The 92,414-nt window shown below is 69.0% G+C and carries 95 protein-coding genes and 1 tRNA gene (1 of these 96 only partly in view); 28 read left to right on the top strand and 68 right to left on the bottom strand.

The annotated features are described in order from the left end of the window. The 20 genes from ACYQ0J_RS04275 to ychF form a co-directional block, all read right to left on the bottom strand. On the bottom strand, positions 1–245 hold a 245-nt coding region (locus tag ACYQ0J_RS04275), incomplete at its 3' end, for an ATP-binding cassette domain-containing protein (RefSeq protein WP_460170936.1). Beyond that, positions 242–2,215 (bottom strand): TRAP transporter permease, encoded by a 1,974-nt coding sequence (locus ACYQ0J_RS04270; RefSeq protein ID WP_460170935.1) that lies wholly within the window; start codon positions 2,213–2,215, stop codon positions 242–244. The genes ACYQ0J_RS04275 and ACYQ0J_RS04270, both read right to left, overlap by 4 nt. Positions 2,216–2,271: 56 nt before the next feature. Next, positions 2,272–3,222, bottom strand: coding sequence for a TAXI family TRAP transporter solute-binding subunit (locus ACYQ0J_RS04265; RefSeq protein ID WP_460170934.1), 951 nt, complete (start codon positions 3,220–3,222; stop codon positions 2,272–2,274). A gap of 61 nt (positions 3,223–3,283) precedes the next feature. Continuing rightward, on the bottom strand, positions 3,284–4,072 hold the full coding sequence (locus ACYQ0J_RS04260; RefSeq protein ID WP_460170933.1) for an amino acid ABC transporter permease: 789 nt from the start codon (positions 4,070–4,072) through the stop codon (positions 3,284–3,286). Between the two features lie 54 nt (positions 4,073–4,126). Then, on the bottom strand, positions 4,127–4,891 hold the full coding sequence (locus tag ACYQ0J_RS04255) for an ABC transporter substrate-binding protein (protein WP_460170932.1): 765 nt from the start codon (positions 4,889–4,891) through the stop codon (positions 4,127–4,129). A gap of 63 nt (positions 4,892–4,954) precedes the next feature. Next, positions 4,955–7,411 carry an alpha-glucan family phosphorylase gene (gene glgP / locus ACYQ0J_RS04250; RefSeq protein ID WP_460170931.1) on the bottom strand — a complete coding sequence of 819 codons (2,457 nt, stop codon included), beginning with the start codon at positions 7,409–7,411 and terminating at the stop codon, positions 4,955–4,957. 31 nt (positions 7,412–7,442) lie between these two features. Next, the gene (locus ACYQ0J_RS04245) at positions 7,443–8,915 is read right to left on the bottom strand and encodes a TrkH family potassium uptake protein (protein ID WP_460170930.1); all 1,473 of its coding nucleotides are present in this window, start codon (positions 8,913–8,915) and stop codon (positions 7,443–7,445) included. Continuing rightward, complete coding sequence (gene trkA, locus ACYQ0J_RS04240; RefSeq protein ID WP_460170929.1) at positions 8,887–10,224, bottom strand: Trk system potassium transporter TrkA; 1,338 nt, start codon at positions 10,222–10,224, stop codon at positions 8,887–8,889. The genes ACYQ0J_RS04245 and trkA overlap by 29 nt, the downstream gene beginning before the upstream one ends. Positions 10,225–10,236: 12 nt before the next feature. Next, positions 10,237–11,541: a 30S ribosomal protein S12 methylthiotransferase RimO gene (rimO, locus tag ACYQ0J_RS04235; protein WP_460170928.1), complete on the bottom strand. Its 1,305-nt coding sequence runs from the start codon at positions 11,539–11,541 to the stop codon at positions 10,237–10,239. Positions 11,542–11,602: 61 nt separating this feature from the next. After that, positions 11,603–12,469, bottom strand: a complete 867-nt coding sequence (locus tag ACYQ0J_RS04230) for a RodZ domain-containing protein (protein ID WP_460170927.1) — start codon at positions 12,467–12,469, stop codon at positions 11,603–11,605. Positions 12,470–12,473: 4 nt separating this feature from the next. Further along, positions 12,474–13,319, bottom strand: a complete 846-nt coding sequence (locus ACYQ0J_RS04225) for a pseudouridine-5'-phosphate glycosidase (protein WP_460170926.1) — start codon at positions 13,317–13,319, stop codon at positions 12,474–12,476. A 16-nt stretch (positions 13,320–13,335) separates the two neighbouring features. Beyond that, the gene (locus ACYQ0J_RS04220; RefSeq protein WP_460170925.1) at positions 13,336–14,097 is read right to left on the bottom strand and encodes a DUF4388 domain-containing protein; all 762 of its coding nucleotides are present in this window, start codon (positions 14,095–14,097) and stop codon (positions 13,336–13,338) included. Further along, positions 14,073–14,861, bottom strand: coding sequence for a fructosamine kinase family protein (locus ACYQ0J_RS04215; protein WP_460170924.1), 789 nt, complete (start codon positions 14,859–14,861; stop codon positions 14,073–14,075). The genes ACYQ0J_RS04220 and ACYQ0J_RS04215 overlap by 25 nt, the downstream gene beginning before the upstream one ends. Then, positions 14,824–15,318 (bottom strand): low molecular weight protein-tyrosine-phosphatase, encoded by a 495-nt coding sequence (locus ACYQ0J_RS04210; protein ID WP_460170923.1) that lies wholly within the window; start codon positions 15,316–15,318, stop codon positions 14,824–14,826. The genes ACYQ0J_RS04215 and ACYQ0J_RS04210 overlap by 38 nt, the downstream gene beginning before the upstream one ends. An 84-nt stretch (positions 15,319–15,402) precedes the next feature. After that, on the bottom strand, positions 15,403–16,950 hold the full coding sequence (locus ACYQ0J_RS04205) for a sensor histidine kinase (protein ID WP_460170922.1): 1,548 nt from the start codon (positions 16,948–16,950) through the stop codon (positions 15,403–15,405). Continuing rightward, positions 16,937–17,668, bottom strand: coding sequence for an RNA methyltransferase (locus tag ACYQ0J_RS04200; RefSeq protein ID WP_460170943.1), 732 nt, complete (start codon positions 17,666–17,668; stop codon positions 16,937–16,939). Before ACYQ0J_RS04200 ends, ACYQ0J_RS04205 begins: the two co-directional genes overlap by 14 nt. Positions 17,669–17,681: 13 nt before the next feature. After that, the gene (locus tag ACYQ0J_RS04195) at positions 17,682–19,751 is read right to left on the bottom strand and encodes a transglycosylase domain-containing protein (RefSeq protein WP_460170921.1); all 2,070 of its coding nucleotides are present in this window, start codon (positions 19,749–19,751) and stop codon (positions 17,682–17,684) included. A 97-nt stretch (positions 19,752–19,848) separates the two neighbouring features. Next, the gene (locus tag ACYQ0J_RS04190; protein ID WP_460170920.1) at positions 19,849–20,211 is read right to left on the bottom strand and encodes a response regulator transcription factor; all 363 of its coding nucleotides are present in this window, start codon (positions 20,209–20,211) and stop codon (positions 19,849–19,851) included. A 41-nt stretch (positions 20,212–20,252) separates the two neighbouring features. Then, a tRNA-Gln gene (locus ACYQ0J_RS04185) sits at positions 20,253–20,326 on the bottom strand. 49 nt (positions 20,327–20,375) lie between these two features. Continuing rightward, entirely contained in the window at positions 20,376–21,482 is a 1,107-nt protein-coding gene (gene ychF, locus ACYQ0J_RS04180) for a redox-regulated ATPase YchF (protein WP_460170919.1), read from the bottom strand. Positions 21,483–21,555: 73 nt separating this feature from the next. Between ychF and deoC the strand changes: the two genes are divergently transcribed. The 7 genes from deoC to minC are packed head-to-tail and all read left to right on the top strand — an operon-like array spanning position 21,556 to position 27,411. Beyond that, positions 21,556–22,215: a deoxyribose-phosphate aldolase gene (gene deoC / locus ACYQ0J_RS04175; RefSeq protein ID WP_460170918.1), complete on the top strand. Its 660-nt coding sequence runs from the start codon at positions 21,556–21,558 to the stop codon at positions 22,213–22,215. Further along, the gene (locus ACYQ0J_RS04170; protein ID WP_460170917.1) at positions 22,205–23,338 is read left to right on the top strand and encodes a phospholipase D-like domain-containing protein; all 1,134 of its coding nucleotides are present in this window, start codon (positions 22,205–22,207) and stop codon (positions 23,336–23,338) included. The genes deoC and ACYQ0J_RS04170 overlap by 11 nt, the downstream gene beginning before the upstream one ends. Beyond that, positions 23,314–23,883 carry a Maf family protein gene (locus ACYQ0J_RS04165; protein WP_460170916.1) on the top strand — a complete coding sequence of 190 codons (570 nt, stop codon included), beginning with the start codon at positions 23,314–23,316 and terminating at the stop codon, positions 23,881–23,883. The genes ACYQ0J_RS04170 and ACYQ0J_RS04165 overlap by 25 nt, the downstream gene beginning before the upstream one ends. Then, complete coding sequence (gene mreC, locus ACYQ0J_RS04160; protein WP_460170915.1) at positions 23,880–24,668, top strand: rod shape-determining protein MreC; 789 nt, start codon at positions 23,880–23,882, stop codon at positions 24,666–24,668. Before ACYQ0J_RS04165 ends, mreC begins: the two co-directional genes overlap by 4 nt. Continuing rightward, entirely contained in the window at positions 24,665–25,126 is a 462-nt protein-coding gene (gene mreD / locus ACYQ0J_RS04155) for a rod shape-determining protein MreD (RefSeq protein WP_460170914.1), read from the top strand. The genes mreC and mreD overlap by 4 nt, the downstream gene beginning before the upstream one ends. Further along, on the top strand, positions 25,123–26,874 hold the full coding sequence (locus ACYQ0J_RS04150) for a penicillin-binding transpeptidase domain-containing protein (protein WP_460170913.1): 1,752 nt from the start codon (positions 25,123–25,125) through the stop codon (positions 26,872–26,874). Before mreD ends, ACYQ0J_RS04150 begins: the two co-directional genes overlap by 4 nt. A gap of 9 nt (positions 26,875–26,883) precedes the next feature. Continuing rightward, positions 26,884–27,411 (top strand): septum site-determining protein MinC, encoded by a 528-nt coding sequence (minC, locus tag ACYQ0J_RS04145; protein ID WP_460170912.1) that lies wholly within the window; start codon positions 26,884–26,886, stop codon positions 27,409–27,411. Here the strand turns inward: minC and ACYQ0J_RS04140 are convergent. The 11 genes from ACYQ0J_RS04140 to plsY form a co-directional block, all read right to left on the bottom strand. Next, positions 27,398–27,835 (bottom strand): DUF420 domain-containing protein, encoded by a 438-nt coding sequence (locus tag ACYQ0J_RS04140; protein ID WP_460170911.1) that lies wholly within the window; start codon positions 27,833–27,835, stop codon positions 27,398–27,400. The two genes, minC and ACYQ0J_RS04140, sit on opposite strands and share 14 nt — an antisense overlap. Next, a complete protein-coding gene (locus ACYQ0J_RS04135; RefSeq protein ID WP_460170910.1) occupies positions 27,832–28,110 on the bottom strand; it encodes a hypothetical protein in 279 nt (92 codons plus the stop codon). Before ACYQ0J_RS04135 ends, ACYQ0J_RS04140 begins: the two co-directional genes overlap by 4 nt. A gap of 28 nt (positions 28,111–28,138) precedes the next feature. Then, the gene (locus ACYQ0J_RS04130; protein WP_460170909.1) at positions 28,139–28,711 is read right to left on the bottom strand and encodes a hypothetical protein; all 573 of its coding nucleotides are present in this window, start codon (positions 28,709–28,711) and stop codon (positions 28,139–28,141) included. A 532-nt stretch (positions 28,712–29,243) separates the two neighbouring features. After that, positions 29,244–30,389, bottom strand: coding sequence for a bifunctional glutamate N-acetyltransferase/amino-acid acetyltransferase ArgJ (gene argJ, locus ACYQ0J_RS04125; RefSeq protein WP_460170908.1), 1,146 nt, complete (start codon positions 30,387–30,389; stop codon positions 29,244–29,246). Next, on the bottom strand, positions 30,380–31,417 hold the full coding sequence (argC, locus tag ACYQ0J_RS04120) for an N-acetyl-gamma-glutamyl-phosphate reductase (protein WP_460170942.1): 1,038 nt from the start codon (positions 31,415–31,417) through the stop codon (positions 30,380–30,382). Before argC ends, argJ begins: the two co-directional genes overlap by 10 nt. A 2-nt stretch (positions 31,418–31,419) precedes the next feature. After that, complete coding sequence (locus ACYQ0J_RS04115) at positions 31,420–31,935, bottom strand: Uma2 family endonuclease (protein WP_460170907.1); 516 nt, start codon at positions 31,933–31,935, stop codon at positions 31,420–31,422. A 4-nt stretch (positions 31,936–31,939) separates the two neighbouring features. Next, positions 31,940–32,845, bottom strand: coding sequence for an ornithine carbamoyltransferase (gene argF / locus ACYQ0J_RS04110; protein WP_460170906.1), 906 nt, complete (start codon positions 32,843–32,845; stop codon positions 31,940–31,942). A 42-nt stretch (positions 32,846–32,887) separates the two neighbouring features. Further along, positions 32,888–33,571 carry a bacillithiol biosynthesis deacetylase BshB1 gene (bshB1, locus tag ACYQ0J_RS04105; RefSeq protein ID WP_460170905.1) on the bottom strand — a complete coding sequence of 228 codons (684 nt, stop codon included), beginning with the start codon at positions 33,569–33,571 and terminating at the stop codon, positions 32,888–32,890. Further along, positions 33,564–33,851 (bottom strand): HepT-like ribonuclease domain-containing protein, encoded by a 288-nt coding sequence (locus ACYQ0J_RS04100; RefSeq protein WP_460170904.1) that lies wholly within the window; start codon positions 33,849–33,851, stop codon positions 33,564–33,566. The genes bshB1 and ACYQ0J_RS04100 overlap by 8 nt, the downstream gene beginning before the upstream one ends. A gap of 46 nt (positions 33,852–33,897) precedes the next feature. Beyond that, positions 33,898–34,188 (bottom strand): nucleotidyltransferase family protein, encoded by a 291-nt coding sequence (locus ACYQ0J_RS04095; RefSeq protein WP_460170903.1) that lies wholly within the window; start codon positions 34,186–34,188, stop codon positions 33,898–33,900. A gap of 9 nt (positions 34,189–34,197) precedes the next feature. Next, positions 34,198–34,797: a glycerol-3-phosphate 1-O-acyltransferase PlsY gene (gene plsY, locus ACYQ0J_RS04090; RefSeq protein ID WP_460170902.1), complete on the bottom strand. Its 600-nt coding sequence runs from the start codon at positions 34,795–34,797 to the stop codon at positions 34,198–34,200. A 127-nt stretch (positions 34,798–34,924) separates the two neighbouring features. Here plsY and ACYQ0J_RS04085 point away from each other — a divergent pair, with 127 nt between their 5' ends. From ACYQ0J_RS04085 to ACYQ0J_RS04070, 4 genes are read left to right on the top strand one after another with little or no spacing between them, the layout of a single operon-like run. Then, on the top strand, positions 34,925–35,350 hold the full coding sequence (locus ACYQ0J_RS04085) for a prepilin-type cleavage/methylation domain-containing protein (protein WP_460170901.1): 426 nt from the start codon (positions 34,925–34,927) through the stop codon (positions 35,348–35,350). A gap of 9 nt (positions 35,351–35,359) precedes the next feature. After that, positions 35,360–35,797, top strand: coding sequence for a type IV pilus modification PilV family protein (locus ACYQ0J_RS04080; RefSeq protein ID WP_460170900.1), 438 nt, complete (start codon positions 35,360–35,362; stop codon positions 35,795–35,797). After that, complete coding sequence (locus ACYQ0J_RS04075; RefSeq protein ID WP_460170899.1) at positions 35,757–36,719, top strand: PilW family protein; 963 nt, start codon at positions 35,757–35,759, stop codon at positions 36,717–36,719. Before ACYQ0J_RS04080 ends, ACYQ0J_RS04075 begins: the two co-directional genes overlap by 41 nt. 3 nt (positions 36,720–36,722) lie before the next feature. Then, positions 36,723–38,594: a DUF4900 domain-containing protein gene (locus tag ACYQ0J_RS04070; protein WP_460170898.1), complete on the top strand. Its 1,872-nt coding sequence runs from the start codon at positions 36,723–36,725 to the stop codon at positions 38,592–38,594. A gap of 168 nt (positions 38,595–38,762) precedes the next feature. Here the strand turns inward: ACYQ0J_RS04070 and ACYQ0J_RS04065 are convergent, their stop codons facing one another. Continuing rightward, positions 38,763–39,536, bottom strand: a complete 774-nt coding sequence (locus tag ACYQ0J_RS04065) for an ABC transporter permease (protein WP_460170897.1) — start codon at positions 39,534–39,536, stop codon at positions 38,763–38,765. Positions 39,537–39,559: 23 nt separating this feature from the next. Between ACYQ0J_RS04065 and ACYQ0J_RS04060 the strand changes: the two genes are divergently transcribed. From ACYQ0J_RS04060 to ACYQ0J_RS04050, 3 genes are read left to right on the top strand one after another with little or no spacing between them, the layout of a single operon-like run. Further along, entirely contained in the window at positions 39,560–40,564 is a 1,005-nt protein-coding gene (locus tag ACYQ0J_RS04060) for an ABC transporter ATP-binding protein (protein WP_460170896.1), read from the top strand. Further along, entirely contained in the window at positions 40,561–41,337 is a 777-nt protein-coding gene (locus tag ACYQ0J_RS04055) for an ABC transporter permease (RefSeq protein WP_460170895.1), read from the top strand. The genes ACYQ0J_RS04060 and ACYQ0J_RS04055 overlap by 4 nt, the downstream gene beginning before the upstream one ends. Before the next feature lie 7 nt (positions 41,338–41,344). Further along, positions 41,345–41,869 (top strand): Uma2 family endonuclease, encoded by a 525-nt coding sequence (locus ACYQ0J_RS04050; RefSeq protein WP_460170894.1) that lies wholly within the window; start codon positions 41,345–41,347, stop codon positions 41,867–41,869. On the opposite strand, the gene cimA is transcribed toward ACYQ0J_RS04050, so the two are convergent. From cimA to ACYQ0J_RS04010, 8 genes are all read right to left on the bottom strand, one after another. After that, positions 41,850–43,424: a citramalate synthase gene (gene cimA / locus ACYQ0J_RS04045; protein ID WP_460170893.1), complete on the bottom strand. Its 1,575-nt coding sequence runs from the start codon at positions 43,422–43,424 to the stop codon at positions 41,850–41,852. The genes ACYQ0J_RS04050 and cimA overlap by 20 nt on opposite strands. Beyond that, positions 43,418–43,936, bottom strand: a complete 519-nt coding sequence (locus tag ACYQ0J_RS04040) for an N-acetyltransferase family protein (protein WP_460170892.1) — start codon at positions 43,934–43,936, stop codon at positions 43,418–43,420. Before ACYQ0J_RS04040 ends, cimA begins: the two co-directional genes overlap by 7 nt. After that, on the bottom strand, positions 43,912–44,154 hold the full coding sequence (locus tag ACYQ0J_RS04035; protein WP_460170891.1) for a hypothetical protein: 243 nt from the start codon (positions 44,152–44,154) through the stop codon (positions 43,912–43,914). Before ACYQ0J_RS04035 ends, ACYQ0J_RS04040 begins: the two co-directional genes overlap by 25 nt. Before the next feature lie 24 nt (positions 44,155–44,178). Beyond that, complete coding sequence (locus ACYQ0J_RS04030; RefSeq protein WP_460170890.1) at positions 44,179–45,738, bottom strand: 2-isopropylmalate synthase; 1,560 nt, start codon at positions 45,736–45,738, stop codon at positions 44,179–44,181. 57 nt (positions 45,739–45,795) lie between these two features. Next, positions 45,796–46,809: a ketol-acid reductoisomerase gene (ilvC, locus tag ACYQ0J_RS04025; protein ID WP_460170889.1), complete on the bottom strand. Its 1,014-nt coding sequence runs from the start codon at positions 46,807–46,809 to the stop codon at positions 45,796–45,798. Beyond that, entirely contained in the window at positions 46,806–47,318 is a 513-nt protein-coding gene (ilvN, locus tag ACYQ0J_RS04020; RefSeq protein ID WP_015716745.1) for an acetolactate synthase small subunit, read from the bottom strand. The genes ilvC and ilvN overlap by 4 nt, the downstream gene beginning before the upstream one ends. After that, positions 47,315–49,003: a biosynthetic-type acetolactate synthase large subunit gene (gene ilvB / locus ACYQ0J_RS04015; RefSeq protein ID WP_460170888.1), complete on the bottom strand. Its 1,689-nt coding sequence runs from the start codon at positions 49,001–49,003 to the stop codon at positions 47,315–47,317. The genes ilvN and ilvB overlap by 4 nt, the downstream gene beginning before the upstream one ends. A 143-nt stretch (positions 49,004–49,146) precedes the next feature. Next, complete coding sequence (locus ACYQ0J_RS04010) at positions 49,147–50,133, bottom strand: YpdA family putative bacillithiol disulfide reductase (protein ID WP_460170887.1); 987 nt, start codon at positions 50,131–50,133, stop codon at positions 49,147–49,149. A gap of 35 nt (positions 50,134–50,168) precedes the next feature. Between ACYQ0J_RS04010 and ACYQ0J_RS04005 the strand changes: the two genes are divergently transcribed. From ACYQ0J_RS04005 to ACYQ0J_RS03995, 3 genes are all read left to right on the top strand, one after another. Beyond that, positions 50,169–50,906, top strand: a complete 738-nt coding sequence (locus ACYQ0J_RS04005; protein ID WP_460170886.1) for a TerC family protein — start codon at positions 50,169–50,171, stop codon at positions 50,904–50,906. Positions 50,907–50,927: 21 nt separating this feature from the next. After that, on the top strand, positions 50,928–52,325 hold the full coding sequence (gene fumC, locus ACYQ0J_RS04000) for a class II fumarate hydratase (protein ID WP_460170885.1): 1,398 nt from the start codon (positions 50,928–50,930) through the stop codon (positions 52,323–52,325). 68 nt (positions 52,326–52,393) lie between these two features. Further along, complete coding sequence (locus ACYQ0J_RS03995) at positions 52,394–53,008, top strand: superoxide dismutase (RefSeq protein WP_460170884.1); 615 nt, start codon at positions 52,394–52,396, stop codon at positions 53,006–53,008. Here ACYQ0J_RS03995 and mqnB read toward each other — a convergent pair. The 6 genes from mqnB to infC form a co-directional block, all read right to left on the bottom strand. After that, the gene (mqnB, locus tag ACYQ0J_RS03990; protein WP_460170883.1) at positions 53,005–53,661 is read right to left on the bottom strand and encodes a futalosine hydrolase; all 657 of its coding nucleotides are present in this window, start codon (positions 53,659–53,661) and stop codon (positions 53,005–53,007) included. The genes ACYQ0J_RS03995 and mqnB overlap by 4 nt on opposite strands. Then, on the bottom strand, positions 53,661–55,322 hold the full coding sequence (locus ACYQ0J_RS03985; RefSeq protein WP_460170882.1) for a glycerol-3-phosphate acyltransferase: 1,662 nt from the start codon (positions 55,320–55,322) through the stop codon (positions 53,661–53,663). Before ACYQ0J_RS03985 ends, mqnB begins: the two co-directional genes overlap by 1 nt. Beyond that, a complete protein-coding gene (locus ACYQ0J_RS03980; RefSeq protein ID WP_460170881.1) occupies positions 55,319–55,783 on the bottom strand; it encodes a COG2426 family protein in 465 nt (154 codons plus the stop codon). Before ACYQ0J_RS03980 ends, ACYQ0J_RS03985 begins: the two co-directional genes overlap by 4 nt. Before the next feature lie 70 nt (positions 55,784–55,853). Next, complete coding sequence (rplT, locus tag ACYQ0J_RS03975; protein ID WP_460170880.1) at positions 55,854–56,210, bottom strand: 50S ribosomal protein L20; 357 nt, start codon at positions 56,208–56,210, stop codon at positions 55,854–55,856. Positions 56,211–56,221: 11 nt separating this feature from the next. Next, the gene (gene rpmI / locus ACYQ0J_RS03970) at positions 56,222–56,419 is read right to left on the bottom strand and encodes a 50S ribosomal protein L35 (RefSeq protein WP_460170879.1); all 198 of its coding nucleotides are present in this window, start codon (positions 56,417–56,419) and stop codon (positions 56,222–56,224) included. 88 nt (positions 56,420–56,507) lie between these two features. Next, entirely contained in the window at positions 56,508–57,023 is a 516-nt protein-coding gene (infC, locus tag ACYQ0J_RS03965; RefSeq protein ID WP_460170941.1) for a translation initiation factor IF-3, read from the bottom strand. 92 nt (positions 57,024–57,115) lie between these two features. On the opposite strand from infC, the gene ACYQ0J_RS03960 reads away from it, so the two are divergent. Further along, a complete protein-coding gene (locus ACYQ0J_RS03960; protein WP_460170878.1) occupies positions 57,116–57,877 on the top strand; it encodes an enoyl-CoA hydratase/isomerase family protein in 762 nt (253 codons plus the stop codon). A gap of 77 nt (positions 57,878–57,954) precedes the next feature. Next, entirely contained in the window at positions 57,955–59,601 is a 1,647-nt protein-coding gene (locus ACYQ0J_RS03955) for a glutamine--tRNA ligase/YqeY domain fusion protein (RefSeq protein ID WP_460170877.1), read from the top strand. Between the two features lie 87 nt (positions 59,602–59,688). Here ACYQ0J_RS03955 and ACYQ0J_RS03950 read toward each other — a convergent pair whose 3' ends face one another. Together ACYQ0J_RS03950 and ACYQ0J_RS03945 are read right to left on the bottom strand one after the other, a co-directional pair. Continuing rightward, positions 59,689–60,117, bottom strand: a complete 429-nt coding sequence (locus tag ACYQ0J_RS03950; protein ID WP_460170876.1) for a hypothetical protein — start codon at positions 60,115–60,117, stop codon at positions 59,689–59,691. Continuing rightward, positions 60,110–60,421: a DUF3234 domain-containing protein gene (locus ACYQ0J_RS03945; protein WP_460170875.1), complete on the bottom strand. Its 312-nt coding sequence runs from the start codon at positions 60,419–60,421 to the stop codon at positions 60,110–60,112. The genes ACYQ0J_RS03950 and ACYQ0J_RS03945 overlap by 8 nt, the downstream gene beginning before the upstream one ends. Positions 60,422–60,438: 17 nt before the next feature. Here ACYQ0J_RS03945 and ACYQ0J_RS03940 point away from each other — a divergent pair, with 17 nt between their 5' ends. Continuing rightward, positions 60,439–61,146 carry a TlyA family RNA methyltransferase gene (locus tag ACYQ0J_RS03940; RefSeq protein WP_460170874.1) on the top strand — a complete coding sequence of 236 codons (708 nt, stop codon included), beginning with the start codon at positions 60,439–60,441 and terminating at the stop codon, positions 61,144–61,146. Here the strand turns inward: ACYQ0J_RS03940 and ACYQ0J_RS03935 are convergent. The 3 genes from ACYQ0J_RS03935 to ACYQ0J_RS03925 form a co-directional block, all read right to left on the bottom strand. Continuing rightward, the gene (locus ACYQ0J_RS03935) at positions 61,133–62,128 is read right to left on the bottom strand and encodes an aspartate-semialdehyde dehydrogenase (RefSeq protein ID WP_460170873.1); all 996 of its coding nucleotides are present in this window, start codon (positions 62,126–62,128) and stop codon (positions 61,133–61,135) included. The genes ACYQ0J_RS03940 and ACYQ0J_RS03935 overlap by 14 nt on opposite strands. Beyond that, positions 62,125–62,319, bottom strand: a complete 195-nt coding sequence (locus ACYQ0J_RS03930) for a hypothetical protein (protein ID WP_460170872.1) — start codon at positions 62,317–62,319, stop codon at positions 62,125–62,127. The genes ACYQ0J_RS03935 and ACYQ0J_RS03930 overlap by 4 nt, the downstream gene beginning before the upstream one ends. A gap of 213 nt (positions 62,320–62,532) precedes the next feature. Continuing rightward, positions 62,533–64,053: a glycine--tRNA ligase gene (locus tag ACYQ0J_RS03925; protein WP_460170871.1), complete on the bottom strand. Its 1,521-nt coding sequence runs from the start codon at positions 64,051–64,053 to the stop codon at positions 62,533–62,535. A 145-nt stretch (positions 64,054–64,198) separates the two neighbouring features. On the opposite strand from ACYQ0J_RS03925, the gene ACYQ0J_RS03920 reads away from it, so the two are divergent. The 5 genes from ACYQ0J_RS03920 to sucD are packed head-to-tail and all read left to right on the top strand — an operon-like array spanning position 64,199 to position 70,764. After that, the gene (locus tag ACYQ0J_RS03920; protein ID WP_460170870.1) at positions 64,199–66,409 is read left to right on the top strand and encodes an ATP-dependent Clp protease ATP-binding subunit; all 2,211 of its coding nucleotides are present in this window, start codon (positions 64,199–64,201) and stop codon (positions 66,407–66,409) included. 34 nt (positions 66,410–66,443) lie between these two features. Then, positions 66,444–67,718, top strand: coding sequence for a DNA repair protein RadA (gene radA / locus ACYQ0J_RS03915; protein ID WP_460170869.1), 1,275 nt, complete (start codon positions 66,444–66,446; stop codon positions 67,716–67,718). Then, positions 67,715–68,722 (top strand): PIN domain-containing protein, encoded by a 1,008-nt coding sequence (locus tag ACYQ0J_RS03910; protein ID WP_460170868.1) that lies wholly within the window; start codon positions 67,715–67,717, stop codon positions 68,720–68,722. The genes radA and ACYQ0J_RS03910 overlap by 4 nt, the downstream gene beginning before the upstream one ends. A gap of 42 nt (positions 68,723–68,764) precedes the next feature. Further along, positions 68,765–69,901: an ADP-forming succinate--CoA ligase subunit beta gene (sucC, locus tag ACYQ0J_RS03905; protein ID WP_460170867.1), complete on the top strand. Its 1,137-nt coding sequence runs from the start codon at positions 68,765–68,767 to the stop codon at positions 69,899–69,901. Continuing rightward, a complete protein-coding gene (gene sucD / locus ACYQ0J_RS03900) occupies positions 69,898–70,764 on the top strand; it encodes a succinate--CoA ligase subunit alpha (protein ID WP_460170866.1) in 867 nt (288 codons plus the stop codon). Before sucC ends, sucD begins: the two co-directional genes overlap by 4 nt. A gap of 55 nt (positions 70,765–70,819) precedes the next feature. Here the strand turns inward: sucD and malQ are convergent, their stop codons facing one another. The 6 genes from malQ to ACYQ0J_RS03870 all read right to left on the bottom strand — a co-directional run bounded on the left by malQ (position 70,820) and on the right by ACYQ0J_RS03870 (position 77,097). After that, positions 70,820–72,322 carry a 4-alpha-glucanotransferase gene (gene malQ, locus ACYQ0J_RS03895; protein ID WP_460170865.1) on the bottom strand — a complete coding sequence of 501 codons (1,503 nt, stop codon included), beginning with the start codon at positions 72,320–72,322 and terminating at the stop codon, positions 70,820–70,822. Positions 72,323–72,436: 114 nt separating this feature from the next. Then, entirely contained in the window at positions 72,437–72,850 is a 414-nt protein-coding gene (locus tag ACYQ0J_RS03890) for an ASCH domain-containing protein (RefSeq protein ID WP_353300764.1), read from the bottom strand. An 83-nt stretch (positions 72,851–72,933) separates the two neighbouring features. Then, the gene (locus ACYQ0J_RS03885; protein ID WP_460170864.1) at positions 72,934–73,806 is read right to left on the bottom strand and encodes a 3-hydroxyacyl-CoA dehydrogenase family protein; all 873 of its coding nucleotides are present in this window, start codon (positions 73,804–73,806) and stop codon (positions 72,934–72,936) included. Between the two features lie 16 nt (positions 73,807–73,822). Next, complete coding sequence (locus tag ACYQ0J_RS03880) at positions 73,823–74,683, bottom strand: DMT family transporter (protein WP_460170863.1); 861 nt, start codon at positions 74,681–74,683, stop codon at positions 73,823–73,825. After that, on the bottom strand, positions 74,673–75,893 hold the full coding sequence (locus tag ACYQ0J_RS03875; protein ID WP_460170862.1) for a M16 family metallopeptidase: 1,221 nt from the start codon (positions 75,891–75,893) through the stop codon (positions 74,673–74,675). The genes ACYQ0J_RS03880 and ACYQ0J_RS03875 overlap by 11 nt, the downstream gene beginning before the upstream one ends. Then, positions 75,886–77,097: a M16 family metallopeptidase gene (locus tag ACYQ0J_RS03870; RefSeq protein WP_460170861.1), complete on the bottom strand. Its 1,212-nt coding sequence runs from the start codon at positions 77,095–77,097 to the stop codon at positions 75,886–75,888. Before ACYQ0J_RS03870 ends, ACYQ0J_RS03875 begins: the two co-directional genes overlap by 8 nt. A 15-nt stretch (positions 77,098–77,112) precedes the next feature. On the opposite strand from ACYQ0J_RS03870, the gene recG reads away from it, so the two are divergent. Both recG and ACYQ0J_RS03860 read left to right on the top strand, forming a co-directional pair. Beyond that, positions 77,113–79,437, top strand: a complete 2,325-nt coding sequence (gene recG, locus ACYQ0J_RS03865; protein WP_460170860.1) for an ATP-dependent DNA helicase RecG — start codon at positions 77,113–77,115, stop codon at positions 79,435–79,437. Continuing rightward, positions 79,437–80,219, top strand: coding sequence for a hypothetical protein (locus ACYQ0J_RS03860; RefSeq protein ID WP_460170859.1), 783 nt, complete (start codon positions 79,437–79,439; stop codon positions 80,217–80,219). The genes recG and ACYQ0J_RS03860 overlap by 1 nt, the downstream gene beginning before the upstream one ends. Here the strand turns inward: ACYQ0J_RS03860 and ACYQ0J_RS03855 are convergent. The 5 genes from ACYQ0J_RS03855 to ACYQ0J_RS03835 form a co-directional block, all read right to left on the bottom strand. Continuing rightward, positions 80,173–81,162, bottom strand: coding sequence for a pectin acetylesterase-family hydrolase (locus ACYQ0J_RS03855; RefSeq protein ID WP_460170858.1), 990 nt, complete (start codon positions 81,160–81,162; stop codon positions 80,173–80,175). The genes ACYQ0J_RS03860 and ACYQ0J_RS03855 overlap by 47 nt on opposite strands. A gap of 106 nt (positions 81,163–81,268) precedes the next feature. Then, a complete protein-coding gene (locus ACYQ0J_RS03850) occupies positions 81,269–81,646 on the bottom strand; it encodes a CBS domain-containing protein (RefSeq protein ID WP_460170857.1) in 378 nt (125 codons plus the stop codon). Positions 81,647–81,780: 134 nt separating this feature from the next. Then, on the bottom strand, positions 81,781–84,651 hold the full coding sequence (locus ACYQ0J_RS03845; protein ID WP_460170856.1) for an AAA family ATPase: 2,871 nt from the start codon (positions 84,649–84,651) through the stop codon (positions 81,781–81,783). After that, positions 84,626–85,741 carry a metallophosphoesterase family protein gene (locus ACYQ0J_RS03840; protein WP_460170855.1) on the bottom strand — a complete coding sequence of 372 codons (1,116 nt, stop codon included), beginning with the start codon at positions 85,739–85,741 and terminating at the stop codon, positions 84,626–84,628. The genes ACYQ0J_RS03845 and ACYQ0J_RS03840 overlap by 26 nt, the downstream gene beginning before the upstream one ends. A 28-nt stretch (positions 85,742–85,769) precedes the next feature. Further along, on the bottom strand, positions 85,770–86,786 hold the full coding sequence (locus tag ACYQ0J_RS03835) for a YibE/F family protein (RefSeq protein WP_460170854.1): 1,017 nt from the start codon (positions 86,784–86,786) through the stop codon (positions 85,770–85,772). A 57-nt stretch (positions 86,787–86,843) separates the two neighbouring features. Here ACYQ0J_RS03835 and ACYQ0J_RS03830 point away from each other — a divergent pair, with 57 nt between their 5' ends. Continuing rightward, on the top strand, positions 86,844–87,230 hold the full coding sequence (locus ACYQ0J_RS03830; protein WP_460170853.1) for a zinc uptake transcriptional regulator: 387 nt from the start codon (positions 86,844–86,846) through the stop codon (positions 87,228–87,230). Here ACYQ0J_RS03830 and ACYQ0J_RS03825 read toward each other — a convergent pair. The 6 genes from ACYQ0J_RS03825 to ACYQ0J_RS03800 form a co-directional block, all read right to left on the bottom strand. Next, complete coding sequence (locus tag ACYQ0J_RS03825) at positions 87,212–87,625, bottom strand: DUF4258 domain-containing protein (protein WP_460170852.1); 414 nt, start codon at positions 87,623–87,625, stop codon at positions 87,212–87,214. The genes ACYQ0J_RS03830 and ACYQ0J_RS03825 overlap by 19 nt on opposite strands. Positions 87,626–87,716: 91 nt before the next feature. Then, complete coding sequence (locus ACYQ0J_RS03820) at positions 87,717–88,331, bottom strand: ComF family protein (protein WP_460170851.1); 615 nt, start codon at positions 88,329–88,331, stop codon at positions 87,717–87,719. Then, positions 88,312–89,304 carry an S-methyl-5-thioribose-1-phosphate isomerase gene (gene mtnA, locus ACYQ0J_RS03815; RefSeq protein ID WP_460170850.1) on the bottom strand — a complete coding sequence of 331 codons (993 nt, stop codon included), beginning with the start codon at positions 89,302–89,304 and terminating at the stop codon, positions 88,312–88,314. The genes ACYQ0J_RS03820 and mtnA overlap by 20 nt, the downstream gene beginning before the upstream one ends. 10 nt (positions 89,305–89,314) lie before the next feature. Next, positions 89,315–90,376, bottom strand: coding sequence for a PQQ-dependent sugar dehydrogenase (locus ACYQ0J_RS03810; protein WP_460170849.1), 1,062 nt, complete (start codon positions 90,374–90,376; stop codon positions 89,315–89,317). A gap of 69 nt (positions 90,377–90,445) precedes the next feature. Further along, positions 90,446–91,477 carry an L-threonine 3-dehydrogenase gene (gene tdh / locus ACYQ0J_RS03805; RefSeq protein WP_460170848.1) on the bottom strand — a complete coding sequence of 344 codons (1,032 nt, stop codon included), beginning with the start codon at positions 91,475–91,477 and terminating at the stop codon, positions 90,446–90,448. A gap of 12 nt (positions 91,478–91,489) precedes the next feature. Next, positions 91,490–92,414, bottom strand: partial view of a translocation/assembly module TamB domain-containing protein gene (locus ACYQ0J_RS03800; RefSeq protein ID WP_460170847.1) — the 3' end only. Its footprint extends 7,148 nt past the window's final position; 925 of the gene's 8,073 nt are visible here — the last part of the coding sequence; its start codon lies off the right edge, out of view — the gene reads right to left on this strand; it ends in the stop codon at positions 91,490–91,492.

Here is a 92,414-nt window from a genome sequence, read left to right as displayed (position 1 = left end):
CGCCGCACCGCCCCCAGGGCCCGGTCGTCCTTGACGTTCAGGCCGTCCACCACCACCTCCCCCTCCTGGAAGTCCTCCAGGCGGTTTATGCAGCGGATGAGGGTGCTCTTCCCCGAGCCCGAGGGGCCGATAATGACCAGCTTCTCCCCGGGGGCCACCTCCAGGTGGATCCCCTTGAGCACGTGCAGGGAACCAAACCACTTGTGCAGGTTCCGGATGCGGATGATGGGCTCCACCGCGCTCATTTTCGCACCCGCTGGACCAAATAGACGAGGAGGAAAAGGCCGAGGCCGAGGGCGTCCGTGACAAGCCCCGGCACCACCAGGGTGAGGGCCGCGGCCAGGAGGAGCGCCCTTTCCCAAAGCCTCGCGGGCTTGTGCAGGAAACCCACGAGGGCCGCGCTGAAGGCGGTCATGCCCAAAAGGGCGGAGAGCACGATCCAGGCCCCTTCCGGGACGCTTCCCACCCCAAGGAGGAGGAGCTTGGGGCTGAAGAAGAACATGTAAGCGAGGAGGGCGGTCCTGAGCTCGTACACGAAGCCCTGCACCGCCGTCCTCCAGAAGTCCGACCGGGCGATGGCGCTCGCGGCGTAGGCGGCCAGGGCCACGGGGGGCGTGGAGTCTGCCATGATGCCGAAATAGAAGACGAACATGTGGGCGGCCACCGGGGGCACCGGGTAGCCCGCCTTCTCGGAAAGCTGCAGGACCACGGGCACCACCAGGGAGGCCATGACGATGTAGTTGGCGGTGGTGGGGAGGCCCATGCCGAGGAGGAGGCTCGTGAGCTGGGCGAGGAGGAGGACCAGGATGAGGTTGCCCCCGGAGAGCCTTTCCACGATGTCCGTGAGCCCGAAGCCGATCCCGGTCATGGTCACGATGCCCACGATGACCCCCGCGGTGGCCGTGGCCAAGGCGATGCCCACCATGCCCCGGGCGCCGGCCTCGAGGCCCTCCAGGATGAGCCTCCCCCCCCGGAGGAGCCCGAAGCCCACCCCCGCCCCGCCCCGCCAGGCCCGCCACACCTCCTGGGCCAGGATGAGGGCCAGCATGAAGAAGACGGTGTTCAAGGCGGCCCGCTCGGGGGTGAGCCTCAGCCCCACCAGGGCGTAGAGGAGGTAGGCGAGGGGAAGGAGGTAGTGGGCCCCGGAACGGAGGATGGGCCCAAGGGGGGGAAGCTCGGCCCGGGGCACCCCTTTGAGGCCCAGCTGCAGGGCCTCGAGGTGGACGGTGATGAAGAGGGTGGCGTAGGCGAGAAGGGCGGGGATCAGGGCGATGAGGATCAGGTCGCTATAGGGGATGCCCAGGAACTCCGCCATGATGAAGGCGGCGGCCCCCATCACCGGGGGCATGAGCTGGCCGTTGGAGGAGCTCGCCACCTCCACGGCCCCCGCCTTCTCCGGGGGGTAGCCCACCCGCTTCATGAGGGGGATGGTGAAGGTGCCGGTGGTCACCACGTTGGAGACCGAACTCCCCGAGACCACCCCCGTGAGGGCGCTGGCCACCACCGCCGCCTTGGCCGGCCCCCCGCGAAGGTGGCCGAGGAGGGCGTAGGCCGCCCGGATAAAGAAGTGCCCCGCTCCCGCCTTCTCCAAGAGGGCCCCGAAGAGGACGAAGAGGAAGACGAAGGTGGCGGAAACCCCCAAGGGCACGCCCCAGATCCCCTCGGCGGTGGTGTAGAGCTGGCCTATGAGCTGGCCCCACTGGCTCCCCGCGTGGAGCTGGAGCCAGGGGGGAAGCATGTAGGGGATCAGGCCCTTGGGCCCGGTGAGGGCGTAGAGGAGGAAGGCGGAGGCGATGATGGGCAAGGCGGGCCCCACCACCCGCCAGCTGGCCACAAAGAGGACGAGGAGGGTGAGGCTCCCCAGGAAGACATCCCTTGAGCTGGGGATCCCGCCCCGGAGCTGGGTGATGCCGTAGTAGTCCCACACCACGTAGAGGGCCCCCACCACCCCCAAAAGGGCCAGGAGCCAGTCCCAAAGGGGGATCCGGTCCCTCGGCCCCCTCCGCCCTGGGTAGGCGAGAAAGGCCAGGGCCAAGGCGAAGGCCAGGTGCACCGCGCGAAGGCGCATGGGGTCCAGGGTGCCGAGCTCTGTGGCCCAGAGCTGGAAGAGGCTCCAGGCTACGGCCAGGGCCACGAGCAGGTAGCGGGCCAGGCCCCTGGGCTTCCGCCCCCCGAGCTCACTTTCCTCCACCAGAAGCGAAGCGTCCTGCGCCATCCTTCCTCCAGGCGAAGGGGGCCCCAGGCGGGGCCCCCAGGGCCTTCGTCCTCAGCCTACTTCAGGACCCCCAGCTCCTTGTAGAAGCGCTCCGCCCCCGGGTGCAAGGGGATGGGCAGCCCCTTCACCGCCTTCCGCATATCAAAGAAGCGCTCCAGGTTAGGGTGGATTTTCTTGAAGGCCGCCTGGTCGGCGAAGACCGCCTTCATGAACCTGTAGACCGTATCGGCGGAAAGCTTCTCCGAGGCGATGAGCATGGCCTGAACCGCCACCGTGGGGGTGGTCACGTCCACCCCCTTGTAGGTCTCCCCGGGGATGTTGAAGCCCACGTAGAAGGGGTACTTCTTGGCGATGGCCTGGACCCGGTTCAGGTCCACCGCCACCAAGGTGATGGGCGTGGTGAGGGCGAGCTGCTGGATGGCGGAAGCCCCCAGGCCCACGGTGTAGAAGAGGGCGTCCGCCCGCCTGTCCTGCACGAGTTGGATGCCCTGGCCAGCCCCCACGCGAATGGTCTGGCCCAGGTCCTCAAAGCGGAGGCCGTAGGCCTCGAGGATCTGCCGGGCGTTTTGCTCCGTGCCCGAGCCCACATCCCCCACCACCACCCGCTTGCCCTTGAGGTCCGCCACGGTGCGGATGCCCGCATCGGCCCGGGCCACGATGTGGACCACCTCGGGGTACAGGGCGGCCAGGGCCCGGATGCCCTTCACCGGCTTGCCCTCAAAGGCGGCGATGCAGCACCCTTGGTAAGCGTAGTAGGCGATGTCGTTCTGGGCCAGGGCCATCTCAAACTCCCCGGCGGCGATGGCGTTGATGTTGGCCACGCTGCCCCCCGTGGAGCGGGCGTTGGCCCGGATGCCCACGCCCGCGTCGTTCACCAGCTTGGCCATGCCGGTGGCTACGGGGAAGTAAACGCCGGTGGTGGAACCGGAGCCGATGGTGATAAACTCCTGGGCCAAGCCTAGCCCCAGGAAGGCCATACCCGCCAGCAACACGCGCTTCACTCGCATAACCTTGCACCTCCTTAACGCCTCAGTGAGTATACCCACGGGCCCTACCCCTCCACAACCCCTAGCGGCCCACCCCCTTGAGCCGCCTCTCCAGCAGGTTGGTGAAGAAGGTGAGCACGGTGGTGAGCAAGAGGTAGATGGCGGCCACCGCCAAGTAGACCTCCACGGGACGGAAGGTGGCGGAGATGATGCGTTGCCCCGAAAGGGCGAGCTCCGTGAGGGCGATGGCGCTGGCCAAGGAGGAGTCCTTGAGGAGGGCCACCACGTTGTTCACCAAGGGCGGCACCACGATGCGCAGGGCCTGGGGCAGGATGACGAAGCGCATGGTGTCGGCCGGGGAGAGCCCCAGGGACCAGGCCGCCTCCCACTGCCCCTTGGGGATGGCCTGGATCCCGGCCCGCACCACCTCGGCGTTGTAGGCCCCCACGTTGAAGGAAAGGGCGATGAAGGCCGCCCAGTAGGGGGTTAGGGCCTGCTGGGCCTCGGGCCAGAGGGGCCTGAGGAGGAGGGGTAGGGCGTTGTAGGCGAAGAGGATCTGCACGAGAAGGGGCGTGCCCCGGGTGACCCAGATGTAGAAGGTGGCGGGCAGGCGCACCCAGGCCCGGGAGGAAAGACGAAACATCCCGGCAAAGACCCCGATGACGAGCCCCGCCAGGCTGGAGATCAGGGTCAGCTTGAGGGTGATCTCCGCCCCCAAGGCCATGGCCTGGGAGGCGGAGGCCGCCCGGTCCGGGCCAAACCCCGTGAGGAGAAAGTACGCCTCCAAGGCCCAGGCCAAGAGGGCAAAGAGGGCCAGGTACCCCGCCAAAAGCAGGGCAAGGATCAAGAGAACGCGCAACCAAAGGGGCATCGTTGGGACAGAAAAGGGCCCAGGGTCAGTTTCCTTTCCCCGGGCCCAGAAGGGCTACTTGCAGCGCACGTCCTCCCCAAACCACTTCTTGGAAATCTGGGCGTAGGTGCCGTCCTTCATCAGGCCGGCAAGGGCCCCGTTCAAGGCCTCGAGGAGGCTCTTGTTCCCCTTGGCCACCGCCATGGCCACCCGCTCCTGGAAAACCAGCTCGCCGAGCTGCAAGGTGTTCTCCAGTTTCCTCTCCTTGATGGCCTCCTTGGCCACGAAGCGGTCGGTGATCCAGGCGTCCAGGCGGCCCGCCAGGAGGTCTTGAAGGGCATCGGGGTCCTTCTGGTAGGTGCGCACCTGCTTGATACCGGGGATCTTCTGGGCGGCCTCCATGTACGTGGTGCCCAGCTGGACCCCCACCACCTTGCCCTGAAGCTCCTTGGGGGTCTTGGGGCCCCCTTTCCGGCTCACGATGATGCCGCCGGTGCAGTAGTGGGGGTCGGTGAAATCCACCGCCCTGGCCCTTTCCTCGGTGATCCCGTGGGAGGCGATGACGAAGTCAAAGCGGCCCTGGTTCAGCTGGATGAGGAGGCTGTCAAAGGCCTGGGTGATCCAGGTGGCCTTCAGGCCCAGCTTCTTGGCGATGGCGTTGCCCAGGTCTATCTCAAACCCGGTGAGCTGGTTCTTTTCGTCAAAGTAGTTGAAGGGGGGGAACGCCCCCTCCGTGCCGATGCGGATCTCCCCCGCCCGCCTGATCTGGTCCAGGCTCCGCACCTGGGCCAACGCCACGGCCAACCCCAACACGCCCAAGAGCACAAGCACCCTTTTCATGTGTATCCTCCCCTGTGGCACGGGCCGATTATACCTAGGCGGCCCCTAGGGTCAAGGCGGCCTTCAGGCCCACCGCACCCAGACGAGCTGCCCGGTGATGGGGTGCCTGAGGGCGAGCCGCACCCCGTAGGCGTAGCTCCCAGGCCTGGGAGGACGGTAGCGCACCTGGAACCCCTCCGGGCCCGGCTCCATGGGCACCAGATCCAGCTGCCCGCTGGAGCGGCGCACCACCAGCTGGACCTCCAGGAAGGGCCTAAGGGCCTCCGGCACCTCCCCCTCCAAAAAGGCCCGCACCCCCATGGAGGACCCGTTCAGGGTAAGGTCCCCGGGGGCCTCCGCCCGAAGGGCCAGGCCATTCAGGACGGGAAGCCCCTGGTGAAGGGCCTCCAAGAGGGCCCTCTGCTCGCGGGCCCCCTTGGCCCAAGCCCCCGCCCGCTCGTAGAGGGCCAGGTAGTCCCGCACCATCCGGGCGGCGCTGAAGTGGGGGCCGATGGTGCGCAGGCTCTCGTGGACCATGGAAAGCCAGCCTGAGGAGTAGCCCTCCGGCCCCTTGGCGTAGAAGAGGGGGAGCACCTCGCCTTCCAGGACATCGTAAAGGGCCTGGGCGTCCGCCATGTCCTGGGCCTCCTCGTCCTCGTAGGTGCGCTCGTCCCCGATGGCGAACCCGTTCTTGCCGTTGTAGGCCTCGGCCCACCAGCCGTCCAGGACGCTCAGGTTCAGCACCCCGTTCAGGGCGGCCTTCATGCCGCTTGTGCCCGAGGCCTCCATGGGACGGCGGGGGGTGTTGAGCCAGACGTCCGAGCCGTGGACCAACACCCGGGCCAGGTACATGTCGTAGTCCTCCAGGACCACCATGCGGTCCTCGAGGCCGTACTCCCGGATCTTGGCCACCAGTTCCTGCAGGTAGGCCTTCCCCGGTTCGTCCTTGGGGTGGGCCTTCCCGGCGAAGACGAACTGCACCGGGTAGGGGCCCCGCAGGATCTTCAGGAGGCGCTCCGGATCCTTGAAGAGGAGCACGGCCCGCTTGTAGGTGGCGAAGCGCCGGGCGAAGCCGATGGTGAGGGCCTCGGGGTCTAACGCCTTTTCCGCCTCCCGGAGGCGGCCTGGGCTTTCCCCGTTGCGGCGGCGCTGCTCGTAGAGGCGGGCCCGCACCTCCCGCACCAGTTCCCCCCGGAGGTCCTTGTGGATGCGCCAGAACTCCTCCCCCAGGCCCTCCACCTTCCAGGTGGCGGGATCCTCGGGGCGCGCAAGCCACTCGGGGCCGAAGACCTCCGCGTAGTGCCGGCGGAGCCTGGGGTGGAGGAAGGTCCAGGTGTGCACCCCGTTGGTGACGTGGCCGATGGGCACCTCCTCCGCCAGGAGGTCCGGCCAGAGGTGGTGGAACATCTCCCGGGAAACCTGCCCGTGTAGCCGGGACACCCCGCCCGCCTGGGCGCTGGTCCTAAGGGCCAGGTTGGACATGGAGAAGACCTTGCCCCAGGGCTTCTCCTCCAGGCCCAGGGCCAAAAAGCCCTCCCGGGGGATGCCCATCTTCTCCCAGAACCCGCCCAGGTAGCGCTCCACAAGCTCTAAGGGGAAGGCGTCGTGCCCCGCGGGCACCGGGGTGTGGGTGGTGAAGAGGGCCCCGGCCCTGGCCAGCTCCAGGGCCAAGGGGAAGGGGTGGCCCTCGGCCACCAGCTCCCGTACCCGCTCCAGGCCCAGAAAGGCGGAGTGGCCCTCGTTCATGTGGAAGACCTCGGGGGAAAGGCCCAGGGCCCTCAGGAGCCTGACCCCGCCGATCCCCAAGACCATCTCCTGCTGGATCCGCACCTCCAACCCCGGGGCGTAGAGCCGGGCGGTGATGGCCCGGTCCTCGGGGGCGTTCTCCGGGAGGTTGGCGCTGAGGAGGTAGACCGGCACCGCCCCCACCTGCACCCGGTAGGCGGACAGCCAGACCGTGCGCCCGGGAAACTCCACCCCCACCCGCAGGGGCCGGCCCTCCCCGTCCTGCACGGGATGGAGGGGGAGCTCCTCCGGGAAGAGGGGCTCGTAGACCTCCACCTGCGCCCCTTCCCGGGTGAGGCGCTGGTGGAAGTAGCCCTCGTGGTAAAAGAGGCCCACCCCCACCAGGTTCAGGCCCAGATCGCTTGCGGCCTTCACGTGGTCCCCCGCCAGGACCCCCAGCCCCCCCGCGTAGATGGGCAGGGAGCTGTGGAAGCCGTACTCCGCGGAGAAGTAGGCCACCAGAGGCCCCCGCTTGGCCTCCCGTTCCCGCAGGTAGGCCCGCAAGGCCGCCACCACCGCCTGGACCCGGGCGGGGTAGGTGGTGGCGCTCAAGGCCTCGAGGCGGGCGGGATCCGCCTCCAGGAGAAGCTTCACCGGGTTGCCCCGGAAGCGCTTCCAAAGCGAAGGGTCCACCTCCTGGAAGAGCTCGGAGGCCTCCGGGTTCCAGCTCCACCAGAGGTTATACGCCAGCTCGCGAAGCCCGCGCAGGGGCTCGGGAAGCTGGGGCATGGCCGTGATATGCCCAAGCGTTCTCACAGGGGGGGATTATACCTCGCAGGGGAAAGCCTCACCGCAGCCTCCGCCACAGCTCGGGGCTAAAGAGGAGCACCACGGGGAGGATCTCTATGCGCCCGGCCCACATCTGCAGGATGAGGACCAGCTTGGACCAAGGCTCAAACCCCCCGTAGGAGCCCATGGGCCCGATGGGGCCCAGGCCAGGCCCGATGTTGCCGATGGCCTGGGCGCTGGCGGTGAAGGCCACCACGAAGTCCCCCTCCAACAGGGCCAGGACCAAGGAGCCGAAGCCGAAGAGCACCGTGTAGAGGAAGACGAAGACGGAGACCTGCCGCAGGGCCTCCTCGGGGACCACCCGTTGCCCCAGGCGCAGGGGGAGCACCGCCTGGGGGTGGAGGGTGCGGGTGATCTCCCGCCGCAACAGGCCGAAGAGGAGGAGCCAGCGCACCACCTTGATCCCCCCGGCCCCGGAGCCCGCGCTCCCGCCCACAAACATGAGGAGGACCAGGATGGCCTGGGCCGGGACCACCCACCCTGCGAAGTCCACGCTGGCGTAGCCGGTGGTGGTGACGATGGAGACCACCTGGAAAAAGGCGTGGCGCAGGCTGGCCTCCATCCCGTAGAGGTGGTGGGTGTAGAGGTACAGGGCCAAAAGCGACCCGGCCAGGAGCACCAGCACCGTGTAGGCCCGGAACTCCGCGTCCTTCAGGAGGGGCCGCACCTCCCGGCCGAAGAGGAGCCGGTACTGCAGGAGGAAGTTGACCCCCGCCAGGAACATGAAGAGGCTTCCCGCCCACTGGGCCAGGGGGGCGTAGGCGGCAAAACTCTCGGGGTTGGGGCTGAACCCGCCCGCGGGGATGGTGGTGAGGGCGTTGGCCAGGGCCTCAAAGAGGGGCACCCCCGTCCCCCAGTAGGCCAAGAAGGCCAAACCCGTAAGGAGCACGTACACCCGCAGGACCGCCTGGGCGGTATGGCGCAGCCTGGGGGTGAGCCGCTCCTTCTCCACCCCCGTGGTTTCGGCGAAGAAGGCCTGGCGGCCCGCCACCTGGAGCTGGGGAAAGACCACCAGGAAGAGCACCACGATGCCGATACCCCCCATCCACTGGGTCAGGCTGCGCCAGAGGAAGAGGCTTTTGGAGAACTGGGAAAAGTCGGTGAGGACCGTGGCCCCGGTGGTGGTGAAGCCGGAAACCGCCTCAAAGAGGGCGTCCAGGTAGCTCAGGCCCCCCGAGAGCCAGTAGGGGACCGCCCCCAGGGCGGGCACCAGGATCCAGAGGAGGGCCACGGCGGCGAACACCTCGGCCCGGCGGGGCTGGGCCTGGGGATGCCCGAGCCCCTGCAGCCCCTTGCCCAGCCCCACCCCCAGCACCGCCCCCAGGGCGAACCCCCTGGGGTCCTCCCCCCAGCCCAGGGCCAGGAGGGCGAAGGCGGCCAAGAGCAGGCCCAGGCCCTGGTAGCTGAGGCCCAAGAGGTAGAGGCTGGACCGCCACCCTTCCTTAGCCGACGATGCGGGCCAGGGTCTCATCCGCCACCTCCCGGGCCGCCACCAGGAAAAGCTGGTCCCCGGGGAGGGCCTCGAGGTCCTCCCGGTAGAGCATCACCCGGTGGTCCCGCTCCAGGGCCACGGGGGCCACCTTGGGGCTGGCCAGGGCCTTGAGGGGCCGGGGCCGGAAGCCTTCCGCCAGCTCCACCTCCAGGAGCTCAATGTTCTCCTCCATGGTGGACACGTGCTCCACGTTCTCCGGCCCCAGGAAGTCCAAGACCGCCCGGACCGCCGCCTGGCGGGGGGTCAGGGGCAGGTCGATCCCCACCTGCTCGAAGAGCCTGCGGGTCTCCGGGCGGGAAACCCGGGTGATCACCTTGCTCACCCCGAGCTGCTTGGCCAGGAGGGAGGCCAGGAGGTTCTTCTCGTCGTTGTCGGTCACGGCCACCACCGCGTCCGCCTCCTGCATCCCCTCCGCCTCCAAGAGCTCCAGGTCGGTGCCGTCCCCCTGGATGATGAGGGCCCCGGGGAGCTCCTGGGAAAGCCACTCGCACCGCTCGCGGTTGGGCTCGATGACCACCACCTCCAGCCGCCGCCGCAGGAGCTCCTGGGCCACCATGAACCCCACGTTCCCCCCACCGATGACCATGACCCGGCGCACCCCCCGGCCGGTGGCGAAGTAAGCCTCCAGCTCGGGGAAGGCCCGAAGCGTGGTCACGAAGAGGAGCTTGTCCCCCGGTTCCAGGACCAGGTCGGGGAAGTCCGGGTGGGCGAAGCTCAGGAAGGCGCCGTCCCGCACCACCCCCACCACCAGCACCCCCTCGGGCCAGAAGAGTTCGGCCAGCAGGCGGTGGGCGTAGGGCCCCCCCTCCTTCACCCGGTACTCCACGAAGCGGAGCCGGCCCCCCGCCAGCACCTCCGTGTCCACCGCCCCCGGCACCAGGATCACCTCCACGATCTCCCGGGCCATGGCCCGCTGGGGCCAGAGGACCTTGTCGATGCGCGTGCCCAGGATCTCCGCGGTGCGGGGGTCGGTGAGCACCTCCACGTACCCCCCCTTCCCCACGAAGCAGAGCGTCTCCTTGGCCCCCAGGCCCTTGGCCAGGAGGGAGGCCAGGAGGTTGATCTCGTCGGAGTCGGTGCTGGCGATGAAGAGGTCGGCCCGGTCCACCCCCGCTTCCCGCAGGGTGTCGGGGTCGGTGGCCCCGCCCACCACCACCTTCACGTCCAGGTGGGCGAAGCGCTCCCTGGCCTGGGGGTTGCGGTCAATGACCACCACCTCGTGGGCCCGCTCCAGGGTACGGGCCAGCTCCCCCCCCACCTCCCCGCCCCCGGCGATGACGATGTACATACCGCCCCTATCCTAAACCTGCACCCCGTAGAGGTCGTAGGTCTCGGCCCGGGTGATGCGCACCGGGATCCTCTCCCCCACCCGCACGGTGCCGTCCGTCTCCACGTAGACCACCCCGTCTATGCCGGGGGAGTCCCGGTAGCTCCGTCCCACGGCGAGGCCGGGCTCGGGAAGCTCGTCCACCAGGACCTCCAGGGTCTTGCCCACCAGGCGCCGGTTCTTCCTGAGGCTCACCCGGGCCTGTAGCTCCAGAAGCCTCGCCTTGCGCTCCTCCTTCACCTCCTCGGGCACGGGGTCGGGCAGGGCGTTGGCCTCGGCCCCCTCCACCGGGGAGTAGGTGAAAACCCCCACCCGGTCCAGCTCCGCCTCCTCCAGGAAGTCCAGGAGGATCTGGAAGTCCTCCTCCGTCTCCCCGGGAAAGCCCACGATGAAGGTGGAGCGGAGGGCAAGCTCCGGCACCACCTCCCGCCAGGCGCGGAGGGTCCGCAGGTGGCTCTCGTACCCCCCGGGGCGGCGCATGAGGCGGAGGATCCGGGGGGAGGCGTGCTGCAGGGGCACGTCCAGGTAGGGGAGCACCTTCCCCTCGGCCATGAGGGGGAGGAGGTCCCTCACGTGGGGGTAGGGGTAGACGTAGTGGAGCCTGATCCAGACCCCGAGCTCCGCCATGTGGGCGAGGAGGTCCTTAAGCTCCGCCCGCACCGGCCGACCAGCCCAGAGGCTCTCCCGGTGCCCCAGGTCCACCCCGTAGGCGGAGAGGTCCTGGGCGATGAGGAGGAGCTCCTTGGTGCCCGTGGCCACGAGCCTCGCCGCCTCGGCGAGCACGGAGGCGGCGTCCCGGGAGCGGAGCCTCCCCCGCAGTTTGGGGATGATGCAGAAGCTGCAGCGGTGGTCGCACCCCTCGGAAAGCTTCAGGTAGGCGTAGTGCCGGGGGGTGAGCTTCACCTGGGGGGGGACGAGGTCCAAGAAGGGGTCCCTGGGGGCGGGAAGCACCTCCTGCACCGCCTCCAGGACCCTTTCCACCTCCCCGGGGCCCGTGACGGCGAGCACCTGGGGATACTTAGCCCGGATGACCTCGGGCCTGGCCCCGAGGCACCCCGTGACCACCACCTTGCCGTTTTCCTTGAGGGCTTCCGCGATGGCCTCGAGGCTCTCCTCCACCGCCTCGTTGATGAAGCCGCAGGTGTTCACGATGACGAGCTCCGCCTCCTGGTAACTGGGGCCCGTCTCGTAGCCCAGGGCCTTGAGCCGGGAGAGGATCTGTTCGGAGTCCACCAAGGCCTTGGGGCAGCCCAGGCTCACAAAGCCGATCTTGGTCATAGACCTCCTGGAGCCCACGCTCCAACGAGGAAGGAGTATAGCCTTTACCCGGGGTCTGGCGCTAGGGGAAGCGTCGGGTGAGGGGCTTGCCGGGCTCCCCCAGAGGCCCCTGGTCCTGCCCGTCCAGGATCACCCGCACCGCCCCCGGGTTGCCGGCGCGCACCTCCACGGGGAGGTCAAAGGCAAGCTCCGCCCCCACCTCGGGGATGCCCTCGTAGAGGCGCTTCTCCCCCTGCGTGACCCTAAGCCAGCTCCGGCCCTCCAGCCGCAACACCAGCTTGCCCTGGGGGGCTAAAGGGGAAGGGCCGCTGGAGGGGGTGGGTTTGGGGGCCAGGCGGAAACTCAGGGAAAGGTCTTCCTCCAGGACCACCTCCTTCTCCACCGTCTCGTAGCCCGCCAGGTCCAGGCGCACCACCCGCTTTCCCCCCTCCAGGGGAGGGGACTGCAAGGGGGTCTGGCCCAAATAGAAGCCGTCCACGTAGACCCGGGCCCCTGGGGGCTCGCTCACCACCCGGAGCCGAAAGCGCTCCGGGGGCTTCGGCGGGGGTTCGGGGGGGAGGGTGACCACCTGGGCCGGGGCGGGGCGCAAAAGGAGGTAGGCCCCGTAGCCCAAGGCGCCCAGGAAGGCCAGGGCCAGGAGCCAGGCCCAGGGCATCCCCCGCGCCGGGCGCCGGGGAGGGGGGGCGGGCACCTCCGGCTCCCTGGGGCTGGGGAAGAGGGCCAGGAGGGGGGCGGGGTCCAGGCCCAGGAGCCGGGCGTAGCGCCGGAGGTAGCCCCGGACCAAGGCGGGCTCGGGAAGCTCCTCAAAGCGGCAGGCCTCGAGGGCCTCCAGGACCCGGACCTTTAGGGAGAGCCGCTCCGCCGCCTCCTTCAGGGAGAGCCCCCGCTCCTCCCGGGCCCGGCGCAGCCTTTCCCCCAGCTCGCACACAAGCCTATTCTAGCCCGGCGAGAGCCAGGGCCACCCGGGCCGCCAGGCGGGCGTTTTCCAGGAGGAGCCTCCGGTTGACCCGGTCCGTCTCCCCCTGGGAGCGGCGGGAAAGCTCCCTCAGCAGGTAAGGGGTGAGGGCCTTGCCGAAGACCCCCTCCTGGGCCGCCTGGCGGCTCGCCTCCTCCACCCAGGCCGCCACCTGCTCGTAGGGCAACCCCTGGGAGACGGGGTTCACCAGGAGGACCGCCCCCAGGCCCAGCTCCCGGGCCTTGCGGTAGACCAAGGCAGCCTCGAGGGGCGTCTCCACCCGGGCGGGCACGGGGAAGGGGGAAGTGGGGGCGAAGAAGGCGGGGAGGTGGTCCGTGCGGTAACCCACCACGCCGACCCCTAGGGTCTCCAAACGCTCCAGGGTGGCCCGGAGGTCCAAGATGGCCTTGGGCCCCGAGGAGACCACCAGGATGGGGGTGCGGGAGAGGGCCAAGAGGTCCGCGCTCTCGTCAAAGGGCTCGGGGTGCACCCCGCCCACGCCCCCCGTGGCGAAGACCGCGATGCCGTGGCGGTGGGCCAGGTGCGCCGTGGCCGCCACGGTGGTGCCCGCGCTCTTCCCCTGGGCGAGGAGGGCGGCCAGGTTCCAGAGGCTCGCCTTCTCCGCCCCCCCTTGGGCCAGGGCCTCCCGCTCCTCCGGGGAGAGGCCCACCCGCACCTCCCCCCGCACGAGGGCGATGGTCTTGGGCGTGGCCCCCTCGGCCCGTACCGCCTCCTCCAGGGCCTCCGCCGTGTCCCGGTTCAGGGGGTAGGGAAGGCCGTGGGTGAGGACCGCAGACTCCAGGGCCACCAGGGCTTCCGCCATGGGGGCAGGATACCACTCACACCTCCGGCCAGACCAGGACCTCCTCCCCCACCTTAAGCCCGTGGAAGAGGAGGAGTTCCGGGGCTAGCCTGAGCTCCACCCCCACCCCCTCAGCCCCCTCCACCGCCAAAAGCACCTCCCGCGCTCCCTTCACCCGCACCTGGCGGAAGGGGCCGTAGTGCTCCCGCCAGGTGGCGAGGAGGAGGGCCTCCACCTGGGCCCCCTTGTGCCCCAGGACCACCTTGAGCCTGACGGTGCGGGGGACCCGGGGCAAGACCGCCACCAGGCGCAAACGGGCCAGGTGCCCAAGGCGCCTCATCACCTCGCCCAGGGGGAGGGAAAGCCCCGCGGCCAGGTCCAGGGCGCTCCTGCCCGGGCCCAGGGCCAGAAGGAGGGAGAGCTCCACCGGGTCCAGGGTGGCCTGGACCGCCTGCGCCTTAGGCTCAGGCCGCACCAGGTCAAAGGGACCCACCTCCACCCCCTCATCCAAGAGGCGCACCGCCTCCAGGAGGTAGGCCTCCAGGGGCCCTTCCAGGGAGCTCAGAGGGGGCCTTACGGAAAGCAGAAAGCGAAACCGCCCCTCCTTTAGGGCCAGCACCTCCAGAAGGGCCTCCTTCCCCACCTTGCCCAGGAAGGCGGCGTGCACGGGCCTGCCCCGTTCCAGGTAGACCTCGCCCCGCTCGCGCCCCACCTCCACGGCAAAGACCCCCGTCCTGCCCCCCTGGGCCAGGAGCTGCAGGAGGTCAATGGGTCCTAGGAGGCGGAAATCGCCTTCCATAGTGGACCGAGGTACCCTTCTCCGAAAAGGTGGACGTGGGCCAGGAGGTAGTAGACCTGGTAGCGGGGTAGCGCCCGCTCCACCTCCTCCGGAATGGGGTACAGGGCCCGGTAGGCCCGCCAGAACTCCCCGGGGAACCCCCCGAAGAGGGCCATCATGGCCAGGTCCACCCCCCGCTCCCCCACGAAGAAGGAGGGGTCCAGGAGGGCGGGGCCTTCCCGGGAGAAGTGGACGTTGCCGCGCCAGAGGTCCCCGTGCAGGGGGGCAGGGCCCTCGGTGGGAAGCGGCCTTCGGAAGAGGGCCTCCACCTTGGGGGCGAGCTCCCCCAGGGTCTTCCAGGTGGCCTTCAGGAGAGGCTCCACGCACCGCAGGAAGAAGAACTCCGTCCAATCCCCCCCCGCCCGCCCGGGGAGGGGAAAGGTGCCCAGAAAGCCGGGCTCGGCCCGGTACTCGGGCTCGCGCTGGCGGTGCAGGGCGGCCAGCATGCCCGCCAAGGCCTCCCAATCTGGGGGGCCTTCCGGCAGGTACTCCAGCAAAATCCCCTCTTCCCCCGCAAAGTACACCCGGGGCACCCGCACGCCCCGCGCCCCCAGGGCGGCAAGCCCCCGGGCCTCCGCCTGGAACAGGCCCCTAGGCGCCCCCTCCGCCACCTTGGCCACGTAGGGGCCCACCCGGTAGACCCGGGCGATGTCCCCGCCGTGGAGGGGCTGGACAGGGGCTTGGACCTCAAGCCCCGCCCGGCGAAAGAGCGCCCAGGGCTCCATCCCGCTCCAGGTGTTCCAAAAAGGCCCGGCACGCGGCCTCCACCGTCCAGTAGGCCTCGAGGCAGTCCTCCAGGTCCCCGTAGTAGGGGTCCTTCACCTCGCCCCCGCCCAGGTAGTCCAGGAGGAGCCGGGCCTTGCCCCTGGCCTCGGGGAAGCGCCGCTCCACCTCGGCGAGGTTCTCCCGGTCCATGGCCAGGATGTGGTGGTAGAGGCGGGCGTCCTCCCGGGTCATCTGCCGGGCCACGTGGGGGAAGTAGGCCCCTTCTCTCTCCAGCACCCGGCGGGCCCGGGGGTCCATGGGCTCCCCCTGGTGCCAGGCCCCGGTCCCCGCAGAGTCCACGAAAAACCGGTCCTCGAGGCCCCGCTCCCGCAGGAGCTTGCGAAAGGCCCCCTCGGCCAAGGGGCTTCGGCAGATGTTCCCCAGGCAGACGAAGAGGACCCCAATCCGGCGCTCCATGCCCCCATGATACCCGCCCTGAGGGGCTGGGCCACCCGCGGCCTTCCGCCCCCCGCCCCCGCGGGCAAGCCCCTTTGGGGTACTTCAGTAGGGCACCTCGGCCAGCACCTCCGTGCCCTTCCCCGGCGTGGAGCGCACCAGGAAGCGCCCACCCCGGGCCTCCACCCTTTCCCGCATCTGGGTGAGGCCGAAACCCCCAAGCCCCTGGGCCTCGGGGTTTTGGAAGCCCTTGCCGTTGTCCCGCACCCAAAGCCTCGCCCCTCGCTCCCCCAAGGGCTCCAAGACCACCTCCACCCGGCTGGGTTTGCCGTGTTTGGCCGCGTTGGTGAGGGCCTCTTGCAGGACGCGGAAGAGGACCAGCTCGCTGGCCTGGGAAAGCCCCACCCCCTCCGGGAGGGAAAGGTGCACCCGGAAGCCCGCCTGCTCGGCGAAGGCCTGGGCGTAGCGGCGCACGGACTCCAGGAAGCCGTAGCGCTCCAAGTCTATGGGCCTTAGGGCGAAGATGCTCCGCCGCACCTCGCGGATCTGCCCCCTAAGGGTTTCCTTGACCTCCGCCAGGGCCTTCAGGGCCGCCTCCCGGTCCTTGTCCCAAAGCCGTTCCGCCAGGTCCAGCTTCAGGGCCATGAAGGCCAGGCTCTGGGCGATGCCATCGTGGATCTCCCGGGCGATGCGGGTGCGCTCCTCGTTGATGGCGAGCTCCTCCGCCTTCAGGTAGGCCTGGGCGTTCCTCACCGCCAAGGCCACCTGCGAGGCCAAGAAGGAGAGGAAGGGGATGCGCCGGGAAAGGTCCTTGCCCTTCACCACCAGCACCCCCACGGTCTCCCGGGCCTTGAGGGGCAGGGCCAGGGTATCGGGCGCCACGAAGATGGGACCCGCCAAGGCGCCTTTCCAGGGCCCTTCCGGCAGGAAGGGGTGGCCGGGCAGGGAGAGCCCCCTGACCACCCGGGGAAGGAGGAAGCCCTCCTCGTCCAAGAGGAGGACCCCGGCCCCCTCCGCCTCGGCCCAGGCCTGGATCCGCTCCAGGAGGCCTTCCAGGAGGCGGTCCAGGTTGGCCTCCGCCTTCAGGGCCTGGTCCACCTCAAAGAGGGTGAGGCGGTCCCGGCTTCGGGCCACCACCGCCTGCAAGGCCCCCGCCACCTCGTGGGCCAGCACCTCCAGGAAGGCCCGCTCCGGCGCCGGGGGGCAGGCTTCCAGGAAGCCCCTGAGGCCGGGCAGCTCCACCCGAACTCCCCCGCACTCCTCTCCGGCGCGCACCCCTTCCGCCTCGAGGGCCACCGGATAGCCCAGGGTCTCCCCCAGGACCCGGGCCACGCGGTGGACCGCCTCCTCCAGGTTCTCGCTCTCCAGGGCCTCCCGAAAGGTCCGGCCCGCCGCCTGCAGCCGCCGGTTGGCCTCCTCCAGGGCCCGCTCGGCCCGCACCTTCTCCAGCACCTCCTGGGCGATCCACTCCAAAACGGCGTAGGTGACCAAAGGGCCCACCAGGGCGTAGAAGCCCAGGCGAAGCCAGAGCACGCTGTCCACATGGCGGTAGGGCAGCAGGGCGAGCTCAAAGACCACCACCACCGCCGCGATCAGGGGCGGCAGAAGCCTCTGGGCGAGGCGGACGAGGCGGTAAAGGTTATGGCTGGCCATCCTTCTTCCCCATCACGTACCGGCTTTGGTGCAGAAGCCCCCTGAGGAGTTGCACCTCCCCGGGAGAGAGCCTGGCCTTGTGGAAGATGCGCCGCAGGCGGCGCATGGCGTAGGGGTAGCGGTGGGGATCAGTGAAGCCCGTCTCCAGAATGTACCGGCCCAGGTCGGCGAAGAACCCCTCCAGGGCCTCCACCCTGGCGAGCTCCTCCAGCCCGGCCTCTCCCCCACCGGAAGCCGCCTTGAAGAGCTCGTAGGCGAAGACCACCACCGCCTGGGCCAGGTTCAAGGAGGGCTGCTCGGGGGCGGTGGGGATGGTACCGATCAGGTGGGCCAGGTCCAGCTCCTCGTTGGTGAGGCCAAAGGTCTCGCGGCCGAACACCAGGGCCACCTCCCCCGAAACCGCCCGCACATGCTCTGGCACCTCCCAGGCAGGCACCACCGGGGCCGGGTAGAGCTCCCGGGGCCTGCCCGTGGTGGCCACCACCAGGCTCACCCCCTGAAGGGCCTCCAGAAGGCTTTGGGCCGCCACCGCCCGGTCCAGCACCTCCTCCGCGTGCACCGCCAACCAGTACGCCTCCCGGGCCCACGGGGGGCCCACCCTCGGGGCGGGATTGACCAGGTAGAGCCGGGAGAGGCCGAAGTTCCGCATGGCCCGGGCCACGGCCCCCACGTTCATGGGCTCCTGGGGCTCCACCAAGACCACGCGCACGCGGCTCAGCACGGCGCCTCCTTCAGGGGGACTGGGCGGGGGGAGCCCCCTCCCGGACCGCGCCCTCCCCCACGGGCGGGGGGGCCATGGGCACCTTGTCTTGGGGCACAAAGACCTCCACCCCCTGGGGGCTAGGGGTGCCCGAGAGGAGGTCCAGGCGCACCGGGACCAGCCCCGAGGGGGGCGAAACCTCCCCCCCGGGCCGGCCCCGCAGGGCCTCGGCCACGAAATCCCGCCAGATGGGGGGGTTAACCACGGAGCTGCTGGGCTCCCTGCCCCCCATCCGCATGGGCTGGTTGTCGTCCCGCCCCACCCAGACCACCGCAGCGAGCCCCCGGGTAACCCCGGCAAACCAGAGGTCGCGGGCCTCGTTGGTGGTGCCGGTCTTCCCCCCCACCACGCGGCCGGGAATCCGGGCCCCTTTGGCCAGGCCCTTCTCCCCCAGGTCGTAGACGTACCCTTTCAAGAGATCCCACCCCTGATAGGCCACCAAGGGGTCAAAAAGGCGGCGCCGCTCCGGGGTAGCCTGGTAAAGCACCTGGCCCCGGGCATCCTCCACCCGCCTCACGTAGAGGGGGGTGACCCGGTAACCCCCGTTCCCGAAGGCGGCGTAGGCGGCCGCCAGGTCCACGGGGGTGATGGAGGCCCCGCCGATGGCGATGGCCAGGGTGGGGTACTTCACGGCGAACCCGGCTTCGGACAGCTTCCTGGCCACCTTTTCCACCCCGATGGCCTGGGCGGTGTAGACGGCCGGGAGGTTGAGGGAGAGGTCCAGGGCATAGCGCACGCTGATCTCCCGGTTCAGGAAGGTGCCGGAGAAGTTCTTGGGCCGCCAGATGCCCCCGGGCTGGCTAGGGTCGGGGAACTCCAGGGGGCGGTCCGGGACCAGGGTGGCCTGGGTCCAGCCCTCCTCAAAGGCGGTGGCGTAGACGAAGGGCTTCACCGCGCTGCCCGGGTTCCTTAGGGCCCGGGTGGCCCGGTTGTACTCGTCCCCCTCCCGGCGCACCCCCCCCACCAGGGCCAGGACCTCCCCCGTCTCCGGGTCCAGGCCCACCAAGGCCAGCTCGGCCCCCTCCGGCAACCGGGCCCTCTTGGCCGCGGCCTCCGCCGCCCGCTGCATGGCGGGGTCCAGGGTGGTGTAGACCTTAAGCCCCCCCTCTCCATAGACCTTCTCCCGGCCGAAACGGGCCTCCAGGAAGCGGCGCACCTCCAGGACGAAGTGGGGAGCCATGCGGAAGTCCAGCTGCCGCAGGATGCGGGCCTCGGGGTCCACCAGGCGGGCCTCCAGGAGGTTCCCCTCCTCGTCGTAGCGGGCCCGCCACCCCTTGGGGACCAGGGGCTCGCGCCAGGCCGCCTCCGCCGCTTCCCGGCTCACCCAGCCCTCGGCCACCATCTGGTCCAGGAGAAGGCGCATCCTCTGCCGCACCCCGGGGAGGTCCTGGTAGCGGGCGTTTGGGGCGGGCACGAGGACGGCCAGGTAGAGCCCCTCCGCCAGGCTGAGGGCCGCGGGGTCCTTGCCGAAGTAGGCCTCGGCCGCCCCCTTGATCCCCACGGCGTTCCCGCCCCAGGGCACCACGTTCAGGTACATCTCCAGGATCTCCTCCTTGGTGTAGCGCCGCTCCAGCTCCAGGGCCAGGGCCCACTCCTTGAACTTCCGCTCCAGGGAACGGGCCTGGGCCAGCTCCTTCAGCAGGGTGTTCTTGATGACCTGGGTGGTGATGGTGCTCCCCCCCTGCAGATCGCCCCGCAAAACCGCGTAAAGGGCTCCGAAGAGCCGTACCGGGTCCACCCCGTAGTGCTGGAAGAAGCGGCGGTCCTCGGAGAAGACCAGGGCGGCCACCGCCGCCGGGGACACCTCGGAAAGCCGCACCAGGCTCCGGTGGATGGCCCGCCCCTCCTCCACGCTGGCGATCTGGGCCAAGGGGGTACCGTCCCGGGCGTAGAGGGTGGAGGTGGCCGTGAGGCGCAGGCGTTCAAACTGGCCGAGGTCCGGGAGGTCGCGGGTGTACGCGTAGGCCAGGTAGGCCAGGGCCAAGCCCGCCCCGGCCACAAGCCCCGCCACCAGGAAGAGGAGAAGGCGCAAGACCCGCACGGCCCCCAGTTTACCCAAAAGCCCCTTCTACCCTTCCTGCTTCGCCCGGCCCATTTACCGGGGCCCCCATGCTGGCGCAAGCCAGCACGGGGTGGCATTAGGCGCTCAGGCCCAGAAAGCGGAAGAGCTTTTCCCGGGTCAAGGGCTTCTCTATAGGGGTCACGCGCACCACCTCCGCCGTGGTGCGCATCTTCTCCGAGGGAGCGATGAGGATACCTACGGGCACGTGCTTTAGGCGCTTCACGTGCCGGATGCGGGCGGCGGCGGAAAACGGGTCCACGTCCAGGTCCTCGTCCAAAAGGACGTGGCTAGGGGTGTGGTCCAGGAGCCAGAAGAGGCCCTCCCGGGCCAGGTTGAAGTGGCGGACGGGAATCCCCCGCTCGGAGAGGATCAGGTCCACATAAGCCCGCAGGGCCTCGTTGCGGCTTAATAGGAGCAACCCCGGATAATCCGCCGCCACGGGGCCAGTCTACCGAAAGGGCGCGAAAACGGCATGAAAAATGGCTGGGGCGCGTGGACTCGAACCACGACCGGCGGATCCAAAGTCCGCTGTCCTGCCATTAGACGACGCCCCAGCGTCCAAGGGGATTGTAGGGCAAGACCGGCCCCGCGTCAAATGCCCCCTCAGGCGTTGAAGAGGATGTAGAGCACATCCCCGTCCTGGACCTCGTACTCCTTGCCCTCGAGGCGGACCCAACCCCTTTCCTTGGCCCGGGCCCACCCCCCGGCCTCCACCAGCTTCTCCCAGGGAATGACCTCGGCCCGGATGAAACCCCTTTCCATGTCGGAGTGGATCTCCCCTGCCGCCTCCGGGGCCTTGGCCCCCCGGCGCACGGTCCAGGCCCGGACCTCCTTCTCCCCGGCGGTGAAGAAGGTGATGAGCCCCAAGGCCGCATAGCCCACCTTGGCCAGGCGCTGCAGGCCGCTTTCCCTCAGGCCGTAGGCGGCCAAAAGCTCCCTGGCCTCCTCCGGGGGGAGCTCGGCCAGCTCCGCCTCCAGGCGGGCGGAAACCACCACGAACCCCGCCCCCTCCGCCCTCGCCTTCCCCCGCACCGCCTCCACGTGGGGGTTTCCTTCCCCCTCCGGCAGGTCCTCCTCGGAGACGTTGGCCACGTAGATCACGGGTTTGGCGGTGAGGAGGGGGGTTTCCTTCAGGAAGCGGCGGGCCTCCTCGGAAACGGGGAAGGTGCGGGCAGGCCTTCCTTCCTGTAGGTGGGCGTAGAGGGCCTCTGCCGCCCCCAAGAGGGGAAGCTTTTCCCGGTCGGCCCTGGCCTCCTTCCTGAGGCGCTCAAGCCGCCTTTCCAAGGCGGCGAGGTCCGCCAAGAGGAGCTCGGTCTCCACCACCTCCGCGTCCTCCAAGGGGTCCACCCGGCCCATCACGTGGACCACGTCGGGGTCAGGGAAGCAGCGGAGGACGTGGGCGATGGCCGCCACCTCGCGGATGTGGGCCAAGAACTGGTTGCCAAGCCCCTCTCCCCGGTGGGCCCCCTTGACGAGGCCGGCGATGTCCACGAACTCCACGTGGGTGGGCACCACGGGGGGGACCCTATCCCCCTTGACGAAGACCCTCTGCAGGGCGTAAAGCCTTTCGTCCTCCAGGGGCACCACCCCCACGTTCTTGTCAATGGTGGCGAAGGGGTAGTTGGCGGCCAGGGCCCCCGCCCGGGTCAGGGCGTTGAAGAGGGTGGACTTGCCCACGTTGGGTAGACCGACGATTCCTACAGCCAGCATCTTGACCTCAAAAAAAGCCCCGTCCTGGGGCCTCTATCCATCCTATCACGTCCTTTGCGTATGATGGCAGGGTATGGACCTGGCCGCCCACATAGACCACACCCTGCTGCAACCCACCGCCACCCCGGAAGAGGTCCTAAAGGTGGCGGAAGAGGCCTTGGCGCACGGTTTCTTCGGCCTGTGCATCCCCCCCTCCTACGTGAGCCTGGTGCGGGCCCACTACCCCCACGCGCCCTTCCGCCTGGTGACCGTGGTGGGCTTCCCCTTGGGCTACCAGGAGAAGGAGGTGAAGGCCCTCGAGGCCGCCCTGGCCTACGCCCGGGGGGCGGACGAGGTGGACATGGTCATCCACCTGGGGCGCGCCAGGGCGGGCGACCTGGCCCACGTGGAAGAGGAGGTGCGCGCCGTGCGCCAGGCGGTGCCCCGGGCCGTGCTGAAGGTCATCCTGGAAACCGGCTACTTCACCCCCGAGGCGCTTAGGGCCCTGGCCGAGGCCGCCATCCGGGGCGGGGCGGACTTCCTAAAGACCTCCACGGGCTTCGGGCCCCGGGGGGCCACCCTCGAGGACGTGGAGCTCCTGGTGGAGGTGGCCCGGGGCAGGGCCCAGGTGAAGGCCGCTGGAGGCATCCGCCACCGGGAAACCGCCCTGAGGCTCTTGGAGGCGGGGGCCACTCGCCTGGGCACCTCCAGCGGGGTGGCCCTGGTGGCGGGCAAGGAGGGGCATGGGTACTAGGAGGCGCAGGCGGAGGCCCACCCTGGCCGGGCTCCCCGGCTACGTGATCCTCCTGGCCCTGGCCCTCCTGTGGCTCTTCCAGGAACTCCGGCCGGGCCCCGCCCCAGCCCCCCTGGAGGTAGGCTCGGTTGAGGTCTACTTTATGCCGGAGGAGGGGGAGCGGGCCAAGGGGAGGCTCCTGGCCCTCATGGCCTCGGCCCGGGAAAGCCTGGAGGGGGCCTTCTACGAGTTCCGCGACCTGGAGATCGCCCGGGGGCTCCTCGCGGCGAAGGAGCGGGGGGTGAAGGTGAGGCTCTACGGGGAGAGCGACTTCCGGGAGGACTTCCGCCGCTACTTGGTGGCGGCGAGCCTGGGCCAAAGGCAGGAGCCCCCGAGGGTGCGCCTCGCCGAACTCCGAGAGAGGGTCAAGCCCCTTTCCCTGGACTGCGAGGAGATCGTGAGGATCCCCGTGTGCTACGACGAGCGGGAGGGCTTCATGCACCACAAGTTCTTGGTGGTGGACGGGGAGGCGGTCTTCACGGGGAGCACCAACATGACCTGGAACGCCTTCGCCCGCAACAACGAAAACAGCCTCCTCCTCCCCTCCCCCACCCTGGCCCAGGGGTATGCCCGGGAGTTCCAGTCCCTCTTCGGCGGGCAGAAGGAGGGCCTGGGCCAGCCCGTGGCCTTCGCCCTGGAGGGGGTGGAGGGCGTGGCCTACTTCAGCCCCAGGGGAGGGGGTCTGGCCCGGGAGGCGATCCTGAGAAGGCTCGCGGAGGCCCGGGAGGAGGTCTTGGTGGCGGCCTTCGTCCTCACGGACCGGGAGGCGGTGGAAGCCCTCCGGGAGGCCCACCGCCGGGGGGTGGCGGTGCGGGTGCTCCTGGAAACCCGAAACCTCAAGGACAGCCGGGTGGAAGACCTCCGCCAAGCGGGCATCCCCCTCCGCCAAGACGGCAACCCCTACACCATGCACCACAAGGTGATGGTCCTGGACCAAACCTGGGTGGTTACGGGAAGCTACAACTTCACGGGGCGGGCCTGGCAGGTGAACAACGAGAACCTCCTGGTCCTGAAAAGCCCCGCCCTGGCCGCGGCGTACCGGAGGGAGGTCCTCAGGCTATGGGAGGAAGGACGGCCCCTCTAGTCCTGACCCTGGCCTCGGGAAGCCCTAGGCGGAGGGCCCTCCTCGAGGCCCTGGGCTACCCCCTTAAGGTCGTGGTCCCCAGGGTGGAGGAGGAAGACCTTCCCCTTCCCCCCAGGGCCCTCGCCCAGGCCCTGGCCCGGAGGAAGGGAGAAAGGGTGGCGGGGCTATGGGTGCTCGCCGCGGACACCGTGGTGGACCTGGAGGGGGAGGTTTTGGGCAAGCCCAAGGACTTTGAGGAAAACCGGGCCTTCCTAAGGCGACTTTCGGGAAAGTCCCACCTAGTGCACACCGCCTTCTACCTGCGCACGCCCCAGGGCCTGGTGGAGGAGGTTCACACCGCCCGGGTCTTTTTCCGGAGGCTCTCCGAGGAGGAGATCGCCTGGTACGTGGCAAGCGGCGAGGGCCTGGACAAGGCGGGGGGCTACGGGGCCCAGGGGCTCGGCATGGCCCTCATCCAAGGGGTGGAAGGGGACTTCTACACGGTGGTGGGCCTGCCCGTGGCCCGGGTCTTCGCCCTGCTTTGGGAAAGGGGGTTCCGGCCATGAGCGAGCGGGCCCTGAGGCGGGGCCTCTTCCTCTTCCTCCTTCTCCTGGGCCTGACCCTGGCCGCCCTGACCCGCCCCCTGGCCCCCCGGGTGGCCCTCACCCTCTCCCCCCTCACCGCCCCCCTGCCCGCCCTGGGCCACCGCCTGGGGCAGAACCTGGGGGCGGGGCTTGCCGCCCTCCTGGACCGGCGGGACCTCTACGGGGAAAACCGCCGCCTGCAGGCGCGGGTAGCCGAGCTGGAGACGGAAAACCGCAGGCTTCTAAGAGAGGTGGAACGCCTCTCCCGGGCCCTGGAGGTGCGCCGGGCCCAGGCCCCCGGGGTGGTGGCGGTGGCCCCCGTGGTGGGGGAAGACCTCTCCGGCCTCTACCGCCGCCTGGTCCTGGGCCTGGGGGAGCGGGACGGGCTCAGGGTGGGCATGCCCGTCACCGCCCCCGAGGGCCTGGTGGGGCTCGTGGTGGAGGTGGGGGAGCGCCAGGCCTTGGTGCGCACCCTTTTGGACCCGGAAAGCCAGGTGGGGGTGCGCCCGGAGAAGTCCCCGGGGCGAGGGGTGGCCCGGGGCGCGCCTCCCGACCACCTGGTGGCGGACTTCCCCCCCACGGTGAAGGTGGCCCCCGGGGACCTCCTCCTCACGGGAAGCCCCCTGGGGCTCTTCCCCGACGGCATCCCCGTGGGCCGGGTGGAGCGGGTGGAGAGGGTGCAGGGGGGGCTCAAGCAAAGGGCCTGGGCGAAACCCTTGGTGGAGCTCTCCCTCCTGGAAGAGGTCATCGTGCTGAGGCCCCTATGAAGCCCCTTCTGGCCCTCCTCGCCACCCTCCTCATCTCCGGCCTGCTTAGCCCCTTGTGGCCCCCTGGGCTCCTCGCGCCAGACCTTTTCCTGGTCCTGGCCCTTTGGTACGCCCGTTCCCGGCCCTACTACCTGGGGCTCACCGGGGCCTTCCTCCTAGGGCTTCTTCAGGACCTCCTGGGCTTTGGCCTTCTGGGGGTGCACGCGGTGGGGCTCCTGAGCGCCAGCTACGCCTTCTACGCCGCAAGCCGCCGTCTGGCGGCGGGGGAGAGTCTGGGGGCTCTTTTCGCCTTCCTCTGGGCCTTCTTGGCCAAGTGGGCGGGCTACTTTCTGGTGGCCTACTGGCTCCGCCTGGACCTCCCCCCCTTGGTGCCCCTGGACCTCCTCCAGGAGGGCCTCTTTACACTCCCCTTCTACCTCCTGGCCCTGCGCCTGGCAGGGCCCCGCAGGGAACCATGACGAGCCGGCTCCACGCCCTCATGCTCTTCTTCCTGGTGGCCTTTGGCCTCCTGGGCCTCAGGGCGTGGCAGCTCCAGGTGCTAGAGCACGAGAAGTACGCCCTGCGAAGCCAGGGCAACTACCTGAAGACTGAAGGCATCCCCGCGCCCAGAGGGCGGATCCTGGACCGCAAGGGGAGGGTGATCGCCCAGGACCGGCTGGTGGTGGACCTGGTGTACGAGGGGGGAGATGTGGCCTTCCAGGAAAGGCTCCTGCCCCTCTTGGGCCTGAAGGAGCTTCCCCGGGTGGAAGGCCCCACGGTCCTATTGGCGGGGGTCCCCGACCCCCTCCTCCCCACCTTGGCCGAGCTCACCGCAGGGCAGAAAAACCTCTACCTCAGGGAGCGCATTGAGCGCCACTACCCGAACCCCATCTCCGGGCCCGTCTTGGGCTACGTCCTCCAGGCCAATGCCGAGCAGGTGAAGCGGGGATACAGCCCCGAGGAACAGGTGGGCCAGGCGGGCCTCGAGGCCGCCCTGGAACCCTACCTCCGGGGGAAGCGGGGGGTGAGGGCGGTGGAGGTGAACGTCCGGGGGGAACGGCTCCGGGAGAGCGTCCTGGAGGAACCCGTGCCCGGAAAGGACGTGGTGCTCACCCTGGACCTGGACCTGCAGCGGGCGGCGGAAAGGGCCCTGGAGGAAGCCTTGGCCGACATCAACGCGGGGCGGAAGCTCCGGGGGCTTCCCCCCGCCAAACGGGTCAAGGGAGCCATCGTGGCCCTGGACCCGCGAAGCGGGGAAGTCCTGGCCATGGCCAGCGCCCCCTCCTTTGACCCAGGCCTCTTCGCCCGGCGTCCCGTACCCCGGGAAGTCCAGGCCCTCCTCCGGGACCCCGACCTCCCCCTGCTGAACCGGGCGGTCCAGCCGTACACCCCCGGTTCCACCTTCAAGCTGGCCACCAGCTACACGCTTTTGGAAGAGGGCTACGTGGGCCCTTCCACCTCCTACCGGTGCAGCCCCTACATCGTCTTCGGGGGGCAGGTGCGCCGCAACTGGGCGAACCGGGACATGGGGCCTATGACGGTCAAGGAGGCCATCGCCTGGAGCTGCAACACCTGGTACTACCAGGCGGTGGCCCAAGACCCCCTGGGGGTGGTGGACCGCCTGGCCCAAAGGGCCCGCCTCCTGGGCCTCGGGGAGGCCACGGGTTTGGAAATCGCCGAGCGCCCGGGCCTCCTTCCCACTCGGGCCTGGAAGCGGGAAACCTTCAAGGAACCCTGGTACCCAGGGGAGACCCTGTCCGTGGCCATCGGCCAGGGGCCGGTTCTCGCCACCCCGGCCCAGGTGGCCCGGATGCTGGCCACCCTGGCCAACGGGGGCCAGAGGCCCCGCCTCCGCCTGGTGAAGCGCCTGGGCCAGGAGGAGGTCCCCCCCCGCCTGGAGCCCGTGCCCGGCCGCTTCTGGTCCACCTTACAGGAGGGCCTGCGCAAGACGGTGAAGGAGGGCACGGCCCGCCACATCCTAGGCAGCTTCCCCGTCCCCACCGGGGGCAAGACGGGCACGGCGGAAACCCCGGGCAAGCGTGCGGGTCTGGAACACGCCTGGTACATGGGCTACGGGCCCGCGGAGCCCGGCACCCCCTACCCCCCCCTGGTGGTGGTGGCCTTCTTCGAGAACGGGGGCGAGGGAAGCCGGGTGGCCCTGCCCGCGGTGCGCAAGGTGATGGCGGCCTACTGGAGCCTGGACCAGGAAGCCGCCCAGGCCCGGTAGAATGGGCCCATGCGGCTCCGCGCCACCCCCAAGGCCCTGGCCCTCCGCTTGGACGGGGGCGAGACCCCGGAAGAGGTGCGCGCCTTAAGCCTCCCCGAGGGGCTTCCCCTGGAGGTGGAGGTGGCGGGCCCCGTGAGCCAGGGCGTGATGGAAGCCCTCCTCGCCCTAGGCCACCCCTTGACCCTGGTACCCCCCAGGAACCGGGCCCTGGCAGGAACCCTGGTCCTCAGCAAAACCCTGCGCTCCGGGGAGCGGGTGGAGCACCCGGGCACCGTGGTCGTCCTGGGGGACGTGAACCCCGGGGCCGAGGTGGTGGCCGGGGGAGACGTGATCGTGGTGGGCAAGCTCCGGGGCCTGGCCCACGCGGGGGCAAGTGGGGACGCGGATCGCTTCATCTTCGCCCTGGAACTCGCCGCCAAGCAGATCCGTATCGGCCCGCACCTGGCCCAGGCCCCCGAGGAGGAAGCGGGAAGGGGCCCGGAGATGGCCAAGGTCCTGGATGGCCAGATCGTGGTGGAGCCCTTCAAAAAGCGATAGTGCCCGTATCCGACCCGTAACGCTGCAACACCCAGTAGATGACCCAGCCCGTGAGGGCCACGTAGAGCCAAATGGGTACCAAGACCTTGGCCCAGCGCTTGTGCAGGGTGAACTCTCCCCGGAAGGCCCGCCAGATCACGTAGAGGGCCAGGGGGCCGTTTAGGGCGGCAAGCACGGTGTGGGTAAGGAGGACGAAGTAGTATGCCCCCCGCCAGGCTTCAGGGCCGCCATAGGCGGTGGTGCCGTAAAGCGCCCACTTGGCCAGGTAAAAGACCAGAAAGAGCCCGGCCAAGGCCGTGGCCGTGAGCATGGCCCGGTGGTGCCACGCCCGCTCTCCTCGCTTGATGAGGGCCACGCCCCCGAGCAAGGCCAAACCGGAGAGCACGATGGCCCAGATGGCGAGCAACCCCAGCGTCTCCTTCATCCCTCCCCCTCCCCCAACCGCTCCCCCAAGAGGCGTACCCGCTCCAGCCGAGCGGTCCTCCCGTAGCTGTACCCCCTGAGGTAGTCCTCCTCCCGCGCCTCCAGCTGGTAAAGGCGCAGGTAGGCCACGGCCAAAAGCCCATCCCGCTCCCGGCCTGGGGGCAGGCGGTGCAGCAGCTTGACGATGGCCCGAAGCCTTGGGACCTGGGCGAGCTCAGGGGGCGTTTCCCGCAGCGCCCGCGCCAGCTCCACCAAGGTTTCCCCCAAGCCCTGCATACCGCCAGGCAGTGTACCACAAGCCCCTTCAGGGCACCCTGCGCGTCGCCCGGTTTCCCGCGGCGTCCACCGCCACCAAACGCGCTCCCATAGGCACCTCGGCGGAGAAGGCCACCGAGGCCTCCTTGGGCAGGGAAAGCGGCGTGAAACGCCCTCCCACCTCCACCGCCACCCGCTCCACCCGGACGTTGTCCTCCACCCGTCCGTACACCCGGTAAAGGCTTCCTACCCGTTCCACCCGCTCCACCAGGATGCGGGGTGGTACCGCGTCCAGCACCAGGGGCACCCGTTTCTCCCCCCGGTTGCCCAGGGCGTCCTCCGCCTGCAAAAGGAGTTCCACCTGCCCGGAGGTGGGGGCCTGGAGGCGGAAACGGAAGCGCACGAGCCGCTTGCCCTTTTCCTCGGGGGGCAAGACCTCCTGCCCGCCCGCCCGCACGCTCACCACGCCCGCCGGGTCAAAGGCGTACCCCTCCACCGCCAAGGTGCGCCCCGGGGCTACCGCCCCGCCCAGGGGCTCCACCAGGCCGATCTCAGGGGGGACCGCGTCGGGCCGGGCGCAGGAGGAAAGCAAAAGGACAAAAAGGAGGGGACGCCAGCGCATCCCCCCCATGTTAGCGTACCCTGGTCTAGCGGAAGATCACCCCCACGCGGCCGGCAAAGTCGGGGTAGAACCTTGTCAACGTACCTAGACCCACCGTCACCCCCACATTCACCTCTCCATAAGCGCTAAAGGGCATCCCCGGGAAGCGGTATTCCACCCCCAGAAGCCCATGGGGAAATACGGTAAACCCCCCTGTGCCATAGAAGGACCATATCCCCACCCCCACACCAGCACCGTAGTACCAGTCCAGAGAAACCCCCTGCTCCGTGGGGATGGCACTCTTGGCCAGGATAAGCCCCGCGTCTCCCGCAAAACCGAACCAACCCAACCCTGCCCCGAGACGAAGGTTGGCCGTCTGGAACTGAACGCCCAAATAGGTGGGCCAGCCCGAATAGAGACCGTAACCCGGGGATTGGGCCAGGGAGAGGGAGGAAAGGCCAGCGACCAAAAGGATAGCTACCAACAACCGTTTCATCTTTTACCTCCTTTCCTCCCCCAGGGTACACCTTCTTTCTTCAAAAAGGAAGAGGAACTAGGTAGTGTACAAGGCATTGATCCGCACATACCCCTCGGTCAGGTCGCACCCCCAGGCCACCCCTTCCCCCTGGCCTTCCTGAAGGTCCACCAGAACCTCTACTTCCTCGGCCCGCATGGCCTGGCTCGCCCTTTCCCGGTCAAAGGGGAGCACCCCCCCGGCGTAAAGGAGGATGCCCTGGAGGGCGATGCGCACCCGCATGGGGTCAAACCGGGCCCCGGAGTTGCCCACCGCCGCCAAAATCCTTCCCCAGTTGGGGTCGTTGCCGTAGAGGGCGCTTTTCCAGAGGGCGCTGGCCGCGATGGCCCTTGCCGCCCGTCTCGCCTCCTCCTCCGTGGCCGCCCCCACCACCCGCACGGTCATGAGCTTGGTGGCCCCTTCCCCGTCCCGGGCGATCTTTTTGGCGAGCTCCCGGGCCACGGCTTCCACCCCTTCCCAGAAGGCCCCAAGGGGCACCTCCCCATAGGCCCCGTTGGCCATGAGGAGGGCCAGATCGTTCGTAGAGGTGTCCCCGTCCACCGTCACCTGGTTAAAGGTGCGCTCCACCACCCCCCGCCACCCCGCCCTCAGGGCCTCCTGGGGAAGGGCGGCATCCGTCACCAAAAAGGCCAGCATGGTGGCCATGTTGGGGTGGATCATGCCGCTCCCCTTGGCGATGCCCACGACCCTTGCCCCTTCCACCTGGGCCTCGGCCACCTTGGCCACGAGGTCCGTGGTGAGAATGGCCTCAGCAAAGGCGTCCGCCTCCGGGGTGAGGACGATCTGGGGCAGGCCCGCCTCCACCCGCTCCACCGGCAAGGGCACCCCGATCACCCCGGTGGAGGCGGTGAGGACCTCCCTTGGGGAAAGACCCAGGCGGAGGGCCGCCGCCTCCGCCATGCGCTCATCGTCCCTATAGCCCCTTTCCCCGGTGGCGCAGTTGGCGTTGCCCGCGTTCACCACCACCGCCCGTAAGGGGTGCCCGGCGGCGTGAAGGGCCCGGCCCCTATGGATGGAAGGGGCGGCGGCCCGGTTCTGGGTGGCGGCGTAGGCCCAAGCGGCGGGGAGCCCGGAGACCAGAAGGGCCAGGTCCGGCTTGCCGGAGGGCTTAATCCCCGCCCGCACCGCCCCAGCGCGGAAACCCAAGGGCAACCTCACGGCCATATCCCCTCCCTGGGCAAGGCGGTTTCCTCGGCAAACCCCACCATCAGGTTGAGGTTCTGCACCGCCTGCCCCGCCATGCCCTTCACCAGGTTATCCAAGGCGGCGAAGACCATCACCCGCCCCGTCCTTTCCTCGTAAAGGGGCTTGAGGTCCACCCGGTTGCTCCCCAAAGTGCCCTTGGTCTCGGGAAGGCCTTCCAGCACCCGCACGAAGGGTTCCTCGGCGTAGAAGTCGCGGTAGAGGGCGTCCAAGGCCTCCTGGCTCCAGCTTCCCTCCACCTCCGCCTCCGCAGTGACCAGGATCCCCCGGGTCATGGGCACCAGGTGGGGGGTGAAGGAAAGCCGCACCACCTTCGCCTCTCCGTGGGTGCGCACCTTCCGCCCTTGGACCAGGAGGCGGCCTAGGTTCTGCTCCATCTCGGGGACGTGCCGGTGGGTCCCCCCCACCTTGTAGGGCCTGAGGTTCTCGTTGACCTCGGCATAGAAGGTGCCCTCCCCTTCCCGCCCCGCCCCGGAGACCCCGCTTAGGCCCACCACGAAGGCTCCCCGCAAAACCCCCTCCGCCGCCAGGGGGGCCAAGGCCAAGGTGGCCGCGGTCACGTAGCACCCGGGGTTGGCCACGAGCCTGGCCCCCCTAAGCTCCTCCCGGTGGAGCTCGGGGAGCCCGTAGACCGCCTCCTTGTAGAGCCCAGGGCTCTTGTGGGGGATGCGGTACCAGGCCTCGTAGACCTCGGGGGGCAGGCGGAAGTCCCCGGAGAGGTCAATGACCCTTTTGCCCGCCTTCAGGGCCTTCGGGGCGATCTCCATGGCAAGCCCGTTAGGCAGGGCGAGAAAGACCACCTCCGCCCGCTCCAAAACCTCTTCCTGGGAGGCGAAGGGCCTTTCGTCCCAAAGCTGGGGCCAGGCGGAGGAGAGCGGCTTCCCCTCGTACTTGCGGCTGGAAAAGCCCACCAGCTCCACCCCGGGGTGGGCCTTGAGGAGGCGGATCAGCTCCCCCCCCCCGTACCCCGAGGCCCCCAGGATCCCCACCCTTACCACGGGACCTCCAGCTCGGCCTCGGGAAAGGCCAGGGGGGAGACCCTTTCCCCAGGCTTCACCCAGATCTGTTCCCGGTAGTGGTCGCCCTCCGGGGTACGGAAGAGGAGAAGCCGCCCCCCCAGGAGGTCCTGCACCCAGACCTCCGGCACCCCGGCCTTGGCGTAAAGGGGGACTTTCTTGGTGAGGTCATACTCTAGGGAAGCGTCCGCCACCTCCACCACAAGGAGGACATCCTCGGGATGCGGCAGACGGTCGCGGTAATCCCCAGGCCGAAGCAGGACGAGGTCGGGTTCCAGGTAGGTGTCCGGGGGAAGGACCAGGGGGCCTTGCACCTGGACGTAGACTTCAGGGAGGCTAGAGAAAACCCGGTTCCAGCGGTTCACGGTATAGGCGTGCCGAGGACCTATAGGCGCCATCTGGTAGACCTCCCCCTCGAGGAGCTCCACCCCCTTCTCCGGCAGGGGAAGCCTCAGGAACTCCTCCAGGCTAAAGCGGTAGGGCCGGACCATACCCCTACTTTAGCAGGGTGAGGAGGACGGCTTTGGCGGTGTGGAGACGGTTTTCCGCCTGGTCAAAGACGCGGCTTCTGGGCCCGTGGACCGCTTCCTCCGTGGTTTCCTCCCCGTAGTGGGCGGGGAGGCAGTGGAGGAAAATCCCATCCGGGCGGAGGAGCCCTAGGAGGTCCCCGTTGACCTGGAAACCCTGGAAGTCCCTGAGGCGCCTCTCCCGCTCCGCCTCCTGGCCCATGCTGGTCCAGACATCGGTGTAAAGGACATGGGCCCCTAAGGCGGCCTCCTTGGGATCGTGGGTGAAGAAGGCGCCCGCCTTGCGCATGAGGGAGGGGTCCGGCTCGTACCCCTTAGGGGTGGCCACCCGCACCCTCAGGCCCACCAGGGGGGCCACCTCCAGGAGGGAGTTCAAGACGTTGTTTCCGTCCCCCACCCAGGCCACCTCGAGGCCCTCCCACCCCCCAAAGGCCTCCTTCAGGGTGAGGAGGTCGGCCAGGGCCTGCAGGGGGTGGGCCCGGTCGGAAAGGGCGTTCACCACCGGCACCTTGGCGTGTTGGGCCAAGGCCGCCACGGTCTCGTGCCGAAAGACGCGGGCGGCGATCCCCTCCACGAAGCGCTCCAGGTTCTTGGCGATGTCCTTCACCGGCTCCCTTTCCCCGATGCCCACCTGCTTCTGGTCCAGGTAGACCGCATGCCCCCCCAGGTGGACCATGGCCACCTCGAGGGTGGTGCGGGTGCGCAGGGAGGGCTTCTCAAAGAGGAGGGCCAGGACCTTCCCCGCAAGGTCCCTTCCCCGGTAGGCTTCCTTCTTCAGGCGCTCCGCCAGGGCCAAGAGGGCCTCGAGCTCCTTGCGCCCATAGGCGGAAAAATCCAAGAGGTCTTTGGGCCGGGTGAGGGCGTCTCCCGCCATGAGGCCTATAGCATACCCCAGGCTTGCAAAGTTATGCAAGGCCTAGGCCCGGCCCCAGGGCACGTGGAGCAGGGGCAGGGGGCTCACGAAGGGCTCCGCGTAATCCACCCCCAGGTAGTTCCCCCAGTACTGCCGCATGGCCTTTCGGGCCTCCACCCCCTTGGGCCCCACGGTCTCGCTGGCGGCCTCGCCGGAAAACTGGCTCTTATAGGCCAGCACCGCCTCCTCCCACCGGTCTATGAAGGCGGAGATCTTCACCAGAAAGCTGGGGGTGAAAGGATGGTTGCCCGGGTAGAAGAAGAGGCGCTCCACCCGGAAAGGCTCCCCCTCCAGGGGGGCCTTCTTGAGGCCCGCCAGGTGGACCGCGGCCACCGCCAGGCGGCTTGCCGCGGTGTGGTCGGGGTGGCGGTCGGCCTCGAGGGGGGCGAGCACCACCTTGGGCCTAAGCCGCCTTAGGGCCTGGGCAAGCTCCAATCGTTGTGCCAGGACGTCGGCAAGCCCCCCGTCGGGAAGCCCCAGGTTGCCCCTATAGTCCAGCCCCAGGATCCGGCTTGCCTCGGCCACCTCCCTAGCCCTTTCCTCCGGGGTGCCCTTGGAGCCCATCTCCCCCCGGGTGAGGTCCAGAATCCCCGTGGAAAGCCCCTCCGCCTTGGCCCGGGCGAGGGTTCCGCCGCAGCCCAGCTCCCCGTCATCGGGGTGGGGGGCGATGACCAACAGATCAAGCATTCTCCTCCTCCAGGATCCGCCGAAGCTCCCCCGCCAGCGCCGGAACCTTGCGCGCCACGACATCCCAAAGCGTGGCGTCGTCCAAGGCGAAGTAGGCGTGGGCCAAAACATCCCTCAATCCGGCGATTGCCCGCCACTCCACCCAGGGATAGCGGGCCCGAATGGAGCCCGGCACCTTCTCCGCCGCCTCACCAAGGACTTCCAGGTTACGAAGCACGGCATCGTAAACCAGCTCGTTTCGGACGAAGGCGTCAAAATCAAGGCCCTCGGTATAGCGCATGACCTTTTCGCAAGCCTCCAGCGTATCCCGAAGGAAAAGCCAATGGCTACGCGACACGGACGGCCTCCCTCAACACCTCGGACGCCGCCCAAGGCTTCAGGGCTCCCTTCATCACCAAGTCCACAGGCCGCCCAAGGAGGCTCTCCAAAAACTCTTTCACCCGCCAGTAGCCTTCAAAGCCCGGGGGAGCGAGAAAAACCACCAGCAGGTCCACATCGCTTCCAGGCCGGGCCTCACCCCGGGCCAAGGAGCCGAAGAGGTAGAGCTCCGCTACCCCCAGGGCGCGCAGCTCGGGCCAGCGGGACCGGAGCAGGGCCAGGACTTCCTCCTTCTGCACGCCTCCAGTTTAGCGCGCCTCCACCCGCTCCCCCAAGCGCCGCTCCGTGCCCTCTTGGAGGCGCTTGAGGTTTTCCCGGTGGGTCCAGAAGATGAGGAGGGCCATGAGGAAGACCGTGGCCACCTCCCAAAGGGGGCGGCCCAGGGCCAAGGAGAGGACAAAGGCGGCCACGCCCCCGGTCATGCTCCCCGCCGAGACATAACGGGTGAGGAGCATGACGGAAAGCCCAAGGGGCAGGGTCCAGAGGGCCAGCACCGGGTCCAAGACGAGGAGGGTGCCGAAGCTGGTGGCCACCCCCTTCCCCCCCCGGAAGGCCAGGAAGACCGAGTAGTTGTGCCCCAGCACCGCCATGAGGGCCACCCCGCCCAGCATCCACTCCGAAAGCCCGAAGGCCCGGGCCACGAGGACGGCAATCCCTCCCTTGAACACGTCAAAGAAGGCCACCACCAAGGCAGGGCCCCAGCCCAAGGTGCGGAGGACGTTGGTGGCCCCGATGTTCCCCGAGCCCACCTTGCGGATGTCCACCCCGTAGGTCCTGGCCACCAGGACGCCCGCGGGGATGGAGCCGAAGAGGTAGGACAAAAAGAGGATCAAGAGCACCGCCACCATGCCAGGGCATTTTACCCCCCCATTTGGGGGATGTCTTGGAGAAGCCCTGCGGGGTACACGTAGATTAGGGGGGTCAATGGTGGGAAAACGAGGTCTTACAGTTATAGAGCTGCTTGTCGTCATCGGTGTGCTGGCCGTGGTCCTCGGCCTGGTGGGGTCCAACCTTTTGGGATTCCGCCGCCAGCTGACCTTGGAGGATGCCGCCAATACCTTCGCCCAAGACGTGCAAACCTGCCGCACCAACGCCCTATCTTGGGGGGACAACTGTCGCATCCGCATCGTGGGAAGCCAAAGCTACGTGGTGGAGAGGAAAACAGACCCCGCCTCGTATTCTGTGGTGCTCACGCGAAGTTTGCCCCCAGGGGTAAGTTTCGCCAACGTCTCCGCGGGGGCGTGGTTGGAATTCGATCCCCGCACGCTCCTCAGCACCAGCGCAAGTTTCCCCACCACGGGAGCAGGGGTGGTAGCCCCAGAGGTCCGGTTGACCAACGGCACCAAGACCTTTAGGCTAATCCTCTCCATGACCGGGGCCGTAAAGACGGCGTCCTTGTGAGGAGGCGGAATGAGGCGCTCGCATGGTCTCACCTTGATCGAAACGCTGATCGCCCTGGCGGTCCTGGGGTTGGTGGCCGGGGCCTTTACCACCAGCGTAGTTTCCAGCCTGCGGATGAACAGCGACGACCGAATAAGGGCGCGGGCCATAGCCGCGGCGGAAACGTGGCTCGACCGGTTCAGGGCCAAAAGCCTGGACTTCACCGCCTTCATCACCGCGCAGAGCTACCCATACGGCTACGACTATGCGGGAGATCCGGTGTTCGTGGCCGCGGGAGATCCAAACCCGGCGGTGCTGAACCAAGAATGGGGACCTTTTCGCTTCACGGTGCGGACCCGGAGCTTCTCTTCCTCTCCCCAGGTATGGACCGTAACCGTGACCACGTTCTACCGCAAGACGGGAGGAGGTGAGGCTAGTTTTGTGCTCAGCACGCTCGTCTACCAATAGAGCAGGATTCACCCTAGTGGAGCTCCTTGTGGCCCTGGCCATCCTTGGGGTTCTCTCCACCCTGACCCTTAACGTCTTTACCCAATCCCTCTATTACAAGCGGCACGAGGACCTCCGGTTGAAGACCCAGCAGAACCTTAGGGCAGCGCTGCACTACATCACCCAGGACCTACGGTCGGGGGCCTACCTGCACGTGTGGCACCAGAGCCCCTGTGACGACACCAAGCCGTGCAGTAACCACACCCAGGTGGCCATCGTGGGCCTAACCGGGGAGTCTTCCCCTGTGGCCGAACCCCCGGGAAACAGCTTCACGAACTCGGCGGAGACGGGGATCTGCGATGCCCGCTCCTTTGCGGTGGGGGACCTGGCCCTCCTCTACAACGGGGGCCAGGTGCAGCTCCTGCGCATCACCCAGCGCCAGCTCCTGGCCAACTACGCCCAAGCCTGCTCCGGTCCTCCAAACCCTAACCGCGACAAGGTTCAGCACAACGATGACAAGATCTCGGGCCAGTGGACGAGCAGCGCCTACCTCTTTAAGGTGGACCTGGCCACGTATGTCGTGCGGGACGACCCTTTGGAGGCCGGCCGAAAGGTCCTCTACCGCATGACGGGCTACGATGGCACCGGAACCCAGGGGGCGGGCATCGTGGCCTTTGGGATCACGGGCCTGGAGGTCTGGTACGGGGTGCCGGAGGACCCCAACGCCCTGTCCTCGCGCCTGGTCTTTTACCCCACCCTAGAGGATGCCACCGGTGCCTTTAGTACCCAAGGCTATACGGCCACGCCGGGCGGCAGCAAGTATATCGGCACCCTGGTGCGGGCCGTACGGGTCGCCTTGACGGGGCAGAGCCCCGGGAACCTTCCCGGAAAGAGCACACCTGATACCTTCACCGTCACGGAGACCGTGGAGCTGAGGAGGTGAGATATGCACCGTAAAGGTGTCGCACTCATTGCGGTCTTGGTGGTGGCCGCCGTGATGACCCTTGTGGGAAGCCTGCTCTTCATGGGCACCTTGGGGGACCTGCGACAGACCAGGTCCACCCTCCAGGCAGCCCAGGCGCGGGCCGCCGGCGAGGCAGGGCTCGTCTACGCGCGCTACGCTATGGAGATCGCCCGTGGGGACATCAAGGCGATCCTCGCCCCGAAGATGAGCCTCACGGCCAACCCGGCCACGGACTGGGTGATTCCCGAGAGCGAGTGGCCCGGCATCACCACGGCCATCCAGGGCCTCCTCAACGGAAGCTACGGGGCCGTCCCGGCCGGGGCCGTGGACCAGGGCCAAGCCTCCTTGCGCTTTACCGTGACCCGCTTCCGGGGCAACACCAAAGCGGCCACGGCCCAGACTTACCGGGCGGACTACGTGGTGGTCTCCACCGGACAGGTGGGCGTTGCCCGGCGCCGCGTGGAGGAGAAGGGCTACTTTGAGGTCCAGCTTGGCCGTCCTTCCCTGTCCCAATGGCTTTTCCTGGTAGACGACGCGGGCGGAACAACCGGCTTCTTCCCCACGGGCGCGGTCTTCAACGGCCCGGTCCACGCCAACCACAACTGGGGGTTCTGGGGCAGGCCCGTTTTCAAGGACGTCGTCAGCACCAGCGACGATGGGGCCTGGTACTGGCGCCTCTCCGGGGACGGGTGCACGGGAAGCAGCCGCATCTGGGTCAGGGGAGACTCCCGGCCCCCCTGCACCGTACCCGATTTCCAGAAGGGCTTTCTCCGCAACCAGCCCTTGGTGGAACTGCCCACCTCTACGCTTTCCCAGCAGCGGGCCGCCCTGGGCATGGACCCCGCAGACACCTCCACGCCGTCCGCCCGCGACATCTGCTTCGCCCTGCGCCTCCACAACCCTCCTGCCAAGAACTGCAACAGCGACCCCTCCGTGCCTGAGGGTGTTTACCTCGTCAACGACGGTACCGGCGTCAAGGGGGGCATCTACGTCCAGGGAAATGTGGACCAGCTCGTCCTCCGGGCCACGGGAACGGGGCAGCAGGTCTACACCTTCAAGCAGGGGAGCAGCACCTGGGTCATCACCGTGGACTACACGGCGAACACCACTACCGTCACCAAGAACGGTGCCTCCGTCGGGACCTACGCCGGTACTCCGAACGGCCCCGCGCCCCTGGGCACGGGGGGACCGACTGGCCAGATCTACGTGACAGGCGAGGTCAAGAGCCTGCAGGGGCCCCCCCGCACCGGTTCCCCCCCCTGCGGGGTGGACTATCCGGGGAGTTCCGACAACTGCCCGGACCACCCACCTCCTACCCAAATCCCCCCGGCCCTCTCCAAGGAGACCCAGCTCCACATCACCGCCGTAGGCGCCATCGGCCTCACGGGGGACCTGGTCTACGAGTGCGACCCCACCAAGGTGACCGATGCCACCTACCTTGCCAGCAGACCTAGGTGTGCCTTAGGTGCAGGGGAGAGGCTATCCACGGTCCTTGGGGTGATGTCCCAAACCAGCGACATCGTGATTGAAAATAGTCCCATTAGGGCTCCTGACAACCTCTACCTCTGGGGTTCCTACCTCTCCGGGGCCTCGGGGAGGGGTCTTGCCGTGGAGAACTACAGCGGCCGCGGTAGGCAGGGCAAGCTGCGCCTCTTCGGCGGGCTCATCCAGTCGGCCGACCAACTGCGGGGCACTGTAACCTCTGGGGGGAACCTCACCTCGGGCTACATGGAAACCTACGATTTCGACCTTCGCTTCGCCGACAGCGCTCTGGCCCCACCCAACTTCCCCACCGTCCGGATCTTCGATGTCCAAAAGGTGCAAGCCACCCCCCTCTCCTTTAGGGAGTTCTGACCGGGGTCAATCCATCGCTTAAGCCCGCCATCCCGGCCGCCCGCCTTCCGCAACCCAAGGGACAGAGGTTAAGTGCCCCACCGCGGCCTTCGCCGCGGTGGGGCTACCAAAGAACACACCGACGGTCCATAGTGGAAGCCGTATGCAGGCACGCCAAGGGGAGGGCGATTAGCTGCTCGCCGAGGTGTAGCCCCTCAGGGCCAGGCGGAAGAAGGCCCGGGAGAGGCCGAAGAGTACCCCCGCCATCCCCAAGGCCAGAAGCGGGGCCCGCCCCTGGCCCAAAGCGGCCTCCGCGGGCACCGTGGTGAGAAAGGCCACGGGGACCACGAAGGTGAAGAAGACCCGATAAAGGGCCGGGTAGCTGGATATGGGAAAGCGCCCGGCTTCCAGAAGCCCCCTCAGGACCTCGGTCACGTTGTAAATCTTCACGAACCAGATGCTGGTGGTGGCCAGGAGAAACCAGAGGCTGTAGAGCATGAGGGCCCCGAGGAGGAAGTAGAGGGCGAAGAGGGCGTAGTCCCCAAGCCCGAGGCCAAGCCGCTTCCCCGCGTAGAGGAGTAGCCCCATCCCCAAAAGAAAGTCCCCCAGGCCCCAGGGGGAGAAGGCCCGCAAGGAGAGCCAGAACTGGGGGTCTATGGGCTTGAGGAGGACGAAGTCCAGGGTGCCCTGCTGCACGTGCTCCACGATCTTGTTGAGGTTGGGGGCGAGGAGGGTGCTCCCCACGCCCTGAAGCAGGGTGAAGGCGGCGAGGACCAGAAGGGCCTCCTCAAAGGCCCACCCCCCCGGCCGGTACCCCCCCTGGTAGAGGAGGTAAAGGCCGAAGAGGGCCCCGAGGAGGGTGAGGGCCGAGGAGAGGAGCCCCAGGAGGAAGTTGGCCCGGTATTCCATCTCCGCCGCCAGGCTGGTGAGGAAAAAGAGCCTGAGCACCCGCAGGTAGCGCACCCTCCCAAGGTAGACTTGAAGGCATGGCGGGCGCAAGCCCCATCGTCCTGGCGAAAGACCTCACCCGGCACTACCGGGTGGCCCTCAAGGAGCCCACGCTTCTAGGCACCCTGCGCCACTTCCTCCGCCGCCAGTACCGCACGGTGCGGGCGGTGGAGGGGGTCTCCTTCGGGATCCTTCCCGGGGAGGTGGTGGGGTTCCTGGGCCCGAACGGGGCCGGGAAGACCACCACCCTGAAGATGCTCACGGGCCTCGTCCACCCCACCCGGGGGCAGGCCCTGGTGGCGGGACACGTCCCCTGGCGGCGGGAGAAGGCCTTCCTGAAGAAGATCACCCTGGTGATGGGCAACAAGCAGCAGCTCATCTGGGACCTGCCGGCCACGGACACCTTCCGCCTGAACGCCGCCATCTACGAGATCCCGGAGGCCGAGTTCAGGAGGCGGGTCCTGGAGCTTGCGGAGATGCTCGCCCTCACGGAGAAGCTCCACCAGCCCGTGCGCAAGCTCTCCTTGGGGGAGAGGATGAAGGCGGAGCTCTTGGCCGCCCTCCTCCACCGTCCCCAGGTCCTCTTCCTGGACGAACCCACCCTGGGCCTGGACGTGAACGCCCAGGTGGCGGTCCGGGACTTCCTCCGGGAGTACAACCGGCGTTTTGGCGCCACCATCCTCCTCACCAGCCACTACATGGCGGACATCGCCGCCCTCTGCGAGAGGGTTCTCGTCATCCACCAGGGGAGGCTCCTCTACGACGGGGCCCTGGAAGGGCTTTTGGCGCGGTTCGCCCCTTACCGGGAGGTGGGGCTCACCCTGAAGGCCCCCATGCCCCGGGAGGCCCTCCTCCCCTTCGGGGAGGTGCGGGAGCTGGAGGGCCGGGAGGCGCGGCTATTGGTTGCCCGGGAAAGGCTCACGGAGAAGGTGGCGGAGATCCTGAGGCGGCTTCCCGTGGAGGACCTGGAGGTGCGGGAACCCCCCTTGGAGGAGGTCATCGCCCGGGTCTTCCAAAACCCCCTTCCGGTGGAGGAAGCGTGAGGAAGGCCAAGACCCTCCTAAGCGTCTACCTGGCCTACATGCTGGAGTACCGGGCGGAGCTCTTCCTCTGGGCCCTGGCCGGGGTCTTGCCCCTCATCCTCCTCGGGGTCTGGACGGAGGCGGCGAGGGGCGGGGACTTCCCCTTGACCCCGGGGGAGTTCGCCCGCTACTTCCTCATGGTCTTCCTGGTGCGGCAGGCCACGGTGGTCTGGGTGGTGTGGGAGTTTGAGCGGGACGTGGTGGAGGGAAGGCTCTCCTTCCGGCTCCTGAGGCCCCTGGACCCCTTCTTCGAGCACCTGGCGGCCCACACCGCCGAGCGCCTGGCCCGGCTTCCCTTCGTGGTCCTCCTCACCCTCCTCTTTTTCCTCCTCTTCCCCGAGGCCCGCTTCACCCCAGAGCCCAAGGCCTTTCTCCTGGGGCTTCTCCTCACGGCCCTGGCCTTCCTCCTCCGCTACGCCATGCAGTACGCCACCGCCATGCTCACCTTCTGGACGGAGCGGGCCACCAGCGTGGAGGAGGTCTTCTTCCTCCTCTACCTCTTCCTCTCGGGCACCATCGCTCCCCTCGAGGTCTTCCCCGAGCCCCTAAAGGGCCTCGCCCTCCTTACCCCCTTCCCCTACCTGGTCTACCTGCCCGCCGCCCTCCTCGCGGGGCAGGAGGTGGCCTTGTTCCCGGGGCTATGGGTGATGCTCCTTTGGGGCGCGGCCTTCCTCCTCTTTGGGCGGCTCCTTTGGCGCCTTGGCCTCAGGCGCTACGCGGGGCACGGGGCATAATGGAGGCATGGCCACCCGCTACCGCTTCCGGGTAGAGGAGTTTGAGCGGGCCTTCCAGGGGGTGCCCCGCGTGGAGCTCCTCCGGGGAGAGGTCTACCGGATGAGCCCCATCGGACCCAAGCACGTGCACAAGGTGGCGCAGTTGGATGCCAGGCTTCAGGAAGCCCTGAGGGGAAAGGCCGTCATCCTCGTTCAGTCCCCCCTCCGCCTCTCCGAGGACTCCGAGCCCGAGCCGGACCTCATGGTGCTTAAGCCCCCTTTGGAGCCCTACCAGGACCGCCTCCCCACCCCGGAGGACGTCCTCCTCCTGGTGGAGGTGGCCGATACCTCCTTGGCGTTTGACCGGGAGGTGAAGCTTCCCCTCTACGCCGAGGCGGAAATCCCCGAGGTCTGGCTCGTGAACCTCCAGGAGGACCTTCTGGAGGCCCACCGCGACCCCCGGGGCGGACGCTACCGGGAGATCCGCCTCCTCTCCCCCGAGGAGATGGCCGCGCCCCTCGCCTTCCCCGAGGTCAGGCTCCCCTGGGCGTAGCCACCGGGTAGAGGAGGGCGTAGGCGTACCCATCGGTGAGGGCCTTGAGGGAGGCCTCGAGGATGTTCTCGCTCGCCCCCACGGTGGCGAAGCGTTCCTCCCCCCGCCTCATCTCCACCATCACCCGCACCCCGGAGTTGGTCCCCGCCTCCCGGCCCGAGAGGATGCGCACCTTGTAGTCGGTGAGCTCCACGTCCGCAAGCTCGGGGTAGAACTGCAAAACGGCCTTGCGGAAGGCCCTATCCAGGGCGGAGACGGGGCCGAAGGGGCTTTCCGCGGCGGTGTGCTGCAGGCTCTCCCCCACCCTAACCCGCACCGTGGCCTCGGCCCAGGCGGTGTCCAGGCCCCTTCCGTGGACGAAGACGCTAAAGCCCTCCACGCTAAAGGGAAGGGCCCCGCCCTTCAAGCGGTGGGCCAGGAGGTAGAAGCTGGCCTCCGCCCCCTCAAAGGCGTACCCCTCGTACTCCAGGACCTTCACCTCCTCCAGAAGGCGCCTGGCCTCCTCCTTGGAGAGGTCCACCCCCAGGGCCTGGAGCTTGGCGAGAAGGTTGGAGCGGCCCGCAACGTCCGAGACCAGAAAGCGCCTTTGGTTCCCCACCCACTCCGGGGGGATGTGCTCGTAGGTGCGGGGGTTCTTGAGGACGGCGGAGACGTGCACCCCCGCCTTGTGGGCGAAGGCCGCCTCCCCCACGTAGGGGGCGCGGCGGTTGGGGGGCAGGTTGGCCCTTTCGTCCACGAAGTGGGAGAGCTCCCTGAGCTCCCTCAGCTTTTCCGGGGAGATGGCGGGGATCCCGTACTTGAAGACCAGGGTGGGGAGGAAGCTGGTGAGGTTCAGGTTGCCGCACCTTTCCCCGTAGCCGTTGATGGTGCCCTGCACGTGGGTGGCCCCGGCCCGCACCGCCGCGAGGGCGTTGGCCACGGCGAGGTCCGCGTCGTTGTGGGGGTGGATGCCCACCCGGACCCCGGGAAAGCGCTCCACCACCGCCTTGGTGACGGCGTAGACCTCCTCGGGGAGGCTCCCCCCGTTGGTGTCGCAGAGGACCAAGGTGTCGGCCCCGCCCTGGAGGGCCGCCTCGAGGGTGGCGAGGGCATAGGCGGGGTCCTCCTTGTAGCCGTCAAAGAAGTGCTCGGCGTCGTAAACCACCCGCTTGCCCCTCCCCGCGAAAAAGGCCACGGTGTCCCCGATCATGCGGAGGTTCTCCTCCAAGGAGGTCTCCAGGGCCTCCAGCACGTGGAGGGTCCAGCTCTTGCCGAAGAGGACCACCACGGGGGTTTCCGCCTCGAGGAGGGCCACGACCGAGGGGTCCTCCTCCGGGGAAAGCCCCTTCCTCCGGGTGGCCCCGAAGGCGGCCAGCCTTGCCGCCCCCAGATCCACCCCCTTCATGCGGGCGAAGAACTCGGCGTCCTTGGGATTGGAGCCGGGCCACCCCCCCTCGATCAGGTGGATACCGAAGGCGGCGAGGCGCCTGGCGATGGCCACCTTGTCGTCCACGGAGAGGCTTACCCCTTCCCCTTGGGTGCCGTCCCTTAAGGTGGTGTCCAGGATTTCTACCACTTCTGCCCCCCTAGGTCAAACCCATAGGCCACTTCCCAGAGCTTAGCCCCACCCAGCTCAATCTCCCGCTCCCCCAGGAGCACCCCGCCCAGGTGCTCGTAGAAGCCCCGTCCCAGGGAGTTCTCCTTGAGGACCCAGACCAGCATCCGCCCATAGCCCTCTGCCTGAAGCAGCCGGGCTCCCTCGTGGAACAAGGCCCGCCCCAGGCCCTTACGCTGCCAGGTGGGAAGAACGTAGATGGCCCAAAGCTCCGCGGTGTAGCCGGGAAAGCCGGAAGCCCTATCCGGCCCAAAGGCAGCGAAACCCACCACCTCCCCGGCCTCAGCCACGAAAAGCCGGCCGGGCCAGGTGGGGTCTCTCAGCCCCCGGGCCCACCGGTCTGCTTGCCCTTCGTAAGAAAGCTCCTCCAGGAAAGCCTCCGGCACCACGCCCCGGTAGGTGGCCCGCCAAGTATCCACCAGGACCTGGGCCACCCCAGGGAGGTCCCCTAGCCCGGCCCTGCGGATCCGCACCACGAACGCCCCTCCTTGTCCAGAACCACCTCCTGGATGAGCATGAGGGCCCCGCCCTGGCTCAAGAGCCTGTCCCGCTCGTCCTGAAGGTCGCGGGCCAAGCAGGGAAGAATGCCCCTGTAGAGGGCTAAAAGTCTCTGGGCCTCGGCGTCTTCCAAAGCCTCGAGGCGCTGCTCCAACCGCCCCACCGCAGCCCTGAGCTCCCCCAGGCCCACCATGGCCCCTCCTACGAACCCCCTCCCCTAGACCCCCCGGTGCACCTCTTCGATGGAGGGCGGGTGCCGGGTGGCCAGGCCCGAGGCCAGCTTCCCGGCGGCGTCCAGGAAGGCCAGGGCGCTGGCCTCGATGATGTCCGGGGAGACCCCTACGCCCACCGCCTGGAGCTCGCCGAGCCTGAGGCGCACCGTCACCTGGCCCAGGGCCTCGGTGCTCCCGGTGATGGCCTCCACCCGGTAAAGCTCCAGCTCGGGCCTGAAGCCGATGGCCTCTTGGATGGCCTTGTACACCGCATCCACCGGCCCGTCCCCCGTGTGGGTGGAAACCCGCTCCCCGTCCGGGGTCTTCACCTTCACCGTGGCCGTGGGCAAAAGCCCCGAGCCGGAGAAGAACTGCACGTGTTCCAGGCTGAAGAGGTGGGAGGCGGGCTGCCTTTCGCTTTCCACCAGGGCCTGGAGCTCCTCGGCGGAGAGGGGCCCCTTCTTCTCCGCGATCTCCTTGAAGCGGGCGAAGAGCCCCTTGAGCTGGTCCTCCGTGAGGTCCTTGTAGCCCAGGTCCTCGAGGGCCTTTTTAAAAGCCGCCCGGCCCGAGTGCTTGCCGAGGACGAGGACGGCGGGACGCCGCCCGATGAGCTCCGCGTCCATGATCTCGTAGGTGGACCGGTGCTTGAGGACCCCGTCCTGGTGGATGCCGGATTCGTGGGCGAAGGCGTTGTCCCCCACGATGGCCTTGTTGGGGGGAACGGGCATCCCGGTGTAGCGCTCCACCAGGCGGCTTACCCGGTAGATCTCCTTGGTGTTGATCTGGGTCCTGGCCTTGTACCAGTCCCGGCGCACGTAGAGGGCCATGACCACCTCCTCCAAGGAGGTGTTGCCCGCCCGCTCCCCGATGCCGTTGATGGTGCACTCCACCTGCCCCGCCCCGTTCTCAATGCCCGCCAGGGCGTTGGCGGTGGCCAGGCCCAGGTCGTCGTGGGTGTGGGTGGAGATGACCACGTCCCTTCCCCGCACCACCTCGTCCCGGATCCGGCGGATGAGGGCCCCGTACTCGCCGGGGGTGCCGTAGCCCGTGGTGTCGGGGATGTTGATGGTGGTGGCCCCCGCCGCGATGGCCACCTCGTAAAGCCTTTTGACGAAGTCCCACTCCGCCCGCATCACGTCCTGAGCGGAAAACTCCACGTCGTCCACGTACTTCTTGGCGTAGCGGACCATCTGGTCCGCCATCTCCAAGACCTCCTCCTCGGTCTTCTTCAGCATGTACTGCAGGTGGACCTTGGAGGCGGAGGTGAAGACGTGGATGCGGGGCCTTTCCGCCTTCTCCAGGGCCTTGGCCGCCTGGTCGATGTCCAGGGTGTGGGTGCGGGCGAGGGCCGCGATGATGGGGCCCTTGACCTCGCTGGCGATGCGCCGCACCGCCTCAAACTCCAAGGGCCCGGATACGGGGAAGCCCGCCTCGATGATGTCCACGTTGAGCCGGGCCAGGGCGTGGGCGATCTCCAGCTTCTGGTCCAGGGAAAGGGCCACCCCTGGGCTCTGCTCCCCGTCGCGAAGCGTGGTGTCAAAGATCCGGATGTGCCGCTCTTCCATCCTCATCCCTCCCTAAAAGCACAAGGCCTCCCCCAAGGGGAGGCCAAAGAAGCCCCTCTAACCTACCTCCTCCAATACCCTTGCCCGCAGGAAGGGCATCATGGCCCTAAGCCTCGCCCCCACCTCCTCAATGGGGTGCTCCTTCCACCGCTTGCGGTAGGCCTCCAGAACCGGGCTTCCCACCTGGTTCTCCAGCATCCACTCCCGGGCGAACTCCCCGGTCTGGATCTGCCGCAGGATCTCCCGCATGCGGCGCTTGGTCTCCTCCACGGGCACGGCCACCTCCCCCCGGGTGTAGTCCCCGTACTCGGCGGTGTTGGAGATGGAGTAGCGCATCCCCTTAAGCCCCGCCTCGTAGATGAGGTCCACGATGAGCTTCACCTCGTGGACGGTCTCAAAGTAGGCCATCTCCGGAGGGTAGCCCGCCTCCACCAGGGTCTCAAACCCCGCCTGGATGAGGCGGGTGAGCCCCCCGCAGAGCACCGCCTGCTCCCCGAAGAGGTCGGTCTCGGTCTCGTCCTTGAAGGTGGTGGGGATAACCCCGGCCCTGGCCGCCCCGATGGCCTTGGCGTAGGCGAGGGCGGTGGGGAAGGCGGCGCCCGAAGCGTCCTGGTGGACCGCCACCAGGGCGGGGACCCCGCTTCCTTTAACGTACTCGCTCCGCACCAGGTGGCCCGGGCCCTTCGGAGCCACCATCCAGACGTCCAGGTCGCGCCTGGGCTTGATCTGGCCAAAGTGGACGTTGAAGCCGTGGGCGAAGGCCAGGGCCGCCCCCTCCTTGAGGTTGGGCTCGATCTCCTCCCGGTAAACCTTCCCCTGGATCTCGTCGGGGAGGAGGACCATGACCACGTCCGCCTCCCGCACCGCCTCAGGCAAGGGCAGAACCCGAAGCCCCGCCCCTTCCGCCTTGGCGAAGCTCTTGGAGCCGGGCCTGAGGCCCACCCGCACGTCCACCCCCGATTCCTTGAGGTTCAGGGCGTGGGCGTGCCCCTGGGAGCCGAAGCCCAGGACGGCCACCTTCTTCCCGAGGATGAAGCCCAGGTCCGCGTCGTGCTCGTAGTAGATCTTCATACCGCCTCCCGTTTTTCCCTGACCTTAAGGGTCCTCTCCCCGCGGCTCATGGCCACCGCCCCGGTGCGCATGACCTCGAGGATCCCGTAAGGCCTGAGGGCCTCGATGAAGGAGTCTATCTTCTTGGAGTCCCCGGTGAGCTCCAGGATTAGGCTCTTCTGGGCCACGTCCACCACCCGGGCCCGGAAGGCCTCCTGGATGTCCTTCACCGCCAGGCGCTCCTCCACCCCGGCCACGTGGACCTTGACCAGGGCGAGCTCCCTTTCCACGTGGGGCTCGGAATGGTCCGTGACCTTGAGCACCTCAATGAGCCGGTTCAGCTGCTTCTCCACCTGCTCCAGGGTATGGTCGTCCCCGGACACCACCAGGCTGATGCGGGAAAGGCCGGGCACGTGGGTGGTGCCCACCGCCAGGCTCTCCAGGTTGAACCCCCTCCGGGCGAAGAGGCCCGTGATGCGGTTCAGGACCCGGGGGTGGTCCTGCACCAAGACGGAGATCACGTGCCTCACGCCTCCACCTCCTCCCGCTCCGCCGGGTGCTCCAGGATCATGTCCTCGGCCGCGCCCCCCGCGGGGATCATGGGGAAGACTCCTTCCTCGTGGTAGACCTTAAACTCCGCCACCACGGGGCCATCCGCGTTCAAGACCGCCTCCACCCCCCGCATGAGGTCCTCCTTGCGCTCCACCCGCACCCCCCTGATGCCGTAGGCCTCGGCGAGCCGGGCGAAGTCGGGGTTGGAGTCGGCCAGGTAGACCTCGGAATACCGCTTGGCGTGGAAGAGGTCCTGCCACTGCCGCACCATGCCCAGGTAGCCGTTGTTCAGGATCACCACCTTCACGTCCAGGTGGTACTTGACCAGGGTGGCGAGCTCCTGCAAGGTCATCTGGAAGGAGCCGTCCCCGTCAAAGTCAATGACCAGCTCCCCGGGGCGGGCCACCTTGGCCCCGATGGCGAAGGGCAGGCCCACGCCCATGGTGCCGAGGCCCCCCGAGGTGAGGAAGCTCCTCGGCCTGGTCACGGGGAAGAACTGGGCGGCGAACATCTGGTGCTGCCCCACCCCGGTAGTGACGATGGCGTGGCCCCCGGTGGCCTCGGCGAAGGCCCGGATCACCTCCTGGCTCTGCAGGTGGGGCTTGGGCCTATAGCGCAAGGGATAGCGGGTGCGCCACTCCTCCAGCTCCCGCCACCAGGCGGCCAGGCGCAGGGGCTTGGCCCCTTTCACCAGCTCCCGGAGCACCAGCCGGGCGTCCCCCACGATGGGGATGTGGGTGCGCACCACCTTGCCGATCTCGGCAGGATCTATGTCCACGTGGATGATGGTGTGGGCGTGGGGCGCGAAGCGGGCCACCTTCCCCGTGACCCGGTCGTCAAAGCGGAGGCCGATGGCGAGGATCACGTCCGCGTGGTGGATGGCCCGGTTGGCGGCCACGGTGCCGTGCATGCCGGGCATCCCCAGCCACAGGGGGTGGTTCCCCGGGAAGGCCCCGAGGCCCATGAGGGTGGTGATCACCGGCAGGCCCGTCTTCTCGGCGAAGGCCAGAAGCTCGGCGTGGGCCTGCTGGGCCCCGCCCCCCACCATGAGGATGGGACGCTCCGCCTTTTCCAAAGCGTCCCAGGCCCGCTCGATCTGCTTGGGGTGGCCCCTCAGGGTGGGCTTGTAGCCGGGAAGGTCCAGGGCCACGTCAAAGCTTCCCGTGAACTCGGCGAGCTGCACGTCCTTGGGGAGGTCGATGAGCACCGGGCCCGGCCTGCCCGTGGCGGCGATGTGGAAGGCCTCCCGCACCACCCGGGGGATGTCGTTCACGTCCTGCACCAGGTAGTTGTGCTTGGTGATGGGCATGGTGACCCCGGTGACGTCGGCCTCCTGGAAGGCGTCGGTGCCGATGAGGGCCCGGGGCACGTTGCCCGTGATGGCCACCACCGGGGTGGAGTCCATCAGGGCGTCCGCCAGGCCCGTGACCAGGTTGAGGGCCCCGGGGCCCGACGTGGCCATCACCACCCCCACCTTGCCGCTGGCCCGGGCATAGGCGGTGGCCGCGTGCACCCCGCCTTGCTCGTGCCGCACCAGGATGTGGCGGATGGGGCTGTCGTAGAGGGCATCGTAGGTGGGCATGATGGCCCCGCCCGGGTGGCCGAAGATCACCTCCACCCCCTCCCGCTCCAACGCCTTTAAGAGTGCCTCCGATCCCTTCATCTCCCCCTCCTAAACCAAAACCCCCCGGGTTCTCCGGGGGGTTTACGGATGCGCCAATGCGCTACACCCTACCCCCCGCTGGTCCTACGATTAGGACCAGGCCTAGGGATAGGGAGAGGCCAGCGCGCATCTTGGGCCTCATCCTAGCCCTCCCCGCGGAGGGTGTCAAGAGCCAGGCGCCGGGCGATGGCGGAGAGGGCAGTCTTGGCGTGCTCCCGCCCGTTCTCTATGAACACCGAGCGGGTTTCGGGCCCGAAGGCGCAGGAGCCGATGGCGAAGAGGCCCCGCAAGGAGGTCTCGAACTCCGGGGAGAGCACGGGCTTCTCCTCCCGGTACGCCACCCCCGCCTCCCGCAAGAGGCGGTCCTCGGCCCGGTAGCCGATGAGCACCAGCACGAAGTCGGCTTCCAGAAACACCCTTCCCTCGGGCCGCCTCAGGAAAAGCCCCTCCTCGCCGATGGCCTCCACCTCCGCCTCCATCACCGCCCGGATGCTCCCCTCCATCACCCGGTTTTCCAGGTCGGGAAGGAGCCAGTACTTCACGCTGGGGCGGACCCACTTTCCCCGGTGGACGAGGGTCACCTTAGCCCCGCCCCGGTAGAGGTCCAAGGCGGCCTCCACCGCGGAGTTGGACCCCCCCACCACCGCCACCCTCTGCCCGAAGAAGGGGGCGGCCTCCTCGTAGCGGTGGAGGACGTGGGGGAGGTCTTCCCCGGGGACGCCCAGGCGATTGGGGTTGCCGAAGTAGCCCGTGGCCACCACCACGTACCGGGCCAGGTACGCCCGCTCTCCCCGGCGGCCTCGAGCCCGCACCCGGAAGGCCCCCTCCTCCCCCTTCAGGCCCAGGACCTCGGTGTAGGCTTCCAGGCAGAGCCCTTCCCGCTCCGCCACCCGCTGGTAGTAGAGGAGGGCCTCGAGGCGGGTGGGCTTGGGCCCCTGGGACACCAGGGGGTGGCCCCCGATCTCCAGGTTCTTGGCCTCGGAGAAGAAGACCATCTGCCGGGGAAAGCGCCGGATGGTCTCCGCCACGGTCCCCCGCTCCAGCACCAGGTGGGAAAGGCCCAGGCGCTTGGCCTCCAGGGCCGCGGCGAGCCCCACCGGCCCCGCCCCCACCACGAGCACGTCCACCATGCCCTTAAGTCTAAGGGCCGTGTAGACTCTTCCCCATGGAGTGGCTCACCCATCCCGAGGTCTGGATCGCCTTTCTCACCCTCACCGTGCTGGAGGTGGTGCTGGGCGTGGACAACGTGATCTTCATCAGCATCCTGGCCTCCAAGCTCCCCAAGGAAACGCAGGACCGGGCCCGGGTGGTGGGCATCTCCCTGGCCGCCGTTACTCGCATCCTCTTCCTCCTCTCCATCGCCTGGATCATGGCCCTGAAGAAGCCCCTCTTCGCCCTCCTGGGCCACGAGGTCACGGGCAAGGACCTGGTGCTCATCGCCGGGGGGCTTTTTCTCATCTACAAGTCGGTGAAGGAAATCCACGAGAAGCTGGAAGGGGAGCCGGGCCACGCGGTGAAGCGGGTGGCCCCCTCCTTCGCCTCCGTGATCGGGCAGGTCCTCCTTTTGGACGTCGTCTTCTCCATAGACTCCGTGATCACTGCCGTGGGCCTCACCTCCCACGTGCCGGTGATGGTGGCGGCCATCCTCACCTCCGTGGCCATCATGCTCCTGGCCTCGAGGTCCATCTACGCCTTCGTGAACCGGCACCCCACGGTGAAGATGCTGGCCCTCTCCTTCCTCCTCCTCATCGGCTTCACCCTGGTGGCCGAGGGCACCGGGGTGCACATCCCCAAGGGCTACGTGTACTTCGCCATGGGCTTCGCCGTCTTCGTGGAGTGGCTGAACCTCCGGGCCGGGCTCAGGGGCAAGCCCGTGAGGCTCCACGACCCCTACCAGGAATAGAATCGGTACCGGAGGTGGCTTATGGAATACCGGACCGAACGGGACACCATGGGCGAGGTGAGGGTGCCGGCGGACCGCTACTGGGGGGCCCAGACCCAGCGCTCCTTAGAACACTTCAGGATCGGGGCCTGGCGCTTCCGCATGCCCCTCGAGGTCATCCGGGCCTACGGCCTCCTGAAGAAGGCGGCGGCCAGAGCCAACCGGGAACTGGGGGAGCTCCCCGAGGAGATCGCCCAGGCCATCATCCAGGCGGCGGAGGAGGTGGTCCAGGGCAAGTGGGACGACCACTTCCCCCTGGTGGTCTTCCAGACGGGAAGCGGTACCCAGACCAACATGAACGTGAACGAGGTCATCGCCAACCGGGCCTCGGAACTCCTGGGGAAGCCCCTGGGCTCCAAGTACGTCCACCCCAACGACCACGTGAACCGGGGCCAAAGCTCCAACGACACCTTCCCCACCGCCATGTACGTGGCCGTGGCCCTGGCCCTAAACCAAAGGCTCTACCCGGCGGCGGAGGCCCTCATCCAGACCCTGGAGGAAAAGGCCCGGGCCTTTGACGCCATCGTCAAGGTGGGCCGCACCCACCTCATGGACGCCGTGCCCATTACCCTGGGCCAGGAGGTGGGGAGCTGGGCCGCCCAGCTCAAAAACACCCTGGCCATGGTGAAGGAGGCGGAAATGGGCCTCCACCACCTGGCCATCGGGGGCACCGCCGTGGGGACGGGCCTGAACGCCCATCCCCGCTTCGGGGAGCTGGTGGCGCGGTACCTCTCGGAGGAAACGGGCCTCCCCTTCCGGGTGGCGGAAAACCGCTTCGCCGCCCTGGCCGCCCACGACGAGCTGGTCTTCCTCATGGGGGCCTTGCGCACCCTGGCCGGGGCCCTCATGAAGGTGGGGAACGACGTCCGCTGGCTGGCCTCCGGGCCCTACGGGGGGATCGGGGAAATCTTCATCCCCGCCAACGAGCCCGGGTCCTCCATCATGCCGGGCAAGGTGAACCCCACCCAGGTGGAGGCCCTCACCATGGTGGTGGTCCGGGTCTACGGCAACGACCACGCGGTGGCCTTCGCGGGAAGCCAGGGGAACTTCCAGCTCAACGTCTTTAAACCGGTGATGGCCGACGCCGCCCTGGAGTCCATCAAGCTCCTGGCCGAGGCCATGGAGTCCTTCAACGAGCACCTGGCCAAGGGCATAGAGCCCAACCTGGAGCGCATTGAGGAGCATCTCCAGAAAAACCCCATGCTGGCCACCGCCCTCAACAAGGCCATCGGCTACGACAAGGCGGCGGAGATCGTCAAGAAGGCCATCAAGGAGAAGAAGACCCTGAAGCAGGCGGCCCTCGAGCTCGGCTACCTCAGCGAGGAGGAGTTTGACCGCATCGTGGTGCCCCTGAGGCTGGCCAAGCCCCACGAGGGCTAGGGGCCTTTGTGAGAAAGCCCACCCCCAGGCGGGGTGGGCCCTTTATAGTTGGGTTTGGGAGGTGCAGTATGCCGTACCCGTTTAAGCTGCCGGAACTCGGTTACCCCTACGAGGCCCTCGAGCCCCACATCGACGCCAAGACCATGGAGATTCACCACCAGAAGCACCACGGGGCCTACGTGGCGAACCTCAACGCCGCCCTGGAGAAATACCCCTACCTGCAGGGGGTGGAGGCGGAGGTCCTCCTGAGGCACCTGGCCGCCCTCCCCGCCGACATCCAGACCGCCGTGCGCAACAACGGCGGGGGGCACCTGAACCACAGCCTCTTCTGGAGGCTCCTCACCCCGGGGGGGGCCAAGGAGCCCGTGGGGGAACTCAAGAAGGCCATAGACGAAGCCTTTGGCGGCTTCCAAGCCCTCAAGGAGAAGCTCACCCAGGCGGCCATGGGCCGCTTTGGCTCGGGCTGGGCCTGGCTCGTCAAGGACCCCTTTGGCAAGCTCCACGTCCTCTCCACCCCCAACCAGGACAACCCCGTGATGGAGGGCTTCACCCCCATCGTGGGCATCGACGTCTGGGAGCACGCCTACTACCTCAAGTACCAGAACCGCCGGGCGGACTACCTCCAGGCCATCTGGAACGTCCTCAACTGGGACGTGGCGGAGGAGCTCTACAAGGGAGCCTAAAAGAGGGCCAAGAGCCGCCCCACCGCCCCCTCCAGGGCGGAGAGGGCTTCCTTCACCCGCCAGGCCCCCCTGTCCCGCACCCCGGCGGGGTTGGAGATGGCCCTCAGCTCCGCCCCCCTGATCCCCAGGGCCAGACAGGCCCGGGCGAAGGCCGCCCCCTCCATGTTCTCCAAGGAGGCCCCCCACTTCCCGGCCAGGGCCAGGGCCTCCTCCGGGGTCTCGGAGACCAGGTCCCGGGTGAGGCCCACGGCCACCTGGAGGCCAAGCCCGCGGGCGAGCTCCCCGGTGAGGACAGGGTCCAAGGGGAAGCGGTTGAAGTAGCGCACCTCCCCAAGCTCCAGGGCGGGAAAGCCCAGGGGCTTCAGGCCCGCCCGCAGGCCCAAGTCCGCCTCCACCTCCTCCCCCACCAGCACCCCCTCCCCCGGGGAAAGCCCCGAGCCCGGGTAGGCCCCGGCGAGGCCGAAGAGGAGGGCTTTTTCCACCGGGTTTTTCCCCGCCCAGGCGGCGAGGGTGAGGGCGGCGTTCACCTTGCCCACCCCCGTCTCCAGGTACACGAACCCTTCCCCCCTTAGGCCCCTTCGCCCCAGGAAGGAGAAGGGCTCACCCCGGAGGAAGGGGGCCTCGAGGGCCGTGGGGGAAAGGAGAAGCCACACTACTCCACCACCCTAAAGCCCAAGGCCTCCGCCCGCTCCACGAAGAACTGGATGTTCTCCGCCTTGACCTCCCCGCCCAGGCTCTTGCGGTCAAAGGCCTCCTCCGCGGCCAGGATCATGGTCTCGGCGAGGCAGGCGGGCACCTGGTCCGGGGCGCCGAAGTGGAGGTCCAAGGTGGCCCGGGCTTCCCCCGGAAGCCGCACCACCCCCCCGGGGATGACCCGCACCCCCGGCACCCCCCGCACTGCGGGGTGGACGTCGGGGGGGACCCCCTCGTCGTAGATCCAGGCCCCGGGCTTCACGTGCTCGGGGTGGATCACGGGGTTGGGGTCGCTGGTGGCGGTGAAGACCAGGTCCGCCTCCCTGATGGCGGCGATCTCCGTGGTCACCACCAGCTCAGGAGTCTCCCCCTTGCGCTCCAGGTTTTTCCGGAGGCTTTCCGCCGCCCGCTTGAGCCTCTCCGGGTCCCGCCCCACCAGGATGAGCTTCCCCACCAGGGGGGCGATCTGCCGGGCGATGCCGAAGGCCACCACCCCATTCGCCCCCACCACCGCCGCCGTGACGGCCTTCAGGTCCTTCCCCCCTTGGGCGAAGTGGGCGAGGATCTGGGGGATGGCCGCCCTGACGGTGCCCGCGGTGTAGGCCCCCCCGTTCGTCACCTGGATGCCGGGCACGGCCTCCTGCACCAGCTTGCCCTTCTCCCCCACCACGCTCCAGAAGGCCCCCAGGCCCACCACCGTGGCCCCGAGCTCCTTAGCGAGCCGCGCCCCCTGGATGGCCCGCTTGACCGCCAGGTCGGGCTTTTCCCGGATCTGGTGGGGCAGGAGGGGGGCGGAGATGAGGTGGCAGAGGACCTCCCGCCCGTCCGCGGTCCTCACCCCCCGGACCTCCCCCACCTTCATGGGGCGGAAGCGCTCCGCCAAGCGCTCCATCCAGGCCTGCCTCAGGAGGCCCAAGCGCACCAGGGGCCTGAGCCAGCGGAAACGGGGGCTCTGCCAGAAATCCTCCAGGGTAATCGGGTGGATGAGGAAGGCGCAGACCACCTGCTTCTCCGAGGGCAGGGGCAAGGGGCTTCCCAGCTTGGGCTCGGTGCCCTCCAGGACCCTTCCCAGGTTCTCCTTGTAGCGCCAGAGGGCGAGGAGGAAGAGCCCCAGGCCCAAGAGCCCCTCCGCCGGGCCATACCCCCCGAGGAGGAGGACCCCGAAAAGCCCCAGGGGAAGGGAGAGGGAGGCCAAGGAGGCGTAGCCCGTGAGGGCATAGACCGCAAGGGCCAAGGCCACGGGCACCAGGCCCAGGGCGGGGGGCAAGGGAAGGCCGGAGAGCACCCCCAAAAGGAGCCCTGCCCCCTTGGCCCTGAGGGGCCAGGGGTCCCGCAGGAAGATGGGGTAGAGATGGCCCAGGTAGGCGGCCACCCCCAAGGCCAAAAGCCCCGCGAGATCCAGGCCCATGGCCCGCCCCAGGAGGAGGGGCAGGTAGCCCTTGAGGAAGTCCAGGAGGAAGGCGAGGAGGGTGAGCCAAAGGCCCAGGCGCCTTAGGGCGTTTTCCAGGCCCAGGGTGTAGGGGCTTGCCGTGCGCAGGTCCACCCCCCGCCTGCGCGCCAGCCCGTACCCCAGGGGCAAGGCGCCCAGAAGGTAAGCCAGGGGGAGAAGAAGGGCCGTCATCGCAGGTAGTTTAGCCCGGCCACCGCCCCCCCCGTGAGGAGGAGGACGAGGAGGCCCGCCGCCAAGACCCCGAAGGAGATGGCGGCGAGGGCATACCGCCGCCTCAGGCCCAGGACCACGGCCAGAACCGCCCCGCTCCAGGCCCCGGTGCCGGGCAAGGGCACGGCCACGAAGAGGAAGAGGCCTAAGGCCCCCAGGCGCTGCACCTGCTCCTCCCCCCTCAGGCGCACGCGGGCCTCGAGGGCCTCCCACGCCCGGGCGAGGGCGGGCACCCGGGTGGCGACCCCCACCGCCCAGGGCAGGAGCCAAAGGGCCAGGGGCGCCACCAGGAGGTTGCCCAGGAGGCTGTAGGCCAAGGCCTTGCTCAGGGGCATCCCCAAGGCCACCCCCAAGGGGATGGCCCCGCGGAGCTCCACCACCGGCAAGGCCGCCACCAGGGTCACGTAAAGCTCAGGGGCCATGGGGTAAGGAAAGGGCCCGCCCCCTCCGCCGGAACCCGGGGAAGCGAGGGCAGGCCCAAGGGGACACGCTTCAGGCCCTGGCGGCCTTGGCCTTCTCCACGAGCTTAGCGAAGGCCTCGGGCTCCCGCACCGCCAGGTCGGCCAGGACCTTGCGGTCCAGCTCCACCCCCGCCTGCTTCAGGCCGTGGATGAAGCTGGAGTAGTTCATGCCGTGCTGGCGGCAGGCGGCGTTGATGCGCACGATCCAGAGCTTCCGGAAGTCCCGCTTCCTCCGCTTGCGGTGGGCATAGGCGTAGTTCCCGGCGGCAAAGAGGGTTTCCCGGGCCTTGCGGAAGCTCTTGGAGCGCAGGCCCCAGTAGCCCTTGGCCAGCTTCAGGATCTTCTTGTGCTTCCTGCGGCGGACGACACCGGTCTTGGCGCGGGGCATTCCCTACCTCCTCAGGCGTAAGGCAGGAGGAGCTTGATCCGCTCCGCCTCCGGCTTGGCCAGGGTAAACTTCCGCCCCTTCTGGCGGATCTCCTTCCCCGCCTTGTGCCAGTTCAGGTGCCGCTTACCGGTCTTCATGGCCACCACCTTGCCCGAAGCGGTCACCTTGACCCGCTTCTTGGCGCCCTTATGGGTCTTCATCTTCGGCATAGCGCTCCTCCGCCCTGGGAAGCGCCCCTGGCGGGGTCTTGCATGCTCCCCAAAGCCTTCCCACTATACCAGAGGGGGGCCAGGAGGTCTAGGCGGAAACCTTGGCGGGGGCCAGGAGCATGTTCATGTCCCGCCCCAGAAGCTCGGGCTTCATCTCCACCACCGCAAGGCCCCTAAGGTCCTCCGAGACCCGCTCCAAGAGCCTCTCCCCCAGCTCCGGGTGGCTCATCTCCCGCCCCCGGAACATGATGGTGACCTTGACCTTGTGGCCCTCCTCCAGGAAGCGCTTGATATGGTTCAGCTTGGTCTGATAGTCGTGCTCGTCTATCTTCACCCGGAACTTGATGGACTTCACCTCGGTGCGCTTGGCCTTCTTCCGGGCCTCCTTCTCCGCCACCTGCTGCTCGTAGCGCCACTTGGAGTAGTCCATGATGCGGGCCACGGGCGGGTCGGCCGTGGGCCCCACCAGGACCAGGTCCAGGTCCTGCTCCTGGGCCAGGCGCAAGGCCTCCCGGGTGTCCATGATGCCGAGCTGCTGCCCATCGGGTCCGATGACCCGCACCTGCCGCGCACGGATGCGTTCGTTGGTCAGATACTCCTTTATCTACATCACCTCCCAGCCCGCGGTCTTCCCGGAGAAAGGCTTGCGGGCTAAGGGGAGTGTAGCAGGAAGGCCCCGCCGCCTACAATGGGGGCATGGTCCAGGTGGAGCGTGGCCGCGTCTACAAGGTCTTCCTGAACGACCCCGAGCGCCGCAACCCCCTTTCCCCCGGGATGGTGGAAGGCCTCGTGGCCGCCTTGGTGGAGGCGGAGGAGGACCCGGAGGCCAGGGCCCTGGTGCTCTCCGGAAGGGGCCCCGCCTTCAGCGCCGGGGCGGACCTGGCCTTCCTGGAGAAGGTGACGGGGATGGGGGCCGAGGAGAACTACCGCCACTCCCTCTCCCTCATGCGCCTCTTCCACCGCCTCTACACCTTTCCCAAGCCCACGGTGGCGGCGGTGAACGGGCCGGCGGTGGCGGGGGGAGCAGGGCTTGCCCTGGCCTGCGACCTGGTGGTGATGGACCAGGAGGCGAGGCTCGGGTACACCGAGGTGAAAATCGGCTTCGTGGCCGCCCTGGTGGCCGTGATCCTCTCCCGGGCCGTGGGGGAGAAGGTGGCCAAGGACCTCCTCCTCACGGGAAGGCTCGTGGGGGCGGAGGAGGCCAGGGCCCTGGGGCTTGTGAACCGCATCGCCCCCCCGGGAAAGGCCCTGGAGGAGGCGGTGGCCCTGGCGGAGGAGGTGGCGGGGAACGCCCCCACCTCCCTCCGCCTCACCAAGGAGCTCCTCCTCGCCTTACCGGGGATGGGCCTGGAAGATGGCTTCCGCCTCGCCGCCCTCGCCAACGCCTGGGTGCGGGAGACGGGGGACCTGGAGGAGGGCATCCGGGCCTTCTTCGAGAAGCGCAAGCCCCGGTTCTAAGCACCCCGCCGAGGCCTTCGCCCCGGCGGGGGCCCCAAAAAGGCGCGCCCCACCCGGGGCGGTATTAGACTCACCTTATGGGCCTCGTCCCCGAGTGCTTCATCACCGAGATCGTGGAGCGGGACCTCAAGGAAGGGAGGTACCCGAGGCTCCTCACCCGTTTCCCCCCGGAGCCCAACGGCTACCTGCACATCGGCCACGCCCGGAGCATCGTCTTGAACTTCGGCCTGGCCCAGGACTTCGGGGGCGAATGCAACCTGCGTTACGACGACACCAACCCCGAGACGGAGAAGGAGGAGTACGCCCGGGCCATTGAGGAGGACGTGCGCTGGCTGGGCTTCACGCCAAGCCGGGTCCTCTACGCCTCGGACTACTTCGAGACCATGTACCAGTGCGCCCTGGTCCTCATCCGGGAGGGCAAGGCCTACGTGGACGACCTCCCCGAGGAGGAGATGAGCGAACTCCGCGCCCAGGGGAAGCCAAGCCCCTACCGGGAGAGGAGCGCGGAGGAGAACCTGGAGCTCTTTGAGAGGATGCGCCGGGGGGAGTTCCCCACGGGAAGCAGGGTCTTAAGGGCCAAGATTGACCCCGCCCACCCCAACTTCAAGATGCGGGACCCGGTGCTCTACCGCATCGTCCACGCCCCCCACTACCACGCCGGGGAAAAGTGGGTCATCTACCCCCTCTACGACTACGCCCACCCCCTGGAGGACTTCATAGAGGGCGTCTCCCACTCCCTCTGCACCCTGGAGTTTGAGAACAACCGGGCCGTCTACGACTGGGTCATTGAGAACCTCAAGGGGAAGTGCGGCCTGCCCCTCTCCCCAAGGCCCCACCAGTACGAGTTTGCCCGGCTGGCCCTCACCTACACCGTCCTCTCCAAGCGCAAGCTCATCAAGCTGGTGGAAGGGGGGTACGTGTCCGGCTGGGACGACCCCAGGCTCCCCACCTTGAGGGCCCTCAGGCGAAGGGGGGTAAGGCCCGAGGCCATCGTGGAGTTCGTGCGCCGCACGGGCATTTCCCGAAACGAGGCCCAGATTGAAATGGACCTCTTTGAGGAGGTGGTGCGGGACGACCTGAACCCCATCGCCCCCAGGGTCCTCGGGGTGGTGGACCCCCTGAAGGTGGTCCTCACCAACTACCAGGGGGAGGAGTGGCTCGAGGCCCCCTACTGGCCCCGGGACGTCCCCAAGGAGGGCAAAAGGCCCCTCCCCTTCTCCCCGGAACTTTACATTGAGCGCACGGACTTTACCCTAGACCCCCCCAAGGGCTGGAAGCGCCTCGCCCCGGGGCAGAGGGTGCGCCTAAGGCACGCCTACGTCATCGAGCTGGAGGACGTGGTGGCGGAGGGGGGCGAGGTGAAGCTCCTCAAGGCCCGGGTGATCCCCGGCACCCTGGGGGCGAACCCCGAGGACGGGGTCAGACCCAAGGGGGTGATCCACTGGGTCTCCGCCCGCCACGCCCTCCCCGTGGAGTTTAGGCTCTACGGCAGGCTCTTCCGCACCAAGGATCCGGAGGAGGGGGGGGACTTCCTCAAAAACCTCAACCCCGAGGCCCTTTTGGTGAAGCGGGGCTTCATTGAGCCGAGCGTGGCCCAGGACCCCGAGGGCACCCGCTACCAGCTGGAGCGCCTGGGCTACTTCTGGCAGGACCCCGTGGACTCGAGGCCCGGGGCCCTGGTGATGAACCGCATCGTGCCCCTAAAAGAGGGGTATAGAGTCTGACCCCGTTCCCTCGTCCGGCCGCCGAGCCTCCTCGCCAGGGCTTTTTACTGGGACCCCCAGGCCGGCCAAGGCCAGCCTGGGGTCGCTTTAAAGCCCCACGCTCACGCCCAAAGCCAGGCCCACGCCGAAGGATCGGACCGGGGTCAGGTAGTAGACAGGCTGGGCCTCGAGGTAGACCCCCAAGAGGGGCAGGGGCAGGTTGAGCCAGGTGCCCAAGACCGCCCGCACGCCCCCCTGGCCCCGCCCTTCCCGGGGCAGGGTGAGGCCCGGCCCCGTGCCGTAGAAGGCCCCGAGGCCCAGGTAGAGGTCGGTGAGGGGGAGCTTGAGGAGGAGATCGGCCCCGCCCCCCAGGGCCTCGAGGCCCACCCCCCCGTACACCCGCCCCTCCGCCACAAGGGGCACCAAGGGAAACCGGAGCCCCGCCTGCACCCCAAAGGGGCTCCCCGCGCTCACCTCCACCCGCTGCGCCAAGGCCAAGCCAGCCACCGCCAAGAAAAACACCGCCCACCTACGCACGCTGCACCTCCTGCAAAAGGTCTTCCACCCGCATCATCCGGGCCCGGTGCATCCCGGGCCGATAGTCCACCAAGACCGCCTCCACCTGGAGCATGCCAAGGGCCCGCAGGAAGGCCTCCTTGAGGGCCCGGCTCCCCAGAGGGCTCACCCGCATCCCGAGCTCCGGGTGCCGGGCGAGAAAGGCCTCGGCCAGGGCCCTTTCGGTCCAGATGCCGGAAAGCCTTTCCCCCAGGGCCTCCAGCACCAGGTGCTCCCCCGGCTCCCCCTCCAGCACGTACCAGTCCCCCGAGAGGTCCGGCTCCACGGGAGCATAATACCCTCGTGCGCCTGGACCGGTACCTGGTGGCGCGGGGCCTGGTGGAGAGCCGGGAGAAGGCGAGGCGGCTCATCCTGGAGGGCAAGGTTCGGGTGGAGGGGAAGACCGTGCAAAAGCCCGCCTTCCCCGTGCCCGAGGGGGCCCGGGTGGAACTCCTGGCCGAGGAGCGCTACGTGGGCCGGGGGGCCTACAAGCTCCTGGGGGCCCTTTCCGCCTTCCCCGTGGCGGTGGAGGGGAAGGTGTGCGCCGACCTCGGGGCGGGCACCGGGGGGTTCACCCAGGTCCTTTTGGAGCGGGGAGCGAAGCGGGTCTACGCGGTGGACGTGGGCAGAGGCCAGCTCCACCCCAGGCTCCGGGCCGACCCCCGGGTGGTGCCCCTGGAGGAAAAAGACGCCCGCACGCTTCTTCTGCCAGAGCCCATGGACCTGGTGGTGATGGACGTTTCCTTCATCTCCTCCACCCTCCTCCTCCCCAAGGTAAAGGAGCTCCTGAGGCCTTTTGGGGAAGCCCTGGTCCTGGTGAAGCCCCAGTTTGAGCTGGGGCCAAAGGCCCACAAGGGGGTGGTGCGGGAGGAGGCCAAGCGGCGGGAGGCCCTGGCCCGGGTGCGAAGGCGGGCCGAGGAGCTGGGCCTCGAGGTCCTGGGGGAAGCGGAAAGCCCCCTCCCGGGCAAGGAGGGGAACCGGGAGTACTGGCTTTGGCTCAGGCGCCCTTAAGCCACTCCTCGGCGATCTGCACCGCGTTCAGGGCCGCCCCCTTCAAAAGCTGGTCCCCCACCACGAAGAAGTCCAGGCCGTTCTCAAAGGCGAGGCTCTTCCGGATCCTCCCCACCTCCACGTCCCACTTGCCGCTGGCGGTGAGGGGCATGGGGTAGCGCCTGGTCCCGGGCTCGTCCACCACCTCCACCCCGGGAGCCTCCCTCAAGACCTCCCTGGCCGCCTCGGGGGTCACGGGGCGCGCGAACTCCACGCTCACCGCCTCGGCGTGGGCCCTTAAGGTGGGGACCCGCACCGCGGTGGCGCTGATCTTCAGGGTGTCGTCCCCGAAGATCTTGTGGGTCTCCCAGACCACCTTCATCTCCTCGCGGGTGTACCCGTTCTCCTGGAAGGCGTCTATGTGGGGGATGACGTTGAAGGGCAGGGGGTGGGCGAAGGCCTCCGCCCTCGGGGCTTCCCCGTGGAGGAAGCGGTGGGTCTCGTGGAGGAGCTCTTCCATGGCCTTGGCCCCGGCTCCTGAAGCCGCCTGGTAGGTGGCCACGATGACCCGCTTGGCCTGGAAGGCCCGGTGCAGGGGCCAAAGGGCCATGGCCAGGATGGCGGTGGTGCAGTTGGGGTTGGCGATGATGCCCCGGTGCTGGAAGATCTTCTCCCGGTTCACCTCGGGCACCACCAGGGGCACCCAGGGCTCGTAGCGCCAGGCGCTGGAGTTGTCCACCACCAGGGCCCCGCCTTCCGCCCACACCGGGGCCAGGGCCTTGGAAAGCGCCCCCCCGGCGCTCGCCAGGACCAGATCGGCGGGCAAGGGCCCCTCGGGCAGGGGCTCCACGGGGATCTCCTCGCCCTTAAAGGAGAGGCGCACCCCGGCGGAGCGGGGGGAGGCGTAGAGCCTCAGGTCGCCTAGGGGGAAGTTCCGGGCCTCGAGGACCTTGAGGATCTCCCGCCCCACGGCCCCCGTGGCCCCCACCACGGCCACCCTCATGCGTCCTCCGTAAGCTCCAACTCTTCCCACATGACCCGGGTGTGGGCCCAGAGGTGGGTGAGGCTATGGAGGACCTCCTCCTCCAAGGCGCTTCGCTCTTCCGGAGGAGCCTCCTTCAGCCTTTGGTACACCGCCTTGAGGTGGTCTACCTCCTCAAAGAGCTCCTGCCAGATGGGGTCAGGTAGGCCCACTACCTTCTCAACCTGCGGAGTAGCCGCCTTCGTTCCCCTTCCCATGCCCGGATCTCCCTCTCCCACTTTCCGATCAACCCCCAGTCGGGGCTAGCCTTCTCCAGCTCCTCCCTGACCTTCCGGTGATGCTGAAGGATTTGGTACTCCAAACCCTTCAGCCGCTTGCGAAGCTGCTTGTTCCTGCCCAAAGCGCCCCGCGAAGATGTCTACAGCTTACCACCTAAGCTTCTCCCGAAGGAAGCCCTCCAGCTCGTCCACGTGGAGCCTTATCTGCTCCATGGTGTCCCGGTCCCGCACCGTGACCGTGTCCTTGAGCCGGGTGGTGCCGTCCTTACTCTGGCCGATGGTGTCGTAGTCCACGGTGATGGCGAAGGGGGTGCCCACCTCGTCGTGGCGGCGGTAGGCCTTGCCGATGTTGCCGGTGTCCTCGTAGAGGATGCGCCCGAGGCCCAGGGCCTGGAGCCGCGCCTTCAGGGCCTTGGCGTAGCCGGTGATCTCCGGCCGGTTCTTGGCCAAGGGGATGACCGCGGCCTTGATGGGGGCGAGCTGGGGCTTGAGCCTGAGGACGATGCGCTCTTCTCCATGGGGAAGCTCCTCCCGGGTGAAGGCCTCGGCGAGGAGGGCCAGAACCCCCCGGTCCACCCCGGCGGAGGGCTCGATCACGTAGGGCACGAACCACCTGCCCGTCTCGGGGTCGCGGTAGGCGAGGCGGGCCGTGGAGTGCTCGTTCCTGAGGACCCGGGCGGTGATCCCCAGCTCCTCCTGGTCCTTGGTGTGGCTCCCCAGGTCAAAGTCCGTGCGGTTGGCGATGCCCTCCAGCTCCTCCAGGCCGTGGGGAAAGCGGTAGAGGATGTCCACGGTGGCCTTGGCGTAGTGGGCGAGCTCCTCGGGGGGCTGCTGGTAGGGGACCAGGTTCTCCCGGCTTAGGCCCATCTCCTGCCACCACTTGAGGCGCTCCTCCACCCAGTAGCGGTGCCAGTACTCGTCCTCCCCGGGCCGGACGAAGTACTCGATCTCCATCTGCTCAAACTCCCGCACCCGGAAGATGAAGTTCCTGGGGGTGATCTCGTTGCGGAAGGCCTTGCCGATCTGGGCGATGCCGAAGGGGAGCTTGCGGCTGGTGCTGTCCAGGACGTTCTTGAAGTTGACGAAGATGCCCTGGGCCGTCTCCGGGCGCAGGTAGGCCAGGGCGGCCTCCTCCTCCACCGGGCCCACGTAGGTCTTGAACATCATGTTGAAGTACCGGGGCGGGGTCCAGTCCCCGGGCTCCCCCGTGGCCGGGTCCACCACCTGGGCCGCGGTCATGGCCCCGCCCGCCCGCTCGGGAGCCTGCATCATGGCCTGGACCAGGGCGTGGAGGTTCCCCTCCTCCACCTCCATGGCCCGGTAGAGCCGGGCCAGGACCCCTTCGGGCTGCTCCTTCAGGAGGTGGTCCAGGCGGTAGCGCTTCTTGGTGAGGCGGTTGTCCACCATGGGGTCGGCGAAGGTGGCCTCGTGCCCGGAGTAGTGGAGGACCAGGCGGTGGGTGAGGACGCTGGCGTCCAGGCCCTCCATATCGTCCCGCTCGTAGACATTCCTTCGCCACCAGGCCTGCTTCAGGTTGTTCTTGAGCTCCACGCCCAAGGGCCCGTAGTCGTAGGTGCCCTGCAGGCCCCCGTAGATCTCCGAGCCCTGGAAGATAAACCCACGCCGCTTACAAAGCGCCACCAGTTCGTCAAGGGTGCTCGCTGGCATCGTTCCTCCCCAAGGGGAGCTAGGCCCCCGGTCAAAGGGCATATTACCGGACAGGGCCTAACCCCGCCAGGGAAGGCCAAGGTGAGCCCAGGCGCAAACCCCCACCGGGGAAGCGCTTAGGCTACAATGTGAGGTAGAGGGGAGCATGAACAGGTACGACGATCGCGCCAGGCTGGTCTTCCATTACGCAAGGGAGGAGGGGAGCCGTTTAGGCCACTCCATGATCGGCCCAGAGCACCTCCTCCTGGGCCTGATGCGCGAGGGGGGCACCGCGGCCGCCATCCTCCAGGAGTACGGGGCGAGCCTCGAGGCCATGCGCCGCATGGTGGAGGAGCTGGTGGGCCGGGGCGAGGGGAGCCGCACCGGGGAGCCCCCGGCCATCACCCCCAGGGCCCGGAGGGTCATGGAGCTGGCCAGCGCCGAGGCCCGCAACATGGGGGCCCCGGTGATCGGCACCGAGCACATCCTCCTGGGCATCATCCGCGAGGGGGACGGGATCGCCTACCGCATCCTCTCCCACTTCGCCAAGGACGTGGACGCCATCCGCTGGCGGGTGCTCTCCATGGCCGAGGGGCGGGGGCGGGAGAAGCCCGTGAACACCCCCTTCCTGGACGAGTACGGCCGCGACCTCACCAAGGAGGCCCGGGAGGGCAAGCTGGACCCCGTCATCGGCCGCCAGGAGGAGATCAACCGGGTCATCCAGATCCTGGCCCGGCGCACCAAGAACAACCCCGTGCTCATCGGGGACCCGGGCGTGGGAAAGACCGCCATCGTGGAGGGCCTGGCCCAGGCCATCGTGGAGGGCCGGGTGCCCCCCATCCTGCGGGGGGCCCGGGTGGTGGCCATAGACCTGGCCGGGGTGGTGGCGGGCACCAAGTACCGGGGGGAGTTTGAGGAGCGCCTGCGCCAGATCATAGAGGAGCTTAAGAACGCCAAGGTCATCGCCTTCATCGACGAGCTCCACACCCTGATCGGGGCGGGGGGGGCCGAGGGCACCCTGGATGCCGCCAACATCCTGAAGCCCGCCCTGGCCCGGGGGGAGATCCAGGTGATCGGGGCCACCACCACCGGGGAGTACCACCGCTACATCGAGAAGGACGCCGCCCTGGAAAGGCGCTTCCAGCCCGTGATCGTCCTCGAACCCTCCCCGGAGGAGACCCTGGAGATCCTGAAGGGCCTCCGGCCCCGCTACGAGGCCCACCACGGGGTCATCATCCCCGACGAGATCCTGGAGCTCTCCGTGAAGATCGGCATCCGCTCCCTTCCTGGGCGCAACTTCCCCGACAAGGCCATCGACCTCATCGACGAGGCGGCCTCGAGGGTGCGCCTGAACGCCTCCTTGGGCCTCCCCGTGGCCGAGGAGGAGGACGGCACCCCCATCGTGACCCGGGAGGACATTGAGGCGGTGGTGGACTCCTGGGGCGGGATCTACACGGACGACAAGGACGACGAGAAGCTCATGCACCTGGAGGAGGAGCTGAGGAAGCGGGTGGTGGGCCAGGAGGAGGCCATCCGCGCCCTGGCCAGCGCCCTCCGCCGGGCCCGGGTGGGCCTCGGGGGCAGGACCCGGGTGGCGGCCAGCTTCCTCTTCGTGGGCCAAAGCGGCGTGGGCAAGACCCAGCTGGCCAAGGCCCTGGCCGAGGTCCTCTTCGGCTCCGAGCGGGCCCTCATCCGCTTCGATATGTCGGAGTTCCAGGAACCCCACTCCATCTCCAAGCTGATCGGGGCCCCCCCCGGGTACGTGGGTTACGAGCAGGGGGGGCGCCTCACGGAGGCCGTGCGCCGCCAGCCCTTCAGCGTGGTCCTCCTGGACGAGATTGAGAAGGCCCACCCCGACGTCTACAACACCTTCCTGCAGGTGCTGGACGAGGGGCGCCTCACGGACGGCATGGGCCGCACCGTGGACTTCCGCCGGGTCATCCTCATCATGACCTCCAACACCGGGTACAACGTGGGCCCAGCCATCGGCTTCACCTCGAGGGAGGTGGACACCGAGTCCCCCCTGAAGGCCCTCTTCACCCCGGAGTTCCTGGACCGGCTGGACGAGGTCATCCGCTTCCGCCCCCTCACGGAGGAGGAGCTGGTGCAGGTGGCCCGGCTCATGCTGGAGGAGATCCAGAAGGAGCTTCGGGGGAGGGACATCATGGTGCGCTTCGCCCCCGAGGTGGCCCGCTATGTGGTGGACCAGGCCCCCAAGACGGGGAGCGCCCGGGCCATCCGCGGGGTGATCCGGGAGCGGATCGAAGACCCCCTCTCCCTGGCCCTCCTGAAGAAGCCCACCGGCCACCTCTACGTGAACGTGGAGGAGGGCCACCTGGCCTTCCACGAGGTGGAGGGCGAGGAGCTTCTGGTCTAGGCGAGGGGCTAGCCCCTAGGGGGTCTTGCGGCCCATGGCCAAGGCCAGCTACGCCTGCGTGGAGTGCGGCTACCGTACCCCCAAGCCCCTGGGGCGGTGCCCTTCCTGCGGGGCCTGGGGGAGCTTCCAGGAGGTGGCCCCGGAGCGGACCTCCCCCGCCAGGTCCCCTTCACCCCCCGCCTCCCTCCTCCCCCTTTCCCAGGTGGACGAGGAGGAGGAGCGCCGCTTCTCCTCGGGGCTTCCTGAGGTGGACCGGGTCCTGGGCGGGGGGTTCGTGCCGGGGGAGGTGGTGCTCTTAGGAGGCGAGCCTGGGGTGGGCAAGAGCACCCTCCTCCTGGAGATGGCCCGGCGCATGCCCCAGCGGGTCTACTACGTGGCGGGGGAGGAGTCCCCCGCCCAGATCAAGCTCCGGGCCCGGCGGCTTGGGGTGAAGGACCTCCTCCTCCTCCGGGAGACCCGCCTCGAGCCCCTCCTCGCCCTCCTGGAGGCCTCCCCGCCCGAGGCGCTTTTTGTGGACTCCGTCCAGTCCCTAGAGGCCGGGGGGAGTCCCGGAAGCCTGGTGGCGGTGCGGGAGGCCACCTCCGCCCTGGTGCGCTTCGCCAAGGGCACGGGCACGGCGGTGGTCCTGGTGGGGCACGTGACCAAGGAAGGGGTGGTGGCGGGGCCCAAGAGCGTGGAGCATGCGGTGGACGCCACCTTGTACCTGGAGAGCGCCGGGGTGTACCGGGTGCTCCGGAGCGCCAAGAACCGCTTCGGCCCCGTGGGCGAGCTCGGGGTCTTCCGCATGGAGGAGGAGGGGCTTTTGGAGGTGCCAAACCCCTCGGAGGCCTTCCTCCTGGAAAGGCCCCTGGGGGTGCCGGGAAGCGCCATCGCCTTGGCCTTGGCGGGGGAAAGGGCCTTGGCCCTCGAGGTCCAGGCCCTGGCCGCCAAGACCCCCTTCCCCGCCCCCAGGCGGGTGGTCCAGGGGCTGGAGGGCAGGCGGGTGGACATGGTCCTCGCGGTCCTGGAGAGGCGGCTTGGCCTCCCCTTGGGCAACCTGGACGTCTACGTGAACCTGGCGGGAGGGCTCAAGGTCCAAGACCCGGGGCTGGACCTGGCCGTGGCCCTGGCGGTGTATTCTGCGGTGGTGGGACGGCCCTTGCCCCAAGACCTGGCCCTGGTGGGGGAGGTGGGGCTTCTGGGGGAGGTGCGGAGCGTGGTGGGGCTGGAAAGGAGGCTTAGGGAGGGGGAGCGGGCGGGGTTCGCCCGCTTCCTCCACCCGGGGAACACCCGCACCCTAGGCCAGGCGGTGGAGCAGTACCTGGGATGAACCTGCGCCTTCCCCTTTACCTCCTCTTTGGCTTCTTGGGCTTCCAGCTGGCGGTGGGGCTGGAGGCTTTGGGCCTTCTCCCTCGCGCCGCGGGGCTCCTCTCCTTGAACCGCCTCTACCTGGTGGCGGCGGGGTTCCTCTCGGGGGTGCTCCTGGCCCCCAGGCTGGAGGCCCTCTTGGAGCGCCGCCTCCAACGCCTAAGGGAACTGCCCCCGGAGGTGCCCGTGGCCCTCACCCTGGGGGCCACCCTGGGCCTCCTCTTCACCGTGCTCCTCACCACCCTCCTCTCCCAGGTGCCGGGCTTCAGCCCCTACCATAGCCTCCTCCTGGCCTTCTTCCTGGTGGGCCTCTTCGCCTACCTGGCCCTGGGCTACAAGGACTACCTGCGCCCGCCCCAAAGGGGGCGCCCCCTCCAGGGGGGCAAGGTGCTGGACACCAGCGTCTTGGTGGACGGCCGCCTGGTGGAGGTGGCGGCCACGGGTTTCCTGGAAGGCCCCCTCTTCGTGCCCCACTTCGTGCTGAAGGAACTCCAGCACTTCGCCGACAGCCAGGACCCCCTTAAGCGGGCCAAGGGGCGGCGGGGCCTGGAAACCCTGGAGCAACTCAAGGAGCGCTTACCCCTGGAGGTGCTGGAGGAAACCCCCAAGGGGGAGAGCGTGGACGAAAAGCTCCTCTTCCTGGCCCGGGAGCTGGGGGCCGCCCTGGTCACCAACGACCTCGCCCTCTTGCAGATGGCCCGCATCTACGGGGTGAAGGCCCTTTCCGTGCAGGCCCTGGCCCAGGCCCTGAGGCCCCAGCTCCAGGTGGGGGACACCCTGAAGCTCCTCATCATGAAGGAGGGGAGGGAACCCCACCAGGGGGTGGGCTACCTGGAGGACGGGTCCATGGTGGTGGTGGACGGGGGGATCCGCTACCGCGGCCAGGAGGTGGAGGTGGTCATCACCCAGGCCATCCAGACCCAGGTGGGCCGCCTCTTCTTCGCCCGCCCGGCCGCGGAAGCCTAGGGGTATAATGCCCCTGGCCTTGGCCGGCCAAGGAGGTGGAACTTGAACCTACACGAGTATCAAGCCAAAGAGATCCTGGCCCGCTACGGGGTGCCGGTGCCCCCCGGCAAGGTGGCCTACACCCCGGACGAGGCCAAGCGGATCGCCGAGGAGTTCGGCAAACGGGTGGTCATCAAGGCCCAGGTTCACGTGGGGGGGAGAGGAAAGGCCGGGGGCGTGAAGCTAGCGGACACCCCGGCCGAAGCCTACGAGAAGGCCCAGGCCATCCTGGGCATGAACATCAAGGGCCTCACGGTGAAGAAGGTCCTGGTGGCCGAGGCGGTGGACATCGCCAAGGAGTACTACGCGGGCCTCATCCTGGACCGCGCCAAGAAGCGGGTGGTCCTGATGCTCTCCAAGGAGGGGGGCGTGGACATCGAGGAGGTGGCCGCCAGGAACCCTGAGGCCATCCACAAGTTCTGGATCGACCCCCACAAGGGCTTCCGCGCCTTCGAGGCCCGGGAGATGGTGAAGCGGGCGGGGCTGGAGGGCAACCTGAACAAGCTCGCCCAGGTCCTGGTGGCCCTTTACCGGGCCTACGAGGGGGTGGACGCCTCCATCGCCGAGATCAACCCCCTGGTGGTGACCAAAGACGGCCAGGTGGTGGCCGCCGACGCCAAGATCGTCCTGGACGACAACGCCCTCTTCCGCCACCCCGACTTGGCCGAGCTTAGGGAGGTGGAGGCCGAGCACCCCCTGGAGGTAGAGGCCAGCAACTACGGCTTCGCCTACGTGAAGCTCTCCGGGAACATCGGCATCATCGGCAACGGGGCGGGCCTCGTCATGTACACCCTGGACCTGGTGAACCGGGTGGGGGGTAAGCCCGCCAACTTCCTGGACATCGGGGGCGGGGCCAAGGCCGAGGTGGTCTACAACGCCCTGAAGGTGGTCCTCAAGGACCCGGACGTGAAGGGGGTCTTCATCAACATCTTCGGGGGCATCACCCGGGCCGACGAGGTGGCCAAAGGGGTGATCCGCGCCCTGGAGGAGGGGCTTCTCACCAAGCCCGTGGTCATACGGGTGGCGGGGACCGCGGAGGAGGAGGCCAAGAAGCTTCTGGAGGGCAAGCCCATCTACATGTACCCCACGTCCATGGAAGCGGCCAAGGCCATCGTGGCCATGGTGGGAGGTGCGGCGTGATCCTGGTGAACCGCGAAACCCGCGTCCTGGTCCAGGGCATCACCGGCCGGGAGGGGCAGTTCCACACGGAGCAGATGCTCGCCTACGGCACCCAGATCGTGGCCGGGGTGACCCCGGGCAAAGGCGGCACCGAGGTCCTGGGCGTCCCCGTGTACGACACGGTGAAGGAGGCGGTGGCCCGCCACCGGATCGACGCCTCCATCATCTTCGTGCCCGCCCCCGCCGCGGCGGACGCCGCCCTGGAAGCGGCCCACGCGGGCATCCCCCTCATCGTCCTGATCACCGAGGGCATCCCCACCCTGGACATGGTGAAGGCGGTGGAGGAGATCCGGGCCCTGGGAAGCCGCCTCATCGGCGGGAACTGCCCCGGCATCATCAGCGCCGGGGAGGCCAAGATCGGCATCATGCCGGGCCAGGTGTTCCAGCGGGGCAGGGTGGGGCTCATCAGCCGCTCCGGCACCCTCACCTACGAGGCGGCGGCGGCCCTTTCCCAGGCGGGGCTCGGCACCACCACCACCGTGGGGATCGGGGGTGACCCCGTGATCGGCACCACCTTCAAGGACCTCCTCCCCCTCTTCAACGAGGACCCCGAGACCGAGGCCGTGGTCCTGATCGGCGAGATCGGCGGTTCCGACGAGGAGGAGGCGGCGGCCTGGGTGAAGGCGCACATGAAAAAGCCCGTGGTGGGCTTCATCGGGGGCCGCTCCGCCCCCAAGGGCAAGCGCATGGGCCACGCCGGGGCCATCATCATGGGCAACGTGGGCACCCCCGAGTCCAAGCTCCAGGCCTTCGCCGAGGCGGGCATCCCCGTGGCCGACACCATAGACGAGATCGTGGAGCTGGTGAAGAAGGCCCTGGGCTAGCCCCCAAGGCCTCCTGGAGGGCCCCCATGCTGGCGTGCGCCAGCATGGGCTGGCATCACGCGCGTTCCGTGGCCTGGGCCAAGGCGAGGAGCCGCCTCCCGTGCTCCTCCCCAAGCGCTCCCGGGGATAGCCGCCAGGCCCAGTTGCCCGCAGGCCTTCCGGGGTAGTTCATGCGGGCCTCGCTTCCCAGGGCCAAGACGTCCTGCACGGGGTAGACGGCAAGCCGCGCCCGAGACCTCATGCCGAGGTGCATCAGGGCCCAGGGAACCTCCTCCTCCCTTTGGAAGGGAATGCCCCACTCCGCCAGGTAGCGGGCCATGAAGGCCCGCTCGTGGGGGGTTGCCGTGCGGTACCAGCCCAAGGTGGTGTCGTTGTCGTGGGTGCCGGTGTAGACCACCACCCGCCCGTGCTCCGGGTAGTTGTGGGGGAGGAAGGGGTTTTCCATCCCGTCGTCAAAGGCAAACTGCAACACCCGCATCCCGGGGAGCTCAAAGCGGTCGCGCAAGGCCTCCACCTCGGGGGTGATGACCCCCAGGTCCTCGGCCAGGATGGGCACCTTCCCAAACACCTCCTGGATGCGGGCGAAGAGCTTCTCCCCCGGGGCCTTCACCCAGCGCCCCTCCACCGCGGTGGGGCAGCTTGCGGGGATCTCCCAGTAGGCCTCGAGGCCCCGGAAGTGGTCTATGCGCACCAGGTGGAAGAGCTCCAGGGCCTTCCCCAAGCGGCGGATCCAGAAGGAAAAGCCCTCCCGCTCCAGGACGTCCCAGCGGTAGAGGGGGTTCCCCCAGCGCTGGCCCGTCTCCGAGAAGTAGTCCGGGGGTACCCCGGCCACCACCGTGGGGCGGCCCTCTTCGTCCAGGTAAAACCACTCGGGATGGGCCCAGACCTCGGCGGAGTCCTCGGCCACGAAGATGGGCATGTCCCCGATGATCTCTATCCCCAGGGCCTCGGCCTCGGCCTTCAAGGCCCCCCACTGGCGGAAGAAGAGCCACTGGGTCCAGGCGTGGAAGGCCACCTCCTCCGCAAGCTCCGCCTCCGCCTCCCCCAGCGCCTTGGCCTCCCGGAGGCGCAGGGGCAGGGGCCACCGGTTCCAGGGGAGCCCCCCATGGCGGGCCTTGAGGGCCATGAAGAGGGCGTAGTCCTTGAGCCAGTAGGCCTCCTCCTCCCGAAAGCGGGCGAAGTCCTCCCGCTCCTCCCGGGTAGCCTTTTCCCGGAAACCCCGGAAGGCTTCCTTGAAGGCGGGCCACTTCCAGGTGTAGAGGAGGCCGTAGTCCACCCTTCCTTGGGGGAAACCGGGGTCCTCCAGGCGCACGTAGCCCCTTTCCGCGAGGGGCCTCAGGTCTATGAGGTAGGGGTTTCCGGCGAAGGCGCTGAAGGACTGGTAGGGGGAGTCGCCGTAGCCCGTGGGGCCTAAGGGCAAGACCTGCCAGTACCGTCCCCCCGCCTCCCGCAGGAAATGGAGGAAGTCCCGGGCCTCCTGGCCCAGGACGCCGACGCCGTAGGGGCCGGGGAGACTCGTGGGGTGGAGAAGCAGACCGAAAGCGCGGGGCAGCTCCATGGCCCCAGTATACCTTGGAGATGTGGAAGAGCTTCCATATAGAGATGAGGCATAGCTACTCAAACCTGCTCCAAAAGATCTAGGCTACCCTTACGAAGCTCAAGTCCCTACAACCTAAGCGCCCACCACCTCAAACCAGATGGCCCACACCGTATCCGTGTTGGCGTGGACCATATCCGCCAGGAGGTCCAGGAGGTCCGTGCCCGAGTCCCGGCACGCCCGGTCCAGGACCTCGGCGTAGGGAGGCGGATCAGCGCCCTCCTGGTCCGCCGCCAGCGCCTCCACGATCCGCTCCGCCTCCTCGTCCGAGGGAGCCTCCAGGATGAGGCGCGCCACCTCCACCTCCTCCGGGATGTGGAGCTCCACAACCTCCCGGACCACGGCCTCGAGGATGGTCGGCCTGTCCCGCCGCCCGAAGGCCAGGCGCACCCGGTCGCCCGGCCCAAACTTTGGCCGCCGGAACCTGAGCGTGCAGGTTTTGCGCCCGGAGGCCACGTCCTCCAGGTACTCGCCGCGAAACCTGAGCATCGGCGTTGGCATTTCAACCCCTAATCCTAGTGTAGAAGAGGGCCGCTAGGTTTAGCGGCCCCCTAGAGAAGTTTCCCCAGAGTCTAGCCCACCTTGTTCCCCTTCTCGTCGTAGGTGTAAAACCCCCGGCCCGCCTTGCGGCCCAAAAGCCCCGCCTGCACCATGCGGCGGAGGAGGGGCGAAGGCCGGTACTTGTCGTCCCCAAAGCCCCGGTGGAGGACCTCCATGATGGCGAGGCAGGTGTCCAGGCCGATGAAGTCGGCGAGCTCCAAGGGCCCCATGGGGTGGTTCATCCCCAGGCGCATGATGCCGTCAATGGCCTCCTTGGTGGCCACCCCCTCGCGGAGGGCCTCTATGGCCTCGTTGATCATGGGCATGAGGAGGCGGTTGGAGATGAAGCCGGGGTAGTCCTGGACCTCGAGGGGGGTCTTCCCCATGCGCCTCGCCACCGCCAAAACCACCTCCCTGGTGCTCTCCGCGGTAAGCTCGCCGCGGATGACCTCCACCAGGGCCATCAGGGGCACGGGGTTGAAGAAGTGCATGCCGATGAAGCGCTCGGGCCGCCCGGAGTAGCGGGCGAGGGCGGTGATGGGGATGGAGGAGGTGTTGCTGGCGAGGATGGCCTCGGGCTTGGCGATGCCTCCGAGCCGCTCAAAGAGCCTCCGCTTCTCCCCCTCGTCCTCCACGATGGCCTCCACGATGAGGTCGGCCTCTCCTAGGGCCTCCAGGTCCAGGCTCGTCCGGATGCGGGCCAGGGTGGCCTCCAGGGCCTCCTGGCTTATCCGCCCCTTCTCCAAAAACTTGCCCAAAGAGCGGCGGATGGCGGAAAGGCCCCGCTCCAAGAAGCTCTCGGCCACGTCCACCAGCACCACCTGGTAGCCCGCGCCCGCCGCCACCTGGGCGATGCCGCTTCCCATCTGCCCTGCGCCCACCACGCCGATGGTCTTGACCTCCATAGGGCCACCTCGGGGGCTATTTTACGCCCCGCAGGTTCACGAGGAGGACGCCGGCCAAGGCCAACCCCCCGCCCAGGAGGGAGAGGGGGCTCGGCACCTCGTGAAGCCACAGGTAGGCGATGAGAATGGCGAGGAGGGGGGAGAGGTAAAGGAAGGAGGAGAGGCGGGAGGCCAGGGTGCGGGAGAGGGCGTAGGTCCAGGTCAGGTAGGCCAAGGCCCCCGGGAAAACCCCCAGGTAAAAGGCGGCGAAGAGGGCGGGCCGGGGGGCCGTGCCCACCGCCTCGGGAAGCCCGGGGAGGAAGACGAGGAGGGGCAGGGTGCCCAGGACCAGGGTGTAGACCGTCATCTCCTCGCTCCGGTAGCGGGCGAAGAGGGGCTTTTGCCACACGAAGTAAAAGGAGGTGGAGAGGGCGGAGAGGAGGATGAGGAAAGCCCCGGGGCTGAAGCGGAGCCCCCCGCCCTCCCCGAAGGCGATGAGCAGGGAGCCCAAAAGGGCTAAGGCGAAGCCCAAGACCCCCTGAAGCTTAAGCCTCTCCCCCAGGAAGGCGTAGGAGAGGAGGGCGGTGAACACGGGCCCGGTGGCGATGAGGAGGCTCGCCGCCCCCGCGCTCACCGTGAGCTCCCCGTAGACCAAGGCGGTGTGGTAGACGGTGATCCCCAAGAGGCCCAGGAGGAAAAGCCGGGGCAGGTCCTCCACCTGCGGGGGGCGCACCCCCCGGGCCCGGGCGTAGAGGAGGAGGAGGAGGCTTGCCACCAGGAAGCGGAGCAGCACCAAGTGTCCCGGGGAAAGCCCCTGGAGCCCCGCCCGGATGCCCGCGAAGGCGCTGGCCCAAAAGAGGATGGTGAGGAGGGCCGCCCCTAAGGCCCTAGGCTCCATGGGGAAGCACCAGGTAGTAGAGCCCCTGCCCCAAAAAGCCCCGCTCCAAAAGGGCGTTCACCTCCCTCGCCCCCACCTTCTGCACCCGCTCCTTCACCTCCGAAAGGGGGAGGTAGCGGCCCGCATAGAGGTACTCCATCCCCAGGTGGAAGAGCCGGCCCATGGGGGTCTCCCCCGCGAAGACCAGGCCCGTGGCCAGGGGGGTCTTGGCCCTTTCCACCTCCTCCTCCCCCACGCCCTCCCGCTCCAGGCGAGAGAGCTCCTCCTGGAGGGCAGAAAGCACCGCCTCCTTGTGGGCGGGGTCCGCCTGGACGTAGGCGTGGAAGAAACCCGCCCTGTCCGCCTCCTCGTGGCCGAAGGAGGCCACCTCGGCGAGGCCTTTGTCCACCAGGGCGAAGTGGAGCCTGCCCGAGCCCTCCTCCCCCAGGAGGTGGGCCAGGACCTGGGCGGCAAAGCGGGCCTCTTCCTGGTGGGCGAGCCCCGGGAAAAGCCCCACCAGGTAGAGGGCCCGGGCCTTCTCGTAGGGATGCTCCTCCACCCCCGTGGCCGGGGCGAGGGGCGGGTAGGCCCTCTCCGCCTCCCCCCCGGGCCAGGCCCCGGTGAGGGCCTCGGCCTCGGCCACCAGGCGGTCAAAGTCCACCCGGCCCGTGGCGGCGAGGACCATGTTTTTGGGCAGGTAGCGCCTCCCGTGGTAGGCGGCCATCCCTTGACGGGTGAGGGCGGTGATGCTTTCCACCGTGCCCAGGACGCTATTCCCCAGGGGGTGGCCCTGGAAGAAGCGGGCGCGGGCCCAGTCGTAGGCCATGAAGCCGGGGCGGTCCTGGTAGCGGGCGATCTCCTCCAGGATCACCTGCTTCTCCGTCTGGAAGTCCTCCTCCCGGAGGGCGGGGCGCATGAGCTTGGAGAAGAGGGCGAGGAGCTCGGGGGCGAACTCGGGCAGAACGGCCCCATAGTAGACCGTGGCCTCCTCGGAGGTGAAGGCGTTGTACTGGGCCCCGATCCGGTCAAAGGCCAGGTTCACGGAGAGGGCATCCATCCCCTCGGGGCCCTTGAAGACCATGTGCTCCAGGAAGTGGCTTACCCCGCTTTCCCCCTCCCTTTCGTCCCGGGCGCCCGTCTTCACGAAGTACCCCAAGGCCACGCTCCTCGCCTCCGGGAGGACCTCGGCGATCACCTTGAGGCCGTTTGGGAGCTCAGCTTCCCTAAACACCTTCCACCTCCCCCAAAAGCCCCACCCACGGGTTCCGGTAAGGGTGGGCCCTCAGGAAAGCGTTCACCGCCTCGAGGCCCGTCCCCTCTATGGCGGCCTCGATCTCGGCAAGGGACCGCACCCTCCCCAGCATGTAGAGGTCCCGGGCCATGGAAGCGGCGCGGCTCCGCACGGACTCGTCCGCCATCACCAAGGCGGTCCTTAGGGAGACCTTGGCCCGGGCAAGCTCCTCCTCCGTCACCCCCTCGGATAGGCGCTCCATCTCCCAAAGCATCACCGCCAGGGTCTCCTGGGCCCTTTCCCGGGTGGTCCCGGCGTAGGCCATGAGGAGCCCCTGGTCCTTCACCCCGGCGGGGAAGGCGCTCACCGCATAGACCAGGCCCCGCTTCTCCCGCACCTCGGTGAAGAGGCGGCTAGACATCCCCCCAGAGAGGACCTCCAAGGCGAGCCTGGCGGCGTAGAAGCCCGGCTCCTCCGGGCCCACATCGGGGTAGGCCAGGCCGATCTGGACCTGGGCCGTGGGGCGCTTCAGGGCAAAGCGGTGGGGCTCGGAAAGCCTGGGCTCGGGGTAGAGGGCCTCCTCGCCCTCCCAGGCCAGAAGGGGGTCCAGGGCGGCCAAGAGCCCTTCCCAGGACACCCCTCCCGCCACCGCCAGAATGGCCCCCTTGGGGGTGTAGCGGCGGGCAAAGTCCTCCTTGAGGGCCTTTGGCGTGGCCCGGCGGAGGGCCTCCTCTTCCCCCAGGGGATCGCGGCCGTGGGGAGAGCGGAAGACGTGGCGGCGGAGCTCGCTTAAGAGCTTCCTGGCGGGCTGGTCCTCCTGGGAAAGGAGGGCCTGGAGGGCCACGCTCCGCACCGCCTCCAAGGCCTCCTCGGGCAGGCTCGGCCGGGTGAGGAGGAGGGCGTAGAGGCGGATGACCTCCTCCAGGACCTCGGGGAGGAAGGCGGCGGAAAAGAGGGTGTACTCCAGGCCCGCCCCGCTACTCCGCCGCACCCCCAGGGCGTCCAGGGCCTGGGCCAGGCCCCGGGCGTCCAGGCCCCCCGCCCCCTTCCAAAGCCAGCCCTCGAGGAGGGCGCTGGCCCCCAGGAGGCCTTCGGGCTCGTTCACCGCCCCGGCGGGGACGAGAAGCTGGAAGGCCACCCCGGGGTAGTCCCGCTCCTCCAGGGCCACGAGAAGCCCATTGGGTAGTCGCGCCACGCGGCTCACAGGCCTAAGGGTATCATGGGGAGCGTGAGGGAAGGGGAACTCCGGGAAAGGCTCCTCAGGCCCATCCTGCGGGAGCTCAGGGACGGGGCCAGGGACCAGGTGGTGGTGGGGGGCCTGGAGGGGCTCGTCCAGAACCTGGGAAGGCCTTTCCCCGAGCTGGTGGCCCTCTTCCGGGGCTACGGGGAAAAACCCCCCGAGGAGCGGGTGGCGGTCCTGGAGGCGGCCCTCCGCTTTCTGGAAGACGGCCTGGCCCCTCCTGCGGCACCCCAGAAGGCCCCCAAGCCCCAAGGCCCGGGGCGGCTTGCCCCCAAGGACCCCGCCCACCTCCTCACCCCCCCGCAAAGCCGCAAGCGGCTCAATGAGCTCGGCCTCCACACGGTGCGGGACGTCCTCCACTACTACCCCCGCCGCTACGAGGACCGCCGCGCCCTTCCCGGGGTGCGCTACCTGGAGGAGGGCCAGAAGGCCACCTTGGTGGTGAAGGTCCTCGCCAAGGAGCTCGTCAAGACCCCCAAGAAGGGGATGCAGCTTGCGCAGGTGCGGGCCCAGGACGCCTGGGGCTGGCGCCTCACCCTGGTCTGGTTCAACCAGCCCTGGGTCCTCTCCCAGATTGAGGTGGGCTCCACCCTCATCGTCACGGGAAGGGTCGGGCGGCGGGGAGGGGTCCAGCTTTTCGTGGAGCACTTTGAGGACGAGGGCACGGAGTCCTTGTCCACGGGGCGCATCGTCCCCATCTACCCCGCCAAGGAGGGCGTGGGCCAGGCCTTCCTCCGGCGCACCGTCCACCGGGCCCTCGAGGCCGCCCTCCCCCTTCCCGACCCCCTCGAGGCCTACCGGGAGGAGCAGGGCCTCATGGAATATTCCCAGGCCCTAAGGGAAATCCACTTTCCCGGGGACGAGGAGGCCCTGAGGCGGGCCCTTCTCCGCCTCAAGTTTGACGAGTACCTCCTCCTGGAGCTCAAGGCCCTTCTGGATGCCGGGGGAATGGTCCTGGGAAGGGCCTTCCGGGTGGAGGCCTCCTGGGTGGAGGATTTCCAAGAGTCCCTTCCCTTCCCCCTCACCCGGGCCCAGGAAAGGGTCATGGGGGAGATCGCAAAGGACATGCAAAGCCCCCGCCAGATGGCCCGCCTCCTTCAGGGGGACGTGGGCTCGGGCAAGACGGTGGTGGCGGCCTTCGCCCTCTACCTGGCGGCCAAGAACGGGGCCCAGGGGGCCCTCATGGCCCCCACGGAGATCCTGGCCAAGCAGCACCACCAGAACCTCACCCGCTACCTCTTCCCCCTGGGGGTTAGGGTGGAGCTCCTCCTGGGCTCCATGACCGCCAGGGAAAAGGAGGCCGCCACCTCCCGCCTCCTCTCGGGGGAGGCCCAGGTGGCGGTGGGTACCCACGCCCTCATCCAGGAGGGGGTGGGCTTCAGGGACCTGGGCCTTGCGGTGGTGGACGAGGAGCACCGCTTCGGGGTGTTGCAGCGCCGGGCCCTCCTCAAGATGGCCCAGGTGCCCCCGGACGTCCTGGTCATGTCCGCCACCCCCATCCCCCGCTCCCTGGCCTTGACCCTCTACGGCGACCTGGAGGTGAGCGTCCTGGACGAGATGCCCCCGGGCCGCCTCCCCGTGAAGACCAAGGTGCTCCCCCACCGCCTCCGCCTCCAGGCCTACGCCTTCGCCCGGGAGGAGGTAAGGAAGGGACACCAGGTGTTCGTGGTGGCCCCGGCCATAGAGGAGTCGGAGGAGCTGGACCTGAGGGCGGCCACCGCCCTCTACCAGGAGCTAAAGGCCCTCCTCCCGGAGGTGCGGATGGCCCTCCTCCACGGCAAGATGCCCGCCCGGGAGAAGGACCAGGTGATGGAGGCCTTCCGCCAGGGGGCCTTTGACCTTTTGGTCTCCACCACGGTGATCGAGGTGGGGGTGGACATCCCCAAGGCCACCCTCATCATCGTGGAAAACGCGGAGCGCTTCGGCCTGGCCCAGCTGCACCAGCTGCGGGGCCGGGTGGGGCGGGGGGGGCTAGAGGGCTACGCCATCCTCATCGCCGGGGAGGCGAGCCAGAAGACCCTGAAGCGCCTCAAGGTGCTGGAGGCCTCCACGGACGGCTTTTACATCGCGGAGATGGACCTGAAGATGCGGGGCCCCGGGGAGCTCAGGGGCACGCGGCAGTCGGGCTACCCCGAGCTCAAGCTCGGGGACCTCGCCGAGGACACCGCCATCATTGAGCGGGCCCGGGCCTTGGCCAGGCGCATCCTCGAGGCGGACCCCGACCTCTCCCTTCCCGAGCACCAGGCCCTGAAGGAGGAGTTACGGGCCCAGGCGGAGCGCGTGGGCTTCCGGGAAGTCATCTGATGGCCCTCACGGCCCTGCCCCACCCCCACCTGCCCGCCTTCGCCTCCGAGGGGGGCTCCCTGCGGGCCCGGGCCCTGCAGGGCTACCTCCTCTCCCTCAGGGAGGCCTACCTCCCCTACGCTCCCGTGCCCCCCGTGGCCCTCCACGTGCTGGGGGAGAAGGACTGGCGGGCCCGGCTTCCCTACCCCTACGGCCTTTCCTTCCAGCGGAGCGAGCCCCAGGGCCTCGCCCTCTACGCCCCCCTCACCTACCCGGAAAGGCTCCTGCACCGCATCCGGGAGGTCCTCCTGCCCCTGGGGCCTCCCCCGGGGGAGATCCCCGCCTTCCTGGACCTCAACCTGGGCCACGAGTACGCCCACGCCCTGCAGGTGGCCTGGCGCCTCCGCACGGGGGCGAGGTGGCTGGACGAGTTCTTCGCCAACTACCTCTTCCTCCTGGGGCTTTTGCGGTCCCAGAAGGCCCTCGCCGAAACCCTCCTCTCCTGGGGCGCCTACCTGGCCCGCCTGGACCCCAAGGAGCGGAGCCTCTCCCGCTACGAAAGGCGCCGGGGCAACCTGGCAAGCGCCCTCTGGTTCCAGGCCCAGTTCACCCTCAAGGCCCAGGAGCTCTGGGCCCGGGACGGGGACCGCCTGCTGGTGGCCTTCCTGGAGGCCGCCCCCCTGGACCGGAGGAAGGGCCACCACCTCCTCCTGGCCCTCTACCCCGAGCTCAAAACCTGGTTCGCCGCCTTCGGCGTCAAGGCCGCACCCGGGGAGGCACCTTCCCCTGGGCAAGCGCCTTGAGCCAGTCCAGGAAGGAGGCCTCCCCTACCCTCAGGGTGTAAAGCTCGGGCCGGGGCAGGATGCAGTGCTGGCTCCCCTGGGCCAGGAAGTACGTGTAGTTGGCCGCCTGCCCCGGGGCCATGACCGCCCTTAGGGCGCCTTCCGCCCACTCCCGGGCGGTGGCCTCGCTGGGGGTGCCCTCCCCCTTCATGAGGCCGTAGAAGAAGACCTGGGTGCCGTCCAGAAGGGCGGTGTACTGGGCAAACGCCGCCCTCGGGTAAGCCCTAGCCAGGGCCAGGTAGATCTCGGAAACCTGGGGCGTTTCCGGGAGGCCGGGAAGCTCCGGGAGGCGGGGGTTCCAGCGGGCGAACCCCGGGAACCCCTCCGTGCGCACCCCCACCCCCGCGTCCCCGCACACGGCCACCTGGGCGTTTTTGTAGGTGGCGAGCACCTTGTCCGCCCAGAAGACCGCCCCGTAAGCCCCGGCGGAGCAGCCGGTCACGAAGACCCGCTCCGGGTCCGTGTGGTTGCGGAACACGTAGGCCAAGGCCGCCAGGGCGTTCCTCGCCCCCTGGTGGTGCACGGTAACCCCCCCGTAGTCCACGGTGGCCCGGCCCACGTGGAGATCGCCCGTGCAGTAGGGCACGAAGACGTGGGTCCAACCGTGGAAGGGGTTGGCCACGCTCAGGCGGTTGTAGATACCTTGGGCCAGAAGGAGCTCCTGCACGTCCACCCGCCTGCGGTAGGTCCGGCTCTCCGGGCCGCAGGTGGCCGCGTTCCAGCAAGCCCCCCCGCCCTGGAAGTCTATGACCACCTTCCTGGGGTCCCCCGGGCTCACGTAGAAGCGGTAGGGGGAACCGTCCCCGCAGACCCCACCGGGAACCTCCACCGCCTTCCAGAAGTCCGAAACCCCTTGGGCCAGGGCCAGCCCGAGGAGGAGCAGGAGGGCCAGAAAGCGCCGCATTTTTTCACCCTTCTCCAGTCTAAGGCTCACCTTAAACCGGGTCAAGGAAAAGGCGGCCCCTCGGGGCCGCCTTTGGGCCATGCGGCTAGCCGCCGCGGTGGAGGACCTAGAAGACCGCCTTGCGCAGGATGTCGGTGACGGAAACGATGCCGATGACCTCGCCCTGGATCACGGGGGCGCGGCGGATGCCGGTGTTGGCGAAGAGGCGGGCCACGTACTCCACGGCCAGGTCGGGGTTCACCGTGATCACGGGCTTGGTCATGATCTCGTGGACCTGGACGGTGGAGGGGTCCTTGCCGTAGGCGATCACCTTGTAGACGATGTCGGTTTCGGTGACGATGCCGTAGGCGTCCTCCTCGTTGCGGCGGTCCACGATGAGGGCCCGGAGGCCCGTCTCCTTCATGAGGTTGATGGCCTCCTTCACCGTGGCCGAACCCTGGATCTTCACCACCTCGGTGGACATGATGTCCTTGGCCTTCTTCACGGGGCACCTCCTTACCCGGCGTAAGGCTTGGCGGGGTTATCCGGGCACCTCCACCCTACCCCAGGGGGTATCGGGTTTGGTAGGGATATTTCTCCCTTTCCTTTTACGTAGCAAAGTTCTCTCATAAGAGCCCTTCACGCCCACTCCACCCGGCTCCCCCAGGGGTGCTTGCGCACCACCAGCCTCGCGGGAAGCCTCGCCGCCAGGGCCTCCACGTGGGTGACGATGCCCACCAGCCGCCCCCGGGTGGGCAGGCTCTCCAGGATCCCCGCCACCACCTCCAGGGTCTCGGAGTCCAGGGTGCCGAAGCCCTCGTCCAGGAAGAGGGCCCCAAGCCTTCCCTGGGAAAGCTCCTCGGAGAGGGCCAGGGCCAGGGCCAGGCTGGCCAGGAAGCTCTCCCCCCCGGAGAGGGTCTTGACCGAGCGCCGGGCCTCGGTCCAGAGGTCCAGGACCTGGTACTCGTCCTCCTGGGAGCGCAGGCGGTAGCGGCCGTGGGACAGGGTGGCCAAGAGCTCGTCGGCCCGCTCCACCAGGCTCCGCTGCCGGAGGCCCAGAAGATAGGCGGGGAAGTTGTTCCCCTGGAGGTCAAGGGCAAGCTTCTCCCACAGGCTCACCTCCCGCACCACCTCCGCGAGCCTCCCCTCCAGCTCCTGCTTGCGGCGGAGCTGGGCGAGGGCCACCTCCAGGTCCCGCCGCAGGACCGCTTCCCGCCCCCGAAGCCGGGAGGCCTCCTCCCTTGCGGCGGAAAGCCGCCTGCGCGCCTCCCCAGCTTGCGCCAGGGCCTCCTCCAGGGAAAGGCCCGTGGCGGGCAGGGCCTTGAGCTCGGCCCGCACCTGGGCCAGTTCCTCCTCGTGCTTCTTAAGGCGGGCCTCGAGGGCCTGGCGCTCCTCCTTGGGGAGGTACAAGGCCCTGGCCTCCGCCTCCGGCATAAGGCCCTCCACCCGCCCCCTGGCCTCGGCCACCGCCTTTTCCTGCTCCTCCCGCCGGGCCTTAAGGGCGGAGACCTCCCGCTCCAAGGCCTCTAGCTCCCGGACCAGGGCCCGGTCCCGCTCCTCCAGGGCCCCCAGGACCCGAAGCTCCTCTTCAAGCCCGGCCAGGTGGGCCGCGAGGTCCTGCCCCCCGGTCCTCTCCCGAAGGTGCCGGTAAAGCCCCGCGGCCAGGGCCCCCTTCTCCTCCGCCAGGGCGGAAAGCTCCCCCTCCAGGGCGCCGAGGGCCGCCCCGGGGTCCAGGTCCCCGCGGCGGCGCCGGGCCTCCTCCGCCTCCAGGTCCCGCACCGCCTCCTCCAGGGCCTTGGCCTCCCCCAAGGCGGTGCGGTAGCGGTCACGAAGCGCCTCCAACCGGGCCCTGGCCTCCTCCAGGGCCCGCGCCAGGGCCTCCTCGTCCCCCGGGGCGGGCTCCACCCCCAAGGCGGCCAGGGCCTCCTCTTTAGCTTTCCTCTCCCCCGCCACCTGCCCCAGGCGGGCCTCCACCCGGCGGAGCGCCTCCCCCAGGCGCTGCCTCTCCGCCCTCAGGTCCGCCCCTTCCGGCTCGGGGGGCAGGGCGTGGACCACCCCCCCGCAGAGGGGGCAGGGCTTCCCCGCCTCCAGGAGGTGGCGGTAGGCGAGAAGGCCGAGCCTTTCTTCCTCCTGGGCCAAGGCGGCCAGGGCCCTTTCCAGCCGCCCCCGTTCCTCCAGAAGCCCCGCCTCCTCCCGGGCCAAGGCGGCCAGGGCCGCCTCCAGGCGGTGGGCCTGGGCAGCCTTTAAGGCCCCCTCAAGCTCCTCCACCCGAAGCCTCACCCCCTGGCCCTCCTCCTTCAGGGCCTCCAGGGCCAAAGCCAGGGCCGAAAGGGCCTCCCGCTTCTTGGCGAGCTTTCCCCGCGCCTCCTTCCAGGCCCTGAGGGCCTCCGCCTCCTGCCGCAAGGCCGCCTCCCGCTCCAGAAGCCCCGCCAGGGCCTCGGGGTCCAGGCGGGCTTTGGGGTGGTCCGTGACCCCCACCCGGCGCCAGAGGAGCTCCAGGGCCTTAAGGCCCTGGGCCTCCGCCAAGGCGGCGCGCACGGCCTGGAGCCGGGCCGGGTCAAAGGCAAGCGCCCTCCGCTCCTCCTCCAGGGCCTCCCGGCGGGCCGCCCTTGCGGCCAGGGCCTTCTGGGTGGCGGCCAGGGCCTCCTCCTTGGCCCGGAGGTCCCGCCACAGGGGAAGGGCCCGCTCCGCCTCCTCTGCCCGCTCCAGGCGGCGGCGCACCTCCTTCAGGCCCTCCTCCTCCTTCTCCAGGCGGGAAAGGCGGGCGAGAAGCTCCTGGCGGCGGCGGGCCAGGTCCAAGAGGGCCTCCGCCTCCTTGAGGGCCTCCTCCAGGCGCCCTACCTCCCCCTCCCGGCGGGCCGCCTCCCTCGCCACCGCCACAAGCTCGGCCTCCAGGGCCTCCTTGGCCTCGAGGCTCACCCCGGCGAGGCCCGAAAGCTCCCCCTCCAGCCGCCCCTTCTCCTCCAAGAGGGCGGCCTTCCTGGCCGCCGCCCTCTCCCGGGCCCGGTCCAGGCGGGCCAGCTCAAAAAGGTCCAGGAGAAGCTTCCGCCGCTCCCGGGCCTCCCCCTTGAGGAACCGGTCAAACTCCCCCTGGGGCAGGAGCATGGCCCGGGTGAAGGCCTCGTAGGAGAGGCCCAGGAGGTCCTGCAGGGCCCCGTTCAGCCGCTCCAGGGTCTCCAGGGGGAGAAGCCTATCCCCCTCTGGAGAGGCCTCAAAGAGCCGCCCCTCCGTGCGCCGCCCCCTGGCCCGCTCCACCCGGTAGACCCTGGCCCCCACCTGGAAGGTGAGGCTCACCCGGGCCTCGGAGGCGGCGGGGTGCCTGAGCTCGGCCACCGTGTGGCCGAGGCGGGGCACCCGCCCGTACAGGGCGAAGGCCAGGGCGTCCAGGAGGGTGCTCTTCCCGCTCCCCGTGGGCCCGGTGATGGCGAAAAGCTCCACGTCGGAGAAGTCCACCTCCTGCCTTTCCCGGTAGGGGCCAAAGCCCTCAAGCACCAGGCGCAAGGGCCTCAAGCTCCACCTCCTTCAACACCTGGGCAAAGCGCTCCAGGAGGGCCTCCTCCTTCCTTCCCTTCTCCTCCAGGTAGCGGCCATAGGCCTCCACGAACCCGAGCTCCTCCCCCGCCTCCCCCTTCCCCTCCACCTCCACCCCCGCCGCCTCCACCGCCAGGAGGTGGGGAAGGTCCCGGAAGAGGCGCTCCTTCACCGCGGGGGAGAGCCTCCCCTCCACCACCAGGCGCAGGTAGCCGGGGAAGCGCTCCATCTCGGGGAGCCTGGCGTCCAGCTCCTCCGGCTTCAGGCGGAAGGTCCTTAAGGGCTTCCCCCAGCGCTCCCGGATAGGGTGGACCCGCACGGGCCCCGAGGGGGGAAGCTCCACCAGAAGCGCCCCCCGCTCCGCCTCCTCCCCCTCCCCGAAGTCCAGCTGGACGAGGCTCCCCGGGTACCAGGCCAGGGGGGCCTCGGAGACCTGCTGCTGGCGGTGGACGTGGCCCAGGGCCAGGTAGCGGGCGGCCAGGGGCAGGGCCGAGGGGGGCACGGCGTAGCTCCCCGTGAGGTGGAAGACGAACTCCCCCGCCCCGGGCCTCGCCCCCTCCAGGGCGAAGTGCCCCAGCATGAGGGGGCTTTCCAGGTTGGCCAGGATGCGGCGCATGGCCTCCGCGTAGGTGCGGTGGCGGTCCTCCTCCTCCTGAAAGACCTTCTTCACCAGGACCCGCTCGGAGACGAAGGGCAGCAGGGCGGCCTGGAAGCGCTCCACCACCCCCCCTTCCTCCCGCAGGAGGGGCCTGCCCCGCACCTCCGCCCCCGCCAGGGCGAAGAGGGGGGAGAGGGCCTCGAGGCGCTCCTTGGGGTCGTGGTTCCCCGCGATGACCAAGGCGGGCACCCCGAGCTCCCTCAGGCCCAGGAAGAAGGCCACCGCATGGGCCTCGGCCTCCGCGGAGACCTGGGGGCGGTCAAAGAGGTCCCCGGCCACCACCACCAGGTCCACCCGCTCCTGGCGGACCACCTCCAATAGGTTCTTCAGCGCCTCCCCGATCTCCGGGGTCCGGTCCACGCCCTTTAATACCTTTCCCAAGTGCCAGTCCGCGGTGTGGAGTAGGCGCATAGGCTTCCCCCATCCTACCCCTGGCGCCTCAGTGGAGGTGGCCGTGGTCCCCCGGGGGCCCGCCCCTTCCCCCCCGGAAGGCCCAGGCGGCCAGCAAGGTGGTGAAGGGCACCGCCAGGAGAAGCCCCAAGGAGCTGAGGACCATGGCGGCGATCTCCGCGGCGAAGGGCTCGGTGTTCAGGAGGAAGCGCAAGGGGGTGGGGTCCTTGGTGAGGAGGAGGAAGAGGGGCAAGGACCCCGCGGCGTAGGCCAGGACCAGGGTGTTCACCAGGCTGCCGATGTGGTCGTAGCCCACCTCCATCCCCCGGCGGTAGAGCTCCCCGAGGCCAAGGCGGGGGTTGGCGTGGGCCAGGGCCTGGACCACCGCCGCCTGGGTGACGGCCACGTCGGTGAGGGCCCCCAGGGCCCCCACCACCACCCCCGCCAGGAAGAGGGAGACCAGGTCCACCCCGCCCCACTGGTAAAGGAGGAGGGCCTCCTCCGAGGCCAGGCCGGTGAAGGCCATGCCCCGCACGAAGAAGAGGCTCAGGCCCAGGACCAGGGCCACGGAAAGGAGGGTGCCCAGGAGGGCCGCGGTGGTCTTGCGGTTCACCCCGTGCACCAGGTAGAGGGTGAGGAAAAGCACCCCCACGCTCCCCAGGAAGGCGTAGAGGAGGGGGTTTCCCCCCGCCGCCACCCGGGGCACCACCAGGTAGACCACCACGAGGAGGCTGAGGAAGGTGCCCAAAAGCCCCCGCACCCCCTTGCCCCGGCCGAGCAGAGCGGCCAGGGAGGCGAAGAGGCCGAGGAGGGCGAAGAGCCAGGGCAGGCGGTCGGGCTCGGTCACGTAGAGCCTTCCCCCCTCCCGGTAGAGGACCACCCGCTCCCCCGGGCGGAACCCGCCCCCGTCCGTGGGGAGGAGGGCCTCCTCGGTTCTCCCTTCCACCGCCACCTGGGCCCGGCTCGAGGCGGGGTCCAGGGAGAGGATCCGGCCCACCAGGTACTGCCCCTCCCCCTGGGCCCAGGCGGGAAGGAGCCAGAGCAGGACCAAGACCAGCCCGCGCATGGCCCCACTCTAGCCCCTCAGGATGAAAATTTCTTCTCAAGTTGCTATCCTTAAGGCATGGAACGCTCCACAAGGCAGCGGCGGGCCATCCGGGAAGCCTTCCTGGAGGCGGGCCGCCCCCTCTCCCCCCAGGAGGTGCTGGAGCTGGCCAAGCGCAAGGTGCCCACCCTGGGCCTGGCCACCGTCTACCGGACCCTGAAGGGCCTGGTGGAGGAGGGTTTCCTCACCCCCGTGGCCCTCCCCGGGGAACCCTCCCGCTACGAGCCCGCGGGGAGGGAGCACCACCACCACTTCCTCTGCCGCCGCTGCGGGCGCGTGTACGAGCTCCTGGGCTGCGACCTGGCCCTAAGCCATCTCCCCCCCGGCTTCCAGGCGGAGGGCCACGAGGTCACGGTCTTCGGCCGTTGCCCTGAGTGCGCGCCCGGCTACTCCCAGGCGGGGTAGGCCTCCTTGGGCTTGCTCCAGCGGACCTCCTCCAGGGCCCGGTCAAAGCGCAGGATGGCCGCCAGGCGGGCCCGGGAGTAGACCCGGTGGGGCTCCTTGGGGATGAAGGCGGTGACGATGTCCACGTGGCGGGGGGCGGCGTACTCCAGCACCACGTGCAGGGGAAGCCTGAGGCGCGGGGGGAAGACCATGTAGCCCAAGACCAGCATCCGCTGGTCCTCGGGGTAGATGGCAAGCTCCCTCCCCCACTCCAAGGCCCGGAGGACGTCCAGCTCGGTGAAGCCCTCCTGGAGCATGTGCTTGGCCACGTGGGGGCCTAGCCGGTACCGGCCTTCCCTGAGGTGGGGGAGGAGATCCTGGAGGCGGCGAAGGCGGGGCTTTCTCACCGGGACCACCTCCTGGCCCCAAGCATAAGGGGAAAAGGGCCCGGGGAAGGTGGGCCGCCTCATACCCCCCATGCCGGCCCAAGCCCGCATAGGGGGGGCATCACCCATAAGGCCCCAGGGCCCCGGGGTCCCGCACCGCCAGGAAGGCCCCGTACACCCGGCTTGCCCCCGCCCGGAGGAGGGCCTCCTTCGCCCTCAGGAAGGTGGCCCCGCTGGTCAGGACGTCGTCCACCAAGAGCCAGGCCCCCTCCACCCGGCCCAGAGGGGCGAAGAGGTCCGGGGGAAGCCTTTTCCGCCCCCGTCCCCGGGTGGGCTGGCTGGGGGCGTAGCGCACCCGGCGAAGCACCCGGCGGTGGGGGAGCCCCAGGTGCCGGGCCAGGGCCTGCGCCAGGAGTTCCGGGGGGTTGTACCCCCGCCTCAGGAGCCGGGGCAGGAGGGTGGGCACCGCGGTGACCCCCGCCAGGGCCCAGCCCTGGCCCCGCACCCCCTCGGCCAGGGGCGCGGCCAGCAAGGGGGCAAGCCCCGCCCTTCCCCGGTACTTCAGGGCCCGGGCCAGCCCCCCCACCCGGCCGTAGAGGCCCAGGTAGACCACCTCCCCCGTGGCGAAGGCCCGAAGCCCTTGGCGGCAGCGGGTGCAGAGCAAGGGCTGATCCAGCCTCCCCCCGCACCCGGGGCAGGCGTGGCCCAAGAGCCCTTCAAGCAAGCCCCAGAGCATCCCGTAAGGCCTCGTCAAAGGGGGGGTAGAGCACCCCCTTCTCGGTGACGATCCCCGTGAGGTAGCGGTGGGGGGTCAGGTCAAAGGCGGGGTGGTAGGCGGGAAAGCCCTCCGGGGCGAGGCGCAGGCCCCGGACCTCCAAGACCTCCTCCGGGGGCCTCTCCTCAATGGGAATGCCCTCCCCGGTGGGAAGCCTTGGGTCCACGGAGGCAAGGGGAAGGGCGGCGTAGAAGGGGAGGCCGTGGTGGTGGGCCAGGACGGCCAGGGCATAGGTGCCGATCTTGTTGGCGAAGTCGCCGTTTAGGGCCATGCGGTCCACCCCCACGATGACCGCGTCCACCTGGCCCCTCTGCATGAGGAAGCCCGCCATGTTGTCGGCGATGAGGGTGGCGGGCACCCCCGCCTTCTTCAGCTCAAAGGCGGTGAGGCGGGCCCCCTGGAGGTAGGGCCGGGTCTCGTCCACCCACACGTGGGTGACCCGCCCCTGGCGGTGGGCCTCGAGGATGGCCCCAAGGGCGGTGCCAAAGCCCCCGGTGGCCAAAGGCCCCGTGTTGCAGTGGGTGAGGACCCGGCCCCTCAGGACCCTGGCCCCGTGGAGGCTTATGGCCCGCTCCGTCTCCTCCACCTCCCGCCAGAGGGCCAAGGCCTCCCTCAGGCTTCCCTCCGCGCTCCCCCAGTGGGGGCGCATGCGGTCCAGGGCGTGGAAGAGGTTCACCGCCGTGGGGCGGCTTCCCCTTAGGAGCCTGTCCGCCTCCCGGGGGTCCTCCCCCCGGAGGTGGGCCAGCACCATGCCGAAGGCCGCGGAAAGGCCGATGGCCGGGGCCCCCCGCACCACCATGGCCCGGATGGCCTCCGCCATCTCCCGGGCGGTGCGCACGGGGACCCAGACCTCCTCCAGGGGAAGCCGCCTCTGGTCCAAAAGCCAGAAGACCCCTTCCCCCTCCTCCCACCGGAAGGGCAAGACCCGTTCCACGGGCCTAAGTCTACGCCAGGCGAATGACCCGGTCGTCCCCCGGGCGCACCTGGCCCCGGCCGTCCCGGTTGGAGGTGGTCACGTAAAGGGCCCCCTCGGGGCCCACCTGCACCTCCCTTAGGCGGCCGAAGCCGGAAAGGGCGGTCTCCACCCGCAAAACCCGCCACCTCCCCTTTTCCCCGGCAAGCCTCAGGCGCAAGAGGGCCTGGCCCCGGAGGCCCGCCACGTAGAGGTCCCCCCGGAAGAAGGCCAGGTTCCCCGGGGGGAAGCCCTCGGGCCAAAGGTGAAGGGGGTCCCGGTACCGGGGGTCCTCCCCCCGGCCCACCACCCGGGGCCAGCCGTAGTTCCCCCCGGGGACGATCACGTTCACCTCGTCGTGACCAAAGCCCAGCTCCCCGCTCGGCCCGTGCTCGCTAGAAAAAAGCTCCCCGGTCCTTGGGTGCCAGGCAAGCCCTTGCGGGTTGCGGTGGCCGAGGCTATACACCTCGGGCCTCGCCCCCCTACGCCCCAGGAAGGGGTTCCCGGGGGCGGGCTCCCCTTCCGGGGTGATGCGGAGGATCTTCCCCCCCAAGGAGGCAAGGTCCTGGGCCATCTCCCGCTCGTAGACCTCCCCCGTGGTCACGTAGAGCATCCCGTCGGGGCCGAAGGCGATGCGCCCCCCCGAGTGGAGGCCGTGGGGCCGGGCGGGGATCCCGTCCAGGACCACCCGGTCCAGGACCCCCCTTTCCCCCAGGTGCCTAAGGCGCACCACCTGGTTCCTCAGACCCCCCTCCTCCACGGTGCGGTAGGCGTAAAGGTAGGGCTCCTGGGGAAACCGGGGGTGGAGGGCGAGGCCCAAAAGCCCGGACTCCCCCCGGTGGTAGACGGCAAGCTCGGCATAGGTGGTAAGCCTTCCCTCCCTAAAAAGCCGGATCCTCCCGGGCCTCTCCGAGATGAGCATCCCCCCGTCCGGCAGGAAGGCCAAGGCCCAGGGCACCTCGAGGCCCCCCACCACCCCCTCTGCCTTTAGCCCCTGCCCCCGGGCGAAGGGAAGCCCCATAAGCCCCAAGAGAAACCCCCTCCGGCTCAGCATCTTGCGAGGAGGTTACCCCAAGGGCGGGCCCCGCCCCCAGGAGCAGGGCACATTTCCGCAAACCGGCCTTCAGGCCCTGGGGTCCAGGATCACCTTCACCGCCTGGCCCGAGGCCAAGAGGCCGAAGGCCTCCCGGTAGCGGCTCATGGGCAGGCGGTGGGTGATGAGGGGGCTTAGGTCCACCCTCCCCGAGTAGACCAGGGCCGTCCCCTGCATCCAGGTCTGCCAGAGCCGCCGCCCGGCGATGCCGAAGGCGGTGATCCCCCGCATGACGAGCTCCCCGGCCAGGTCAAAGCGGATGGGGTCGGAGGGGATGCCCAAGATCCTCGCCTCCCCCCCGGGGATGAGGGCCTTTAGCCCCTGGTGGATGGCGGTTTCGTTCCCGCTGAACTCCAAGAGCACCTCCACCCCGCTTCCCGTGACCTCCCGCACCACCTGGAGGAGGTCCTCCTCCAGGGGGTTGACGAGCCGGTCGGCGTAGGGCCTGGCGAAGCCGAGGCGGTAGGGGTTGGGGTCCGAGACCAGGATGGGCCCGGCCCCGCTCGCCCGGGCCACCATGGCCGCCATGAGGCCGATGGGGCCCGCTCCCGTGATGAGGACGCTCTTCCCCGAGACCCCGCTTCCCGCGTAGACCGTGTGCACCGCGTTGCCGAAGGGCTCCAGGATGGCCCCCACCTCAAAGGGGAGGTCCTTGGGGTTCACCCAGGCGTTTTCCGCGGGCACCACCGCGTACTCGGCAAAGCCCCCGTCCCGGTCCACCCCGAGGATCTGGGTGTTCAGGCAGACGTGGTAATTCCCCGTGCGGCAGGCGGGGCAGGCGTGGCAGACCACGTGGCTTTCCAGGCTCACGTGGTCCCCCACCTGGGGGCGCTTCACCCCGGGGCCCACGGCCTCCACCACCCCGCTGAACTCGTGCCCGGTGATGAGGGGAGGCCTGATCCTCCCCCGGGCCCAGGGGTCCCACTTCCAGATGTGGAGGTCGGTGCCGCAGATGCTGGCCGCCTCCACCCGCACCAGGATCTCCCCCGGGCCCGGCTCGGGTACGGGGCGGTCCACCAGGGTCAGGCCTTCCTCCGGGGCTAGCTTGGCCAGTGCGCGCATACCGGGGCCATGCTACCACCGGTAGAGGGCCCCCACGCTGAAGCGGGTGGTGTCCGCCGCCTCCAGGCTGAAGGTGAGGCCCAAGGCCTCGGTGAGGTCGTAGCCCAAGGAGAAGCTGAAGCGGGAAAGCCGGCCGTCCCCAGGCTGGAAGGTGGAACCCAAGGCGAAGGTGAACCCGTCCCTGCGGTACTGGGCGGAAAGGGTCTGCTGGCCCCTCAGGTCCACCTCGTAGCCCAGGAAGAGCTCGGGGCTCAGGTACTTCCCCACGGAGAAGCGCACGTCCTGAAGGTCCCCTCCCTGGAATAAGGGCACCTGCACCTGGAAGCGGTCCAGGCCGAGCGTGCGGGCCAGCTCCCGCTCCAGCTGCCCCAGGACCAGGTTCTCCAAGGCCGCCCCCAGGGCGGCCTGGGGCAGGGTCTCCGCGAGGCGCGTCACGTCGGGGGTGCCCAGGGTGAGGAGGGCGTAGATCTCGGGCTCGGTAAGCGGGGGTTCCGAGGCGAAGTGGGGCTCCAGGCGCACCTTCACCCGCCCGTTGGCCCGCAGGAACTCCCCGGTGGCCCGCAGGAAAACCCGGTACCCCCGGGTCTCCGCCTGGGCCTCCAGGGCAAACTCCGGCAACAGGCCCCGGTCCGGGCGGAAGCGGAGGACGCTCCCCTTAGGGTCCAGGGCGAAGAGGGAGTCAAAGAGGCGGAAGTTCCCCCAAAGGGCCCCCACCTCCCCCGCCAGGAAGGGGTCGGCGTAGCTTCCCCCCAGGAAGACCTCCCCCTTGAGCTCCCCCTGGACCAGGCTCTCCTGGACCAGGATGCCCCGCTCCGCGTAGAGCCTTACCCCGTCAAAGCGGAGGGGCACGGCCGGCCGGTCCCCCACCGCCACCCCCTCCTGGGAGAGCTCCCGGGCCCGCGCCACCAGCTGTTCCCCTGACGGGGAAGCGGCGGGC

The organism is Thermus sp. FJN-A, from assembly GCF_054655095.1.
Note: the sequence above shows the minus strand (reverse complement) of the source record. Positions and strands in the feature narration are given on the sequence as shown.

Bases quoted from the DNA above. Each gene is read 5' to 3' on its own strand.
- ACYQ0J_RS03840 (WP_460170855.1), bottom strand. From the start codon at position 85,741: ATGCGCCTACTCCACACCGCGGACTGGCACTTGGGAAAGGTATTAAAG.
- tdh (WP_460170848.1), bottom strand. From the start codon at position 91,477: ATGCGCGCACTGGCCAAGCTAGCCCCGGAGGAAGGCCTGACCCTGGTG.
- ACYQ0J_RS03820 (WP_460170851.1), bottom strand. From the start codon at position 88,331: ATGCTCTGGGGCTTGCTTGAAGGGCTCTTGGGCCACGCCTGCCCCGGG.
- ACYQ0J_RS03910 (WP_460170868.1), top strand. From the start codon at position 67,715: ATGAACCTGCGCCTTCCCCTTTACCTCCTCTTTGGCTTCTTGGGCTTC.
- radA (WP_460170869.1), top strand. From the start codon at position 66,444: ATGGCCAAGGCCAGCTACGCCTGCGTGGAGTGCGGCTACCGTACCCCC.
- ACYQ0J_RS03890 (WP_353300764.1), bottom strand. From the start codon at position 72,850: ATGCTCAGGTTTCGCGGCGAGTACCTGGAGGACGTGGCCTCCGGGCGC.
- minC (WP_460170912.1), top strand. From the start codon at position 26,884: ATGCGGCTCCGCGCCACCCCCAAGGCCCTGGCCCTCCGCTTGGACGGG.
- ACYQ0J_RS03955 (WP_460170877.1), top strand. From the start codon at position 57,955: ATGGGCCTCGTCCCCGAGTGCTTCATCACCGAGATCGTGGAGCGGGAC.
- ACYQ0J_RS03995 (WP_460170884.1), top strand. From the start codon at position 52,394: ATGCCGTACCCGTTTAAGCTGCCGGAACTCGGTTACCCCTACGAGGCC.
- ACYQ0J_RS04225 (WP_460170926.1), bottom strand. From the start codon at position 13,319: ATGGCGGAAGCCCTGGTGGCCCTGGAGTCTGCGGTCCTCACCCACGGC.
- ilvB (WP_460170888.1), bottom strand. From the start codon at position 49,003: ATGAAGGGATCGGAGGCACTCTTAAAGGCGTTGGAGCGGGAGGGGGTG.
- ACYQ0J_RS03935 (WP_460170873.1), bottom strand. From the start codon at position 62,128: ATGAGGGTGGCCGTGGTGGGGGCCACGGGGGCCGTGGGGCGGGAGATC.
- ACYQ0J_RS04135 (WP_460170910.1), bottom strand. From the start codon at position 28,110: ATGCAGGGCTTGGGGGAAACCTTGGTGGAGCTGGCGCGGGCGCTGCGG.
- ACYQ0J_RS04205 (WP_460170922.1), bottom strand. From the start codon at position 16,950: ATGGCCAGCCATAACCTTTACCGCCTCGTCCGCCTCGCCCAGAGGCTT.
- ACYQ0J_RS03960 (WP_460170878.1), top strand. From the start codon at position 57,116: ATGGTCCAGGTGGAGCGTGGCCGCGTCTACAAGGTCTTCCTGAACGAC.
- rpmI (WP_460170879.1), bottom strand. From the start codon at position 56,419: ATGCCGAAGATGAAGACCCATAAGGGCGCCAAGAAGCGGGTCAAGGTG.
- ACYQ0J_RS03980 (WP_460170881.1), bottom strand. From the start codon at position 55,783: ATGGCCCCTGAGCTTTACGTGACCCTGGTGGCGGCCTTGCCGGTGGTG.
- ACYQ0J_RS03810 (WP_460170849.1), bottom strand. From the start codon at position 90,376: ATGCTGAGCCGGAGGGGGTTTCTCTTGGGGCTTATGGGGCTTCCCTTC.
- ACYQ0J_RS04170 (WP_460170917.1), top strand. From the start codon at position 22,205: ATGGGTACTAGGAGGCGCAGGCGGAGGCCCACCCTGGCCGGGCTCCCC.
- ACYQ0J_RS04150 (WP_460170913.1), top strand. From the start codon at position 25,123: ATGACGAGCCGGCTCCACGCCCTCATGCTCTTCTTCCTGGTGGCCTTT.
- ACYQ0J_RS03830 (WP_460170853.1), top strand. From the start codon at position 86,844: ATGGAACGCTCCACAAGGCAGCGGCGGGCCATCCGGGAAGCCTTCCTG.
- ACYQ0J_RS04270 (WP_460170935.1), bottom strand. From the start codon at position 2,215: ATGGCGCAGGACGCTTCGCTTCTGGTGGAGGAAAGTGAGCTCGGGGGG.
- rplT (WP_460170880.1), bottom strand. From the start codon at position 56,210: ATGCCCCGCGCCAAGACCGGTGTCGTCCGCCGCAGGAAGCACAAGAAG.
- ACYQ0J_RS03860 (WP_460170859.1), top strand. From the start codon at position 79,437: ATGGCCCTCACGGCCCTGCCCCACCCCCACCTGCCCGCCTTCGCCTCC.
- bshB1 (WP_460170905.1), bottom strand. From the start codon at position 33,571: ATGCTTGATCTGTTGGTCATCGCCCCCCACCCCGATGACGGGGAGCTG.
- ACYQ0J_RS03920 (WP_460170870.1), top strand. From the start codon at position 64,199: ATGAACAGGTACGACGATCGCGCCAGGCTGGTCTTCCATTACGCAAGG.
- ACYQ0J_RS03855 (WP_460170858.1), bottom strand. From the start codon at position 81,162: ATGCGGCGCTTTCTGGCCCTCCTGCTCCTCCTCGGGCTGGCCCTGGCC.
- argF (WP_460170906.1), bottom strand. From the start codon at position 32,845: ATGGCGGGAGACGCCCTCACCCGGCCCAAAGACCTCTTGGATTTTTCC.
- mreC (WP_460170915.1), top strand. From the start codon at position 23,880: ATGAGCGAGCGGGCCCTGAGGCGGGGCCTCTTCCTCTTCCTCCTTCTC.
- ychF (WP_460170919.1), bottom strand. From the start codon at position 21,482: ATGCTGGCTGTAGGAATCGTCGGTCTACCCAACGTGGGCAAGTCCACC.
- trkA (WP_460170929.1), bottom strand. From the start codon at position 10,224: ATGTACATCGTCATCGCCGGGGGCGGGGAGGTGGGGGGGGAGCTGGCC.
- argJ (WP_460170908.1), bottom strand. From the start codon at position 30,389: ATGGCCGTGAGGTTGCCCTTGGGTTTCCGCGCTGGGGCGGTGCGGGCG.
- ACYQ0J_RS04260 (WP_460170933.1), bottom strand. From the start codon at position 4,072: ATGCCCCTTTGGTTGCGCGTTCTCTTGATCCTTGCCCTGCTTTTGGCG.
- ACYQ0J_RS04265 (WP_460170934.1), bottom strand. From the start codon at position 3,222: ATGCGAGTGAAGCGCGTGTTGCTGGCGGGTATGGCCTTCCTGGGGCTA.
- ACYQ0J_RS04010 (WP_460170887.1), bottom strand. From the start codon at position 50,133: ATGGTGGACGTGCTCGTGGTGGGGGCGGGGCCGGTGGGGCTCGCCGCG.
- recG (WP_460170860.1), top strand. From the start codon at position 77,113: ATGGGGAGCGTGAGGGAAGGGGAACTCCGGGAAAGGCTCCTCAGGCCC.
- malQ (WP_460170865.1), bottom strand. From the start codon at position 72,322: ATGGAGCTGCCCCGCGCTTTCGGTCTGCTTCTCCACCCCACGAGTCTC.
- ACYQ0J_RS04255 (WP_460170932.1), bottom strand. From the start codon at position 4,891: ATGAAAAGGGTGCTTGTGCTCTTGGGCGTGTTGGGGTTGGCCGTGGCG.
- ACYQ0J_RS03925 (WP_460170871.1), bottom strand. From the start codon at position 64,053: ATGCCAGCGAGCACCCTTGACGAACTGGTGGCGCTTTGTAAGCGGCGT.
- ACYQ0J_RS04220 (WP_460170925.1), bottom strand. From the start codon at position 14,097: ATGGAAGGCGATTTCCGCCTCCTAGGACCCATTGACCTCCTGCAGCTC.
- ACYQ0J_RS03835 (WP_460170854.1), bottom strand. From the start codon at position 86,786: ATGCGCGGGCTGGTCTTGGTCCTGCTCTGGCTCCTTCCCGCCTGGGCC.
- ACYQ0J_RS04245 (WP_460170930.1), bottom strand. From the start codon at position 8,915: ATGAGACCCTGGCCCGCATCGTCGGCTAAGGAAGGGTGGCGGTCCAGC.
- rimO (WP_460170928.1), bottom strand. From the start codon at position 11,541: ATGACCAAGATCGGCTTTGTGAGCCTGGGCTGCCCCAAGGCCTTGGTG.
- ACYQ0J_RS04035 (WP_460170891.1), bottom strand. From the start codon at position 44,154: ATGGTGGGCCTGGGGGAGCTCAGGGCTGCGGTGGGGCGGTTGGAGCAG.
- ACYQ0J_RS03885 (WP_460170864.1), bottom strand. From the start codon at position 73,806: ATGGAGGTCAAGACCATCGGCGTGGTGGGCGCAGGGCAGATGGGAAGC.
- ACYQ0J_RS04060 (WP_460170896.1), top strand. From the start codon at position 39,560: ATGGCGGGCGCAAGCCCCATCGTCCTGGCGAAAGACCTCACCCGGCAC.
- ACYQ0J_RS04215 (WP_460170924.1), bottom strand. From the start codon at position 14,861: ATGGAGCCCTGGGCGCTCTTTCGCCGGGCGGGGCTTGAGGTCCAAGCC.
- mreD (WP_460170914.1), top strand. From the start codon at position 24,665: ATGAAGCCCCTTCTGGCCCTCCTCGCCACCCTCCTCATCTCCGGCCTG.
- ACYQ0J_RS04050 (WP_460170894.1), top strand. From the start codon at position 41,345: ATGGCCACCCGCTACCGCTTCCGGGTAGAGGAGTTTGAGCGGGCCTTC.
- ACYQ0J_RS04070 (WP_460170898.1), top strand. From the start codon at position 36,723: ATGCACCGTAAAGGTGTCGCACTCATTGCGGTCTTGGTGGTGGCCGCC.
- ACYQ0J_RS03985 (WP_460170882.1), bottom strand. From the start codon at position 55,322: ATGACGGCCCTTCTTCTCCCCCTGGCTTACCTTCTGGGCGCCTTGCCC.
- fumC (WP_460170885.1), top strand. From the start codon at position 50,928: ATGGAATACCGGACCGAACGGGACACCATGGGCGAGGTGAGGGTGCCG.
- ACYQ0J_RS04130 (WP_460170909.1), bottom strand. From the start codon at position 28,711: ATGCGCTGGCGTCCCCTCCTTTTTGTCCTTTTGCTTTCCTCCTGCGCC.
- ACYQ0J_RS04165 (WP_460170916.1), top strand. From the start codon at position 23,314: ATGGGAGGAAGGACGGCCCCTCTAGTCCTGACCCTGGCCTCGGGAAGC.
- ACYQ0J_RS03880 (WP_460170863.1), bottom strand. From the start codon at position 74,683: ATGGAGCCTAGGGCCTTAGGGGCGGCCCTCCTCACCATCCTCTTTTGG.
- plsY (WP_460170902.1), bottom strand. From the start codon at position 34,797: ATGGTGGCGGTGCTCTTGATCCTCTTTTTGTCCTACCTCTTCGGCTCC.
- ACYQ0J_RS04140 (WP_460170911.1), bottom strand. From the start codon at position 27,835: ATGAAGGAGACGCTGGGGTTGCTCGCCATCTGGGCCATCGTGCTCTCC.
- ACYQ0J_RS04080 (WP_460170900.1), top strand. From the start codon at position 35,360: ATGAGGCGCTCGCATGGTCTCACCTTGATCGAAACGCTGATCGCCCTG.
- ilvC (WP_460170889.1), bottom strand. From the start codon at position 46,809: ATGAAGATCTACTACGAGCACGACGCGGACCTGGGCTTCATCCTCGGG.
- ACYQ0J_RS04005 (WP_460170886.1), top strand. From the start codon at position 50,169: ATGGAGTGGCTCACCCATCCCGAGGTCTGGATCGCCTTTCTCACCCTC.
- ACYQ0J_RS04030 (WP_460170890.1), bottom strand. From the start codon at position 45,738: ATGGAAGAGCGGCACATCCGGATCTTTGACACCACGCTTCGCGACGGG.
- deoC (WP_460170918.1), top strand. From the start codon at position 21,556: ATGGACCTGGCCGCCCACATAGACCACACCCTGCTGCAACCCACCGCC.
- ACYQ0J_RS04100 (WP_460170904.1), bottom strand. From the start codon at position 33,851: ATGCGCTATACCGAGGGCCTTGATTTTGACGCCTTCGTCCGAAACGAG.
- ACYQ0J_RS04115 (WP_460170907.1), bottom strand. From the start codon at position 31,935: ATGGTCCGGCCCTACCGCTTTAGCCTGGAGGAGTTCCTGAGGCTTCCC.
- ACYQ0J_RS04210 (WP_460170923.1), bottom strand. From the start codon at position 15,318: ATGGAGCGCCGGATTGGGGTCCTCTTCGTCTGCCTGGGGAACATCTGC.